Source organism: Stenotrophomonas nematodicola (genome assembly GCF_009467805.1).
Classification (GTDB): domain Bacteria; phylum Pseudomonadota; class Gammaproteobacteria; order Xanthomonadales; family Xanthomonadaceae; genus Stenotrophomonas; species Stenotrophomonas nematodicola.
This window is the reverse complement of record NZ_WIAY01000006.1, coordinates 55,778-168,253: the sequence shown is the minus strand read 5'-3', so window position 1 is coordinate 168,253 and position 112,476 is coordinate 55,778. Positions and strand designations below refer to the sequence as shown.

Below are 112,476 nucleotides of genomic sequence, written 5' to 3'. Positions count from 1 at the left end.
GAAGGGATGCAACTAGCGTCGGCGAAGTTTGATGGTTGCTTCGTCTATATCCATGGCGTGGCCTTAGACCCCCCAAGCGCGGCGAGGCGGGTAAGCGGAATGCTTGCTACAGTCCAGGCGGGCTGAATTTCGGAAGCGATGCATTAACCTGCGGCGACCAGATCGCTCCATCCGAAAAGTCATCTTCCCCGAGATCTTTTCGCGGAGCATGCCCCGCCTTCTGCTCCGAACTGGTCGATCGTCTGCAAGTGCCACGCTCACCAAGCCTTTAAGCAGTGCCCTTGCCCGGCCTTGCCTGCTGGTGTGTCTAGTCGAGCTAGGACCTTATGGATGCAGCGAAGTGGCGACGGGCTGCCGGAGGAGTAGGTGTGAAGGGGTGGGCAACGTCAATTCACGGGAACCCGACGGGCGCAGGGCTAGAAACGGGCTACTTGCCAAGGAGTAACAACACCATGAGCGACGACAAAAAGAAGACTGGATCATCCGATCGCGATCGCATCAACGTCAATGAGGACTACGAGCTCCAGTATTGGACGAAGGCCTTGGGCGTCACGGCTGCGCAGCTCAGGGAAGCGGTCAAGGCCGTTGGCCCGACCTCGGCGGCGGTTCGTAAGCACCTGGGTAAGTGACGGGCGCGGGGCATGTCCCTCACCGAATACCGCCGCAAGCGCAGCTTTAGCAAGACCAAGGAGCCCGAACCCGGCAAGGCACTACCCCCCGGGCAGCGAGCCATTTTTGTCGTTCAGTTGCATCATGCCAGCCGTCGTCACTACGACTTCCGCCTCCAGGTCGGTGACGCGCTGAAGAGTTGGGCCGTGCCCAAAGGGCCAAGCTACGACCCGAAGGTCAAGCGGATGGCCGTTGAGGTGGAAGATCATCCCGTCGACTACGCCAGCTTCGAAGGCGAGATCCCCAAGGGCGAATATGGCGGGGGCCACGTCGCCCAGTTTGATCACGGGGTCTGGGCCACCGAAGGGGATCCCGAGGCCCAACTCGCCAAAGGGCATCTGCGCTTCGAACTGTTCGGATCCAAGCTCAAAGGCGGATGGCACCTGGTCCGGTCCGGCAAGCCGGCGCGCCAACCGCAGTGGCTTCTCTTCAAGGAAGCCGATGCCTACGCCAGCCAGGTCGAGGCCGATGACCTGTTGGGGGATGTCGCCGCGCCCCCTGCCGCAGACCTCAAACGGGCCGGCAGCGGGAAGCCTGACAAGAAGCGGCTCAAGGCGGTCCCCGTCGCAAAATCCGCTCGACGCGTGGATTGGGCTAAGAGGGCGTTAGCGCTCACCAGTAGTAAAAAGGCCGAGGCCCCCCAGGGCCCGTTCGAACCCCAGTTGGCCAAGCTGGGCGACTTGCCACCCAAGGGCGACCGGTGGGTTCACGAGATCAAATGGGACGGCTACCGGATCCTCGCCACGGTGGCGCAAGGCGAGGTTCGCTTGTGGTCGCGCAACGCGTTGGAATGGACCAGCAAGATCCCGGAGATCCGTGACGCCATTGCTGCCTTGGGGTTGAAGTCCGCCGCCTTGGACGGGGAGTTGATCGCGGGGCGTGGGACGAAGGAAGACTTTAATCTGCTTCAAGCCACCCTATCTGGCGAGCGCCAAGGTGCACTGTCGTATGCGCTCTTTGATCTTCTGCATATCAATGGCGTGGACATCGCGGATGCGCCGCTGCTGGAACGAAAGGCGCTGTTGGAGGACGTCCTGAAGGGAGCCCCGACCCATTTGGCCATGAGCTCGCACATCGCCGGCGATGGGGAGGCCGCCTACCGTTTGGCGGGTGAGCAGCATTTCGAGGGCATCATCTCCAAGCGCGCCGATCGCGGCTACCACGGCGGCCGAGGCGAGGATTGGAAGAAGACCAAGCAGTTGGCCAGCGACGAATTTGCCGTGGTCGGCTACACGGCACCCAAAGGAAGCCGCACTGGTTTCGGATCGTTGCTGCTGGCCAAGCCCGACCCCAAGCATGGGTGGCTCTACGTGGGGCGCGTCGGCTCGGGGTTTTCGGACACCCTGATCGGGGAGCTGACGGCGCTGATCGGCACGGCCGGCGGGAAGAAGCCCACCGCACATGTCCCAACGACAGAGACCGACTTGCGGGCCGCCACCTGGTTTGCGCCCCGGTTTGTCGTCGAGGTCTTTTACCGAGGCATTGGCGGGCAACAATTGCTGCGCCAAGCGTCGCTGAAAGCGGTGCGGCCCGACAAAGATGTGGCCGATCTAAAGGACTCGGATCGGAGCAACGATTCCGGCGGCGGGGTGACATCTGCCAAGCCGAACAAACGTGGGAAGCAAGCCGTCACCAAACCCGAGCGCGGTGTCGCCGTCAAACCCACGAACAGCAAGGGCAGGGCGGATGCGGGAGAGCGGGTTCCCCCAAAGCTCTCCAGCCCTTCCAAGGTGATCTTTCCCGACATCAAGGCCACCAAGCAGGAGGTGTGGGACTACTACAGCGCGGTCATGGACCATTTGCTGCCTGAGATCGTTGGGCGTCCACTGTCGATCATCCGCTGCCCAGCTGGGACCGGCCGGCCGTGCTTCTTCCAGAAACACCACACTGCGGGTCTGGAGTTGGTCAGTTCGGTGAAGCTCAAGGAAGACAGTGGAATCAATGCCTACTACCTGGTGGTTGAAGACGCTGCCAGCCTCTTGGAGCTTGTGCAGTTCAACGCCTTGGAGTTCCACCCTTGGGGCAGCCACGCCGATTCCCCCGACCGGGCCGATCGCGTGGTGTTCGATCTAGACCCCGGCCCGGATGTGCCGTTCTCCGAGGTCAAGAAAGCTGCAACCGACATTCGGAAGCTCCTTCAGCAGTTGGAGCTGGAGTCCTTCCTTCGCGTTTCCGGAGGCAAAGGCTTGCACGTGGTGGTGCCGTTGAATCCGGGATGCGATTGGGATCTGACCAAGCGGTTTGCCCATGGGTTCGCAGACGCTTTGGCACAGTCCGAGCCGCAGCGATTCTTGGCTACGTCGACCAAAAGCCTGCGCAACAAACGCATCTTCGTCGACTACCTGCGCAACGGCCGAGGGGCTACCGCCGTGGCGTCCTATTCCTTGCGAGGCAGGCCCGGCGCGCCCGTGGCAATGCCCATCGCGTGGAGCGAGCTGTCGAAGCTCACCCGGGCCGATAGCTTCACCATGAAGGACGTGCCCGCCAAGCTCAAACGCAGGCGCAAGGATCCTTGGGAAGGTATCGAATCAATCCAACAGAACTTGGCACGGTGGGCACAGGACGACTGATCCCACTCACCAGCTGCCGTCGCTTTTCAGGAGGAATCACTATGCGTCGATCCATCGTTTGCGTCGCCGTCGCGCTTGCCCTGTCTGCGTGCGGGGGCGGGAACACAGAGTCCAGCGTCCAAGCGCCCGGGGCCGAAGAAAGCGCGAAGACCAAAGCGCTCGAGACCGGGGCGGCCGTGCTGCAGGACCGGCCTCCGGTCGACGCCATCAACGCCTATCTGGACGGGTTCCATTTCTACAACGGCCAGATGAAGGTCCAAATGGAAGCCCATCACTACTGCTCCATCCTCAACGAGGATGTCATCCAGTGCACGATCTACGACGGTAACGTGAAAGATGCCAAGCTGATGGGGGTGGAATACATCATCAGTGAGAAGCTGTTTGCAGGCCTTCCTGAGCAGGAAAAAGCGCTATGGCACAGTCATGTTCAAGAGGTGAAATCGGGTCAGCTCATTGCGCCAGGGATTCCCGAGGTGGCCGAGCATGAACTGATGGAGAAGCTCATCCACACGTATGGCAAGACCTGGCACACCTGGCACACGGACTTGGACAAGGACCTGCCCCGAGGCATGCCGCAGCTGATGATGGGGTTCACCGCAGACGGCCAAGCGGACCCAGCCATGGTCGCTGCCCGTGACGCCCGGCTCGGGGTCAGTAGTGAGGACAAGCGGAAGCGTCGTGCCGATATCGCCGCGCCCCCCATCGATGCAGGGGCGGATGCGTGGCAGAAGGGGAAGGTCATCCAGATCGAGGACCCGAGCGGCGGGCATGCTCACGCAGAGAAAGAAGAACCTGACGCGCCGTCCGACGGGGACAAGAACGCGACGTCCAAGGGCGGCTCAGAAATGTGAGGGTGGACGTCGAGGCGAAGGCCAAGGCTAAGACACGACGTCCGTAGGCTGCTACCTGGTTTCGATGACCAGAGCCCGATGGGACACTGGCAGCATTGGGTTGAGCGGTATTCTCGGTGCCAAAGGGTGCTGCGCGGAACGCTTGGAAGGCTCCCCAAAAGCCGAGAGCCGCGCGTTGCTGACGGCGTGATGCGAGCCACACTGGCCGCAGCGGAAAAGCGCGCCGCCCGGAAGCTCTATCAGGGAGCCACGGGTTGACGCGGTGGTCGTGCTGCAATGACTGCATTCGACGGTAAGCGCCAGGATTCGCTCTACGTCGCCAGTAGAGGCATAGCTCGCTTCAAAGGAGCGAATGACAAAAGATGCTGAGGTGGGCATCGTTGCTCCTGAACAGAGGGACTGACCAGAGCATCTCGGGAAACCCGTGACGGGGTTGTCGTGAAGGGACGCAGCGTTGTTCCGTCAACGCTGCACCGCCGCTTAGGATAGGGATGCCGATGACGGGCTCGGATCCCTCAGACCGCATTTCGAGACGTCCGCCGTCCGGCTTATTCGCCATCTATCGCATAAGCGGCGTGCACCAGGGCTAAGTGGCTCAGGCCCTGCGGCGTATTGCCCAGCCCTTCATCGGCTTGGGGATCCCACATCTCTGGCATAAGGCCCACGTCGTTCTGGACGCGGGCCAGTAACGATCCGAACAAGCGATCCGCTTCTTCTTCCTCCCCCAGCAGGCCGTAGGCTTCCACCATCCAAAACGCGCAACTGATGAACGTGCCTTCGCAGTCCTGCATGCCGCTGTAGCGCCACAGCAGATCGCCGCTCTCATCTGACAGTTCGCGCCGCATGGCCTCCCGAGTAGCGATGAAACGCTCCCGGCGCACTTCGCCCAAGCCGAAGCGCGACGCCAGCATCAGGCTCGCGTCCAGCCGGTCGCTGCCGGCATGCATCACGTAGCTCTGCTTTGCCTCATCCCAGCAGTGCTCGTCGATCCAGTCCAGGATGCGCTCTTTCTCGCGCTGCCAGCGCGGCAGACGGGCAGTGGTGATGTGGCCAGCTTCGGCCAGTTCGCAGGCTCGGCGGAGCGCCATCCAGCATTCCACCTTGGACATCGTGTAGTGCTGCGCGTCGCCCAGTTCCCAGAAGCCGCTGTCCTTGCGCATCCATCTGTCGGCGCATTCGTCAGCCAGTTCGAACAAGAGCCGGGCAGTTGTGGGGTCGAGGATGTGGCCGGCTTCGATCATCCGGCTGGCCATTTCCAATACGTCGCCGTAGGCGCAGGTCTGCAGCTGCTCAGAGGCCGCATTACCCACGCGCACCGGTTGGCTGTTGCGGTAGCCCGGCACATCGATACAGCGTTCCTCTTCGACCCGCTCGCCGCGAAGGGTGTAGCACGGCGCAAGCCCGGGACGGTGGCGACCGATGGTGGTCATCAGCCAGCTGAAGCCGGCCTTGGCGTCGGGCAGGGCACCCACGCGCAGGAAGGTCTTGATGACGTATGCGGCATCGCGAACCCAGGCGTAGCGGTAGTCCCAGTTCTTGTCGCCGCCGATGCGCTCGGGCAGCGAAGCGCTCACCGCCGCGGCGATGGCCCCGGTGGGCGCAAACCAAAGGAATTTGAGCGCCAGCGCCGATCGGATGACTTCAGCGCGGCGGCTTGCGTCGCAGTGCAGGTCGTCCACCCACTGGCGCCACTCCCGATCGGAGCGGTCGATGCGGGTATCGATATCCACTAAAGGCGGAACCGGGAGCACTTCGTCCTGAGAGGCGAGCAGCGCGATGATCTCCCGGTCGCCGGGCCGAAGGGTCACGGTGCCGCGGAGTTCCCGGTCATCGCAATTGCCGATCTGCACGCGTTCGGAATAGCGCAGCATCGTCATCACGGGGCCGGCGTGATGGACGCATCCGTTTGGGGTATCGCTCATCCAGGGCGTGCAGGCCCCAGCCCGGGTGCCCGGCTGGTAGAGCAGATCGAAGGTGACCTCTCCCTCCAAGCCTTCCAACCGGCGGGCCAGCTCGGACCAAGGCAGCCGCCCGGCCGGGCCGCTGTTGAGCGACTCGGTCACCCGGGCGAGGCCGGTGGCGGTGCGGACGTGCGTTTCCAACACGTTGCTGTTGTCGCGGTAGCGCCGCTGCACCTGCTGAACGTCGCGGGCTTGGAGCACAAAACGACCGCCGGCCGGGGCATCGAGCAGGCGGTCGAGCAAGGGCGGTGCGTCCATGCACGGGGCGCACCACCAGTCGATGCTGCCATCCGGCGCGATGAGCGCACTGGAGCGCCCATCGCCAATGGCGGCGTAGGAGTGGATGGGCGCATACCCGTCCGCGTCGCGCTCGGCAGGCACGCTATCGGCATCGCTGGAGCCAGCGGTCACGGCAGCAGCATGCCGCCGGTGGCGCCGATCACCTCACCGGTGATGTAGCTCGACTCCTGGGTGGCCAGCAGCACGTAGGCCGACGCCATTTCCACCGGCTGGCCCGCCCGCTTCAGCGGCGTCTGCGAGCCGAACTCCGGAATGGCCTCAGGCGGTTGGCCGCCGGCAGGCTGCAAGGGCGTCCAGATCGGACCCGGAGCAACCGCGTTCACGCGGATGCCGCGCTCGGCCACCTGCTGGGCCAGGGCCTTGGTGAAGTTCACGATGGCCGCCTTGGTGGGGGCGTAGTCCAGCAGGTTGGGCGATGGCTGATAGGCCTGGATGGACGCGGTGTTGATGATGGTGGCGCCGGCGGGCAAATGCGGCAGGGCAGCCTTGCACACCCAGAACAGCGCGTGCACGTTGGTGCGGAAGGTGGCGTCGAATTGCTCGGTGGTGAGGTCTTCGATCTTTTCCACGGCCAACTGTTTGCCGGCGATGTTGGCGACCACGTCCAGTCCACCCAGCCCCTTCACCGCCTGCGCCACCAAGTCGCCGCAGAACTGCTCGTCCTGGAGGTCACCCGGGATGGCGACCGCCTTGCGGCCTTCGGCTTCAATCAGCGCCACCACTTCGGCAGCGTCGTCTTCTTCTTCGGGTAGGTAGTTCAGTGCCACGTCGGCGCCCTCGCGCGCGAAGGCAATGGCCACTGCGCGGCCGATGCCGGAGTCGGCGCCGGTCACCAGCGCCTTGCGACCCTTCATCCGCCCCAGGCCCACGTAGCTTTTCTCGCCATGGTCAGCCGCCGGCGTGAGCTCATGAACAGTGCCGGGCGGGGTTTGAACCTGGGCCGGGTAGGTCGGCTGTGGGAACTGGGTCAGCGGGTTCTGCATGTCGTATTGGTTGCGAGAAGTCATTGGAATCCTTGGGGGAGGAGGGAGATACAGGCCTTACAGGGTGACCGCGCCGCCGGAGACGGTAAGCAGTGCGCCGGAGGTGTAGCTCGCGCTGTCGGCAGCGAGCATCACGTAGGCCGAGGCGAGCTCGGCCGGCTGGCCGGGACGACCGAACGGGGTCTGGCTGCCGAACTGCTCAACTTCCTCCGCGGCCATGCCGGCGGGAATGAAGGGCGTCCAGATCGGGCCGGGCAATACCGCGTTAACACGGATGCCCTTCTCGGCGAGAAGACCGGCCAGGCCGATGGTGAGGTTGGCCACCGCGCCCTTGGTGGCCGAGTAGGGCAGGATGTTCGGGGTGGGCTTCTTGGAGTTGACCGAGGCGGTGTTGATGACCGAGCCGCCGTCCTGCAGGTGCGGCACGCACAGACGGGTCAGGTTGAAGACGGCATGCACATTGGTATCGAACGTCTTTCGCCAGTCGTCCAACGTGATGTCATCGAAGGATTCGTAGTAGCGCTGATACGCGGCGTTGTTGACCAGAATGTCCAGGCCCCCAAGTTCGCGAGTGACCTGCTCGATGAGCGCTTCAGCCTGGGCGTCGTCGCTGATGTCGCAGGGGCACAGGACGGCCTTCTGGCCCGCCTCTTCTACGAGGGCCCCAATGCTGGCGGCGTCCTTCTCTTCACCCTCCAGGAACGCGATAGCCACATCGGCGCCTTCCCGGGCGTAGGCAATGGCTACTGCCGCACCAATACCGCTGTCGCCGCCGGTAATCAGCGCTTTCTTGCCTTTCAGCAAGCCGTGACCAACGTAGCTGTCCTCACCGTGGTCTGGCCGAGGGTCGAGCTTGTCGGTTTTGCCGGGAAACGACTGCTGCTGCGCCTTGAACGGCGGCTTCGGGTAGTTGGGCACGGGCATTGGCTGAGCCTCTATGGGGTTGAGGAAAGGTCAGTGTGCGGACGCCCTGGTAAACGTCGCGGCCCAGTAGTGTCGATGCGATGTGCAGGGGCCTGATCGACCGGAGGGTCAGAGCGGGTAGGCGATGGTCGTCATGATGCTGTTCTCGGCTTGGCGCGAATCAAGCCGCGTGTGCTGGACGACGATAGGATCGTCCGATTCGATGACGCACGAAAAACCCACGCCACGGGGCACCGGGGCAGGCACCTCAAGATCGTTGAAGCGCTTGTGACACGTGCGCCGGGCGGGAACGGTGAAGCGGTAAGGGCCCTGCGGGTCGCGATCCTCGAAATACAGGGTCAGGGTGATCGCCGCATCGGTGGAACCGGTGTTGAGGATGCAGCAGGTCTCGTGGCTTTGCAGCTCTGGTTCCGGCCCGTTGCTCCACGCAGGGATGTAACCCTCGGCGATAGCCCAGCACCGCCGACCGAGGGACGTGGGCTCATTGAGGTTCATCCGCGACGTCCTCTTGGCTTGGCGCCCCCGGCAGCCCATTGTGTGATGAGGGCAGCACTGCCCACGGCAATGGCGTCTTCCACGGCGCCGGTGCTGCGCTGACCGTAGCGGGCGATCGCCCGAATGCGCAGGTTGAAGGTGACGTAGGCCATACCAACGGCGGCGCCGGCACCCAGAAGCGCGCCCAGCTTTCGCTGCCGATGGGGAGCGAGCGCCGCGCCTGCAATGAGCCCGGTAGCGACGCGCGCAACCATGCCTGCCGGAACGATGCGGTCGGGGGCCGTTTTCATCTTGTCACCAACGAGCTCTCCGCCTGCCAATGCGAGCATCCCTGCGGAGGCGAGCTTGTTGGCCAGAAGGCGAGGGGCACCGTTGTCGGCGGGCAAGTTACCGCTCCGCGCGGCATTGGTCACTGCTGCCAAAGGGGTCATCGCGCGCATTCCCGCGACGGCTCCCATCAGAATCGAATGGATCAAGGCCATCTGGCTCTCCTGAATAGGGTGGAATCGCCGGAGCCGGCCCTCAGGGCTTTGCCGGACGCTCGTAATCTTCCGGTTTGGCGGTGTGGTCCGCCTCAGGCATGTCCTTGTCTTTCCACGTGGCGTCATCGTTCCGGAGCTTGTCCGGGGTGTGCGCTTTGTCCTGGTCATCCACGTCGGCGCCGGGATTGAGGGGCAGTTTGCTCATGGGTCGCTCCACGCTTGAGGTCAAACATATGCTGCCCCCGTCGCCATGAGCGCTGCGTCTTGGCGGACTCCACATTTTCACTACATCGCAGTCACCGCGTGGGGACGTCGTCACGCGTATCTGTGGTTGCACCGCTCACGTCATGAGGACCCGCCGATGCGCGCATTGACCTACCACGGCAGCAAGGACGTCCGGGTGGACACCGTTCCCGACCCCACCTTAGCGGCACAAGATGACCTGATCCTGCGCGTCACCGCTACCGCGATTTGCGGCTCTGACCTTCACCTTTACCGGGGCAAGATCCCTGATCTTCACACCGGGGACGTGCTGGGCCATGAGTTTATGGGTGTCGTGGAGGAGGTGGGCAGTGGTGTGACCGACCTAAGGCCGGGCGACCGCGTTGTGGTGCCGTTCGTCATCGCTTGCGGCGAGTGCTTCCACTGCAAACTGGCTGAACATGCAGCTTGCGAGAGCACCAACACCGGCAAAGGCGCGGCCGTGAACCAGAAGGGCATCCGACCACCGGCTGCGCTGTTCGGTTACAGCCATCTATATGGCGGCGTTTCCGGCGGGCAAGCTCAGTACGTAAGGGTTCCGAAGGCAAACGTGGGCCCGCTGCGAGTGCCGGATGCACTGCCCGACGAGCAGGTGCTTTTCTTGTCGGACATTCTTCCGACCGGCTACCAGGCCACGCTCAACGCAGGCGTCAAACCGGGGTCTACGGTGGCAATCTTCGGGGCTGGCCCGGTAGGATTGATGGCCGCCGCGTGCTGTCGTTTGCTGGGCGCTGAGACCATTTTTATGGTCGATCATCTGGCCTACCGGCTGGCGTTCGCCGCGCAGACCTACGGCGTGACCCCAGTTGATTTCAGCCAGATCGAAGATCCGGCGCAATACATCATTACGCAGACCAATGGGCGCGGCGTTGATGCCTCCATCGAAGCAGTCGGCTTTGAAGCCGAAGGCAGCGCGCTCGAATCGGCATTGACCACGCTGAAGGTGGAAGGCAGCAGTGGGGCGGCGATTCGCCAGTGCATCGCCGCCACCCGCCGCTGCGGCACGGTAAGCATTCCCGGCGTCTATGCCGGCTATCTGCACGGATTCCTGCTTGGCGATGCGTTCGACAAGGGCCTGACCTTCAAGATGGGCCAGACCCACGTGCAGGGTCTGATGCCTGAACTACTCGACTACATCGGGGAAGGCGCGCTCGACCCAGGAGTGATCATCACCCACCGTCTTCCACTCGAAGAAGCCGCCCGTGGCTACGAACTCTTCGACCGTAAGGAGGAGGACTGCCGCAAGGTGATCCTTATCGCCTAACAAATGAACCGTCTTCTTTGCCTAGGGCCTGCTCAAGAGCTGGCCTGCCTAGACGTCGACTCACTGCCGCTTGGGTTGAGCGCCGGGCCGTGCAGAGCGGCCCGTGGTGGGCGACTTCGGTGATCGCGGTCATCGTGCCGGCGCACAACGAAGCGGCGGACATGGGGCGCTGCCTTGAGGCGGTCAACGCCGCTGCAGGACACCCAGGTCTGGGCGGCGAGCCGGTGATAGCCGTTGTCGCGCTAGATGCCTGTACCGATGGCACGGCCGCGGTGTGCGCTCTCCACGGTGCAACAATGGTCGAGCTCGATGCGCGCTGCGTAGGCGCCGCACGTGCTGCGGCAGCCAGCCATGCGCTTGACCTGGGCGCCCGTTGGATCGCCAGCACTGACGCGGACACGGTCGTGCCTGCGGACTGGCTGTGGAAGCAGGTGACATGCGGTGCTGACGCGTTCTGTGGGGTAGTGGACGTCACCGACTGGCTCGACTATCCGCCGGCTGTGCGTGAAGCCTTTACTGGCCTCGAGCTGTCGCGCGATGGACATCGTCACATCCACGGCGCCAACTTGGGGCTCGGCGCTGCGGCTTATGAGAAAGTCGGGGGATTCCAGCCTTTGGTCACCGGCGAGGACGTAGCCTTGGTGCAGGCCCTTGAACGTTCGCAAATAAGCATCGCTTGGCGCGCTCGGCCCGTGGTCTATACAAGCGCCCGACGCTCGGCAAGGGCCCCGCAGGGTTTCAGTAGCTTTCTACAAGAATTGGAGCGTGACGTTTTGAGAACTCGTGGGGCGCGGCTGCAAGCGCAGGCGCTTGTGCGATGAACACCATGCCGGCAGACCTACTCGGATGGGCCGCCACGGCCGTGCTCATTGCCACCTTGTCTCGACAGATCTACAAGCAACACCAAGCAGGGTCGGTGGAAGCGGTATCTACGTGGCTCTTCATCGGGCAAATGACCGCTTCGGTGCTGTTCATCGCCTACAGCGCCCTGATGGGATCGACGGTCTTTGTGGTCACCAATAGCCTAATCCTTCTCACCGCTGTGGTAGGCCAAATATTGGCCGTCCGGCGCCGCGGGCGCCAGCCCTGATCAATGGCCCGCCGTGGATCGATTGGAGCTCGGAATGGCAGTACTACGGCTCAGCCAGCGCCACACCGCCTGCCCGACGGGCAGGCATAGCAAGAAATTTTGGGTGGGAGTCGGCGCATGGATGCTTAGGCGAGACGCGGTCCTGTGGGTGGGCGTGCCTGGTGCGGGTTGTGTCCGAGGCCGTTAAAGGCGGGCGGACAGGTGCTTGTAATGTACGGACAGAGCGGACCGCGATTAAGGAAGCGTCTCCATCGGACATGTTCTGGCGCCAGCGTGCGACGGCGATGGTATGGCCGAAGGCATAGGATCCGACACCCGTTGAGGCGCGGACGTCCTGGATCTAGCGGCTGAATTGCAGGAGCGGCAAGATGTGCTCGCAAGCCTTAGGGCCCATCGGGGCCTGTATGCGACGTAGCGGGCCTTGTCCACTCCGTGGAGGCCTCTGTTCGGTAGCTCGCGGCTCCTCGCTGAGACTGAGGGTCTACAATTCACCTCACTCTTGTGTCCTGACTGAAATACGGGCACAGCGTATGGCCTGCACTGGTGGAGGAATAAAAGCTCAGCGTCGGAGGTCGACGGCGGCAAAGGACCTTGTATTTGCGTTGTGGTGGCCTTGTATGCCCGTAACAGCGGGCAGGAGGCGGGTAATGATTGTAACGGTCTAGCCGCCCAGCCGGCGCTGCCGGATAGATAGTGCCGTAGCTTGCAGCACCTCGCGCCCTAAACGATCCCTAGGGAGCTGCATCATTGAGTGCGCGTGCTCTGAGCTACACGCACGGGTGGGCAACAGACTCCCCCGCCGAGAAAAAGCCGAAGGAGGCGCAGCATCATGGTGGGTGGGTTGAGGGGACGTGCCGTGGCTGGTTGCTCAAGGCCGTCTTATATTTCAGTGGAGAAATGCCTAGGACGCGCTTAAAGGCAGTGGAAAACGCGCTAATTGAATCGTATCCAAGCGAAGATCCCACCTGAGCGACCGACTCCCTCGAGTGCTCGAGGTGGTCGCAGGCCAGAGCCATTCGCCAGCGCGTCAGATACAGCATTGCGGTCTCCCCCATTGCAGCCCGGAATTGGGTGGCGAAGACAGTCCTGGACATCCCGGCCTCGGCCGCAAGGCTGCGCAACGTCCATTTCCTCGCTGGGTGAGCGTGAATAGCCTGGAGCGCTCGGCTCAGTCGCGGGTCAGCCAGCGCGGCCAACAAACCCGCCCCGCTAGCGCCTGCCTCACTAAGATGTGCCCGCAGGGCGTGGACGAGCATGGTCTGGGCAAGATTTTGGGCCAGGAGCATTCCTCCTGGCTTCGATTCGCGCATTTCTTGCATCATGCGTTCGACCGCCCACCGCAGGACCGCCCGGTCGTCTGCGACTCTCAGATGAATCGCCGGCGGAAGAAGGCCCAGCAGCCAAGGAGCTTGACTGCCAGTTACAGCAAAGCGGGCCCCAGCTAAAGAAAACCCGGCCCCATCCGCCAAAACTACCGCGCCCCCACGGTTAGCCGGAGGAAAAAGCGTGGATGAGTCGATGGGGGGTAAGGAGAGATCGCTAGCAAGCCGAAACGGACGACCTCGGGGAAGCACAAATGAATCACCCTCTGCCAATCGCCAAGGTTCTTCAACCCCGTCCACGGCCATCCAGCAGGCTCCCTCGAGGATTGCGTAACACTTGATCTGGCCATGTTGATCCGAGAACTCGACTGACCATGCTCCCCCGGCTCTAAAGCCAGAAGAGACTGTTGCGACCGGATGCAAGAGGGAGAGCAGGTCGGAGAGAGGATCCATGGGCTGAACGATCGCGCAAATAATTAGGACTATAAAGAATGATTCGTTCGAAGCACAAGACTAAGCTGCTTCCACACGAAGGGGCCAACCAGCCGCTTCGCTCTCTGGTTCACCTCGTTAGGAGCGCCCGATGATTGTTGTAACGGCACCAACCAGTCAGATCGGTAGCCGGTTGATTCCTAGACTGCTCGCAGCGGAGGCACCCGTGCGGGTGATTGTCCGCGACCCTTCAAAACTACCGGTCGCAGTGCGCTCGCGAGTTGAGGTCGTGCAAGGAAGCCATGCAGACGCGCCTACAGTGCAGCGAGCATTTCGAGGGGCACAAAAGCTGTTTTGGCTGGTCCCGGCGGATCCTGCGGCGGGAAGCGTGATTGAAGCCTATGTCGGCTTCACCCGGCCTGCTGCAGCTGAAATCAAAGCGGCCGGCATCACTCAGGTGGTGGAGGTCACCGCTTTGGGGCGAAACACGCCTCAAGCTGCCGATGCCGGCTATGTGACCGCGTCGCTCGCCATGGATGACCTTATTTCGAGTACGGGCGTGCATCAGAGAGCGCTTACGATGCCCTCATTCATGGACAACGTGCTCATGCAGGGGCGACCACTACGAGATAGGGGCGTCTTCTCTCTACCGATACCCCGAGATCTTGAACTGCCGTCCTGTTCGACAGACGACATTGCGGCAGTGGCGGCGAAGTGGCTGCTCGATGATTCCTGGGCCGGCCAAGCCGAGGTCCCCGTGCTTGGGCCTGAGAATATCTCATTCGATCAGATGGCAAGGGTGATGAGCGAGGTTCTCGGCCGTCACATAGCCTATGAACAAAATTCCCTTGCCAGCTACAAGGATCAGTTCGAACGCTTTGGCTTCTCTAGCGCGATGGCAGAGGGGATGGCTTCGATGGCGCGTGCAAAAAGTGAGGGACTTGATTTGGGTGTGGAGAGGACAGCACAAAACAGCACGCCCACAACTTTCAGAATGTGGTGCGAGAGCACCCTCAAGCCTTATCTGGCGGGACCATAGCCGTTCAACCAGGTAGGCGTGTGCCAAGATCCCAATGTCAATGCTCAGTTATCTCGTCGTCTGGCTTAGAGCCGGTCGCCCCCGCATCCAGCGTCGGCATTTCAGGGTTCCCGTGAGCGCGATGCCGAAGGCCCTGCTGGAACGCGCTTTGGCCTCGCGTCTCCACGGATGGCTCGCTTAGGCTGCAAGCGCTGAACTATAGCCGCGCCCCCCCCCCGCTGCACCCGCTCGATGGAGTCCGAGCTGGGGTCGAATTGGATGGATGGGCGCGTACGCTTGCAAGCTCGCGTCAAGGATCGAGTGGACGAACACCCTCGGGCTGGCTCGATGGGCGCAGTTGCCTAAGCGATGGGTGCGATGCATCAAACAGGGATTCTCAGCAATCGATGCCGGCTCGGAACTGAGGCAGGAGCCAGTCGGCCATGGTTCCTGTCGCCCCCCACTAATATGGGAATTGCCAACAGTTATTTAAACGTGGCGTTCGAACATGAAAGAGTGGGCTCTTGTTCAGATCGCTTCCGGAGCCCACCCCCCCCATGTCCATCGCCCGTTATGCGCCGCCGCGCGAAGTTGTCGCCGCGACCCTCCTGTCTGCCACACTGCTGTTGGCGGCCCCGCTGACCTCTGCGGCGCAGGACAAGGCATCACCACTGCGCGATTATCTGACGGCCAAGCGCGCTGCCATCCAGACACAGTCGGCGCGGGTGGTGCCGCCCACGAAGATCCATGCCAAGGTCATCGCCGAAAGCCGCTCCGGCGTACGCCGCCTGCGTATCGGGCCGACCGGCGAGTTCCAGTACATCAGCGACAGTGGCCGCAATTACGCAGGCTACAACCTGGGTGCCGGTTCCTGGGATTCGCTGGTCGGCACGCTGGCCAGCTCGGTGGCCGATGAGTACATCGTGCAGGCGGCCCTGCAGGGCGTACCACTGGATGCGCTGGATGTGGTGTTCACCAGCATCCCGGAGCGCAAGAGCGAGACCCTGGCGTATCCCAACAATCTTTCCTACGTGGCCTACATCGACTCGCCGGCCACCGATGCGCAGCTCGACACGCTCAAGCGCGCGGTGCACGCCAATTCCTCGGCCATCGATCTGGTGACACAGCCGCAGCAGGTCAGCCACGCCGAGGTCGAATACATCCACAGCGCGGCGGTGCGCGATCCCGGGCTTCCGCCTGGCCTGCGTGATTTCATCACCGAAGAGAAGCGCCCGGCCGTGCTGGCCAGGCAAGGCAAGCCGGCCGCCGGCAAGGAAAAAGCCGAGGCGGAAACGCTGGTGGCGCGTGCCCATGTCGAACCGCGCACCGGGCTGCGTCGCGTGTTCCTGGGCAAGGATGGCTACCACCAGCAACTGCACGACAGCGCGCCCGGCCTGCTTGGCTACGGGCTGGCGCCCACGGTGGAGGAACACCTGCTCGGCGTGACCGGCACCTGCCTGACCCACATTTTCGAGGTGCAGGCGGCGGGACGAAACGTGCTGCTGGATGTGCTGGAACTCACCGTTGATGGGCAGCTAAGCCCGCGCTTCGGCAGCAATGTCCGCGCGCCGGCCCGCTACAGCGACATCCGCTACAAGGTGCGGATTGAATCGCCGGCGTCCGAAAAAGAGATCGACGCGCTGCGTCAGTCGGTCGAAGCCACCTGTCCGCTCTACAACCTGGTCAAGGACGAGCAGAAGCTGGAAGGCCGCATCGTCCGCGGCGCGTATGCGGAAGTGAACGACTAAGCGCACCTGCGCGCCGCGGCCCTGCCGGCCGCGATTCTCCCGGGGACACCGTGGGCGGGGACGCCCGGGTCCGCCGTGCCCTCAGAAAACGACTTGGGACTACTCAATGACGCGCGTTCTTCGTTCGCAGCCGGCCGTGAAGCATCCGTGGTACGACGTGCAGGGGCTGCTGCCGCGTCGCGGCCGTCTGGCGCTTGCCCTGTGCACGCTGCTGGCGCCCGGGGCGCAGGCGGCGGAAGAGGCGGCGCTTGATCCGGAACGGCAGCGGACCGATGCCCGGCTGTTGGACAAGGTCACGGTGCTCGGCTCGCAGATCGCCGGTGGCGGCGCGCAGGCGGCGCTGCCGGTGGTGGCCGTGGACCGGGAACAGATCGATGCCACCGGGGCCACCAACGGCAACGAGTTGTTCCGCAGCCTGCCGCAGTTCGGTGATGTCGCCGTCACGGAAAAGGGCACCACCAACGCAGGGCGGAACTCCAATGTCGCCCGCGGCGACGTGGGCTCGATCAACCTGCGCAACCTCGGCGCCAAGTACACGCTGCTGCTGATCAACGGCCGGCGTACCGTGCAGCACCCGATCAGCAACAGCGGCGATGACACCACCTACAACGCCAATGCGATTCCGACCTTCGGCCTGGAGCGCGTCAACCTGCTGCTCGACGGTGCGGCCTCGATCTACGGCTCCGACGCCGTGGCCGGCGTGGTCGATCTGGTGACGCCGAGCAACCTGCAGAATGGGGGTGGCATCAAGGTGAACTACGGCAAGGTCTCGGACGGCCACCGCGAAGATGTCTCCCTGGACGGCTACTTCGGCAGTGACTTTGCCGAAGGCCGCGGCAACATCTCGGTGCTGTATGGCGTTTCCAGGCGCACGGCGCAGCGCAATTCCGATGCTTGGTTCACCGCGACCGACGGTCGCCGGCCGCTGGGCGATGGCACCAGCGTGCCCGATCCCGACGGCACGGCCGGCTTCAGCACGCGAACGCCGTGGGGTCATTTCGACACCTACGCCAATGGCCGGCGCACCGGCAGCTGGCACGTCGACCCGGCCACCGGCGCGCTGATTTCCGGCACGGTGCCAACGCGCTATCACTATGATTCGGCCGCCGAGCCGGGCATCACCTCGTCACCGTCCATCCGCAAGGGAAATGTGTTCGCCAGCGGTCGCTTCGATCTCACCGACAGCATGCAGTTGTTCGGTGAGCTGGGCTACTACCGGGCCACCTCCGAATCCTGGGTGAGCAGCGAGTCGGGTTTCGGCGGGGACGGGTTCCTGCTGCACATCCGGCCGGATGCGTATTGGGTGCCCGAGTCCCTGCGCGGTGCCGATGCGATCCGGCTGCTGAACTACCAGTTCGCGGATTCGGGGATCCGCCGGGTGAAGGTGGACAACGATCAGTCGCGCGTCCTGCTGGGCCTTCGCGGATGGACCGAAGGGGGCTGGAACTGGGAAACGGCCTTGCTGTACTCCCGCGCCCGCAGCACCGACACGCAGCAGGGCGCGCTGACCGATGCCTTCATCGCCGCCGTGAACCGCACCGACGCCGATGCCTACAACCCGTTCAGTGGCGGTGATCCGGCCAGCATTCGGGTGGGGGATGCCACGCCCTACGACACCTCGGCGTTCATTGGCGAGGCGACCCGCGAAGGCACGACCGAGCTGGCACTGTGGGACTTCAAGATCAACCGTCCGGACCTGTTCAGCTGGTACGCCGGCGACATCGGCCTGGCGGCGGGTGTCGAGTACCGGTATGAAAGCCGCACCGATGATCGCGACAAAAACATCGACGGCAGCCGTCCGTATACGGATTGGTACACCGGCACCGTTGCGGCCAGCAATTTCTTCACGCATAGCCCGCGGCCGGATGTGCACGGCAGCCGCAACGTCAAATCCGCCCTGATCGAACTGGCGGTGCCGTTGATCTCGCCTGCGCAGGAGGTGCCGCTGGTGCAGTCGCTGGACCTGCAGATCGCGGGCAGGTGGGAGGATTACAGCGATGCCGGCAAGGTGGCCAAGCCGAAACTGGCGGCGGCCTGGAAGGTGAATGACAGCGTGCTGCTGCGTGGCTCGGTCAGCGGCGGCTTCCGCGCGCCGGGGCTGGAGCTGGTGAACTCGCCGCCGACCTACGGGTTCGGCTTCAACAACGATGCGATCCGCTGCCATGCGTTGATCAGCAAGGGGGCGCAGCCGGATTACAGCGCCTGCTTGAATGCCTACAGCAGCGGTTCGCAGGTCAAGCCGTCGGTGAGCGCGGTAACCTCCTACGGCGATGACGTGAAGCCTGAGACCACCCGCCAGTCGTCATGGGGCGCGGTGCTGGAGCCGCAGTTCCTGCCGGAGCGGCTGGGCGCGATCAGCCTGAGCGTGGATGCGTGGCGGGTGGAAGTGGAGAATCCGATCAACACCCTGGGCGAGGAACTGCTGTACGACGCCTACCTGCGCGTGGTGGAAGGCAGCAGCAACCCCAACGTAGTGCGTGCAGCGGTAACCGCCGAAGACGCGGCGCTGTTTGAAGGGTCCGGGCTTGCGCCGGCGGGCGTAGTGACGCACATCTACAACCGGTACCAGAACCGCCGGCCGCTGACGGCCTCGGGCGTGGACTACAACTTCACTTGGCGCGTGCGCGACACGGCGTGGGGCAGCTTCGCGGTCCTGCTCAGCGTCAGTCAGCTCAAGGAATACACCCAGCAGAAGCCGGCCGAGATCCAGCAGGTGGCGGCCGCCATCGGGAACGGGCAGTTGAACATCATCGCGCCCGACCTAGGCGCGGCCAACGAGGTCGGCATCAACGGCGCCAAGCCGGAATGGCGCGGTAGCGCCACGTTCATCTGGAACCTGCAGGACTGGACGGTCCGCCTGCGCGACGATTGCATCGGCAGCGTCAAGGCCGGCGCGTATTCCGACCGCACGCCCTACGTCGTCAAGGCCACCCAGCGGTGGGCGCTGTCGGTGAAGAGGGATTTCAACGCAGGGCGCCTCAAAGGCACTTCGGTGGAAGTCGGCGCACGCAACCTGTTCAATGAAGAACCGCCGCTCAATGCCTCGGGCAATTATCTGAGCGCGTTGCACGAAACCTACGGACGTTATCTGCACGTTGGCATTTCCAAGAACTGGTGATCCGCATGAAGACCTATACACGTGTCACCTGCCTGCTGCTCGCCTTGGCTGCGGTTGCCTGCAGCCCCCGGGGCGACCCCACCGCGGCGCAGGCGTCGGCCACCGCGCCGCCTGCGCCGGATTTCGCGGGCGAGCATGCCGCATGGGTAAAAGGCCGTGCGGCGGACTTGGGCAAGGCCGATGGCTGGATCAGCCTGATCGGGTTGCACTGGATCGAAGCCCGAACGCAAAGCGTCGGCGCGGGCGAGGGCAACACCCTCCAGTTGGCCATCGCACCGGATCGACTGGGCCAGGTGGAGAAGCGCCCGGACGGCGTGTACTTCACGCCCGTTGAAGGCGCGCGCGTCACTTCCGACGGCACACCCGTGCAGGGCGAGGTGCGCTTGAAGCCTGAGGGACAGGGCGGTGGGACCAGGCTGGCCTATGACGAGGGCAAAGGTCAGATCACCGTGATCAGGCGCGGCCAGCGCGTGGCCTTGCGGGTGCGCCACGCCGATGCGCCGGCGCGGCTGCAGTTCACCGGACTGGATTTCTTCCCGCCCGATGAGCGCTGGCGTGTGCAGGCACGGTTCGTTCCGCACCCGGCCGGCAAGACCCTGCCGATCGTGAGCGTGATCGGTGAGGTCGCCGATACTCCCAACCCCGGATACGTGCTGTTCGAACAGGACGGCCGCCCGTGGCGGTTGGAGGCACTGGGTGATCCGGCGAAAAGCCTGAATCTGATGTTCCAGGACCAGACAACTGGCCGGCAGACGTATGGCGTCGGGCGCTATCTTCGCACCGGCCCCGTGGCGGCGGACGGCACGGTCGCGCTGGATTTCAATCGCGCCTACAACCCGCCCTGTGCTTACACGGATTTCGCCACCTGCCCGCTTCCGCCGCCGGAGAACCGCTTGGCGGCGGAAGATGGCCGGGGTCAGCGCGTACGGCTGGCAGTGCTGGCGGGCGAGAAGAAATACGCGCTCGCCCAGCGCTGAGCACCTTGGCCGCAGTCGTGCGCGACCGCGTGCCACAGCGCCGCACGCTTGGCTGATTCACTCCGGGGCCAGATCTTCCAGCGCCTGCAGCGCGAATGCGGCGCGATCGCGAAGCTGCGCCTCTGTCAGATAGAAATCTGGCTCCGCTTCAAGCACCGCCACATCCCGGGTAAACGAATCGACGTCGCCAAACAGCGTGTCCAATACGGCGAACTCGCCTTCGGGGCGGATACCGTGGTTCTTGAACAAGGTCATGAACTGCAGGCTGAAATCATCCATATCCACTTCCCTCGCAAGGAAGCGTCTGATCAGCACCTCATACATCTGCCGTGGTTCTGTCACTTTCAAACCCCTGATGTCCAGATGCTCCAGTGGCACGTGCGGGCCGAGTGCATCATACACCCGGGTTCATCCCACATCCTCGGCACCCAGCTGCGCCGTCAGCAGGCGCGTCAGACTCTTGCGGGCGAAGTATCCGTGCAACTGCCGCGCCTTGATCAACTGCGGGCGCAGCCGCCGTTTGCCATCCTCGCGGTGCTCGATCCGATAGCATTGCGAGGCGCCGCAGAGCTCGGCCTGGCTTGCCGTCACCGTGGTCACCGTGACTTCCAGGCCGTTGAACGCCACTTCCGTCTTGATCGCGGGATTCTCCGTGCAGGCCCGGTCGATCAGGGCCGAAACCACCTCAGGTCCCGCTCGCCGCCGCTGCTCAATGCGCGCACGTTGGTGGCGCGGCGCGCATCGTCGTCCTCGCCGGGGCACGCATCGTTCCAGCGTTCATTGCGTTCGGGGATGACGGCGCGGACCACGTTGCCGTTCGACTCGATCAGATTGATGACCACGTCCAGCATGTAGACCGGCTCCAGGCCCAGATTGGTGACGAAGCAGTGGGCAGCCAGATCCCGCCTGCCGCCCTAGGTGATCAGGATCGGCGGCAGCTGCTGGCGCCTGTAACTACGCAGGAAGAAGCTGACGTAAATGATCCAGATCAGCGCCGTTACGCAGGTCATGGCGGCGGATATCAAGGCGGCATGTTGGGTAAGCGTCTGGAGCGTCTGGAGCGTCTGGATGCTAGGGCGGGTCCGGGCAGCAGTATTGCTAGGGGGGGGTAGGGGGGGGCGGGCCAGCGCTGTAGGAGACTAAGGTGCCAGTAGGAACGATGCGGCTATCAGGACTGCTTGACTCTACAGGCACAGCGCGCATCTAGCAGGCTTGTCCAATGCGCTTTCGGAGGTAAATAGTGAGTCAGAATTCTGACGGCTACTCCGATCTTTTGCCAGGCATATAGGTATGCTGAGCAGGTTTGCATGCCCGAATTAAGTTGCTCGGATTTGTAGGTCATCTGCAATGCGTTGCTGGGTGGGCCCCTTTGTAGCGCCGGGTGTCATTTTCTTGACTCCTTTCGCCTTTAGTCGGGGGTAGGGAATTTCCTATTGTATAAAGCAAGCAAGAGTCGTTTAATGTCGCCGAGCATTTTGTTAAGGAAATGTCTAAGTGGCGCATCCTGATTTCTATGTTTCCGCTGTGCAATACAACAGCGATGGCTCGCACATTGCAAAGCTGCGTGTGCATAGGGTTGATAAGACCAACGGCACCTTCAAGGAAGGTAGCTACAGCGACGTGACGCGTCCTCAAGTCATCGAGTCGGTCGAAAAGAATGTGACTTTCACTACCATCGTCCGGAAGCCGGACGGTGGGTGGCGGCTCGGTGCGGCGCTGGAGATTATGTCGGTCAAGACCGATTACCTCAAGACCGTGCGGGATGAATCGACGCGCGACAACCTGGAGAAGTTGCCCACTTTCTGAGCGGGTCTTGCGACCCGAGGCTCAGGTCAAAATGCGTATGAACACGATGTTGGCCGGGTGCTTAATGGGTGATATCCGGAGTCTCAATGTGCAGGTAGTGCACGCCGTCCTCCTCCAACGAGGCGGCCAGGCAACCTCCCAGAAGTTCTGTGCTTCCATCAGGGTGGTAAATGCCGAAGGAGCTGGCAAGGCCTGCTCCGCCCAGGAAAGGGGCGATGGCGTCGAGTTGAGCCTTACTTAGGCCTTCCACGCGGGCTGTGCCAACGTGCCGTGAATAAATTTCAAGCCAGTACATCGGTTGCTGTGCCCGTTCGGTGGATTGGTGGATTTCTAACAGAGAAGTTGGAGGCGTCAAGGGTGTCGTACAGAGATAAGCTGACGTTGGGCACGGTTGGAGGACAGCGAGGCATCTTTCTCCAGTGCAACAAGTCGGAGAAAAAGTCGGTGGTTCGTAGATATTTTCCGGATGGCAGGCGGCAGTGGATGAGTGAGAAGGTGCAGTCCAGGCACACGGATGGCACGCCAAAGCATCTCCACATTCCAATCTTGGAAGAGGGCGTCTACGAGGTGCTCGGTCAGCCCAAACTTAGCGGGTTCTATGCGCTCTACCTTAACGAGAAGGGCTACATGTCCTACTGTGCGCTGGATCCAAACATGGCCGCCGCGCTGCTGGCGAAGTTCGGTTCCGATGGGCTGCGTGCAGCCTTGGTCGCTATGGGGAAGGCGGTCTATTGACCCGCACAGGCCTGTCAACGATTGCATGACGACGGAAAAGTCATGTTGGAAGTTGGCTTTAGTTGGAATGTAGCGGGCGCGGCTAGCATTGCCCCATGCCTGGAAAAGCAAGGACGGGCGGCTGCCAGTGGCGGCGAACTAGGCCGGCAGGTCTTGGCGGCTTTGTGGTGCATGGCCCGTCTGTATTCAGGGCCTTTTTAATAGAAGATTCTCCTCTGATGGCGGTTCCCGCCAACGGGCGGAGCATTTCGTCTCAACCTTGCTCAGATGAGTAACCTTAGCCAACAGGGGGCTAAACGTGGCTGATAGTATCGAGTTGGATTTCTTAGGGGTTGAAACTTCCAAAAGCGGTGACGCCATTGGCGTGCGTTACGAGTTGAATGGGCAGACCCGGATCCATGTGGTGGATGGTGGCTACCTGGAGACCGGTGATCGCCTGGTCGAACACATCGCCAAGCACTACGGTACCGGCAAGGTTGACTCGGTGGTGCTGACCCATCCGGACAGCGATCACGCAAACGGCCTGCGCAAGGTCCTTGAGCGTTGCGAAGTGGGGGAGCTTTGGATGCATCGGCCTTGGCTCTATGCGCAAGAGCTTCTCCCCCGGTTTGAGACCTACAACTCCGTGGATGCTCTGCGTAGTCGCCTGCGCAAGCTGTATCCGGGGCCGGCGGCGCTGGAGGAACTTGCGCTTGAGAAGAACATCCCTATCCGCGACCCGTTCCAAGGCGCCTGCATCGGCGATTTTTTGGTGCTGGCCCCGACGCGTGCCCGCTACTTGGACCTCGTGGTCGCATCCGAGCGCACGCCAGAGGCAGCGAGGGAGCGCACGCTCGTCGAGGCGTCTCTCGAAGGCTTGGCTGCGTTGGCCAAGGCTGCCAAGAACTTGGTACAGGGTTTGTGGGGGCAGGAATTCTTCCCAGTCGGTGGGACCAGCGAAGAGAACGAGATGAGCGTGGTGCAGACCATCGTCATCAATGGCAAGCGCGTGCTTCTGACTGGAGACACGGGTCGTAACGGCCTCACTGAAGCCGCCGACCACTTGGAGGCGATGGGTGGGACGCTGCCTGGCGTCTGGGGATTTCAAGTGCCACACCACGGGGGGCGTCGAAACGTCAACACCGAGGTCCTCAACCGCTGGTTGGGCGAGCCGCTACAGTCCCAGGAGGACGGGTACAACTTCAATGCGGTGTGCAGTTCCGCCAAGGCCGACACGGCGCACCCTAGGAAAGTCGTGGTGCGCGCGATGATCCACCGGGGTGCACATTTCTGTGCCACGGAAGGTCGGGATGTGTTGCTCTCCACCGGCATCTCGCGGGCCAACTGGGGAAGCATCGAGCAGACCCCGTATCCGCCCGACTACGAGCAGGACTGAGGGAGCGAAGACCAACGTGTCCAATCCTATTGCTCTAGGTCAGCTGCTTGCCCAAGTATCGGATCCCTATGATCGCAACGCTAGGCTTGCTCCTGCTCTGATCGTGCTGATGCCGCTGACCGTGTCCTTCATTGCAGCGTTTCGAGACGAGCTCGACACTATGCAGGTTGTGGCGACCGTCATTGCGACTTTCTGCGCGCCGTTCTTGCTCTCCAGCGTGGTGCGCTTCCAGGGCAAGAAGCTCGAAGAGAAGTTGGTCAGGAAGTGGGGAGGCATGCCTTCCACTATTCTTCTTCGTCACCGAAACGAGCGACTGAACCCTGTTACGAAGGCCGGGTATCACAAGGCGATCCAGGAAAAGCTGAAAGCAGAGGTTCCGTCGGCTGCCAAGGAAAGGGGCAGCCCGGGCAAGGCCGACCATGCTTACGAGGACGCTGTTGCCAAGCTGCGGGAGAGGACTCGCGGCACGGAAGCGTTGGTGTTTAAGGAGAACATCTCCTACGGCTTCTTCCGGAACATGTCGGCGCTGCGCCCATTTGGCGTGGCGACCTCTGCCGCCGGCGTGCTCGTGGGCCTGCTTATGACCGGAGCGTTGACCCTCAATCCGCTTGCTTTTACTTGGTCGTCGCTGCTGCACCCAGGCTTTGAGGGCGGCACGACACTGCTGGTTTCGGGGGTGTTGCTCTTCCTGTGGTGTAGCAGCTTCAGTCATTGCCGCGTCGAGAGCGCGGCCTACGCATACGCTGAGAGGCTTTTGACAGCGTTTGATCGTCTTCCCAGCAGCCAATCGCCGTGACGGGGACTGCTCCGGCGCGTTGCTGAATGGAATGGCGGGATGCCCCTACGTTTGCGTAAGGGCCATTGCCTTTGGGCAGGCGGCCAAGTGCGGGAGCGCGCCGGCTGGCACGGTCCAGCCGATGCGGATGCCATCCAAATGAGTGGTGGGGTGGTGTGCCGTTGCTCGGGCGTGACCCGGAGGGCCGACGTTAGCGTTGCCAGGCGCGGGAACGGCCCAGCCAGTGTGAGTCCAGCCGGCTGCATCATACGCGTGCACTCCCGCAGGGCGAGGGTGGGAGACCCCGTACTTTCCGTGCGCGTTACCAGGGCCGAAGGAATAGGCCAACCGGGCGTAGTCGAGCGCCGGCAAGGGCACCGGAGCGCCGGCGCCATGGACGCGGGCCCCGTGGTGGGTGGCCACCAAGCCCGTAATGGGATGTTTTAGGGCCCCTGGAATGTTGTGGTAACTGGCATCGCCAGGCAACAGCCAACGCTTGCCTCTGCGCTCGGCGATCAGCGCCAGTCCTGACTCATTGCGGTCACCTGCAGGCCCTTTGCAACGAACGAGCTTGATTCCAGAACCTAGGCGAACAGTGGCCGAAGTGCTGAGCAGAAGCGTTCTTCCTCCCGCGGCCCAAATGTTCATCAGGAACACAATGTGTTTGATCGTCTCTGGGATGGGGGCAATCCAGGTGCGCGTCAGAAGGCCTGTATCAATGGTGGCTCCAGCCCAATGGTCTGCGTCCCAGTGGGAAAGGACAACAATAGGGTCCGCGCACTGGCAGAAGCTGATGTTCGGTGGCCGCGTGGGAGCATTGCGGTATACGCCGCAGCCCACGTCAAAGTAGATGCGCGCAACGCCTTCGCGGCACAGCAATGCATTGGCCGACCCCTGGCCCACATCGAGCACCGCTAGCTCCTCAATGTGCCGGGCCGTGGGCTTGGGCTTGGGCCTTGCGCGGGACATCAGAGCTTTGCTTGGAAAAAACATGAGGTTGTTCAGCTGCTGACTCCTGCGGTGCATCAGTGGAAGGCGCAAAGCGTCAAATGCCACAGTCTGGGGCGGGGAAAAGAGGTTCGGATACAGTTGCCCGAGTAGTTGGCCCTCATCGGAAAGCTCAAGAAACATCCAGCGCCTGGCCTTTGGCCTAAACCGGCGATTCGCCTCGTCGAAGAATATGGTCAGCTGCAGGTGGAACAGCGGTGCCTCTTGAAAGAACTCCTCGCATGCGTCGGCGCTCGCGGCATTGTTGTTCAGACCACAGCGCTCGCTGAATTCGGCGAACCACTCCGCCTCCACCCCGTCCAAGCCGACCAAGGCCAACCCTTCGCCCAACGGTTCGATAAAATCCACTTGCGCATACAGTCCCTTCGGGCGGGTGCGCTCCGGTGCGTCGAACGAGAAATGCGGGTTCATCGGAAACTCCATGTAAGCCAATTGCATTGAATGCTGCGCTCTATACGCCCGGTCATATTGCTGGTCGGCTAAGCTTGGGGGACGAGGCCTGCGTTGGTGGCGCCATCGACGGGGCTCTGCACCAACTCATCCAGACACCTCCGGACAACCCTCATTGCCTCTCATAGCCATTCAAGCCAAGGGGCATGGCGAGAGCTTAGCTCAATAGCCTCGCACCGGGGCCTTGGGGGGGGGTGACAGCTAGAAATCTGTGAGACTGTACGCCTAGGCTCTCCATCCGAGCCCTTCTTGAGCTCTAGCTCCTTGCTTGCCTCCGCCTGCGCCCTTGGCAAACGGCGTGTAGTGTTGCCCGTTCGAGGGACACACAACGCAAGAACCACTTGCTTCCAGCCCACTACGGCGTAGGAGCAAACTGAGCGTGGGCAATTTAGCCTTTCTTGCGCCGGGCTCATCAAGTAGGCGGTCTCACTAATCAGTCAGAGCACGGGTGCGGACGCGCGGCTTGGTGAGGGGGCGATCCCACGCCCTGGTCTCAACCAGGCAGGTCGCCCACGTCTAGTCGCGCCCCGTCTAAATGTCGCGTTTAGAGGGCGACAGTTATGTCCGAGGCAAAAGGACTGCCGAGAGCTTGGGTTCGGGCCCGCTGGCGCCTTCACGCAGGCCAGCGGCCTCTTGCTTACTTGATCAAGAAATCAGCGGGTGACTTGCCGCTGTTTACTAGGGCTGCCATCCATCGGGGTTGCCTGCCGCGGCCGGTCCACGTTTCGCTTGCGTTGGCGGGGTTCCGATATTTAGGAGCCACCTTGCCGCCACTCGACTTTGTCGACTTCCTTCCCCCTTTCTTTTTCGCCGGCGGGTCCGTCAAGTTGGCCGGCGCTCCGTATAGCTCTTCAATCGTATAGCCATGGTCACGCACGTATTTGTTGATCTTGGCGCGCATAGCGGAGGCCTTGGGGCGCGTGAGGACTTTGGTCTGTTGCTTTTCAGCTGCGGTGATTAAGGAGCGCAAGTCCTTGGCCGACAGGCCGCTAAGATCAATGCTCATGAGAAGTTTTGCTAGGGATGGGAGGGCCAAGATTAGTCCGGAAGCTGCACTATCTCCAGTGCCTCCGTGGTGGGCTGTAGGTGCACGCGGGTCAAGCTCGCCCAGGCTTATCGTGCAACGGAGCATCTTCGACAAGGCCGCAGGCAGTAAATTCGTAACCCCTGTTGCCCGTAGTTCCGGGATTCACTAACGATGTGCTTTGGAGGCGCTATGTCTTCTTATGGACTGCGGCAGAGTCAAGAGTGGTCTGGGCGCTGTTGCGTCTGGCCTCGTATTTCTGGATGCTGAGGACCTCCTTCTTGGTGCTGTCCAGAACCCCGGTGACCAGTTGTGCGTAGGCCTCTAAACGGGTGGCTCCTGTCTCTGGGATGTGGATGCCCGACTCATAAAACAGCCCATCCTTGAGGTAAAAGGACACGCGGAGGTCAAGTTGAGGAATCGGCCATGCACGGTTCATCTGTGACTCAACGTCGTCTTCCGGAATGATGAAGAAAAGAACGAACGTATTATTCCTTGATAGTTCAAGGAGCTTCTCAAATGTGGCGAAGTCCGGAGGATGCTTCCGAATGACCTCCAAAACAATGTCCGGTTGAGAGTGACTGGCGCAAAATGAAGATGTGGCTTTGCCGCAAAGATCTGATTCAATGTAGCTGCCGTCTGGATAGCGAACCCGTGCATCCGATCCCGTGAACCATTTGTAGTCGCTGCCGGCCCGTGACTTGAAGATTGGCTGGAAATCATACCGCTTCTTCTCATTCTTCTTTGCCGCGACTCGTCCACTTTTAGGGTGGATGTAAGCGCTGAAAGTCGGAACCAGAGTGACGATCTGAAATGCATCGCCAGACTTCTCCAACATGCGCTTCAAATAGATTATGCATTTGTTATGCGTCGAGTTATGAGCATCGCCAAGTAGGCGTTCTGCCGGAGCACTTCCAATGACCCTGAAGTGCTTGCTCGTTGGATGGTTTACCGGAACAACGATCTGTTGTTGCTCATTGCGAAGAACAGTCGAGCGCATTTCTGCCAGCTCCTTGGCCTTCGCGATGTCCAACTCTGTGTAGCTCTTGTTGTTCTCGCCTCTTGCAATCATCTGCCTATCCATTGGGAAGCATGACCAGATGATGTCGCCTTATAGATCGCCTTGCAACGTCATTAAGGCGCGGAGCGTTGGGTCAGCAGTCGCTTGGCAGTTTGGTGCCAGTTCGTCGGGAGATGTGGAAGACTCATCAGCATGATATCCATCTCATCCTGTAGATCTCGGGGAAGGCGGGGTGCGGATTTAAGTGCCTCTATCACTCGTCGGTGGTCATCGGTGCGACCTTCCTGAATCAATCTGTCAATCCACTGGTCACACGCCTCGTATTGCAGGGCGCGTATGGTGGCGACCTGCCATGCATTCCATACCTCCTCCAGCGTGTCATGTTCTCCGCACAGCGAACGCCCCAGATCCGAGGGCTCCCGATCAGCGCAAACTGCGAGGATGTAAGCAGAACGCCCGGAGGTCAGCCGAAACCCGCAGGAGTCAAAGTATTTTGTGTGTTTTTTTTGGTGCATTTTCCAGTCTCCGGTCGCAATCTATCGCGAGCGGTGCACATGTCAATTAGCCCCATGCAGGCCCTGTGGAGGACGGTGCATCGCGCGTCCAGTCGGCGGGTGGAATGTCCATCGGCGAGGATGCGGGATGTCGGGTAGTTTGGTCTGTGGGCCCGACGTCCTTGAGTCAAACAGGCCCATCGCGCCTCGTCTTAGTCAGGGCCAATTACTTGCTTGGCGATTGCTGTCGGGCTTGGTTATCCAGTGCGCCCGCCCTAAGCATGGGGGCGCTTTGCCATGTTCATCGATCAGGCCTCCCGGACATCATCCCGGACTCCATACGCGAGCCGAGTGCCGGTGAGTACGCTTATTTCGGAGCGCCGCAATGTGGCTCTCGGTCGATGCATCCCTCTGGGAGAAAGAGTTGCACCTAACAAATTCTATGTCCTCCCAGAAGGCGACAACAGAGAAAAGCATCTGCTCCAACAAACTGCGAGGGAGCGTAATAGCGGCGAAGATGGGGTGGGATGGCGCACCAGCTGGGACGCTGATCTCGATGCCGGCGATGCTCAACACGGTGCCGGGGGCCAGCCAATGGGACCAGAGCGATGGGCACAACGTATGGAGTTCTTCGGCGGAGGATCCATCCCCATGGCGTAGAGCGTTAGCCAATACTCTGAGCACCTTGAGGTCTTGATAGTCTCCGAAGAGCTGAATCGGAGCGTCGAGCAGCTTCTTGAAGTGTCCCGGAATGCTGGCCGCCTTATCTTCAGACCAGTCGCTGCGTTGAATGCCTCGTTGAGCGCGGGCGTCCCAGGCCCTGTGCTTGGCGATCGCAAGGAGAAGGCTACGAATCCCTCTCTCATGCATGGATTGAGTGGTCAACAGAAAGCCTTCAACTGTCCGGTGATGAAGGGCTGCATATGAGTCTGCTCCAAAGATTCTTTCGGCCGAGTTCTCGCTTTGCTCCAGTGCGGAAATCTTGTGCTCTAAAGCGTCCAGCGAAGGAGCCACCACTTCGTCGCGGAACATGGTGAGTGCATGCATGTCTAAGCCAGCGAAGGCAACGAAGTTGTGGTCAGACCATCGGATCTGATCCAGGGTGGAGGGTTCAAATGTCATGCCAAGGCATCCTTGCAGAGGGCCACCATTTTCCCTGTGCGACCCTACGGAGCACCAGTACTTTGAACTCATCTGCAGATGGGGCGGGCGCTGCCCGTTTGTGCCTGCGGTGATTGCAGGTAGCGTGAGCAGCTACCACGTTGTGCCTGGAGTCTTTGCCCCCGTCCTGCTTGGCAACTAGGTGTTCAGCGGTACATCTGAACGGAGCAGCCGAACGTGCGCGAAGACCTAGTTCATCCGGGGAGGCTTCCCACATTTTCATGCCGCAGTAGTAGCAACGACCAGACTGTTCCTGGAAGGCAAGGGTGCGGAGAGCTCTAAGTGTCTTGCTGGTCATGGTGGACTCCGGAATCGATAAGGATTCCCGCGCCCCCATTGGGTGGACCTCGGGCGCCCGGCCCCTAAGGTGGCCGAGCACAAGCCTGCGCTTCTGCGACTGACAATCGGGTTATACGGTGTAAGCGCGGGTCGCGGCAAGCCCTAATCAAAGAGGCATTGTGGGCCTGATCTCCAACCTGCAGCCCGCATTGAGGTGCCGTGGCGAGTGGCTTTGCCAGCTCGATCGAAACCGGTGCGGCATTGAGCGGGCCGCGGGACCGAGGGGAGTACGACTCGGCGGGTGAGCTAGCGGCGCGCATCCCCTCATTGGGCGGGGTCTAAATCTTCGGAGAGCTGCCGCCAAACATGGGTGGCCGTGGCACCAAGGTTGATGAGAATCGCAGCGTCCCCAATCTCGGAAAGCCGATCAAGGAGGTGCCTTCGCTCGTCCCCCTTGAACACCCAGTAGTGGTGGTAGGGAGGGGAACAGACCAAAGCCGCATCGGTGGAGGGTGCCCCTGTCCGGAACAGCCGCCTCAGACCCTCTTGGGACACTACCGAGTTGGCCTGGTCGTAGGTCAGTCCCATTTCTATCAGTTGCTTCGCCAGCCGCATCAGGCAGAGATCAGTGAAACCAAATCGCTTCCAAGATGCGCGGACGGTGCTCAGATCCGGGGCGGCAGCGTCTTTGCCCACCATCGGGATTAGAACCCCGCTGCGGCCCAAGAGCCCCCGCTTGAGGTAGCTACGCAAGCCCTCGTAGCCGATGCCTACTATCTCTGCGGCGCGGGCGGTGGTGACGGTAGTCTCCATCTCGACTCCAAAAGTGGTGTTGTTAGGACCAATAGTGGACCGAGTGAAAAGCGGTGTCAACAAGACCGATTTGCGGGTGTCGCCTAGGGCAGAAAAGGGATCGGAACTTCCCGACTCACCTACGGATAGAAGCTCTTCTTGTCCCGTAGTCGCTCCTTGAACTGTCCTCGTACATACTTTGGCAGAACGACTGGAGGCGTGAAGTCCTCGAGCATCCTCATGGATAGCGGGCGAGCTTGTTCCGGCAGCATGCCCTCATAGGCTCCTTTGATAACAGGTGCTTCATCCTCCCTCACTTGCCCTATCGTTGAGTGGCCGGTGATCAACGCAATCTGCGACGTTGTGTATCCCTTGCTGATCAGGCTGTTAATCAGCGTGTGGCGAAATGAGTGAAAGCTGGTGCCCTTAGAGAAGCCAAGAGTTTTCATGTAAGCGCCGAACTGGTGCACCAATGCCTGGCTGTAGCGCGCGTTTGTTTCACCGGTCTTTTGGTTGATACCCGCAGAGAGATGCGGGAAGAGGCGCGGATGTTTGGCCTCCTTGATGTCCTCCAGGAATTCTAGGAAGCCAGCATCCAGCAGGGGCTGTGCAATTGGAATTTTTCGTATAGCTGAGGGGCCCTTCAGGCTTTGTCTGCTCTTTGCGCCTTTCGCCTGCGCAAGGTCATCGTCGGCGGTGACGCGGAGGTAGATAAACCACGTGTCTTCCTCTAAGGAAATATCCGCGACCTTCAGCTGAGCAATCTCGCCTATGCGTGCGCCAGTGTAGAGGCCGAGGATCGGTCCCCACCATCGGTGCGGCCATTTCTTTGCCCAAGGTGCAAAGCTGGCTGGTTCGAAGACGCGTTGAAGCTCTACATCACCAAGCGAACGATTGCGCTTCGGCTGCACGCCGACAAGATCTTTGCGGACCTTGCCGAATGCATCCATCGGCGAGGCAGCGATGGCCTTTGCATTGAGCAGTGCGTTGAAGAAAGCGCTTAGAAGTGCTCGCTGAAGCGCAAAACTAGAAGTGGCAGGGGAGGGAACATCCATGCTCTTGCCTAGTTCTATCAGCTCTTCGGCGGATAGAAGCTTCAGCTCCCTACCCGCATGGGTGCGCGAACGTGGCTGCCACCTCAATAGATCGCAGAGCATGTAGATATGACGCCTTTCGATATGTGTAACGCGAATATCTCCACAAACCTTCTGAAGATTTGAGAGGGATCGAGCCGATGCTTCGATAGAGGAGGGCCGGATGTTCCTCCGCTTCATGTGCAGGAGGTAGTCCGCTATCTCTTCTGACAACAAGCCCGCCGGCGTGGCTAGGGGCAGTGAGGGCGGGTAGATTGTGCCGTTCTTACGGGCTCCAGGGCGCGCGGTCTTCTCTAGGGCGAAGCGAAGAAGTTCTTCAAAATGTGTTCTGGACTTTGCGTTGCTGATTTCTACGCCGCAGAACTTAACCCTTCCGACTTTTACAAACTCAATCTTAACGGTGCTGTCGCCAGCATCGGCCTGAGATGGGCTTGGTGTGGTCTTTGCATTTTCCACTTTCGTTGCTTCCGCTGGTATATGTAAGCTTGATACGGAAGCTATTTGTCAAGTCAATGCGTGATGGCCTGTGGTCCCCTACGTGGAATAACACCTTTAGGATTGGCGGATGCGACGCTGCGATGGACGAAGGGCTCTCCATTTTTTTATGTGTAAAAGCGGCCTGCGACTCTATATTTAAGTAGATTCAGTATCTGCGGGCTGGCCAAATTTTGGAGATCGCCTATACTGTTCAATAATGACTTTCCTAACAAAACAGCCAATTTTAGTTAGTAAATTAAGCTGTACCTAGGATGAATGTTTGGTTATTTCGTGGGGTATTTGTTGGGTGGTAATGGCGATTCGGAGTGAGAGTTGTGGTTTGGGCGGAGCTCAGGCCCCTGCCCACCAGATCCAGCGTGGCTCAACGCCCAGACTCATCACCTCTCCAAGGCTCTGAAGTCTCTTGATAACAAGAGGGGCGGGGCCTCGCGGGTCTGCCTAAGATGTGTCGACAGCGGGGCTGTCGATAAGCTGGGGGGTCGAAGCAGTTCAGCTACGGCCTGGCTCACCCCGGGCAAGGGGGAAATCACTCGCCGGGGTGTCGCTTCTTCCACTCGGTATGTGCGACGGTTCCCTCCCAGGCAAGGAATGCCTTTAGCGGGCGCCCTCGGCCAGACCACGTCTCACCGCTGAAGGGCAGCCAGAACCGGAGCGTCAGGTCTATCTTTTGAGCCCTGGCGGCCTTGGCTCGTTTAGGCGGCTTCGAACTGACGTTCCGTCCGATCGCTTCGCGGATCTTACGCTGCTGCGTGGGGCTGAAATCCTCGAAATAGGCAAGGCGCAGCCTACTGCAACCAGCCAATGGGATATAGTTCCTCCAGCCTCAAGGAGCCGCAGGGAAAGTTATGGCATGGAAGGAACCGGACACCCAATCAAGCAGTGCTGAGGGCGTGGGAAATGCGGGGGCTAGAGGATGGCGTGAGTGCGTTTATGACAGCCTCCCCTATGTGTATCTTGCGCTTTTCATGCTTTTGATCGCCCTGACATTTTGGCCGCCAACAAATGGGCTGCTGGTCAGGCTCGGGAATCTATGCGTTATCGGCGGAACAGCCTGTATTGCATCCGGCGTGATATTGCCTAGCCAGCTGATCTCGCATGCAAGAAGGGTTATTTCAGATGAGAGTCAAAGCCCGACGCGTTATACAACGAGATCAGAGGTAGTGGAGATTATCGTAGAAGTTATCTCGGAGCTTGAGGTGAAGAGGAGCTTGAGCCAAGCGAAGGATGAAATCGAGCGGCGCTGGAGCACTTCCGAGGTTGAAGACGCTGGCCGAGCGATGATCAGTTCGAAGAATATTGCTCAGGCTTTTTTGAGATCTTCTAAGCGCACCTACATTGGCTCTGCCGGCATCATCGTCGGAACGCTACTCCTTTGCGCTGAGCAGTTTGTTAGAATTTCCTAGCTTCGTCAGCTTATCCACCCGGCGAAGCGTGCATAAATCGCTGCTATGCCAACCACGAAAATCCCAATGACGATTCGAGTTTCTGTCTTTAGCTCGTCAGCGTTTGGTCTCTCTGGTTTTTTGGGTCGCTTCTCATTGCTGTTCATGATGCCCTCCTGGGATTAGTCAAGTTAGCGCAGGCTGCTGCTTCGTCAAGGTGGGGCCACATCTGCGGTCCGCACGCCCATGCCTTATCCGTCTGGGCCGGAGTGTCTATCTAGGCTTGAGTTCTTCTTTGGTAGGGGTGATACCCTCGACTTCAAGCTGGCCGCTTCAGTTGCGGCTTCTTTCAACACGCCATTCTGTCACTGGAAAAAGCTGGCGAGATGAGCAAATCGTCCTCGATATCAAAAGTGGTCAGGAAGCAGGCCAGTAGCGGTAAGGTCGACTTCGTCCCGCCTGTTGTGTTGAACGAGACCAGTCAAAGCCTCCTTCAAGCAATCGGATGGTTCATCCCGCACAGTGATCGCACTGGGTTCTCGGTGAAGTTGGAGGGCTTCAAGGGCGGGAAAGGACGCCCCTTGGTTGAGGACAAGCTGAAATCGCTTACTCTCACCGAAGAAGCCACTCTCCAGCTTTTTAAGTACCTTCAGACCCATCTGCCTTTGGCCCAGCAGTCTGAGGCTGGGGAGTTCATTCTTATCAAGGTGGCGAACGGGGCAGTCGACCTTACCGGTCATGATCCGCAGTCACTGGTTGGTGCGCTGACCAAAGTCCTATCGCACTCTGAGCTGGTCGAGCACCTCGCCAGCACGGAGCTGACCCAAGAGCTGACAGTGGCGCTGCGAGGGTCCATTCGCCTCAATGAAATGCGATCCGCGGTCGCTGAACTGCGCTCCAGCCTGGGACGTAGAGAATCAGCTGAGCAGGTCTACCAGGCGTGGTGTGAGAAGCATTGTTGGGCTTTCGGGAACGCTTACGTCGTCCGGGATGAGGTGCGGTCGATTACGACGGGCGACAACATCGACCTAATGTTGCCTAACGTCATCGCAGGCTACAGGGACATCGTAGAACTGAAGCGGCCGGACATGGACGTGCTGCTTTACGACAAAGCGCACAAGAACTTCTATTTCTCCGCCGATGTGTCCAAGGCATTGGGGCAATGCCACCGATACTTAGACATGCTTCACGAGTTCGCTGCTAGAGGGCTTCTCGACCACAAGGAAGTAGTGGCCTATCACCCGCGGGCGACGATCGTCATTGGGCGCTCTCATGATTGGAGCGATGAACAGCAACGAGCGCTCCATGGGCTCAACCGGCGTATGCATGGGATCACCGTTATGACTTACGACCACCTCCTGGCACAAGGTGAGCGGTTGTTGGAAGTTATGTCCCCCGCGGCGGGCCAAGAGACTGGAGCGGTAGCTGCCACCGAACTCGACGACGACATTCCTTGGTAGGCCCCGACAGGGTGTGGTAAGCCTACTAATGTCGGCTCAGCCGGTTGCGCCGACCTTTGAAAGGGGGCATATGCCGCTCAAGACCGCATTGAGTCGCGCGACGCAACGGAAGATCGGTGAGAATGCTCGTCCAAGAGGGAGCGATACACAGGTCTACTTGGAGCTCTCGGTGGCATCGGTGAGCCTTGCTTTCGCCGTCCGATAAGCCTCATTGCTGGCGATCAACGCCGCGCATGCGTTCTGCCGATCTTCGCGTCGGCGAGGCTGGTCCTCTTTATATAGGGCTATCTCTCGATCGAGGTCTGCCAACTCTCGATCACGCTTGGCTTGGTAATCAGGGTCCGACATCCGCCTCTTTGCCTGGATGAGCAGCTCAGTAGTGCCGGCTTCTCCTGTGTTGACCAACTTGTCCCACTCCTCGTCGGCCTTCAGCTCGCCAATGCGTATCAGACGCTGTCGAACCTCGTTGGAGTCTCGGGTTTCCAGCTCGCGGGCTTGGTCGCATTGCTCGCGACTCCGGGTAACTTGTTCGCCAAGCCTTTCCACTTCTGTGCGAAGGCCGCGGCTGCTGTCGCAAGCCGTCAAGACCAACGCCATGAGTAGTGCAAGGATGGTGGGTGCGGTTGGGGTGCGCATGTTCTTCCTTGCGTTGGTCGCGTCTTCCGATGGAATGTGTGGTCGTGGCCTTGGAAGGCTGAGCCCAGCAAAGCTAAGGGCGGCTCCTACAGGCTCTGGGCCTATTCTAGGGGTCTGGTTGGCTGGACTCCAAGCCTGTCGTTGGAGCCGATTCCGTGGTCAACTGGGGCATTGGCCTCGGATTACGCTGCCTCTCAGCCAATCATGACTTGCTGCTTCGCCAGACGAACGCGGCCTCCCGAGCCTCCTCGGTCGGCGCACAGTTGGCCGGATTTCGTTCAACAACAGCACACCCTCAATAATCTTGTGGACGGGTGGGCCTCGATACATAACTGGTCAGATTGCGCGATATTCGCCGTGGATTGGCGTCCTCATGGCATCATTGGTCCCCCAGGGCGCGGGGCAGAAAGACCGAGGGTGGGGCAGTGGAGTTTCTAATATTCATTGGGGTGCTGTGGCTTCTGGGCGCGATCTTCGGCAAGAAGCCGCCTAAGCCTCGCCCGGTCGATCCAAAGGTGGCGGAGGAAGCTCGTGTCAACGCAGCCCAATCGCAGGCCGCCTTCGATGAGAAGTTCAAGCGATGGATCGAAGAAGCTCTGGCCTTTGCCGGTCAAGGGCGCTGGATCCCGAAGGGGACGGCGAGTCGGTTTCTGGCATCCCACCCAGCCCCCAAGCATCAAACCAAGACTTGGAAGCAGGCTGTTGGGGAGTCATCGCCGGAGGAAACCCTGCGGCTGCGCTATGGGAATTCGAATAGCGAACACATGGAGATCCAGAGGGTCGCGTGCGATAGCTTCTTCAAGACGGTGGAAAAGAACCCCCTCACCGAAGAACAGATCTTTGCTTGCATCTGCATGGACGATGCGGTGATGGTCGTCGCCGCGGCTGGGTCGGGCAAGACCTCCACGATGGTGGCCAAGACTGGCTATGCCTTGCACCAAGGTTTGGCCAAGCCCGAGCAGATATTGCTGCTGGCTTTTAATAAGGCTACCGCCGAGGAAGTGGGCGTTCGCATTGCAGAGCAGTTGAGGGGGGTGCCTCAGGTGGAGAGTGTCCGGTCCAGCACCTTCCACGCTTTTGGCATTGACGTTATCGCGAAGGCCACGGGCAAGAAGCCGTCCCTTGCCCCTTGGGTCGATCCCGGTAACCCCGGCGCTGATGTAAGGGAGGTGGGCGACATCATTCAAGTGCTGTGCGAACAGGACAAGGCATTCAAACGTGACTGGGACATGTTCCGGACCGTATACGCGCGGGATGTTGGCAAATGGGGCCAACCGGACGAGCCCGAGGCCTACGGCAACGGCGTGCGTGGCTTCCGTACGGCCCGTGGTGAGGTGGTCAAAAGCAAAGAGGAGCGTACGATCGCCGACTGGTTGTTCTACAACGGCGTGACCTACGAGTATGAGCGTGCTTACGAGCACGACACGGCCGATCACCAGTTCCGGCAGTATTTTCCAGACTTCTACTACCCAGAAATTCAGCTGTACCACGAGCATTTCGCCCTTAACGGGAAAGGGCATGCGCCCAAGCATTTCAAGGACTATCTGGCGGGGGTCGAGTGGAAACGGGAGCTCCACGCCAAGTTCGGGACGGCCCTGTTTGAGACCACATCGCATGGCCTGCTGATCGGCGAGGCCATCCCTACCTTGGCAAAGGCACTGTTGGCGCGCGGTGTGCGCCTGGTATTTGAGCCTGACAGGGAGGGGGGAGGACTGTCGCCTGTGCAGGCGCAGGACTTGGCCCGCTCGTTCCGGGTGTTCCAGCAGCACGTCAAGAACAACGGTCTTACCCGGCAAGATCTGCAAGCCGCACTGATAGCCCAGTCTCAGGACGGGTTTGGTGCACGCTTACGCATGTATTTGGCGCTCTACGAGCGGATCGCCGAGGAATGGGAGCGGCGCCTCCAGCGCGGCAACTTCATTGACTTCGAGGACATGCTGATCTTGGCCGCGGGGCACGTGGAGTCTGGTGCCTACAAGAGCCCGTTCGTTCTTATTCTGGCCGATGAGTTCCAAGACAGTTCACGGGCCCGCATTCGGCTGTTGAAGGCGTTGTCGAACCAATCTGATCCGCCAGCGCACCTCTGCGTGGTGGGCGACGACTGGCAGGGCATCAATCGCTTCGCTGGATCGGACATTACCGTGATGACCGAATTTGAGAAGACTTTCGCCCACGCCACGCGCTTGTCCCTGGGCACCACGTTCCGGTGCCCCCCGGAACTTTGCGATATCTCCAGCCGGTTCATCCAGGCCAATCCCGCGCAGATCAAGAAAAATGTCAAGACCACCAATCCGTTGACCAAGACCCCACTCCTTGCCTACGGGTTCGCGGAGCAGGCGAGCATCGTGGGTCATGTGGAGAAGCAATTGGCCCATATGCACCACCTGGCTGTAAGCGGGAAGCTGACGCCGCTCAAGGGGCGTCACATCACCGTCATGCTTCTGGGGCGCTACCGGGATGACAGGCCGGGTGCGTTGGACGTGTGGCAACGCCGCTTCGGCGACAAGCTGAGCATCGAGTATCGAACTGCCCACGGTTCCAAGGGATTGGAGTCAGAGTACGTCTTCATCCTGAACGTGGTGGAGGGCAACCGAGGGTTTCCGAGCCAGATCCAAGACGACCCTGCGCTGCAGTTAGCCATGCCGGCACCCGACCCCTTCCCTGTAGCGGAGGAGCGGCGCTTGTTCTATGTGGCCATGACCCGTGCCCGTAAGCAGGTTAGGCTGTATACGACCCTCAGCCAGCCTTCGCGCTTTCTGGTGGAGTTGGTGAAGCAAGGGCACCTCAAGATCGAACCCATCGATGGTGAGGCCTTGGAGCCGTGCCCACAGTGTGGGCGTGGGATCCTGCAGCTGCGGTCGGGACCTTACGGCGACTTTCACGGATGCAGTCGCTTCCCTGCTTGCACCTTCAAGCTCAAGGCGGACCAAGACGCGCCTTTGAAATTCCAGGTCAAACCTCGAACCCAGCGACTGCCGGCGAGCACACGGGCAGGTGCCCAATGCCCCGTATGCAAGCAAGGGGTGCTTCAGTCGCGGAACGGTCGCAACGGCTCCTTCTTGGGTTGCTCCCGGTTCCAAAGCGGTTGTAAGGCGACTCGGAGCCTATCGGACTGATGGGCTTGTGTAGCTTTAGACGACGAGCGCGCTGCCCTGTATTTGTGGCCCAGCTCCTAAGGCTTAACTGGCGGCGCATAGTGCCCGGATGGGTCCCCTGGGGGCTTGTAGGCTCTGAAAGCTAAAGAAACGACGCATTTAGCCGATAGAGCATCAAGTTATTCCAGCCAGAATGCGCGAGGACAGGATGTCGAGAAAGATCGTTGGTTTTAGTGTGGCGTTGATACCACTGTTGCTGGCCGGTTGCGGCGCGAGCAAGTCTCCGGCTTGCGGTGATGAAAGCACGCTGGATTTGATCAGAAGCATCATCCAGCGGGAGCTGGGCGCGGGCAGTTCCGCAGCCTCCCTGGACGCAAAGGCGCTGCGAGAGGTTCTGGCCATTTCCTTGGCGCACCCCACCAGCTTTGACGAGGCAATCAGCCGCTACAGCTGCGAGGCGGACCTCACCGCTCCGTTCAACAACCCCGGCCAGGACGTCTACAAACTTCGGCTCGAGTACACCTCTCAAGTCGTCGACGGGGACCACTTGGCGGAGGTGCGCGTGCTTCCTGGTGATCTCATCGGCATCGGAGCTGCGATCCGCTCCAACCTTCAAAGCAAGCAGAAAGCGCCTGAGCCCGCCGCGGCTCCGCTTGCAAGTGAGCCCGCACCCGCGGCGCAGGAGGACTTTGACGACCTGGCATCGGTAAAGTCAGATGATTACACGGACGTCGAGGAGCTCGAGCCGTCGTTGGGCGCCCCCAGCCCTAGCTTTGACTGCTCCAGGGCATCATCGTCAGTGGAGCAAATGATATGTGCCGATGGTGAGCTGGCCCGGCTAGATAGCGAAACGGCCGAGGCCTTCAAGGTGGCACGTTCCCATTCCGCCGATCCTAGCTCTATAAGCACGGACCAAGGACGCTGGAGAAGGGAGGTGCGCGACGCGTGCGGGGACAGTTCGTGCGTTAGTGACGCCTACCGTGCTCGCCTAGCTGAGCTCAACTGAATCTCTTCATTAGACTTGGGGAGGTCTAGGAGAGGCGGAGCCGATGATTGCTCAAGCGGGGCGGAGGGCCCCTCCGCCTCGTGGCTTGTCGCTACCGTTCTACAGATCGGATTCGACGGAAGAGTTCGGCCTGGTAAAGCGCATCTTCAAGGGCATCGTGTGTCCCTTCGAGCTTAGGGTGAAGCGCCTTGGCTATGTGGCTGGACTTGGTACCTGCCCACGTGCAATTCGTTGCCCCCATGTAGAGCGATTTAATGTCCAGCGCGGCAAATCCGAACGGGTTAGTGGACAGGTATCGGTGGAAATAGTAGTTGACAAAGGACCAGTCAAACGCGGCATTGAAGCCTACAAAGACTGGATCGGCTTCCGCGCCAGCCACTTCCAGTACCCAGTCACGGAAATTCCCCATTGCAGCTTCAGGCTCAAGGCCTGTCCGATCCAGCTCATCCAATGAAAGCCCGGCCACTTCCAACGCCTTAGGATCAGCCTTGCGAGTAGTGGGCTTGAGTTGGCACGAAAAGGTGCGTCCTGGCTGATATGCATCGCAAGCGCCAATGGAGAGCAGTGCATATTCTCCCGGAATGGGGCCGGCCGTTTCGACGTCAACGGAAATGAAAACTTCCAGGTTCTTTGTCATGGAATCAGCGGCTCGGTAGGGACAAGGGAGGGGCGATTCCTGATGGCGTTCCAGTGTTCAAGAAATGCCTTCCGACGTTCTACCGTGCTTCCCGTGGGCTTCCAGTGATGGCCGGACAGGGTGGTGATATCAAAGGGATGATCCGACCCCTCTTTTGCCATCAACATCGTGGGCAGCCCTCGGCCGAGCGCATAGCCGAGTTCGATAAAGCAGTTGGGACGTCCACCTGTGATGTCGGCCAGAACGACCCTACTGCGATGCAGTTTTGCAAAAATCTCCTCGTCGATGCGGGCGTGGTCGTATGACTGGCGGCCATCGACCACCGTCAGTCTGTAGCCCAGCTCGTTCTCCATCACAGGCTGGACGACGTTGTCGAAGAAGCTCTCGACGCTCTCGAAGTCCGGGTGACTCGGGTTAAGGAGCCGCACGACAAAAGCCCGTGGAGGTACCAGCGACTCGACCAGTCCGATCACATCCTTGACGCAATCGGCGACTGCCTTGCGCGACGTGACCTCGATTCGGTTCAGCCAGCCGTGCTCATTGGGGGCTCCCTCGACTAGGAAAAGGCGCTTGGCGTTATTGCTGGTGGACGCAAAATCGAAGATCTTCTGCGAGCCCGTTGTTGCAGATTCCAGCTTGAACGTCAGGGGAACAACTGGCTTTCCTGCGTCATGGTAAAGATTGGCCAAGAAGAGAACGCCTTCACCGCCACCCAACGTAATCAGGATGTCGCCATGGCGAGCCTGCGCCTCCATTCGCTTGGCATTCATGTTCCAATGCGCAGCAGACTCAATCTGCACCAAGTCCGACGAGCGCATCGTAGCCCATAGATCTTCGTACTGTTCCGGGATTTGATCCTCGTTCTTATGGTGCTTTACGGCAAAGACGAGAGGGCCGGTGGCACTCGCAGGCCGCGACGCCAAGTTGTTAAAGATCGTCTTTAGGACTAGCCAGTCAAAGCAAATGGGCAACCCATCTTCACGGGGCTTCTCGGCGTCGATCGGCACCACGAATGCTGCACCGCGGGCCACCAGCTCCTTGACCAAGAGCTCGACGCTCTGTCTCGCGCGCTCCACTTCCTGGGGGGCGGCCGTGCAGGAATCTTTGGAGATGCTCCCGGCAATGTGGATTCGCCGGCCAAGCAGGGAGGGGGGCGCCATTACCGGTCCTCCATGACTGGAGACGGCCGAAGTGAAGTTGCGGCGCTATGGATGTCTTCGAAGGACAGTGGGCGATCAGGAAAGGCGCGAGCCATGGCCGTCGGGTAAAGGCGCGTTCGGATATCCGAGTACGTCCAGCCAGGCTGTTCACCTTGCGCCCCAGTGGCGGCTACAAGCTGCTCGATGTGCTTCGTCGTGAGTGAGAGCCCTTCCAGATCCATCGTCAAAAGTTGGCGGCGCTCGCTGTCGGTGGGACGGGAAAACTCTTCAACCACTGCGGCCCGACGGCGCAGGGCCGCATCGAGTACAGAGAGTCGGTTCGTGCAAAGAATCACAACGACCCGTCCGCCGTAACGACGGAGATCATCGACGCCCTGAATCAGAGTGTTGACTGCCACCTTGTCTTCATGGTGGCTGTTCTCTTGGGAGCGCGATGCTGCGATTGAGTCACCTTCGTCAATGATCAGGAAGGCTCGGCGCGCCTTGCCCGCCGACTGACATACCTCTTGAAACGCTTGATTGAGGAGAGTGCCCATTTCACCGACCTTGCCGCCGCCGCGAACTCGATTACTGAGTCTGAAGAGAAGCGAGTCCTCGGTCCGCGATTCTTTCGCCAAGCGATTAACGACACACTCGGCGGTCGCCGTTTTGCCAGTCCCTACGTCACCATGGAAGATGACCAGGGGGTACTGCTCGGATACGAGGCCGCACAGGGCAATCTTGCTCTTGTGGTGCTTCTTGCTCCACGCATCGAGCTCGCTCAGGCTGAGAAGCAGCCGAAGCTGATCATGGATCCTGTCGTATCGATCATTGAATCCCAGCAGCGTCTTCTCGCGCAGGGCGAGCTTCGGGTCCGGGAGGACGATCTTTGCATCGAATACACTTTCCTGGCTCATCGGCTATAGTCCTCGCGCTGCATTCCATATGAGTTGCTTGAGTAGCTGCGATTCGAACTCAAGCTGAGGGACGAATGGCTGGTGTCTGCGGTTGAGGTAACCCAACCGACCTTCAGCTTGTCTCGCATCTTCTCTCTGGCCGCCTGGTCATAAGAGTCATTGTAGAAAAGCACGATACGCAGGTCGGGGTTGGCCACCTTCGGCCACATGAGCCCACCGGGGCGATTCATTTTGAGGCTTCCAGACTCTGCTTCGACAGTGAAGCGAGTCGCCATTTGCTCAATACCGCCGCTTAGCAGGGTCAGGTCAGCCATGCGCAAGTAGCCCTTGCTAGCCAAGAGCTCCATGTCGTGCGCCCAGTTGCGAGCCTTCGCTTCCGTAATGGCACCCGTGCTCGAGGCGATCATGACCAAGTCTGCTGTGACTCGACGCATCACTGCTTCGATGTCGGCGACAGAGTAGGTATTAGTAGAAGTGCTGGTCTGACTCACGCGTCGTCCTCCACCTTGAATCGAGGTCCAAAAATCTCCTTCCAAATCTCAGTGTCGTTCTCTGCGGAGGCGAAGTTTGCGGTTTCCCAGGCTTCGCTTGCCGCGTCGACAATTGCTTGGCGTTCGGCCTCGGAAATCCTGCTCGCGACGTTGTTGCTGCTGCACACCGGATCAAGGATGACTACGGGATGTTCGAAGGTGGGAACAACGGAGCCGTTCTCGGGAAAGGAGATCTTCTCCTTAAGCCCTGACTGTGCAATGTAGAGCAGGAAGTCCCTAAATCGCTTCTCAATCGTTCCATCCTTGCCATACTTCGCCAGGACGTGAGCCATGATCAGTTCGATGGCAAACGATTTGAGCGGTTTGATGTAAGCATGGTTGCGCCACTTCTTCGCCAGTCGCACCAAGGTTCGGAAGTCTTTGTCGACATCCTTCCGGTCCCTGACAAATTTTATTTGGCAGGGAGCGCAGGTTTGAATCTTTGTCCCGTCATGGATGTCGAACTGCCACCCAAAGCCGGGTTTCGACGAGTCCTCGATGACTGGAACAATGTCGACGCTCAGGCCCGAGCCAATGAACGTTACGGTGGCGGCCTTGCGCTGGATCTCAAAGTCTTCGACCGACTTGTTTGGATAGAGCTCTATAAGTGCTTTGTAGATCAGCTCGCTCAGGCTGCTCAGGGTTTCTTGGTCCACTGAACGGCCGGAGATGTAGAACACCACGTCTACGTCCACCGGATCTTCTGACGTCTTACGTAGGATGGTGTACTTGGCGAAGGAGCCAGCCTTCACGACTTTCGTGATCTTGATCTCCGTCTGGTCGTGCACCCGCTTGCTCAAGGCGCCGATCAGACGATCAACCTGCTGGTGGTACTCCGTGCGCTTGTCCGCGGGAAGGCGCAGCACGTTGCTGTCATAGTAGAGAAGCTGGGTGTTGGTAAGCGGCATGCGGCTACTACTCCATAGTTATATGAAGTCCGGCATCTCGGTCAGCGCAAAAAAGAGCGACTTCGTCCACCAGATCCATGGTTCACAAAGGTTTTTCTGTTGTTTGCATTTCGGGCACGGCGTAGATGAATCGGAGGCCGGATTGCACGTCACGGTCTCTTCACGTAGCATAACTATACGCATAGATACTATGCGCGTCTAGTATTTATCCGGTCCGGGTGATCCACATGAGCAACGTCCAAGAAACGCATCCTAAGCTTCCCGCGCTCGGCGCTAGGTCCGGGTCTCGCTGGGGCCAGGAGCGTCGGTTGGAGTTCATCGACTACAGACTTAGGTGGGGTGGGCAGCTGAATAGGAGCGACCTCACGGGGTTCTTCGGGATTTCTACGCCCCAAGCATCGCTCGACCTGGCCGAGTATCAGCGCCGTGCCCCAGGTAACCTAGAGTACGACTCCAGCGACAGGGTCTACCGGACGTCGGCGGCGTTTGACGCGGTTTTTCCTTCTAGCTCCCACGTCCGCTACCTCGAGGATCTGCTCAGGGTGGCTGTGAGCCCAGACCTTCCTTACGGCAGTTTTCTTGGTGGTCATCCGCCAGTCGCAGTCGTGCCGAGGCCTTGGCGGCGACTGGATGCGTCTGTTGTCATCTGTGTCGTTGAGGCAATTAGGCAGAATCGGGCGCTCAACGTGCGCTACCAGTCTCTTTCGAACCCTGTCCCATCCGAGCGTCTATTGACGCCTCACGCGCTCGCCAGTGATGGGTATCGGTGGCACATGCGGGCTTACTGCCACCAGAAAGGCGAGTTTCGGGACTTCTTGCTGTCTCGAATTCTAGAAGTATCGGGAAGAGAGGTAGATCGCAGCAGGGGAGAGGAGGACCTAGCGTGGTCGACCATGGTTCAGTTGGTTCTGGCCCCTCACCCTGGTCTGGAAGCGGCCCACCGCGCAGTGATCGAGCTCGACTATGGGATGACGGACGGAGAGTGCGTACTAACGTGTCGGCAATCGCTGCTCTTTTATGTTCTGCAGCAGTTGGGACTGGCAGAAGAGGAGTGTGCTCGTCCAGCGACCAGGCAGCAGATCGTTCTAAGGAATCGGGAGGAGGTCGAGCGGCTTCTGCCGCTGGGGGAGGTGAAGTGATGCGCGACGAGCTCGCGCAGTTGGGCTCTTAGTCTCTTTTTCTGCAAGGGTCTCGGGCAGTGGCCTCAGTACTCTTTGTCAAATGACAGATGGTTCTGGATAGTCAAGACTACGTTTTTGAGCTTTCTAAGCTCGGACTAATCACGTTTTAGGGGGATGGAATGAAGATCGGTCGTTGGCTCCTTTGTTTGGCAGTATTCGTTTGCATGGACGCTTGGGCGCAGGGGCCGACTGGCATCGGTTCGCTCCAATTAGGCTTGACGCCCGAGCAGGTCACGGCACTTCCTGAAAGTGGCGTTCATTTGGCCGCTCCTCTTGGGCCATACCAAAGCCCGGGTGGCAGGCCGGTGGAGTTGAAGCCCGGGGAAGAGCGGTTTGATACGAAGATTCAGACCCCTTGGAGCGACGGCCCTCTAAAAGCAACGTTGACGTTCAATGGCGGTACGCTGACTAGCATGTATGTAAACCTGGACGACAGCGAGGCGCTGGTCAAAACGGTGGCCGCACAAATTGAGGAAAAGTTTGGCGCGCCACAGGTCACAGACAGTCGGACCGTGGAGAGATGTCCCAGCTACGCCGGCGGAACGGAAGAAGTCCGGAGCGGCTCGCTCTACAACATCTGGAATCAGGACAAGGGCAATAAGGTGGTGCGCACGAACGTCGGCACTTATGTGCTGGACGGGTGTCTGGGGCGTCGATACAACGAACGCCGCAAGGTGCTGGCGAGCATCAGCGTCTTTACTGTGGAGGCCAGTAAGAACCCCTTCTGATTCGGCGACGATCGTGCGATCGAGCTACCGCCTCCATGAGTCATGGCCACTGCTGGGGATAGTTAAATGATCGATCCATTCGCGCTGCAAGAAGAGGCCTGGCCGGAGTCTGTCGCCTTTCTGCCGTACGTCGGAAAGCACTACATGGCTGGTCCTCGAGGACACCGTGTGCTTCTTTTGGGCGAGTCGCACTACCGCTGCGAAGGCTCGACTGATGACCCTGCGGTCACTCGTGGATTCACCCGCGGCACCTTTAATGACATGGCAACATGTCAGCGGAAAGGCGGCGGAAAGTTCTTCGATGAGTTGGATCGCATCGTCACTTGCCAGGAGTTGCCTCCTGTTGAGATAGCGGCTGATGCCTGGAGACACGTAAGCTTCTTAAATCTCTCGCAGGCCTTCGCCGGGTCTCACGCGGGTCACAGGCCTCGCAACGAGCAGTTGCGCCTAGGTGGGGACGTCTTGGTGAAGACGGTGCTTCCCGTCTTGCGTCCCACCGTCATTCTTGTGCTCGGTCGGACTGCATGGCGCCAGTTCCGCCATGGTGAGGTCGCACAGCGTATTCCTCTCTTTCGTGCCGCGCGTGTCAATCAAGGCGCTCGCAAGCGCCGCTACGTGGAGGAACGCGAAGTATGGAGGTTGAAGTACGAAGGTGGGGCGGCGTGGATGACTTGGGTTTACCACCCGTCCTGGAACGTCGACCACTGGGAAGATCGAGCAGGCGCTTTGCGGCACTTGCTCGAATTATCTGTCCAGGCGTAGGAGGAGAGAGTCAGCAAGCGCTTTGCCCCGTTTGAGACTCGGGTCAGCGTTGCCAGCGCAGCAAATGGGCTCCAATGGTTGCGGACGGCATTCCGAGGCCCTTCGACTGCCGTGGTGGTGCCTGCTGGTCAGGTCAGCTTGGCGTTCGAGGTATCCACTCGGGTTCCCCTGGCGCAGCGTTCAGTGCCGCGATCAGCGCTTCCACTTCGCCGCCGCTGAGATCGAGGGAAAGCGGGGCTAGGCCAAGCGCCGCCTCTAGCATGGGACCATGCGAACCGGTCGAATCTCCTACCACCACAGGGACGAGTGGCAATAGGGCGGGCAGCGCCATGATTGCGGTCCCAGCATCCTTGAAATTCAACCAATGAGTTCCCTCGATCCCGCAACCATTACTAACAACCTTCACAAACGGAACGATTCGCCTATCTAAGTGCACGGTGGTTGGCGACCTCTGGCCTCCAACCTCCTTCAGGTAGGCTTCGCTGAGGTGACGCAACGCAATGGACTCGGTGCCGCCGGATGTGTAGATGAGGTAATGGATCCAGTCAAATTCGCTCAGATCTGTCTGAGCCAGTTCTTGCGGAGTAGGCTCACTCGGCGCCGTTGGCAAAAGCTGAGACGCCTCGTCTATTGTGAGTGGGGCTAGAGTCGCCAAACGCTTTGCTGTCTCAGTCAGAACGATCATCTGCGACCGGCGGTCCTTGGCGCCAGGCTTTTTTCGCTTCTGGGGTACTCGATTTGCGTCGAACACCCAGCCTCCATCTTTGAGTTCGCCACGCTTAGCCTGAAATATCGCGAGGCGCGCTCCGCCGCTTTCGAGCAGCGTCAGAAGTGCGAAATCGGCGCCACTGCCTGCTTCGGTTTCATCCTGCTCCTTTGATTGGTACTTGCTGTAAGAGCCCCACCAGCACTTCGTGGGCATGATGTCTAAATGAGCGGAGACAAGGCTGAGCAGGGTGTTGGAGCTCAGCAGGGATCCAAGCAGCGTGCCGGTGAGCGTTTCCTCATGCTCGCGCTGGGACTTGCTCATTGCCGAAATGAGCGCTGTGGCTAGCTCAAGTGAAGCATGGAGAATATTTGGCACAGCCGTCTCCCAGGAAGAGTGGCGCCATTATCCGTCCGATAAACTGCCGCCGACAACTTGTCCGTCTAGCTCCCAAAGCACGAGCCAGAGGGGTCGATAGGTTTGGTCGCTGCCAAGCAGTTTTCTAATCCGTTTCTTCCAGTCGGGAGGCAGCTTGTCGGTGTTCCACCCTGGTGCGCTACTGACAATTTGCTCCAATCTGGGTGAAAGTACCCCACGGCCCCATTCTCTGAGTTCTGCGGAAAACGCCACCCTGTCTGCGTGATTGGCATTGATCCAATGGGTCTGAATCTCTTTGATTACGAAGTCTTCATAGATCCGTTCGGCGACGTAATCCATCCACTCAACCCAGAGCAAGACCCTAGTGCTGAAGGTGCGGCCATCTAGGGGCAATCCGGCGCCGCTGATCTTCCAATCCCCTAGGCCAAACTTGGGGTCTGTTTGCTCGATGGTGTAGCCCAAAGAGGTGAAATAGCGGACGGTGTATCGAATCGATGGGGCGCGCATAGTGGTCTCCGGCCGGCAGACCATATGGCGATATCAAAGGATGTCAAGCCGTTTGCCGGCGTCCTTTTGGTGGCTAGGGAGTCTGATCCTCGGTGGACCGTGTGCTGGGCAGAAGTTGGTCACTTTAAGCCAATTGATTTCCCGAGCCAGGTTCTATCGTAATGACGATAGAAGCTGAATGCGCCTGCCTAACCAAGCGACGGGCGCCTGGCCGAGTGGCTTTGGGCCAGTATCTCCTTTCGAGTTGGCATGACGCCGGGTTGCGCCTGAGGCGGCATCTGCCCCTACAATGCGCTGACGACGGGGGGGCTATCTATGGATGAGCAGGTCGAAGCGGCGTGCAGTGCGTTGGATGATTTTGCATCCGCGGTGGAGCGGACGTTTAGTGGGGTGACCAACCCCCTTCAACAGCAGATTGGTTGGATGGCGCCTGCGCTGACGCCCCAAGAAGTTGCCGCTGTTCCGGCACGATTGGCCCAGCGGATTAGGGATGCCGATCTTAGCTTCGATTCCAGTGATGGTGACGAGCAAGATCAAGCGGTCTTGATCGCCAGCCTTCCGGCCCAGCTCAGCATGCTTACTGGGAATTTGGGCAATCTAACGAGCGGTAACATAGGTCAGGGAGGTTGGGCGTATTTTGAGACGTTCAATCAGTGGGAGCGCACTCTGTTCCCAAATGGGGCTTGGGCCGAGCCGGACCCAGAGACGCTGCCGGGTAGGTTGCGGCGTCAACTGAAGCTAACCAGGAAGGCATTGGATGCCATTGTTGTGGATCGAGAGGCCCTCGAAGCCCAGTTGGCCGAAATCAAGCAGGGCGCACAGCTGATCGGCGACCTTCCGGTCGATGCTGAAATGATTGCAAATGCACGCAAGGACGTTGCCGCAGCACATCAGTCTGCAGTTGAAGCTGCGTCGAAGTCTAAGGTTGCAGCAGATGATGCTGCGTCGTCGTTCACTCGGATGGAGGCATTGGAGGTCGAGGCCAAAAAGGTGCTGGACGGGATCGAGGCCGTGTATCGCGCCACGACCAGCCATGCGCTCGCTGAGGCTTTCAATAGTCGGGCAAACGCCCTCCGGGTATCGGTCAGATGGTGGGTTGGGCTTTTGATCGGCGCGCTCGGCGCCGGTGCCTATCTTGGCTACCTGAGAGTCCAAGCAATCTCCGAACTGACGAAGGACCCGACGGCCCAGCAGTTCATGTCATTGCTTTGGGTTCAAGTCGCCCTTGGGACGCTTTCCCTTGCTGCGCCGCTGTGGGTAGCGTGGCTGGCGACCCGTCAGATAGCTCAGCGATTCCGTCTAGCCGAGGACTATTCATTTAAAGCATCCTTGGCGACAGCCTACGAGGGCTATCGGCGCGAGGCTTCACGTATCGACCCGGACTTTGAAAAAGACCTATTTGGGTCTGCGCTTCGCCACCTTGATCAAGAGCCGTTGCGTTTCATGGCAGAGACTGACCACGGGAGCCCTTATGCCGAATTCTTTGCGTCGCCAATGTTTCGCGACGCCCTAAGGAAGGTTCCGAACCTGTCTGAAGACCTCAGGGACCTGGTCCTCAAGGCTGTCAGGCGAACTGAGAGGCCTGGCAGGTTTAGGCCAAAAGATCCGCCTACCGGGAGTCGGGCAACGGATGATGATCAGTGATATGACAAGTTGAAGGGTCAGAAGTATCGACGTTTCAGCAGGCGAGCTCGTCCGCCCCACGATGGGGCGGAGGAGCTGGGAGCGAACTCCGCAGGTCTTTCACGCGCCCAAAGCGCCACCCGCAGATCCCGTTTCGGGCATTCTTCTACTGAGCCCTCCACGCTTTAGGTGGCTGGACGGGCCTTTGAGGTTGCGCCTCAAGGTCCGGTCTGACTGACAGTCTGATATGCCCTCAGCCAGTCCATGCCCTCAGCTACATCCAAGCGCAGCGAAGCGTAGGAGTGCTTGAGAAGGCGCGGGGGCAGCAGGCCGTCCCATTTTTGGTTGGCGAGGTTCTTGGCTTTGACCAGCAGCTCCTCGCTCATTGGTGCAGGCTGTGACGCGATTGCTGCGATTTCTTCCAGCAGATGGTTGCGGGTCTGCGAGCCTTTGGTGACCTCAACGCCGAGCCGGCCGGCCTGTGCGTTGACGTCTCTCGCGCCGAGGAGGCACGCAATGGCTTCGTTGGCAGCGTCCCCAGCCCATGTGAGGAGGAGGAAATGGCTTCCTTGATCCAGTAGGACGTTCTCGTCGAGCCCCAGGTGCTCATAGGCGCTCTTGCCTTCCTCCAAGAAGCGGCTCGCCGTAGCGTCCAGAAATGTTGGACGTAGTTCACCGCGATAGAGCGCACGCATCGTCTGACGTATACGGGTATGCACACGCCCTCCGCTTCCGTTAAAGATCGGGGGGCTTCCACCTTTGGCTGCCAAGACGTAAATCGTCTTCTGTGCCTCATCGACCTGCTCCACTAGCCAGGTGCGTCCACCAAAGAGGATGCGCTGGCCGGCCGCGAGCATTTGCGTGATTGGCAAGGTTCCCAGGGTTTTCCCCGCCGCGACAATGCGGAACTCCTCGTCCGCCACGAAAGCAGCGTAGAAGGAGTAGTGATTGACCAGCTTGTCGCCGATCAGCCCGTGGAGGAGTAACCCGGAGCTGTCCTGGGTGAGCACGTCCTGCTTCCCAAGATGGCGCAGGAGTTCTACGAACGATTCGCTTGAGAGCCCTTGGAACGGCGCGCCGGACGCGCACAGCAGCTGATACGCTTGAGGGGCGCGCAGCCCGCCATACTGGGCGATTGCAGACAAAAGCTGCTGCACCAGTGTCGACAGATGAGCGCCGCCGGCGACGGGTGGTTCGAACCACTTGTCGATGAGGAGCAATGCAGAAGCGATGGACTGAACGGTGTCCAGCCTCAGGCGGGTCTTCAGATCGGAGTTGGAGTCGATCGCATCCTCGATGACGTATCCGCGGAGGATAGCCGGCTCGCCTTTGCGGCGACCTGATCGACCCATGCGCTGCCGCAGGCTGGCGACGGAAGGCGGCGTCCCGATCTGAGCCACGCTCTTCACGGCGCCTATGTCGATCCCCAGTTCTAGCGTATTCGTGCAGATTGCGGTTGCTGGGCGCTCCTTCTGCTTGAGCGCAGCTTCCGTGTCTGAGCGAATCTCCTTGGAAAGATTGCCGTGGTGCGGCCAGAACTCCCGCGGGCGATTGGCCTGCTCGCTGATCTCGTTCAGGAGGTGGGTGTAGCGCTCTACCTCGCGTCTGCTGTTGGGAAAAATCAGATTGTTCGTGCCGCAAAGCACCTCATGCAGATGCTTGGCAACGGCTAGCGGTGCCACTTCTTCGTGCTTGGCATCTTGGGGGGCAGGAGGCTCTTCAAACCCCTTAAGTATCAGCTGGAGTTCGTTGTTGCCCGACGGGGCATCGACGATTGCGGCCCTGCCGTCTGAGCGGAGGAAGGACGCCGCAGCCTGCATGTCTCCTAGAGTTGCCGACAGCCCAATCCGAGGGACTCTCCGTCCCAGGACGACCTCCACACGATGCATGAGCGACTGGAGTTGCTTTCCTCTCTCACTTCCAATGAACGCATGGAGCTCATCGACAATGACGAAGGCTGTTTCCTTGAAGATGCCCGCCACAGACGTGCCGCGATTGCACAGCATCGCCTCCAGGGATTCGGGGGTGATCAACAAGACGCCCGTTGGCTTCCTGAAGAAGCGCTGCTTTGTAGTTGAGCCGATGTCTCCGTGCCACGGCCAAACGGGGATATCCAGATCTTCGCATAGGCGATCCAGCCGCCCGAACTGGTCATTGATCAGTGCCTTGAGGGGGCTGATGTAGACGATCAGTCCATCTGTATCGCCGTTCAGAAGGTGGGTTAGGGCCGGAAGGAACGCTGCTTCGGTCTTTCCTGATGCGGTGCTGGCTGCGATGACGACATCGCGATCTGCCGGCAGGATGACCGGAATGGCCATTTCCTGCACCTCCCGCAATGCTTCCCATTGCTCCGCCCATAGGTAGCGCTGGACGCCGGGATGAAGCGAATGGAAGGCGCTGGAGGTGCTCATGTGCTCACAGCTTGAAAGAGGTCAGTTCGTCATCTTCGACCACATCAAGGTCGCCCTGGCCGCCAAGGTCAGGCTTGACCTCGACCGCGCCGATCAAGGACTGCCAGTCGGTGCCAAGATTTTGCTCAAGCACAGCAAGCAGATTGATGAAGGCGGTGATGGTGGTCCGAGGGGTGCGGAAGAAGCTGTCGCCGATGCGGTTGGCGCAATGCTCCATGAACTGATGAACGGCCTCGTCAGGAAGGAGATACTTGGCCTGGTCGCCGCCGGCATAGACGTGGCGGATCTTGGTCAAAAGAACGTAGAAGTCTTCTGCAGTAAGGCTGGAGAGGCGGACCACAGGTCCGCTGAAGTCGACCAGGCCGTTCGTGGCAAAGGTGTTCTGTGCGAGGCGGCTTTGCAGCGCTTGGTAGCTGTAGACACCGCGGCGAGTGTCCATCAGGAAATCAGGAGTTCCGCCCAACACGAAGCCTAAGCCAACTGCCGTTCCTTGGAGCGAGTCGTTGAGCATGCGCAGGAGCTGCTCGTAGTTGGAATTTCGTGCCTGAGCGTTGGCCAGCTTGTACAGGTTGACCAACTCATCTAGGCATACGAGCAACCCGCTGTAGCCGGCGAGGTGGATGAACCTGCCCATGAGTTTGAGCTGGTCATAGACGGATGCGTCGTCAACGATTGTGCGCACGCCGAGCGCGGCCTTGGCATCCGTACGGGTCGTGAACTCACCACGAAGCCACCGGATGGCATCGGATTTCAGCTGTTCATTTCCTTCCTCGAACCCGCGCCAGTAAGCCGCAATGACGTCCGCAAAATCGTAGCCGTTGACCAGCTCCGTCAGTTGTTCCAGCTTGGCGCGGATGACTTGTTCGGTAGGGACACCTTTTGCCTTGGATTCGGATTTTGCAGTAGCGATGAACTTCTCGACCACTGCGGGCAATGCGCCGCCTTCTGGCTTCGTTCGCGTCGCCAGATTCCGCATCAGTTCCGCATACAGCGAACGGGCTTGTCCGCCTGATGCATGAAGCCTGCGATCCGGGTTCAGGTCCGCACTGGCTACGACCAGCTTTCGCTCCATGGCAATGGCGCGAACCAGGTTGAGGAAGAACGTCTTGCCGGAGCCGTATTCTCCGATCACTAAGCGGAAGGAGGACCCACCATCGGCGAGCCGGTCGATGTCGCCGACCAGCGTCTCCACCTCGCGAGCGCGGCCAACTTGTATCAGGTGCTGTCCTGCGCGGGGGACAACGCCAGCGCGAAGAGACTGGACGACCGCGTCGCGGTCTTTAGTTCGAATAGGGTTACTCATTGCTCGATCTTCTCAATGAACTCGGGATTGATCTCCAACGGGTCATCGCCGTCGGAGAAGGGGATGTCATAGGCGTCGAAGGAGGCATCATTGATCTGCTCCAGCGCACCATCCAGCATCAACTCAAGGTCTGCAGCGCCGTCCTCGAGCTCGGCACGCGTCCAGCTCGGGCGAGAAAGCATCAGCCGGAGCAATGCGCTGTGAGACTCATCCAGGCCAAGTAGGCCGTTGCCGACCTCAGGCGTTTCCTCCAGAGATGCAGAAGGAGCATCTTCGTGGCTGAAGTTGGGCTCGTCCTCCGTGAAGATGGTCGCAAGGAGGGCGGACACCTTGGCCGTGTCGCGCTGCAGCGCGGCGATGCGCTCGGGATCCAGCTGCAACGAAGCGGACTGAGTGGACTGGGACTGGGTTTTGCCCGGCCTCGGCGCATGGATGTCGCTGAAGATCCGCTTGGGTTCGACACCTAGGGCCTTGTAGACCTTCTCTAGAAAGCGCACCTCCTCCGGCGACACCATTCCGTCCACTTGGGCGAGAGTTGCCATGGAAGCCGCAATCGCCTCTTTGGTGGCACTGTCCAGCGGATCGAGCTTTTTCCGCAGTGATGGCAGGGAAATGGGCGACGCGACAAGCAAGTCCAGGTGAGCACGCAGTCGACCGTGATCTGCCACGCTAAGGTGAGACCAGCCGTCGATCTCTAGGGAGAGATGCGCCAGCTCCTGCGCGCTGAAGGAGCCGTCTGATTGGGCAACCGCCGAGGCGAGCTGCAGGGTAAGGATGGCTGTTTGATACGCTGCGGCATCTGTTTTGTGCGACTGACCAGGTAGAAGCGCAAAGATCACGATCGGATCGGCTTCAGAAGGTGCACGTGCTCCCTCCAAGACATTTGGCTCCATCCCGACATTCATGCTTTCCAATACCCGGGCTAGATCGCGAACCCTTTCCCGGCCGAGAGGGCCGAGGCTTGGGCCGAACCGAGCGCTCAGCTCTTCCAACTGGATCGTCATGTTGCCTGCTTGGACGTCCTCTGCAATTGAACGGAGGGTGCTTCTTTGGCTCTCAGGCCAAATGCTGGGCGGCAGCAAAAGCAGCGCTTCCAGCGCATCCTTTGAAACGGAAGATCTTCCAACCAATCGGCTGTAGGGGCCGAGCTCGTCGGTACACTGCTGAACAACCTCGAGCAGGCCCTTCAGTGGGGCACGAAGGGCCGTGACGTCAGGAACGTCTCCGAACGTCTTGGGCTTGAGGGAGACGCCATACAGGGCGGGCGAAGCTGGTTGCCGTGCGAACTTCAGCTTGGTGCGGTTCTTGGGAAGCACCATGCCGCTGCCAAACAGCTCGTGATAGCGCTCGATAAACAGGCGATCGAACTCATCGGCGCACCGGACTGCCGCGGTTCGCAGCGAAACCTCCGGGTTTAGCCGAATCCAGGCCAGAGCCAATTGAGCAGGGATGGGTGCCCGGTCAAGCGAACACTGGCCCAGCGCCAAGCGGACGTAGAAGGGGAGTTCGTAGGAGCGATCAAACAGGGGAACTGGCTTTGAGTAGAGCTTCTCTTCGACCGAATCCAGCTCCATCCAGTCCAGCAAGCTGTTGGTATATCCACGGATAGGACCATAGATCTCTCCATAGGTGGAGCCCAGCTTTCGGAGGGCCTGCTTGATAGCAGGCCAGTCTTTTCTCGATTCTGGGTCGGTCACCGAATCAAGCAGGACGCGGCGCTCTAGGCCGAAGAAGTAGAGACGGACGTAGCTGATTGAGCAATTGCTGTCGGTTCGGTCCGATGCCAACCAGGTCAGGTAGGCCCGCCGCTCGCTGGGTGACAGCTGAGCGTAGGCCAGCCAGTAGTTGGTGGAGCCTCTGTAATCGCCATATGGAGCGACGGCCAAGACGCTGTTGACCAAGCTGGGCTCGGTGTCGCCATTGGGGGAGTCGAGCTTGACGCCCGTGTAGAAGAGGCCGCCTTGAATGGCTACGCCCCCGATCTCGATCGTCTCATCGGCGCCTAGCCATCGGGTCTTCGCCCAGCCTTCGGGCGGGCGAGGGACGATGAACTCCTTTGAGGGAGTGTCAGAAGCGATGACGACGCGATGCAGTTCTTCCATTCCGGTAGCGGGCCCCGTTGCTGACGGCAATGGTGGAGGGACAGCTCTGGCGATGGCAGGCGGCGCCTGCTGACCTTGAGACGGTCCGCGATCATCGTCAGCGCTGGTCCTCAGTTCCGTCTCAACTTGGGTGGGGTCCGTGTAGGAAGCTCCATGCTCGGCAATATGTGCTTTCACTTCCTTCAAGTTCCCGGGCCGGCTTGCGCCAGTCACCTGGGCCCCATGGGCCGTCAAAGATGCTGCGAGCCTTTGAGCTACGTCTGCTGCTCCGGGAATTTGGACCTGCACCTGTTCCGCAAAGGTCTGGGCAGCCTTTCCTGCAGCAGAGCGTTCGGCTACGGCCTTCATTGCCTCTGCCAGATTTCCAGCTTTCTTACGGGGGGCGGAATGAGTGGAGGTCTCCAGGCTCTGGTTGCTTGGCTCTAGCTGTGAGACCGAAAAGTCCGGGCCTAGGTCGTGCTCATCGGCCATGGCAAGGGCGGCACTGGTAAGAACCCCCGGGGAAGTCCCCGCGTCTGGAGGCGAAAGGGCCATTTCAATTGTGCTTGGGCCGCCGGCCGCCGCCCCGTGAGAAACCGGGCCGGGCACTTGGGACGGTGAGCCACCCAAGCCGGAAGAGTGGAGGGCGGGCGGGCCAGAACCCTTAGATGGCCCGACAGGAATAGCTGCCTCGTCGCGAATCGACGTCGGCCGCCTGACGGGCTCCTTGGGCACTGCCCTGGGCGCTGAGGATTGGATGAGCTCTGCCAGAGTGGGTTCTGACACCGGTGCTGTGGCTGGGGCGACCTTCCTCTCAGCCCGCCATCTGAGCCAGACCCATAGGGCAAATCCTATAAGTGTGGCGATGCCGAGACCGATCCAAATCTCTTTTGGAATCAGCCAAATAACGACCAATACACCGACGATCCAGCCGGCGGCGGATTGCTTCCTTTTTCTCGCCACGTGGCCCCCTGCCTACGGCGCTTCCTTTAAGGCCATAGTAACGCCAGAGGCGGGACCGATGCCCGGCTTGCGTTTCAGGGTAGAGCCGGCTGAGCCACCTGATCTCCAGCGAGTTTGGTCCGAGAGGCGATTCTTGGAGGCCGCTGAATGCGGGCTCAGACTCTTCACGGAGCTGGACCGAAGACTCTATAGGGACGGATTTGATTCGGGAAGCCCTCGACCTAGTTTGCCAATTCAGCGAGCCATCGATTTGGGCTCATGCGGAAAACATGTAGGATTTCCGCTGGTTGGCGCCCCAGGACCTCAGTGGACGTTGCGTTAAAGTAGTCTGGGACACAAGTCGACGAAGTGCTGCTCAAGGAGGATGCAATGGGAAGGCGGAGAGGAATACCAGGCTTTTCTTGGAGACGAGCAAGCGGCTTGTCAGCGGCAAAATCCAAGTTGTCCAGACAGATCGGTGTGCCGCTCACGCGTGCGGGACGCCAGCGAAAAATGGGGAAGGCCTTGGGTTGTTGCGTGCCCGCAGCTTTTCTCATACTCGGGGGATTGGGATCAGCGGTGGGCCTCGGGAAGGTCGTAGTAGCTTGGGCCATATAGGAAAGCCCTGCCCGGGTCCGGACTCAGTCATTCCACATGAAACGTAGAGAGAGTTGACAGAATGGCTGGCCGCTCAGCTTTTTGGCAGCCAGCACTCAGATCGAACGCTTCAATGTAGAGCAGCCGAGTCGTGCAGCTTCGCTTTGCCGACGACGCGGGCATCCTTTCGGATTTCATCATCGATGCGGCTCTGCTGGTGGATCAAAAGCGCGCCCAAGAGTTCTGCGTCATCCAGTGTTTCTGCAGCAGCCAAGTAAACCAGCGCTGCGACACGGCGGCGGCGGCGCGCTTCTTCCTGACGTTGGGCTTGCTTGGCTTTGCTCGCTTGACGTTGTGATGCCAACAGCTCGCGCGCCTGAAGCTGGGCGAGCCGCTCGGTGGCCCTCTGGATGCGCTCATGGTAGTGATTGGTTGCGGTCATGGTGAATTCCTTCATGAGGTTGAAACCAGTCAACCAAAGAAGTTGATGCCGTCAAGATCGCTCGCATCTGAAAATGTACGAACGTGCAACGCTCAATGAGCGCTCAAAAAACATGCTTAAAAGAACAGTGCAAGAGCGCACTTAGGTGTAACTCCGTTACACGTGCGCAAAGGGCTTCGCCCCTTGGACCCCAAGCGGATTCCCGCTTGCGAAGAGAAAAAACAAAAGCATAAAGACTCCGACCAATCACGGAGATCTCAATGGCTATCTACCACACCAGCGTCAAAACCTTCAGCCGTGCGCGAGGCCAGTCCGCCGTCGCAGCGGCCGCCTATCGCGGCGGCCTGCGCCTTAAAGACTTTCAGACAGGACAAGTGCACGACTATCGGCGCCGCGGTGGCGTCGTCGCAAGCAGCTGCCTGGGCCCTCCAGGAGCGCCGCCATGGGCCCTAATTCCAGGCGAACTCTGGCCCGCGGTCGAAGCGGCCGAGCGTCGCAAAGACGCAACGATTGCACGCGAGTTCGAAGTGTCGCTGCCACACGAGCTCGATGCCGAACAGCGCAGTGAACTTGCTTGGGCGATTGCTGACGTGTTGGTAGCCCGCTATGGGTTCGTCGTCCAAGCAAGCATCCATTCGCCGCCAACCACTGACGGTGTGAACCACCACGTCCACATCCTGGCAAGCACACGACGGATCACCGGAGAGAGGTTTGGTGACAAGACCACAGAGCTGGATGGTGGTCCGACGGGGCGTATCGAGGTGGAGTGGGTTCGCGAGGCCGTGGCGTCCACGATCAACTCGCATCTGGAGGCGGCTGGCATCCGTTCCCGGGTGGACCATCGCAGCTTGGAGGAGCAGTCCCAGACAGCATTGTTGGACGGTGATCCGATTCGGGCAACGCTGCTATCTAGGGAGCCTACCCGGCATCAAGGAAAGGTCGCGACGGCGCTTGCCAGGAGAGGTCAGGCCACCCACGTCGAAGAGACCAACCTGTCGATTCAGCAGGAAAACGACCAAGAGTTCGAATCGCTGATCCAAGACGCTGTGGCTGAGGGGCGTGCCATTGGACTTCCTCCCACGCACGATCACCGGGCTGCCCTCGCTGAGCGAGCCAAGCAGAAGTCTGCCGCGCCGTTCCTCGCGGTCGGCGATCTCAGGATTGAGGGAGTGATGGGCATTCGCCTACCTCCCATTGAGAACGGTGTCTTGAGGCCAGAGCGCCCCCCGAGGCAGTGGAACTGCCTCGAGTGGATTGATGTTGCACTGAGAGACCTGTGGGAGATCACCCAGGCCCGCGCTGATTTGGCTTTGGGCGTTGTTAGGGAGTGGCTTGCAGGTGTGCGCCGTCACGTGGTCCGCTTTGGTGACACCGCCCAGGCACACCCGTTGGTCGCACCTGTTGCGGTCAAGATCCGCTCGCTCAAGCAGGCGTTGCTGAGAAGGGGGCGGAGGGAGAGCGCGGTCCGGCGAGCAGACCGTCTTCACCACATGGCGCAGCAGCAGTGGGAGAGCTTCAACGCGGACCACCCACGAGAAGGGAGCCAGTGGTCGCCCAAGGAATGGGCCAAACGCCGAGAGAGGCGTCTGGCTGTGCTCGAGATGCGGTCAATCGAGTTGGCTAAGGCCCAAGAGATGGCGACTCAGCCGGCGCTGGACGCCGCCGAAAGCGACATCCTTCAACAAGCGTCGGAGTTGGCTCAGTCTTGCGATGAGTTCCCCCCATTCGTGTCGCCGTCGGTGCGCAAGGACCCGCTGGTGCCTCGGCCTGGTCCGACATCGCGTCCTTCGGCGCCGAATCCATAAAGCGAGAGGCCCCGCAGTTGCGGGGCCTCTTCTTACTCAGTGCAGACCAGGTCGTCTGCCCAGTTTTGGCTTCGGACCGGGCATCGGCGTGTTGATCCTGCTGCTCCGCCATTGCTCCATTGATTCCGGCATTTCCGGTGGTGGGAGTGAGCGGTCAACGGGCATTCTCAGCGATGTGCCGGCTGCGGGCGGGGGAGTAAAGCCCCCAGGGGGCGTAGTCGGTCCCCACTGCCTAATCAGTTCGGCGGCGACATCCAAAGCATGCCGAACATCTACGTCGCGATCGTCAATGTCCCGACTCGGGGTGCTGACCATGAGGGCGCTGAGCAATTGGCTGGCGATGTGGAGCTGTGTGTCGTGGCGCATAGGGCCTTCCTTTCGTTGGTAGAAAGCCTATCCAAGCACCCATGCCCATAGTCGCCAAATGAGAAATGAGAGAAATTTCACATATCTGAACATCCAATTCGACCATAGATCTCATCCTTAGATGTATCTCCGCCCCTGCGGCCATCGGGTCGCCTTGGTTGGCTGGTTTGCTAGCCGACCGCTCCTCCATCGGTGGGAGGCCTGGTCATCCGGGGAAGCAGTACCAACCGTACCCAAGACTGGCTATGATCGAGGAAACATCCAAAGGAAACCTGTCAAACAGGCTTTCTGCAACGGAGAGAATTGGTTAGATCCGTGGTGATCCGATCCCACTCTCTCCGCCAATGACCCTTAAATCATTGATTTGAAATTGAAATCCTGATTGGGGTCGTTTGGAAGGCAGGAAGCATGTCGAGGAAACGCTCGCATGCGCATCCCACATCATTTGAGCCGGTCCTCGACCGGTCGCTGGTCCTTCGTCCAGCGCGCCCCGTTGATACCACGCTTGAACTCGGCACTGAACTTCCTACGCTTTGACATGAACACTCCTCATGGCCTGGATCGGCCTTCTTGTAAGTGTCCGTGAAAATCGGGGGTGAACCCTCGCCTCAAAGCAGAAGCGACGTTCCAATGCGGCATAGACTGTGGCATGAGCGTCCGCGTCGTCCATCAAGGCCCGCGCGCTCCTCAAATGTGGCTCGATACCGTAAATGTCCATGAGTGGGCCTTCATTGGAGTGGTGCATAGGATTTGGAGATGCCGGTGCGCATCTATGTCCGCCGGTGTCTCCGCCCAGATTGTCAGCCGCGGATGCCGCTTCCAGCAGTAATGGCTTGCTTCACAGACGCACCCCCAGCGCATCCAGCGTAGGAGTCGTCATTGTTCCTGTTGCCCGGATGCCGTGTGCAAGCTGGAACATACGCAATGCGGATTGCGTCTCGGGCGTCAGGGTGCCGTCAATCGCGCCCGGATCATAGCCTCTTGAATAGAGGGCTGCCTGCACCCGCATGATCAAAAGCTTGAGTGCGTCTGCATCCCGTCCCTCTTTAACGGGCTTGTCGTAGGTGCTTGGTTCCAACGTTAGGTTGTTGGAATTCGGCGCGCGGTTTGCTGGCTGTAGGTTCTGACTCGGGTAGCCAGTTGAACTGGATCCGCTGCTACGGGGTGCGGCAGGCGCGGTATAGGTGGCCGGTGGCGGAGTGGCAGGGACGGGCGGCGGAGAGTAAGAGCGATAGGAGCTTCCCGACCCAGACGAATGGGAGCGGTGCGAGCTGTGAGAACGGTGGGAGCTGTGGCTCCTGTGGCCGGCGTATAGGTTGTGGCGTCCGGCATTGAGCGAGGTGCTCAGCACGGTCGCGTATTTCCCGTCCATCTCTGAAAGCCTGGACAGGTCGGACTGACCCTTGGGCGGCTCTGTGCTCAAGCTGCCCAAGGTGGCTGCGCCGACGATCATCAATGCGTTGGACATGTTCAGTTTTCCAAGATAGGAGAGACAGACCGGCTGGTCCACGCCGGCGTTACCCAAGAGAAGAACCCGCCGCACCGGTCTCGAACCGAACACTTTTCGCAGGCGGGTAGGTAGTCATTTTTCCAGGGCGAGATGCTTTGGACCGCATATGGCCACAGAGACCCGTCCAGTGCGCACAACGGCAGGTTATAGAGCGATACGGGAATCCCGCCTTCGGCGAGCAAGGTAACCGCCTCGCTCAGTGAACTGGCGTAGTCGGCCGGGTCGGCCCAAAGTTCCTTTTGGTGCGCTTTTGCGAAGCCAATCGGCTCGATGCCCATGAGGGCAACATGCTCCACAAAGGGTAGGTTTCGCCAGATGTAGCGGGCCAGCTGCACCAATCTCTCAACCGTGGGTTTCACCAGGACGACTCGGATCTCCACACGTTGGTTGGCTGCGTCCAGAGCATAGAGTCCGCGCAACGTCTCGGAAAACGCCCCTTCGCTCTGCACGACGTAGTCGTGTAGAGCGTAGTGATCGCCATACAGGGGAATCCCCCAACTCAGGTTGGGATGAAGCCCTTCAAACTTGGCGTGCAGCCCGGGCTGGCGTAGACGTCCGTTTGAAAGGATGTGGAGATGGGTATCGGGCAGCACCTCAGCGCACTTGGATACGACGTTGACCAAGCCGTCGCCCAGCAAGGTGGGCTCGCCGCCGCTGATGGCCAGAGAACGTTCGTCTGGGTCGATGAGGTCAATGAGGTCCAACAGATGCCTGACTCGCCAGTCATCTTCGACTTGGCGGGGTGGTTGTGAGCACATCAAGCAGAAGCTGTTGCAGCGCTCCGTGGCAAAAAGCACGTTGCCGGTGTCACCCCGCCGGTAGCGGATTGCCACCTTCCTCTGGAGGGGGTTGAGCTCGACGACATCGCCTGCCTTGCAAAGGCCAGCAGGTCCCTCCAGGCGGACCGCAGGGGCTGCATCTGCGAGATTTAGACCGCTTGCAGGCAACACCGCGCCCCAGGGCAGCCCAAGTAGGGCGTCGCTGACTTGAGCCGTCGGAACATCCCGCAAGTCCAATGCCATTCGTTCCAACGGAATCGTAGACTGAGCAAAATCTCCCAATCCAACCACCTTGAGAAGGTTTGCCTTGACGGAGGGTGCCAGCTCGGCTCTGGTCTCAAGCGGCAGCATCGGTGATTTCTTCCATCGAGGACTTGGGAACCGCCCATGAGCGCATCAAAGCCTGCACCTCGCCGTCAGCTGCCTCATAGCGTTCCAGAAGGAAGTCGAACAGCCCCATGTTGCGCCGGCAGAAATCGCTGCTCGGGCGGTGACCGACCGGGTCTCCCTGCCGCGCGTAGTGCTCGATGGGGTCCGCGCCACACATCGGCACAAACGCGCAATCAGCGCAGGTGGGCAAGGCCTCTGCCACGCCGGCCTCCAGCAATCGGACCATGGCGGGGGAAGACAGCCATTGGCTCACCGGTTGGGAGACATCACCCAGCGCAAAGGCATCGTCACCCATGGCGGCCAGCATACGCGCCTCGTCCGAGGGGTAGACACGACCGTCGTGGTCGTAGATTACCGCGCCCAGGCCAGCTCCCGACGGGGACCGCAGGTCCACGTAGCCGTGGCCGAACGAGGTGAATAGCTGGGACAAGAGCAGAGAAGCATAGGATTCGTCCATCGCGTATCCGCCGCGGTTGACCGCCAGCAGGTGGTCAAAGGCACGCCGATAGAAGGAAAGGAAGTCCTCAGTGGGATAGCCGGTCCGACGTGCCGTTTTCGTGGCGAAGCCGTAGGGGCTCAGTGGGCGCAGCGAGATGCTGCGGAAACCGAGCTTTCGGTACTCATCGATGATCGCTTCAGGGACCTCCAAGCTCTGACGGGTCAGAGTCGTCAGGGCGGACACCCCATCTTCTCCCAGCCAGCGCCGTCCCAGCTCAATGCCGTCGAGGGTTCGGCGGTAGCTGTCCTTGCCCGGGCGAGGACGATTGGCGTTGTGAAGCCACTCTGGACCATCCAGTGAGGTAGACAGTTTGAAACGGTGCTCAGCCAGGAATGCCAGTTGGGCATCCGTCAGGTCGTGCAACGTGGAGGCCAAAACGAAGCGAAGGGTGCGGCCAGCAGTCCGATTCCGCTCCATAATCCGGCGGGTAATGGCCTTCACCTGCTCGAAGTTCAGCAAGGGTTCTCCCCCTTGGAACTCGATAGTCAGCTCCTGGCTGGGCCATTCAAACAGCCGTTCCACGGCTTGCTCGGCATGGGTCCCTGCCATATCGAAGGTGGTGGCAGTCGTTTCCTGACGGGAGACCTGGCAGTAGCTGCAGGTATGGTGGCAGCGCAGCGAAACCACAAATATGTGAAGCGCTGGCCCGCCCAAAAGGTAAGACTTTCGGCTCCGGATCTGGCTGAGCAAGGGCGCCAGACTACTCCTGTCGGCCCCCGCAACGACGAGGTGCCGGGCCTCCAGGTCCGCAAAAAGCGGCGAATCGGTGGGAAGTTGATGAGCAACAAGCCTCTGAACGTCCTGCATGGGCATCAGAAGCCAGTCGCCGGCCATGGAAGAGACGAACGCTCTGGCCTCGTCCCAGGGCAGCCGGCGGAACCGAAAGGGCAGGAGACGGTAATCGGGTGGGGCGGCGAAGGATTGGGCTGGCCTAAACCGGGACATGGCCGCCTACCGGAAGTGCCTGGCTCAGGGCTGCACGGAGCAGCTCCTGTTGGAGTCCGGTGGTTTCTGCTCGAACGACGGCCCGTAGCCGCTCATCCAGCAGGTCCCGAGAAAACGCGGTCCGTAAATCGTCAGGAAGCCCGGATCCGTCCAGAGACCAAAACAGGACGAAAAGGTTCTCGTCCTGACTCCGCAGCTCTACGCCAAACCGGCTGGTATAGCGGTGCGCGGCCCGAGCGGTGACGTCGTCCGAATAAAGTGTGCGATCAATGATGAATTGCGAGCGTTCCATTGCCCATCCCCCTGGATAATGTCAACTTTGCTCCTGAGTGGCCCCTGTTGCAAGCCCGACGGTAGAAAACCATTGCTCAGGGGGACCCGCGCCTGCGGCTGATGTGAAATCCGCCTTTATTCGGAAGGAGCTTTGTGCGGCCGAAGGGAGGCTGCTTTTTCGGACGTTGGCTGTGAGTCTCACGAGGGAAGCTGCCTCGGTAGAAAAGCCGCAATTGATCATCAGTGACGGATAGTGGGTCGCTCCGCTAGCTGAGCTAAAGAGTTTGGAAGCCTTGCCGATACACCGTCCTGCGGAACTTCAGTGGCATGCAAGAGGAGCAATGGATGCGGAAAACTCTTATTTTTGGCAATGGACTGGGGATGGCGCTTGACCCTGGGCTGTTTAGCTTGGATGACGCCATCGGCCGTGCTTGGGATGGAGAGGGAATCTTCGACCAAGAAACGCGCGCGCTGGTCAGATGCTGCCTGGTGGATGATGGAGACACCGAGCGTCCGCACGGCGAGGACGACTTGGACGCTCTTCAGCTGGTTGTATCCTCCTGCGACTTCTTGGATCGCATGAGCCGAGGCGGCGCTCACTGGCTCAGTCAACACGGGCAACGTTTTCCTGCGGCCGTGCGCAAGTTCCTTTATCAGACGGCACTCCAGTTTCATCAGCGAGAGGTTGTCCTGCCAATCGAGTTCGTTGGGCCGTTGGCCGCCTTCCTTCACGACACTCAGTCACACGTTGCGACGCTCAACTACGACAACCTGCTGTATCAGCGAATGATTGAAGCGCACGTTTTGAACGGCTACGGCGGCGCGCTCGTAGACGGCATGCTATCGGGCGGCTTTGCTCCCGAGAACCTTGAACGAAAGTGGGGCCGGACGTTCGGCTACTACCTCCACCTGCATGGCTCCCCGCTCTTTGTCGATCAAAACGAAACGGTGCGAAAGCTGACGCAAGGCGAGCTTGGCGGCGACGACGACGTGGTCGGGTCCCATATCGTGCTAACGCACGTTAAGCACAAGCCAACGGTCATCGCAGCGTCGCCGCTGCTGCAAAGCTACTGGGAACACCTCGAACTGGCCTTGGCTGAGTCCGAGCAGGTGATTTTGTTTGGCTATTCCGGACTGGATACCCACCTCAACGAGCTACTGGAGCGGCGTTCCCCTGAGAGCATTCGGGTGGTCGAGTGGGTAGGAGCTGGCGAGCAAGATGAGCGTGAGACTTTCTGGAGAAAGGTGCTCGGCAAAGAGCCAATACTTAACAGGATGGACAGCATCTTGGCGTTTACGGAGTGGGCTTGACCCCCAGCGTTTAAGTCCCAACGATTGGATTGGGGCACCACCCCATCGCCAGGAAAGAGGCACCGTTGCGGCGGTCTAAGCAAAGGTGTGCCATATTCACTCATTCAGGGTGGGCCGATCCCGGCTGACTTTAAGGAGCTTAGGGTGCGACGTCATGCCACTGGCCCATTTCTCTTTCTAAATCGTCCCAGATGGCTTGAAGCGTAGCCGAGTCGCGCGTGTAGAGCGCCTGATCGATGTGGGCGAACTGATCAAACTGAGGGTGGGGGAGGATACTTCCGACCCCGCTGTAACAGAACCAGTCCCCCGACAACTGTGCGATTTGGGCAAGCTCTTTCAGAGAGTTCTTCGCATCCGACAAGTTCCATTGCTGAAGCTGTCTTCCGGTCCTGCTGAAGTCGGTTCCGGCATGTGCGATCTGAACGTGCACATGGTGAACCACTCCATCCAATCGGGCGAGCCTTTGCTGAAGCCCGTCGAATACTCCCGGCTCGATCAGATCGTCGGGAGTTCGGTTCTCCGGAAGAACGCCACTCAGCTGATCGAACAGGACATGTCGTTGCCGGGAGGGTTCGCTGTCAAGTTCGCGTGGGATGTTCATGTAACCCGGCTGCCGCTGCGCAAAAACGTATGCCCAGTGGCGCTCTTCGATGGCTTCGAAATCGTAGTCCAAGCCGGCGATGTCTTCCACGAACACCCTTCGGGTGATTCTGGGGTGGGCGGCTCTAGCGTCCTGAAGTAGTCCACCGAGTGAGCAAACGGCCTTCGGGCCTCTGATTGGACCGGGTTCCGCCAGCCGTCTGACCCCTTGCATCATGTTGTTCCAGAAACCGGTCACCAGCATTTCCAGGACCATGCCGTTGAGTCGCTTGCCTTCGCCTTCATCCGGGGCCTGACGGACCATCTCGACGATGCAGGTGAAGGCAGCCAGGTCCCACGCCAGCTTGGAAAGACCTTTGGTGATCGCATTGTCGTCCGTATCGTAGATTGACTTCCATTCTTCTATTCGCTGGCGCATATGGTCACAGTGGCAGTAGCGTTCGGATCAGAATACATATGAGATTTCGCTTCGTCACGGTCCCTTCTGCATCGGGGTATTTTCTTATGCCATGTAGCCAATCTGTGGCTTGCTTGTCCTCCCCGACTGGGGGACTGGCCTCCATGAGGCGGAGAAAGGAACGGCTACGCTGCTCTCCTCAGAGCGACTAGGTGTGGTGAATGTAATCGTTTGTGCCAAGTGCTTTAAGCAGCGTTAGAAGGGCGTGGTGGGAAGCCATCGCCTGTTCCAGGGAGCTGGCTTCTTCCCCATATCGCACCGCGGGTGACGTCTTGAGGGTCAGCAGGAGTTCTTCATCTATCTGGATGCCAAGCTTCTCCTTCAGCAGTTCGCCAAGGTGGACGTGATCGTGTCCCTTGCCGCCGCTCGTCGGGTAAGCATGTCCAGCCAAGGCTAAAAATGCCTTCAACAGCTTTTCTGCGCACTGCGCCGCCTCCCAGCGCGCCTTGCCGTATTCCCGCCTGCTCACGATTGCCTCAACGCTGTGCCTGTAATCTGCCTTGGCTTCGAAGAACAGTTGGCTTCCGCCGAGAGCGTCAAGTGTCATGATCGCCTGCAAGCCGTCAGCAAAGGCATCAAGAAGCAGCGTCAGGTCTTGGTCCGTTAGCTTGTTTGCCATTGATTGCGTCATGCCGTCGACGCAACTTAAGGCGTTGATGGTCATGGGGCCACGGCCAATGACATTCCGAGCCCCATCCGAGAGATCTCGATGGATGCCTACCCTCCCTTCCCCATAGAGCATCGGTAGGCGAATCTTCCAAAGATTTCCTTTCACCATAGCCAACACGGATCCAGGGGACATATCGACCTTCATCGCCTCACCGTAGTGCTCTGAATACCAGTCATGAACACGTGCCAGGAGGTCACGTGGTGAGAATGGCGGTCCGCGGTCGGGTGGCCCACCTAGGATGGGGGTTCCATCCAGCTTCAGGGTCCAGGAGACCTGTGCTGACGCCATGATGCCGCGACGGTGAGGCTCAATCCCCTTCGTCGAAAGATGTGCGTCAAGCGAGGTCATCATCTCGTCGAACTCGGTTTCATTCGACGGACGTTGAGCCCATTTCCACTCGTTTAACTCGTCCCGCCTCGATGTTGTCATGCACCCCTCCTTCGTGGCTTTGAACCCAGTATAGGCTGCGCCGTGGGTTCAATCTGGTGCGCAACACAGGAGCAGGCCCATAGTGGACATGGCTTGGGAGGGATGCCTGGCTTAACAATCCTGGCCTCGACGGCACCCCTGATTGAGGGAGCCGTCACGGGTCTGCGGCTACAGATGAAGCCTGGCCGGGGCAAAGGCGTCGATGCTCTCCGCAGTGGCGATGAATGGGCGGCCGCTTTCGCTAAACGAGTGCGAACCCCGGTCACTCTTGTGCCATCACCTGCCTTGTCTTGGTCACGAAGCAATTCCAGATGCGTCATCGCCATGCATGGGTTCATGGATAGAACTTACTTTCATCGCCCAGCCACTTTGCGAATTGCCCACGCCGATAACGCGGCAGTTCCACGCTCGGCTGGTAGAGCTCCAGAGCGATGATCTGCTTGCTTCGTGTTGCCTAGGGTTCACCCCCGATTTCACGGACACTTACAAGAAGGCCGATCCAGGCCATGAGGAGTGTTCATGTCAAAGCGCAGGAAGTTCAGTGCCGAGTTCAAGCGTGGTGCGGTTGAGCAGGCAAGCCAGCCCGGCGTCAGCTGTGCCCAGGTGGCGCGGGAGCTGGGGATTCGCGACACCCTGCTGACTCGCTGGAAACGCGAGGCACAGAGCCCGGGCGCTGTCGCCTTCGGCGGCACCGGGACACCTCGGGATGAATAGCTGCCCCGCCTCAAGCGCGAGCTGGCGCGGGTGAAGAAGGAACAGGATTTTCTGCGAGAAGCGGCGACGTTCTTTGCAAAGGAATCATCCTGAGGTATCAAGTGATGGAACGTTGCCGCAACGAGTTTCCGATTCGGCTGATGTGCCGCTACTGGCGGTCTGGCAGTGTCAAGGCAGCCACGAAGTCATCCTGCATTCGGATCGTGGCAGTCAGTTCCGCAGCGGTGACTACCAGGCATCTCTCGCGGCTAACGGGCTGATCTGCTCGATGAGCGCTGTGGGACATTGCGGCGACAATGCGGCCTGCGAAGGCTTCTTTGGGCTACTCAAGCGTGAGCGAGTCTATCGAACGAACTATCCGACACTGGATGCAGCACGAGCGGATGTGTTTGACTACATCGAGCGACGCCATAACCCAAGGATGCGGCGAAGGGTCGCCAGGCAGGATCAGAAGATTGCAACTCTTTTAGAACCGTACGTGATATCTGGGTAGAACCTGGATGCGGACTTTGAAGATTTGCGGTCTATCATTGACCGCAGAAACTGGACTGCTCGTTCTGAGCGAGGCGCATAACTGTGGAAATCAGCCATCTCATAGCTAGGTATCCGCGTATTTTTCATATGGCAAATGCTGGCTCTTGGCCGAGCATTCATGCCAGAGGACTGCTCTCTGCAACTGCCGCGCTGGATAGACTGAATATCGGTGGCCCTCTACGCGCAAAATTTGAAGATGGGCATCGTCACGAGATGGCGTCGATACATCCAGGGCTTTCGGACGACATCGTGTTGCGGGACCAGAAGCCGATGCCACCCAGTCGGATCGAGAGGGCATTGCCGCCTGCTGTAAGTGCCGCTGACTGGTATCGCTTGATCAATGGGAAGGTGTTCTTTTGGGCGCAGAGAGAGCGCTTGCTCCGGTTGCTCAATTCATATGGCGAGTTCGAGCACGACGTGTTGACTGTGGACACTGCAAGTCTACTGTCGAGCCATGCGTCACGCGTTCGGCTTTGTCACATGAACTCAGGGAACACCTGGCCGATGCCCCATCCACGTGATGCCTCCATCTTCAAGCCTATTGATGAGTATCCCGTGAGGCCTAGTGGATTGCCGCAAAAAGAGGTTGTGGAATTGGTGATCGAGTATGGCGTTCCTGACATCAAAGATCATGTCTTGGAAGTTACGCGGATGCGAGGGTCGGAAGAACTTGGATCACTATGGCGGCGCACTTAGGTGAATCATCCAGACAGGAGGTAAGCTGACTTCCTGAGAAGGCATCTTCACTACGAAAAGCTGACTAGTCATGATGGTTCGCTGGCTAAGGATGTCATCTCCGGATACGTTGCTTTGGCCCACTCGCCGGTCATACACTTGAAGGACACTCACCAGGACACAGCCCGGTCTGGGTTCTGCAGGAAGATCAAGGGTTTAGGAGAGGGGACGTCTAGTCCCACTCTCCCCGCCAATATTCGTCTAATGCCAATGGGGCACGGATCGGGACACATCTCCCGAATGCGCATCCCCCATCACCTCATCCGCGCTTCATCAGGCACCTACGCCTTTCGTCAACGTGCTCCCGCTGAGTTGCAGGTTGTCATGCCAAGGCTGCGGCTGAGCTCACCGCCAGGGTCCATAGCCAAGGCGGGAAGCGCTGCCTGGAACGTGCGGAGATACGTGGCGCGAACGCTATGACGGCGCTAGACGCTTTGCAGTGCACGTTGACCCACACAAGGCGATTGCTGATCTCGACTTCCCCTCAGTGGTCAGAGCACCGCGCTTTGGCGTTCAATGCCCAACGAGACGGAGATTGGACATGAAAAGGCGCTATTTCCGAAGAGCAGAACATCGGCTTCCTCCGTTGGGCAGAGGCCCGCATGGCGGTGAATGACCTGTGCCACCGGCACGGGTTCAGTGAGGCGTCCTATTACCTGTGGCGCAGCACGTTCGGCGGCATGAGTGTGCCCGGTGATCCTGTAATCAATGCGCTGACCATCGTTGACGATGGGACGCTTGAAGCAGCGGCGATTGAGGTGGAGCGGGCGATCTCCGCCTACGGCGTGGTGCGGGTGCTGAACTGGCAGCAGGTGATCCGGACCGACAACGGCGATGCGTTTTGCGGCAGGACGATGGTGGCGTGCGCCTGCGAGCGAGGTGCGCAGGCGCGCTTGATCCCGCCCGGCAGACTGAATCAGAACGCGTGCATCGAGATTTTCAACGCGCACCTGCGCGACGAATGCCTCAACGAGCATGGGTTTCCCACACGGCTGCATGCCCGCAGCGAGATCGAAACCTTGCGACGGGAATACAACGAGGAGCGACCGAAGACGATCCTGGGCGGCCTGACACCGGCCGCCCATCCGTAGGGAGAACCGTTATGACGTTGCCTGAAGAGCGCTTTCAGCACGGACAGTTCGGGCGGAACTCACTCCCGGAATCGGATCGAAGCGGCCACAGCGGTGACAGCGTCCTGCACATCATGGCTGCTCCCCGCAGGCAGAATGGCGGCCAGGCGAACGAAGCGCTGGCCCGGCCAGAGCGCCAGATAGTGGTGGAACGTGCCGCCATCAGGCATGTGGCCGCTGACGCGATGTCCGGCGATGCCGGCGAACATGACATCGTGCCTCGACACAACCGTACCGTGCTGGATCTCGCGTGTGCCGGCAATCAGTTGATCGGAGACATCTGCAAGGTCATCCGAACCGAAGGGGAGTGACAGTTGGGACGCGACGATCAGCAGAGGTTGGCGACCCTCCGGGTCGGTATCCAGTTCGCCCGCAGTCAGGATGGCCGAGGCGCCTGCCAGCGTATCGACAATCCGGAACGGCGGTTCCGGCGTCACGGTGAAGGGGAGGGCTGCAAGTTGCTCCTCCAGGGACGCCGGCGGGCTCACCTTGACGGAGGTCAGGGTCATCATTGCGGACTTGTGCTTCATTGCGTGATCCGTGGGTGCCTGGACCGTGATCATTACCGTAGGAGAACCGGGGAACAGCGCAATCCACTTGTTGAACGTCTGCCCATGAGCGTTCTGGGTGCCGATCGCGACGGGAACCGCGCGCCCCTCGACGTCAAGCGACTCCAGATGCTTGACCAGGACGCCGCGCGTGGCGAACTGACGACGGGCGGTTTGTTCATCGACGAACAGCGTTGCCACTGCCTCGCTGGCGTGGGCGGGCAACTCGGCGACCAGAATGCTTGCCCGGCCATCCTCACTCATGAAGCCAGTGAAGGTGGAGGCGGGCGAGAATCCCGACGGGGGAGCCAGACTGACGGACGTTCCGGGTACAAGCTGCGCGGGGTGGGGCGGCTTGGCGCACCCAAGGGCAACGGTGGCCTGCAGAAGAAGCAGCGCTGAGCGCAGCAAGTGTTTTATGGAAATAGGCATGTAGTGCTCGGATGGGGGAGACGGGCGTGGCGGGCGTGTGCAGCCCCGACGCCAGGATGAAACCGGAGATCCTGGCAAAGACCGCCTGTGTCGACCATGCAACTACTTCGAAGATGTCAGCCGTAGTCTGGCTGGTCGCGTGACGCGACTCTCGCGCGGAACAGTGGCGGAATTCCACGTTGACATAAGGGCGGGACGAGGGTGAGCGCCACCACGTCCAGCGAAACGTCATTCATCGTCGAGTTGTTTCGACCATTGGTGAAATCGCGCATCGAGCTTTTCGCATATGTCTCATGCTTTTTTCTGGTCGTAGGGTTCGTGGTAAAGGGTCGGCAGATCATCGTCAGAAAGATCCACGTAATCCTCCAGGTAGGATACTTCGTAGTACGCCTGCGCGAAGCCATTTCCCGTTTCTGACAAGTCGTCGCTCGTAAGCTTGTCATCGCAGCATTGGGCAAGCAGGTCCTTTCCGCTCAGCTGTCCTTGGCGAATTGAATGCAGCGCGTCAGGATGCAAGGAGCGAAGCGTGTCGCTTTCATGCCCGCGACGGATGGCCCACTCCAGGAAGAGGGCGATATGGGTGCGGGCATGGGAAGCATTGAGGTCGGCTGGAAAGTCTCCGCCGGTGTGCCAGTCAATGTCATCGTACTTTCTCACGAACATCTGTAACTCACGTCTGAAGGGGCGCTGAGTCGCGTTCCTGCGATATCTCCGGAATCCCGCACAGCCAGCCCTTCCCGGCAGAAGTCAACCAGGGCGCGCCCGCGACCTCACGAACGCTATCCCACGACATTCTGGGCTCGGAACCGTCGAGAGTTGACGGGAAAAGATAGGGGCTGACGGACAGGAGCGACATGCAACGAGTTGCAACGCTTGGCGATTCAACCGAGGCAGAACAACACTGTGGCCTCATAGGCAGGCATGTAGCCTGCTTCTGCAACAACTGATGGCCTCGTGCAAATACTAGGTTGGTCGATCATCAAGAGAGCGCGACGCCCTGCTCTCCACCTCCAACCACCGTCGAAACGCATCCGTCGCTTCCACCTTCCGCCCCGCAGCCGGACAGACCGTCCAGAAGGCATACGCGTTGGGCAGCTGCGCTTCGAAGGGGCGGATCAACCGTCCTGCGCGGAGGTCTTCCTCCACCAGCGGTCCCACGCCCAATGCCACGCCGTGCCCGTGGAGGGCCGCTTCCTGGGCCAGGTAGATGCTGGGGTACACCGGGCCGGTATCCGCACGCACCGCCGGCACGCCGGCGAACGCCAGCCACGCGGCCCAGTCGGGCACACCCGGCCGGCCCTCCGCGCTCTGGTCATGGATCAGGGTGACGTGGGCGAGATCGGCGGGCGAGGTCAGAGGCAGGCCGTCGGCACGCAGGGTCCCTGGCGCGCAGACGGGGAACACCGGTGCCTCCATCAGCAGGTCGGCCGGGTTGCCGTAACCGGCTCCGGGACCATAGCGGAGGGCGATATCGATACCGTCGCGACCGAGGTCCGCCAACTGGTCGGAGGTGACGATCCGCACCTGGATATCAGGGTGACGGGCGTGAAAGCGGGGCAGCCGCGGAGCCAGCCATTTGGCGGCAAAGGACTCCATCGTGCTGACGCGCAGGTCGGCGGTGGCTGCAGGCGAAGCGCGGTCCAGAGCGAGGTCCAGCATCTCGAAGATATCGCTCAGCGAGGTGGCGAGGGCGGCACCTTCGCTGGTCAGCGTGACGGTCCGATGGCCGCGCTCGAACAACGCGATGCCCAGATGGTCCTCGAGCCGTTTGACCTGATGGCTCACGGCCGCCGGCGTGACAAAAAGCCGGGCCGCGGCCTTCTGGAAGCTCAGGCAACGTGCAGCGGTTTCAAATGCGCGCAGGGCGTTGAGAGGAGGGGCGTGACGCGGTTTCATCCAGGGCTCCAACCACCACCGATGATCGATCCTATCAGGTTAGGTTTTCTAACCTGAAGGTCAAATCATGTCGTTTGTCAGCCTCGGGGCTGCTGGCAATCATGGCGGCCTCCACCTCAAGGGAAGCCGCCGTGCATCTGACACCATTGGGTCCGGACGTCTCGCTATGCGTAGGCGACGAACATGCGTCCGTCGCGACCGTGTTCTTCAACGGGAGCGACGTGTTGCTGGTCGACGCCCTGGGCAGTGCGGCGGATGCCCGGCGGTTGCGCGATCTGCTGTGCCGGCAGATGGGGAAGACCGTACGCATGATGGTCTTCACCCATTTCATGAGCGATCACATCGCCGGGCTCACCGTGTTTCCCGAGGCGATGACGGTGGCGCATCGCAACTATCGCCACACCTTCCTGTCGCAGAACCACCGCGTGGATGCGTTCTACCGTGAGCCGCAGGTGGTGTTCGACAGCGCGATGCGCATCCGCTGGGGTCGCCATGAGCTTCGCCTGCTGCATAACCCGGGCAAGACCCTGGACCACCTCAGCGTGGATGTCCCCACCGCCGATCTGGTCTGCGTCGGCGACAACATCGTGGGCAATATCGTCTATCTCTCCAAGGCGGACCCGGCACAGATCCGGACGGCGATTGGGCGGGCCAGGCAGTTTGGGCGCGGCACCGTGGTCGGCGGACACATCGGCGCGTTCGATGCCACGGTGCTCGATAACGCGCTGCACTATCTGGAGCACCTACGGCGCACCGTGGTAACCCTGCGCGCGCAGGCAGACGCGGGGCCGCTGGGAGAGAGGATTGCGGCCATCCCGATGGACGCGTGCCTCGCGCCGGGCGTTGAACCCACCGACTTCGAGCGGATCTGGCACCAGCGCAATCTGGAGGCGATCGAGGCCCAGGGCATTTTCGAGCTGGATACCTATCTGGCGCGTCCGACGGAGGTCGCATGAGCGCGCCTGCATCGGGCGGTGTCCGGGTGGGGCGACGGGCCTTCCTGTCCGGCTGTGCGGCCGGAGCGACGGCGCTGCTGTTGCCCGCATCGCTCGCTGCCGCGCAGGTGCCGACACAGGGCGGCCTGCGCATCCAGCGGCTGGCTTGGGCAGGCATCCGTCTCCAGCTCCCCGGCTCGACCCTGTTCATCGATCCGTTGACCAATGCCGCCGAGTGGGGCGCGGCGCTGCCGGACGTGTTGATCCCGGTCGCGGATGCGGTCGGGGAGACCAGCGTCCTGCTCACCCATGTGCACTCGGACCATTTCGATGCGGGTGCCGTGGCGCAGGCGCTGCACGCGGGGGGCACCGTGATCCATCCCGCCCGAACCCATCCGCTCCCGATTCCCCCGAAAGCCCGGGCGCGTCCTGCAACGCTGCGGGAGCCGCAGTTGCTGGGCGACTTCACCGCCACCGCGGTACCCGCGTCGGACGGCTACGGCGACCCGCAGGTGTCGTGGGTGGTGTCGGCGGGCGGGCGACGGATCTTCCACGGCGGTGACACGATGTGGCACGGGCACTGGTGGAAGATCGCGCGACAGTTGGGTCCTTTCGACATGGCCTTTCTGCCGATCAACGGTGCCCGGTTCGGCTGGCGCAAACCGGTCAGCGGACAGCCGGGCGTGCTTACCCCCGAACAGGCCATTGCTGCCGCCACCGTCCTTGGCGCGCGGTCCATCGTGCCCATCCACTACGGCATCTCGGGCATTGCGGAGTACCAGGAAGTGGAGGCGCCGCTGCGCACGCTGGGCGTGCAGGCCAGAACGAGCACCCTGACTGTCCAGCCAGTGCAGCCGGGGGCGTGGGTGGCGTGGCCATGACGGGTGACGTATGTCCAGCGCCGCCAGCCGGGGATGGCGTACGTCGGCGGTTGCACAGGGGGCCGTCAGCAAGGTGAACATTCCGAAGTAGAATCCTCTGCCCGTAAGGACGACGTAGTGCGGGAGGGGCATTCATGGACCCGTGGGGCCGTCTCGAGCCCAGAGGACATGCGTGCGTTGGAGGGTTCAAAGGAAGCATTGCGCTGCAATGCGATGTGGATGATTGGCGCGCACATGAGCGTTGGTCATCAGTACAACAGGGGGTTTCATGCGGTCCATGCGGAATGTGGTTGTTTTCGCTGTTGCAATGCTGGCTGTCGGGTGCGCGCAGAAGAAGGGGCTTGAAGAGAATCCGGACCTCGCCGCGATCGAGCAGCACCTGGATGCGTACCTGGAGGCGTATCCCAACGCCAACGACGGTGCCAGCAAGACCTGCCTGGAGATGAAGATCCACTTCGTCAGCGCGACCACCTCCGGTGCGCTGGACGCATCGGTGGGCCGACGGGATCTCGCCAGCGAACCCGGGCCGCTGAAGGCCGGCGAGGCGGTGTTCTTCGACGGCGTCGCAACGCAGTTTGGCCGTACCGTCCGGGTAAATGGCGACAGCCTTTCCGTGGGCACGGTCAACGTCGGCGCATCGGCCTACGAGGTGTGGTCGCCGAACAGCAGCGCCGTCATCAACCGGCGCATCGCCGAGGGTCAGCTGGTGACCGGTGGCAGGGAGTCGCCCATGTTCGGTACGCGCGGCGTGCCGGTGTGCGGCTTCGGTATCGCCACTGTGGGTGGCAGGCTCAATCACATTCTTCTGGCGGACATGATCGAATCCGGTGCGCCGCTCGAGCAAGAGGCGCCTGCCAGCGGCATCGCCGCCAGTGCGGCCGCAGATGTTGCCGAGGTGGCCGGCGAGCCGCCGCAGGAGGCGCCGGCCGCGGCCGGTGGCACGTGCGAAGTGATTGCGAAGGGCGAGGAAGAGGCGCGTTCCAACTGCAAGTCGGGCAACTTTGCTGCCTGCCGCGATATCGCCGGCTGGGTGGCCAACAAGGTCATGGAAGGGTGTGCCGTGACCACGAGGACGCCGGCAGAGGCGCTTCACGAGGAATGCCTGTCGCTTGCCAAATCGTCGTTGCTGGCCAACGACTACTGCATGGGCGGCAAGGGCGACCAGAGCGCGTGCGAGTTCCTTGGCAAGGCGGCAAAAGAAGCGGCGCAGAAGGGGTGTCCGTCGGACGTGGTCGCCGAGGCCCGCGCGCAGATGCGGCGAGACCGGGGCGAGCCGGCCCAGGCGCCTGCGACGGCCTCCGCGCCGGCGGCATCGGCCTCTCCTTCCGCCGAGGAGGCATCCCAGCCGACCCGGTCCCGCAGTGAAGCCACGGTGGACGCGACGTCCAAGAGCATGAATCCCCCGCGGTATCCGCCTGCCGCGTTCCGTGCCGGGATAGAAGGCCAAGTGACGCTGACCGTGGATGTCTCCGCCGACGGCGCGGTCACCAGCGTGGCCATCGCAAAAACGTCGGGCAACCGTGACCTGGACAGGGCGGCAATGGAAGCCGCGCGGAAATGGCGGTTCAACCCGGCGCAGGAGAACGGGGTTGGCATGGCAGGACGGGTGAGCGTGCCGGTCACGTTCGCGCTCAATTAGTGCCTAGCTGCGGAAGCCTCCGGCGTCTCAAGGACCCGTCTGATCGCCCCCGCATTTCCTCGCTCCATCGCTACTGAATGGTCGGGGAAAACGGGAGCGTCAGCGCTGTATCGTTCCGGATGTCGCGCTCTGCACGGCGCGTGGCCACTGCCCCTTCGATCTCGGCTTGTTGTGACACGCCGGATAACTGGAGCAGGACTTGAACGGCCCGTGCGGCCCGGTCCGGTCCACGAATACGCCGACCTTGCATACCGGGCAGCGCTCTTCCGTGACGGGAATGCCGGTGACGCCGGTGATTTTGACGGCGCCGTCCTTGACCAGTTCGTCCAGGAAGGGTGAGTTCTTTCCCAGCAGCGTGAACAGCGCAACGGTGCGCCGGGCGCGGGTGAGGGCGACATAGAACAGTCGACGCTCTTCGCTCAGCGGGTAGGTGTCGCCGGTGGGCATCGCCAGCGACAGCACCGGATCGTCCGAACGCAGGCTGGGGAAGCCACGGTTGACCATGCCCGGCAGGATCACGTAGTCGGCTTCCCTGCCCTTGGAGCGATGGGCGGTGAGAAACTCGATGTCCATCGTGCTGCCGAAGGCGCTCTTCCAATCGGCAGGCACGACGCTGCGGTCGGACCGGTAGCGGCCGAGCACGAACACCGAGACGCGGCCGTTTCGACCGCGGGGAATCTCGCCGGCGAGCAGTTGCTGGTGCAGTGCCGCCAGGTACTGCCGCACCCCGTCAGGCACCTCGTCGCGCTTGGCAAGCTGGAAGGCCAGCAGTACCGGCCCGTGCGCCGGGGTAACCGAGCGGACGACCTTGTCGATCTGGGCTGGATTCCTGCCGATGAAGCGGCTTGAGATGTCGCACAGGGCTTGCGGGCAGCGGAAGGTCTGCTCGAGTTTGAGCACCTGGCCTTGCCCCATCCAGTCGCGGAAGCCGGTCATGACCGAGACGTCGGCGCCGGCGAAGCGGTTGATCGACTGCCAGTCGTCGCCGACCGCAAACAGGAACCTGCCGGGCTGCTTCACCAGCGCGCGGCAGAGGCGGGCACGTGCGCGGGACGCGTCCTGGAACTCGTCGGCCATCACCAGGTCGTAGGGCGACGCATACCGGTCCTGCTCCAGCAGGCTGGCCGCCATGTTCAGCATGTCCTCGAAGTCGATGCTCTTCTCGTCGGTCAGGGCGTTGTCCCACGCCTGCATTACCGGGCCGGCGATCTCCAGGAAGCGGCGGTGGCGTTCCTTGAAGTGGTCCTCGGGCATCTGCTGCAGGCGGGCGGCCATGTCATCGAGCGACAGGCAGTTGCTCTTGGCATGGGCGATGAACGTGCGCATCAGGCCGATCAGATCCGAATCGGGCATCGGCTTGGCGCCGTCGTCGGGCAGTTCGCGATCCGGATTGGGGTCAAGCGCCACGCGGGAGGCGCTGAGCCGGTCGGTAAGGTAGTCCAGGGCATGGCCACTGCGAAGCCCGAAGGACGTGGTTTCGGCCAGTGCGGTACCGCGCCGGGCATGTTCCTCGCGTTTCCAGACCATGCCGTCCATGTAACCGGCGAAATGCCGGGGCGGTTGGCCATTGGCATCCAGCGCGAAATGCTCGTGATACAGGGCGGCGTCGGGATAGTAGAAGTCCGGCCGGTACTGGCGGTGGGCGTCGGTGGCGGTATCGAACTCGTACGGACGTTCGTACTCGTAGCTCACGCCGTTGTAGAACAGCCAGTCGGCAATGACGCACTCTTCCATGCTTTTGACCCGCTCGCCCTGCAGCGTGCGGATGTAGGGCTTGCCTTCGCGGTCGTAGCCATCGGCCAGCATGTCCTCGCCCAACGGCGGAAGGTCGCGGCCGAACACCAGCCGGAACATGTCCCACTGGGTGCGGAAACGGGTGGAGCGGTCCTTGAGGTCGTCCACCAGCTCGGTGAGCTTGTGGAAGCCCTGCGCGGCGTCGACGGCCCAGGCGGGAATGTCCGGCTTGCGACCGGTGGCCTTGGCAATGATGGCCAGGCCCAGTGCATGGAATGTGCGGGCTTCGACCACGGTGTCGGCCATGCCCAGACGGGCGAAGGAGCGCTGCGCACGTTCCTGCAGTTCGTTGGCGGCATCCTTGTTGAACGCCAGCATGACGATCCGTTCGGGCGCGACGAAACCGCGGTCAATCGCATAGGCGGCCTTGGCGACCATCGTGGACGTCTTTCCCGAGCCGGCCGATGCGACGACCTGTACCCGGTTGTCAAAGCAGATCACCGCACGGGCCTGCTCTTCGGTGAGCGGCTGGCTTTCGACCTTGTCCAGGAGGTCTTTGGCCAGGACCAGTTCGCGGGTGGTCATGCCCTCGTTGGCGTGGGCGATCACCGCCGGCCAGTCCAGTGTCCAGTCGTGCAGGGCAGACAGGGCGCGCTGATGGGGTGGGGACTGCAGGTCGCCGTGTATCTCCGCGTCGAGGAACAGCGGTTCCAGATCCGGCGCGGCCACGGGCAGGACGGGCCGGGCGTCAAGGAGGGCGGCCTGCTCTTCGTGGGTAATCCACCGACGGCCGCGGTCGCCCGCGTCGATCAGGGCGCGGGCAGCGCCCAACCAGGTGAGGATCTGGCCCAGCACCGTGTCGAACAGCGCTTTGCGCTCACGCCTGCGGCGTTCGTGAAGCACTACGTCGATGGCCGAGGCGAGCTGGACACCGTGGGCGTTCGGCAGGCCATCGACGGACAGCCAGGGGCCCGCATCGCGCTCCACGGCCACGCGCGACCAGAGCACACCCGGCATCACCTGCACCCGATGCGCATCCGTGAGGAACTCCCGGTGACGCTGCCCATCGATGCTGAGCTCGACGTGGTCGCCGTCCAGGCGAAGCCACCAATGCGGGGATCGAGTCAGAAGCCTGCCCCAACCAGAGGGGCGCCAATCGATTGCCATCCTTGATACTGCCTGCGTGCGTGGGGTACTGGCCCAGAGCGGGCCTCTATCGGGCTCCATGATAGAGCAGGCCTTTTGTGCACGCTTGTTTCGATAGATGGACTGCGGGAATGACCGGCCGTGTGCCCGCGTTCATGAACCGTACGGCACCCCAGGGGCCAAACACGCGACGCGCACATACCGGTCACTGATCTGCCACGCACGCGCCGGTATGTATGGACGCTCCATCCTCAACGGTGTTCGACCATGCAGGCCCCCGCCATCGCGACTGCCCCTCTTGACATGGATCGGCGCGCTGGACACGCAGCCCCCGCGCTGGAGGCTGATGCCCGCGACGTGCTCGCGCGGCAACCGTCGCTGCCGCTGCCCGGGCGCGGCCACACGCTGGAGCGCTGGCGCGCCCTCGGGGCCATTGCTGCGCGCGATCTGTGCGTGGCCAAGGTGATGGAGGCCCACTACGACGCGCAGGCGATTCTGGCCGACCTGCACGCGCCGCCGTTGACGGAAGGCACGCTGGCGGCGGTGTGGGCTGCCGAAGGGCCGCAGGCGACGTTGTCGTTCGATCCCGCCACGGGCACCGTCAGTGGCAGCAAGCCGTGGTGCTCCGGTGCCGGCCTGGTGGATGAGGCGCTGGTGACGGCGCGCTGCCAAGAAGGCACGCAGCTGGTCCGCGTGCGCGCCGATGCGAAAGGCATGCACCCGCAACCGCTGACCTGGCACGCAACCGGCATGGGCGGCATTCCCAGCGGTACCGTGCAGTTCGCCGCCGTCCCCGCCGAGCCGGTCGGCAAACCGGGCACGTACCTGTCCCGGCCGGGCTTCTGGCACGGTGGCGCGGGCATCGCGGCGTGCTGGTACGGCGCGGCGGTGGCGCTGGCTGCACCGCTGCAGCGCTCGCCGCGTGTGACCGGCGATGCGCAGATCGCCGCGCTGCTCGGTCGGGTCGACATGGGCCTGCAGGCGTCAGCGGCGCTGCTGCGTGAGCTGGCGACATGGATCGATGCCATGCCTTCCCAGCCGCACCAGGCCGATGTGATCCGTGTGCGCAGCGTGGTGGAGCGTACCTGCGTACAGGTGCTCGATGCGGTGGGCCGCGCGCTCGGACCGGCACCGATGTGCCTGGAGGCCGGGCACGCCGCGCGCTGGAGCGACCTGACGGTCTTCATTCGACAAAGCCACGGCGATCGTGACTGGGCCGAACTGGGGCGAGCCGTCCACGCCCAGGAGGGACCGTGGACACTGTGACCGTGCCCATCAGCGGGCCGGGCAACCGCGAGGTCGACTGGGACCGCAGCGGCTGGCTGCGCGCGCTGCCCGACAGGGAGGCCGGCGCGGTCCTGGCCGACATACGCCGGCTGGTGGTGGTGTCGCCCCATCCGGACGATGAAGTGCTTGGTTGCGGCGGCCTGATGCAGGCGGCGCTGGACCAGGACATCGATGTGCACGTGGTGTCGGTCACCGATGGCGAGGCCTGCTATACCGACCAGCCCTTGTGGCCCGCCGCGCGACTCCGCGATGCACGCCGGCGTGAGCTGGCCGATGCCATGCGGCTGCTGGGCATGGATGCCACGCATGTCACCACGCTGGCGCTACCCGACGGGGCTGTTGCCACACATGAGGCGGACCTGGCCGCGGCGCTGGCCGCGCAACTTGTGGCTGGCGATCTGCTGGTGGCGCCGTGGATCCACGATGCACATCCGGACCATGACGCGACCGGACGGGCCGCGCTGGCGGCAGCAGCATCCCGTGCCGTCAACGTGCTGCAGTACCCGGTCTGGGCGTGGCACTGGCTCGACCCGCACGCGATGACGGCGCCGTGGTCGGCAGCCGCCCGCATTCCGCTCAGCGCCACCTTGCTGCGCCGCAAGCAGCGCGCGTTGGACGCGTTCGCCACCCAGACCGGCGCCGTAGACGGACTGGCCTGTGCACCCATTCTTCCCGAACACGTCACGGCGCGCTTCCGCCGTCCTTTCGAGGTGTTGATCGGATGAGCACGGCGGCCTATTTCGATGCGTTGTACCAGCAGCCGGACCCGTTCCACTACCGCAGCCGGTGGTACGAGGCCCGCAAGCGCGCGCTTACGCTGGCCTGCCTGCCGCGAAGGCGATACGCCTGTGCGTGGGAGCTGGGCTGCTCCAACGGCGTGCTTACGGCAGCGCTGGCGGCGCGGTGCGACGCGCTGCTGGGGACAGACATCAGTGCCGATGCGCTGGCCGACGCGGCGGTATCGACGCGGGCATGGCCGCAGGTGCGCCTGGAGCGGGCCACCCATCCGCAGGACTGGCCTTCCGGCCGCTTCGACCTGATCGTGGTCAGCGAAGTCGGCTACTACCTGCCGTCATCGGCGCTGCAGCAGATGGCGCGGCAGCTGCGCCACAGCCTCACCGACGATGGCCTGTTGCTGGCCTGCCACTGGCGGCCACCGTTCGACGCGGCACGCAGCACCACCGAAGACGTGCACGGCGCGCTCTCGGAACACCTGGTGGAAGCGTTTACCTATCAGGACGCCGATCTGCTGCTGCAGGGGTGGAGTGCACGCGCCACCAGCGTTGCTGCGTGGGAGGGGCTGCGGTGATCGCCGTGATCGTACCGGCACACAACGAGGCGCCGGTCATTGCACGTTGCCTGGCCTCGGTCCGGCTTGCGGCCGCCCACCCTGGCCTGCGCGGCGAGGCGGTGCTCACGGTGGTGGCACTGGATGACTGCAGCGACGACACCGCCTCGATCTGCGCCGACCAGGGGGTTGCAACGGTGGTGGTGGACGCCCGCTGCGTCGGCGCGGCACGGGCGGCGGCAGCGACCGTGGCGCTCTCCCAAGGCGCGCGCTGGATCGCCAGTACCGACGCCGATTCGGTCGTGCCTGCGGATTGGCTCTGGCAGCAGACCCGCTGCGGCGCGGATGTGTTCTGCGGCGTGGTGGACGTGGTGGACTGGCTGGACTATCCCGATGCCGTGCGCAGGGCCTTCGCCTGCCGCGAGCTGGCCAGGGACGGACACGCGCATATCCACGGCGCCAACCTGGGCATGCGCGCCACCGCCTACACGGCAGCCGGCGGGTTCGCGCCGCTGCGCACCGGCGAGGACGTTGCGCTCATCCACATGCTCGGCAACACCGGCGCGACCATCGCCTGGCTGGCACGGCCCGTGGTGGCCACCAGCGCACGCCGGGTGTCGAAAGCGCCGCAGGGGTTCAGTGGATTCCTGCGCACGCTGGAGCGGGAAGTGAGGGAGGCGGGGGCGGTGCTGGTGCCGACGAAGGCACTCCGGCACGGGTAAGGTTGCCCACCAGAAATCAGGGCAACACGCCCTGCAGGTAGCGTTCAATCACGTAACTGAAAGGACGCTGCCGGTGGTCGCGCAGCACGGCGCGCACCTCCAGCACAGTGGCCTGCGGGCCTTCGCCGCAGTCGGGCCAGCAGGTGGCATCACCCAGCGTCTGGCGCTGGAAGCCAAGCGGCTTCACCACGCGTCCAAATGGTTCGTCGCTGCCATCCAGCGTGGCATTCATGGCGGACGTGAGCAGGTCGGGGACATACCAGTTGTCCGCTTCGGACAGCACGCGGGTGCCGCAGACCAGGCGCACACGGCGGTAGCGCAGCGGCACATCGGCTTCGACCTGCAGCGCTTCGCGCACTTCGGGCGGTGCATCGCGCACGACACCCTCAACGCGCACCGCCCGTACCTTCGCCGTGTCGGCGAGGCCCTGTTCGGCGCACCAGGTCTCCAGCGTGCTGGTCGCGCTGTGTCCCGCCAGCAACCGCGCGTGCAGCGCCTGCACCAAGGCCGTGCGCGAGGCCAAGGACGCTGTGGCGGCCGGCGAGGCCGGCGAGCCGCCTGTCGCGAAGGCGGCCACGGGCGCTGCAGCGAGCAGCGACGCGGCTTGCCAACGAAGACGGGCAGTGCGGTCGAACGGGCCCATCGTGATCCACCGTGAAAGAAGACGTCAGTTTACCCGGTCCTGTAGCGCGACCCGGCAATACGCGCGTGGATCTGTCGCACCGGTCGTCAAACCGGACGCCGGCGGCCGGACACATGGTCATTGCCGGGAACATGCCAGCGCCAGGGGAACGTCGTGGCGCGGCGGATGCCGATGCGCGGGCCGACACCAGGCTGCGAGGGCGGCGGCATGCCATCGCTGACGATCCGGATGGGCCCGGCGCTGTCGGTCAGATCGGTGCCGTCCAGTGCGCCGGTGATGCCCAGCGCCTGCGACAGGCGACCCGGCCCACTGGCCAGGTCACGATCGCGCCGGGCGGCGACCCGGGCCTGGCGCATCCGATCGATCCCGGCCAGCGGCGCCAGCGCCCGCAGCAGTACGCCCCAGCCCTGGCCGATGTCGCCGCAGACCGCATTGGCGCCCCAGTGCATGCCATAGGTGAAGTAGACATACAGATGCCCGGCCTCCCCGAACATCGTGCGCGTACGCGGGGTCATGCCGCGGAACGAATGCGCGGCCGGATCCTGGTCGCCGGCGTAGGCCTCCACTTCCACGATGCGCCCGGCACGTCCGTCGTCGCGCAGCAGTATCGTGTTGAGCAGGTCCCGTGCCACCTCGGTGGGGTGACGCTGGTAGAACGCGCGGGGCAGGGGTGTCCACTCAATCATGCGGCCCCGCTGCGCGACGGTCCGATTCCGCATTGGGGGTCTCCTCGGTGGCCTGGGTCGCAGCATGCGCGTCGGAGCGTCGACAGGGGATCAAGCTGCCGGTCGTCACGTTGCGCTCGCGCTGCGTTCGCAGCTCATGAGCCGATGTCCCGTCAATCTGGCGGCGGTCCAGAACGGGAGCAAACCACCGATGATGAAACCGATGCAGGACCAGAACGCCCCGATCGCGCTCGATGGGCGCTGTTTCGCCTATGTGTTCCCCTGCGCGTGGGAGGACTACGGCAAGATCGGGTTCTCGCGCGATCCGCTGGCGCGCATCGGCGCGCTCCACCATCGCTGGTTCGAGTTCTTCGATCTCGACGCCGGCGTGTTGATTGAAACCGAGACCCAGCGCGACGCGCGCGATGTCGAGCTGGCGCTGCGCCGCCCGCTGAAGGCGCATCGCGCGCCGGCACCGCTCACCGTGCAGGACAAGGCCGGTGGCAGGACCGAGTGGGTACGGGGTGCCAACGATCTCCTGCGGCCCGCCGTGCAGGCGCTGGCCGAGGGCGGTCACCGGATCCACCCGCTGCGCGCTTGGCTCGCCGCCGCGATGCTGGCGCGCGCCGACGGGTTGTTCGACTGGTCGGCTGCGGTGCTGCCGGAGGAACCGGTCGCGCGCGATGCCTTGTCCGTACGCGCGCAGGTGCTGCTGCGCGACGCCCTGGATGCCCACGTGGCGCTGGGGATTGATCTGGAGGGGCGTGTGCCGCCGCACGTGTGGTCCTGGTACCGGCCGGCGTAGCGCGGAACAGGTGCCTTGTTGGGCGCGCAAGGCGCTCATATAGTGCCCCCTCACAAGGGGGAAACATGGCCGACAACGGATCCGCTCCATCGTATGACCTGACCACGGCTGCGGGTATTGCCGCCGCCGGCATGGCGCTGAGCGTATTGACACCGCTCGGGCCGCTGGTGGCAGCGGCCGCGCTGGCACGGAAGTTCTTCAAGCCCAGCGTGGAGGTACAGGCGCAATCCGCAGCGGACCTGATCAAGGCGGGCGCCGAGAACAACGTGGACGAAATGGAGATCACGCTCAGCGAAGAAGCAGGGCTGCACATCAAGTCGGCGCATCCGGAGGTACCCATCAAATTGACGATGGGCAAGTCCGGGACGGTGACGATGAAGGTCAAGTACCGGTCGCCCCCGGCGACGGCCTGATCGGTACCGGGCGGTCCCGGTACCGACACGGGGGCACACCCCGCCTGGCGGGCGTGAATCCGGCGGGCGGATCGACCGCTACACTGCCGGTTCCGTGACGATTCCGGTGGGGTGCCATGCAGTCGGTTGTTCCCGGAAGCGCTGCCCATGCGCTTGCCCGCCAGGCGTGCCGCGATATCGAGCAGGCGTTGTCGCCGGGCGGGGACGCGCATGAATCCGTGCACGCCGCACGCAAGGCGATCCGGCGCCTGCGGGCGTTGCTGGCGCTGCTGGAACGCACCGACCTTGCGCTGGGTGACGCCGATGCCATGCTGCGCCGGCTGGGGGATGGCCTTTCCGGACTGCGTGACGCGCACGTGGCCGTGGAGACGGCGGCGCTGCTCGCCGCCCGCGCACCCACTGCGCCGTGGCCGTATGTGATCGGGCGCCTGCAGGCGCGTCGCGATGCCTGGTTGCGGCGCGCGCTGGCCGGCGATCCGGCATTCGGTCGCCGGCGTGATCGGGTCCGGCGGGTCGGCGCGCTGCTGGATGCCCAGCCCTGGGCCGCGATCACCCTGTCGCAGGTACGGGCCGGCCTTGCGCGCAGTGCCAACCGCGTGCGCAAGGCGGAGCGTCGGGCCCATCGACATCCGGAGCCGGAACGGCTGCACCGCTGGCGGCGCAAAGTGCGGCGCCTGCGCATGCAGGTGGAAGCCATGCCCTACCTGGATGCGCACCTGTCGAAGGTGCCGCATGTGCGCGGCGGAGGCGGTGAAGCCAAGGCCCTGCACCAGCTCAGCACTCAGCTGGGCTGGCAGCAGGACCTGCGCATGCTGCGGAACCTGGTGCGGGTCATGCCGGGCGTGACGGACCGCAGGCAACTGCTGGCGCAGATCGATCAGGCGCGGAGCAGGCCGGTCGCCTGATCGCCGTGCCGCTCAGCGCTCGCAGGGCACGGCGAGCGCGCGTGACTGGCGCTCGACCAGCATCGCCACGCCCCACAGCAGCAGACCGCCCAACGCCGTGGCGGCGCCGACATAGCCGGTGGTGGCCGGACTGAGGCCGGCACCGATGGCCATGCCGCCAAACCACGGCCCCAGCGCGTTGGCGGTGTTGAAGGCGGCATGGTTGGAGGCGGCCGCCAGCGTCTGTGCTTCTCCGGCCACGTCCATCAGACGGGTCTGCAGCACCGCTGCCAGCGCGCCCATCGTGCCCACCGCGACGATCATCGGGAAGATGCTCCACACCGAGCGCGCCGCCAGCGGGTAGAGCAGCAGCACGATCACCGACCACACCAGCACCACGGCAGCTGCACGGAAGTGGAAACGGTCCACGAGCCAGCCACCGGCGACGTTGCCGATGATCGCGCCGATGCCGAAGATGCCCACCGCGACCGGCATCCAGGATTCGGCCAGGCCGGTGACCTGCACCAGCGTCGGCGCCAGGTAGGTGAAGACGCAGAACATGCCGGCAAAGCCGATGGAGCCGATCGCCAGCGCCAGCCACACCTGCGGGCGGTTGAAGGCGCGCAGCTCGCGCATCGGCGAGGTGCGCTGCTCGTCCGGATCGGGCAGCAGGAAGCGGGCGATCATCGCCACCGTGGCGATGGCCAGCACGCTGACCAGCGCGAACGCGGTGCGCCAGCTGAGCATCTGGCCCAGCCAGGTGGTAAGCGGGTTGCCCACCAGGATCGCGACCGACAGGCCGAGCAGCACCTTGGACATCGCCGATCCACGCTGGGACGGCGGGCTGATCGCGGCTGCCACCAGCATCGCCACACCGAAGTAGGCGCCGTGCGGCAGGCCGGCGACAAAGCGCGCCAGCAGCATCGTGCCGTAGTTGGGCGCCAGCGCGCTGGCCAGGTTGCCCACCGCATAGAAGCCCATCAGCGCCAGCAGCAGGGAGCGTCGCGCAAATCCGGCACCGGCGAAGGCCAGCACCGGCGCGCCCACCACCACGCCGATGGCGTACGCACTGATCAGGTGGCCGACCTGCGTTTCGCTGATCGACAGGCCGCGGCTGATCTCCAGCATCAGGCCCATGCTCGCGAACTCGCTGGTACCGATCGCAAAGCCGCCCAGCGACAGCGCAAGCAGGATGAAGGTGCGCTCGCGCGGGGTCAGGCGCGCAGCGAGGGAAAGGGCGGGAGAGCTCATTGGGCAGCGGGAGGCAATGCGGTACGGTCCGTAATTGTACTGCTGCGCCGCAACATCCAGCCCGGTCAGGAACGACGGCGCCGCCCGGTTCAGCACCGGGCCATATCGGCCGGCAGCCGGGAAAAGTGCCGCGCAGGCCGCGATCGCCGCGTTCGTGGGGCAACGGGGCGGCAACGGCCGGCGGTCCTCCGCCGATACGGGACGCAGCTTTCCGCCTGCAGGACAGGGCGCGGCGATGGCGATGCCGATGGAAGGGCTGCCGTTCCGGGGTCGCAGGTCGTGCGGCAGGTATCACGCGGGGAAACCGTTCGTGGCTGCGCCGGGGCAGCGCATGACGTTCCGTCCCCGACCCACCGATGTCACCGATCGCGTGTGGCACGGAAACGACCGGCGCATGGATGCTTCCTGCGCCTCACGCGGCGACACCCGACGCCGGGCCCGCACGGTACGGGCATCTCCGGCATTCGTGCGACAATGGCGGACAGGCGCGCAGACGCGCCGACAGGGGGGCTATGACTACCGGCACGCGTTTTCCAACAGTGATCGGTTTCGATCTGCCCGGCCAGCAGGACGCGCCAGGCGGGTCGCGGGTCATCATCACCGCGATCCTCGACGGCGTACCGCCCGACGATTGGATGCTTGCCTTCCACCGTGAGGCGGGCCGCGGCCTGCGCGAGACCTTTGCCGTCGAGCAGATCCGTCTGGTGGGCGAGGGGCTGCACTTCGTCGGCGCCATCACCGATGCGCGCGGTCTGTCGGCGGCGGTGCGTGGTCTGGTCGAGCGGGTGACGGCGCAGGTGCTTGATCGCCGTCTCGCCGTGCTGGACAACCTCGTCGATGAGTCCAACTGGGGGCCGAGCGCAGGAAACGACGACACCCCGCCCAGCGACCCGCGCATGCTCGACGTGGCGCAGTTGCAGGCGATGCCGGCGGTACCGGGCATCCTGGCGCTGGCCAGCGACCTCACCGCGATGCGCTTCGTTGCCGTGGCGCGGGTGACGAGCGACCGCTGGACCACCTGCGCGGTGCACGACCTGCTGGGCTTCGGCCTCGCACCGGGGCAGGATCTTGTGCTCGAAACCACGATCTGCCATGAAATCCGGCAGCACCAGATGACGGTGCAGTTCAACCAAGCCAGCGAGCACCCGGTATTCTCTCGGCACCACACGCCGGCGATGTACGGCTTTGAGAGTTACATCTCGGTACCGGTGCGACGGCGTGACGGCAGTTTCTTCGGCACGCTGTGCGCACTGGATCCGTTGCCCTCGCGCCTGGATGCGGCGGGGGTCGCCTGTTTCGAGGTGATGGGTGCGGCCATCGGCGCGCATCTGGATCTCGACGAAGGCGCATCGAACGTGGCTGCGCCGTCGGTCGCCGACGTCCTGGGTACGTTGGCCACACGGTTGCAGGCGTTTGAGCCTTCCGCCGACCCGGCCGTGCAGACGGTGCTGGCGCGGCTGCGTGCGCTGCTGCCTGCAGTGGCCGCCTGAGGCGCGACGCAGCGGGCAACGCGCGGGAATCAGTCCGTGACGCGTGCGAATCGCGCGCGCGGCTGTCCGTCCACGTCGACCTGGGCGATGAACATCGCATACGGTCGGACCCAGACGCCGATGTCGGCATCGAGGGGGCGGTACAGAACCATCGGCTCGAGGGTTTCGCTGTGCCGGACGATGCCGAGCACCTCGTAGTTGCCGCCCTTGAAGTGACGGTAATGGCCCAGTGGCAGGGTGGGCAGGGCAGGCAGGTCGGACATGGGCGGAGGGCGTGGATGAGCGGTGTCCATTATGGCGCGCTGGACCGCCACCGCAGCCAGCCGTGAGGGGGATGCGGAACGGCTGCGGTAAACTGCGCCTCCAGCCGCCAGCGTCTTCTGCCCGCGGCCGCCCGCAGGAGCCTGCATGACCCCGACCACCCGCAAACCGCCGTCCCCGCTGATCGATGCCCACATGCACGTGGAAGGGTTCGTGCAGGTGCGCGAGGCGCGCCGGTCGGAGCTGGTGGAAGACTACGTGGAGCTGATTGCCGATCTCATCGCCGATGGTCGCGAAGCGCGGCAGGTGGACATCGCCACGCGCCTGGGCGTCGCCCAGCCCACGGTGGCCAAGGCGCTCAAGCGGCTGGTCAAGGAGGGCTGGGCGATACAGCGGCCGTACCGGGGGGTGTTCCTGACCCCGGCCGGCGAGCAGCTCGCAGTTGAAATGCGGGCGCGCCACCAGACGGTGGAGCGCTTCCTGCTGGCGCTGGGGGTGGATGCCGATTCGGCGCGGCGCGATGCCGAGGGCATCGAGCATCACGTCAGCGAGGCTACGCTGGCTGCCTTCGAGGCCTTCCTGCGCAAGGCCGAACGCCGTGGTTGAGCGCCTGCCGCCGCCACCGCCGCTGGGCGTTCCGGTCCACGACCGCGACGAACACTGGATGCAGCACGCCCTGGTCCTGGCGGGCCGCGCCGAGCGCGAGTTCGACGAGATTCCCGTCGGCGCGGTGCTGGTGGGTGCCCAGGGCGAGGTGCTGGGTGAGGGCTGGAATCTCAACATCGCCGACCACGATCCCAGTGCGCATGCCGAGATCGTGGCGATGCGCCACGCGGGCCGGGCGATCGGCAACCATCGCCTGCTTGGCAGCACGTTGTACGTCACGCTGGAGCCCTGCGCGATGTGCGCGATGGCGATTGTGCATGCGCGCGTGGCGCGGCTGGTGTACGGCGCCAGTGATCCGAAGACCGGTGCCTGCGGCAGCGTGTTCGACCTCATCGGCGACGCGCGGCACAACCACCGCGTGGAGGTTCACGGCGGCGTGCTGGCCAAGGAGGCGAGCACGCGCCTGACCAACTACTTCCGCGCCAAGCGCGGCAAGCCGCCACTGCTGCTGGAGTGACCTCCTGGCTGCGCCGGCGACGGAGCGTCGACGCGATGGCGGTATCATGGCGCCCTTTCCATCCCCGGTCGGCGCTGTCGCGACGACCCCAGCACAAGGCGTAGACATGGCGGACAACGGCGCAGAAGGCGAACGACTGATCTGGATCGACCTGGAAATGACCGGTCTGGACACCGACAACGATGCGATCATCGAGATCGCCACGGTCGTGACCGACGCGCAGTTGAACGTGCTGGCCGAAGGGCCCGAGTTCGCCATCCACCATCCGGTGGAGCGGCTGGAAGCGATGGACGAGTGGAACCGCAACCAGCACCGTCGCTCCGGCCTGTGGCAGCGGGTGGTCGAGAGCACCGTCACGCTGGGCCAGGCGGAAGCGCAGACGGTGAACTTCCTGGCGCAATGGATCAAGGCCGGCGCCTCGCCGATGTGCGGCAATTCCATCTGCCAGGACCGTCGCTTCCTGCACCGCGAGATGCCCCGCCTGGAAAAGTACTTCCACTACCGCAACCTGGACGTGTCCACGGTGAAGGAACTGGCCCGGCGCTGGGCCCCGGCAATTGCTGCGGGGGTCGGCAAGACGTCCAGCCACACCGCGCTGAGCGACGTGCACGACTCGATCGCCGAACTGCGCCACTACCGCCAGTTCATGGGCGCGCTGGCGGGGCTGCCCGCGCAGGCGTGATGAACGCGCCGTTCAAGCCTGCGGCGCTATGATCCGCGGCATGAACGACCTCGTCCGCAGCACGCCACCCCCGCTGGAAACGCAGATCCTGCCCACGTCGCAGGACTGGGCCGACCTGCAGCGCGCCGTCGCGCTGCTGGAGTCGCCTACGCTGACCGCCAAGATGGCCAACCTGATCGGCTCGCCGCTGGAGTTCGCGGTGAAGAAACTGCCGCAGTCGGTGTCCCGGCGCATCCACGGTGCGGTCGAAGCGGCACTGTTCAAGTCCGCGCAGGCCGCCCTGTGGACGATGGACAACACGCCTGGCAAGGCCGCATCGACGCGCTGGCACAAGCTGGCGGCGGCGACCTCCGGTGCGGTCGGCGGGGCCTTCGGCTTCACCACACTGTTCATTGAGTTGCCGGTGTCGACCACGATCATGATGCGCTCGGTGGCCGATGTGGCCCGCAGCGAAGGGTTCGACCTGCGTGACATGGCCACGCGCCATGCCTGCCTGGAGGTGTTTGCGCTCGGGGGAAACTCCGGCAAGGACGACGCCAGCGAGACCGGTTACTACATCACCCGCGGGTTTACCGCGGAAGTGATGCGCCACCTGTCGGCCGAGCTGGCCGGACGCGCCGTGGGCGGCACCCCGGTGATGATCGGGCTGACCCCGAAGGAAGCCGGCAAGTGGCTGGCCAAGATCGTGGAGAAGGTTGCCGCGCGCTTCGGTGTGGTGGTGACCGAGAAGTTCGCCGCACAGGCCGTCCCGATCGTCGGGGCCGTGGCCGGGGCGACGCTCAACACCATGTTCACCGACTATTACCAGGACATGGCGCGCGGCCATTTCATCGTGCGCCGGCTGGAGCGCACCTACGGGTACGACACGGTCCGCGCCGCGTACGCGTTGCTCGCCGGTCAGGCCGACAATTCGTAACCACCGGTGGTTCGCTGCGCGTGCGCGCGGCAGCCGACCAACGGTCGGCTGATCGTGGCCCCTCACCGGTAGAGCCGACCGTGGGTCATCGGCGCTGCGTTCACGTCCGGCATCGCGTGCCCCTGGCCCATAAAAGCAGAACCCCGCTTGCGCGGGGTTCTGTCGTCTACCGGAACGGCTGGATCAGCCGTTGGCCTTCAGCTTGGCCAGGCGCAGCCAGGTGTCGACGACGGTGTCCGGATTCAGCGACACCGACTCGATGCCCTCCTGCATCAGCCATTCGGCCAGGTCCGGATGATCCGACGGGCCCTGGCCGCAGATGCCGACGTACTTGCCCTTGGCGCGTGCCGATTTGATCGCCATCGACAGCAGCTTCTTCACCGCCGGGTTCCGCTCGTCGAACAGGTGCGCGACGATCGAGGAATCGCGGTCCAGGCCCAGGGTGAGCTGGGTCAGGTCGTTGGAGCCGATCGAGAAGCCGTCGAAGATGTCCAGGAATTCATCGGCGAGCAGTGCGTTGGACGGCACTTCGCACATCATGATGATCTTCAGGCCGTTCTCGCCCTGCTTGAGGCCGTTCTGTTCCAGCACCTGGACGACCTTGCGGCCTTCTTCCAGCGTACGCACGAACGGAATCATCACCCACAGGTTGTCCAGGCCCATCTCGTTGCGCACGCGCAGCACGGCCTTGCATTCCAGGGCGAAGGCGGCCGAGAAGCTCGGGTCGACATAACGGCTGGCGCCGCGGAAGCCGATCATCGGGTTCTCTTCGTGCGGCTCGTAGTTGCTGCCGCCGATCAGGTTGGCGTACTCGTTGGACTTGAAGTCCGACAGACGCACGATCACCGGATTCGGTGCCACCGATGCCGTCAGGGTGGCGATGCCTTCGGCCAGACGGTTGACGTAGAAGCTGACCGGATCGGCATAACCGGCGATCTTCTCGTCGATCTTCTTCTTAGTGGCCGCGTCCTGGCGGTCGTACTCCAGCAGCGCGTTGGGATGGATGCCGATGTGGCTGGCAATGATCATCTCCAGGCGGGCCAGGCCGATGCCGGCGTTGGGCAGCTGGCCGAAGTCGAACGCACGCTCCGGGTTGGCCACGTTCATCATGATCTTCAGCGGCGCCGGCGGCATGTTGCCCAGGTCCGTGGTGGTGCGCTCGAAGTCGAGCTTGCCTTCGTAGATGAAGCCGGTATCGCCTTCAGCGCAGCTGACGGTGACTTCCTGGCCATCGGCGATGACCTGGGTGGCGTTGCCCGAGCCGACCACGGCCGGCACGCCCAGTTCACGCGCGATGATCGCGGCGTGGCAGGTGCGGCCGCCGCGGTTGGTGACGATGGCCGAGGCGCGCTTCATCACCGGCTCCCAATCGGGGTCGGTCATGTCGGCGATCAGCACGTCGCCGGGCTGCACGCGCGCCATGTCGTCCAGCGACTTGACCACGCGCGCGGTGCCGGCGCCGATCTTGGCGCCCACGGCGCGGCCTTCGGCCAGCACCTTGCCGTCCTTCTGGTTCAGCGTGAACCGTTCGATCTGGGTGGCATGGCCACGCGACTTCACCGTTTCCGGACGCGCCTGCACGATGAACAGCTTGCCGCTGACGCCGTCCTTGGCCCACTCGATATCCATCGGGCGGCCGTAGTGCTTTTCGATGATCAGTGCCTGCCTGGACAGTTCCTGCACATCCTCGTCGCTGATCGAGAAGGTGTTGCGGATCTCGACCGGGGTGTCTTCGATGCGCACGCGCTCGCCGGGGACGTCCGAATACACCATGCGGATCGCCTTGCTGCCGAGCGAACGGCGCAGGATCGCCGGCTTGCCGGCGTTGAGCGTGGGCTTGTAGACGTAGAACTCGTCGGGATTGACCGCGCCCTGCACGACCATTTCGCCCAGACCGAAGCTGGAGGTGACAAACACCACGTCGCGGAAACCGGATTCGGTATCCAGGGTGAACAGCACGCCGGACGAGCCGACGCCCGAGCGCACCATCAGCTGCACGCCGGAGGACAGGAACACGTCTTCGTGCTTGAAGCCGTGGTGGACGCGGTAGGCGATGGCGCGGTCGTTGTACAGCGAGGCGAACACTTCCTTGACCTTGTGCACGACGTCGTCGGCACCGGTCACGTTGAGGAAGGTCTCCTGCTGGCCGGCGAAGGAGGCATCGGGCAGATCTTCGGCGGTGGCCGAGGAGCGCACGGCCACGGCCACGTCGCCGCCGCCGTTCTCATCGCACAGCTGCCTGTAGGCGCTGCGGATGTCCTGGTCCAGCTGCGGCTGCAGCGGCGCGTCGATCACCCAGCTGCGGATTTCCTTGCCGGCGGCGGTGAGCGCGGCGACATCTTCCACGTCCAGCGTGGCCAGCCTGTCGAAAATGCGCTTGGACAGATCGTTGTGCGCGATGAAGTCCTTGAAGGCTTCAGCGGTGGTTGCGTAACCGCCGGGGACAGAAACCCCCAGACCGGCAAGATTGCCGATCATTTCGCCCAGCGACGAATTCTTGCCGCCTACGCGGGCCAGGTCGGCCAGGCGCAGTTCGTGCAACCACAGGATATTCTCGTTCAAGCGCGATGCTCCGTTTGGCCATCGCCCGAGGCGGGCTGGAATGGCCACGTCCGTAGGAAGAAGCCGATATGATGCCGGGCAGACCGCCGTCGGCACAAGCTTGTATCGACGGTCTTTTTAGGCTTCAGAGGGGGTAAAAGGCGCATGTCGACGATCCGTCCGGTGTTCTACGTGTCCGATGGAACCGGTATCACCGCTGAAACCATTGGACATAGCCTGCTGACCCAGTTCTCCGGGTTCAGCTTCATTACCGACCGCATGTCCTTTGTCGATGACCCCGAAAAGGCCCGGGAGGCCTGTGAACGGATCCGCGCGGCGGGCGAGCGCTACCAGGTCCGGCCGATCGTGGTCAGCTCCTGCGTGGACAGCGGGCTGAGCGTGATCCTGGCGGAAAGCGGCGGGTTGATGCTGGACGTGTTCGCCCCCTTCATCGAGCCGCTGGAGCGCGAGCTGGCCGTCAGCCGCCATTCCCGGGTCGGCCAGGCCCACGGCATGGTGGACTTCGAGACCTATCACCGGCGCATCAACGCGATGAACTTCGCGTTGACCCACGACGATGGCATTGCCATCAATTACGACGATGCCGACGTGATCCTGGTGGCCGTGTCGCGGGCCGGCAAGACCCCCACCTGCATCTACCTGGCGCTGCACTACGGGGTGCGCGCGGCGAACTACCCGCTGACCGACGAGGACCTGGAACAGGACCGGCTGCCGCCGCGGCTGCGCCCCTACCGCAAGAAGCTGTTCGGCCTGACGATCGACCCGGACCGTCTGCAGCAGATCCGCCAGGAGCGCCGCCCGAATTCGCGCTACGCCAACCTGGAGACCTGCCGCCGCGAAGTGGCGGCTGCGGAGACCATGTTCCGCATGGAGCGCATCCCGACCCTGAGCACCACCCACACCTCCATCGAGGAAATCTCAAGCAAGGTGCTGGCCACGCTGGGGCTGCAGCGGGAGATGTACTGACGCCTGGTGCCCGGCCGGCCCTTTGGCCGGGCCGCTGCCGCCCCCACGTTGGAGGATCAACGTGTAGGATCGAGACATGGCCCAGGCATCACCCCGACTGGAACGCATCCCCCGGCTCAGCCGCCTGAGCTGGCTGATGGGCCTGTACGCAGAGAACTACCAGCATCTGGTGCGCCTGTTCGCACCGGCGGAGCTGGCACCCGGCAGCTATGTGTCCTCGATCGGCGACGGGCTGGACGTGCGCCTGGATGTCATCGAATGCCACCGCTACACCGTCGAACTGCGGCTCACCTACGACTTCGCCGACCCCGTCACCGGCCAGCCGGACCCGTCGGCCTATGTGCGCCTGTACCGTGACGCCCGCCAGGCCGAGACCACCCATTGCTATGTCGGCCGCCGCTGGCAGGATGTCATGGGCATGTACCCGCCGCCGGCCGAGCTGATCAGCCACCGCATGCGGATGAACACCTTCCTGGGCAAGTGGCTGGAATACCTGGCCGAGCGCGGGCATGGCGTGGCCACGCTGCGCCGTGACGGCGATGCCGCGGCCCCGGCGCGCGACGCCCGACGCGCCAGCGCGGTGCCATAAGCGACGCGGTTGCGGTCGATCCCGCATAATCGGGGTCTGCAACCCGAGCGTGTGTGAGATGCCCTATACCCCGATCGTGGCCACCCTGGGCTACGTGCTGTCAGCGGACGGCAAGCAAGCGCTGATGATCCACCGCAACGCCCGTCCCGGCGATCAGCATCTGGGCAAGTACAACGGCCTGGGTGGCAAGGTCGAACGCGACGAGGATGTCGCCGCCGGCATGCGCCGCGAAATCCGCGAGGAAGCCGGCATCGAGTGCGGCACCATGCGCATGCGCGGCACCATCAGCTGGCCCGGTTTCGGCAAGCAGGGTGAGGACTGGTTCGGCTTCGTGTTCGTGATCGAGGACTACACCGGCACTCCCCTGACCGCCAATCCGGAAGGCACGCTGGAGTGGGTGGATGTGGACAAGATCGAAGATCTGCCGCTGTGGGAAGGTGATCGCCGGTTCCTGCCGCTGGTGTTCGACCAGGACCCGCGCCCCTTCCACGGCGTGATGCCCTATCGGGACGGCGCGATGCTGTCCTGGTCGTACACCCGCCTGTAAGGGCAGGACGCGATACCACTGCCGGCCGGCGCTAGCGTCGTGCTAGCAGCAGATGGAAGTGCTTGTCGATCTGGCGGCCATCGTTGCCGGTGCCGGTCTCGCGATGGCTGCGCCACCCGCAGACCCGCAGGCCGGCGCTGCGCAGGGCCAGCTCCACCTCGGCCAGCGCGTGCAGGTGAAAGCCGTGGGCGGCGAAGGGCAGGGTGCGCATGAACGCCGCGTCGCCGAAGGCCAGGCACAGCCGTGCGCCGGGGCGCAGTACCCGCGCCAGTTCCTCCAACGGCGTACGCAGGTCCTCCCAGAAGTACAGCGTATTGACCGCCAATGCCGCGTCCATGCACGCCTCGGGCAGCGCCAGGGCATGGGCATCGCCCAGGCGTATCTCGGCGCGGTCCTCCAGCCCGGTGGCGTGCAGCCTGGCCTGCGCGGCCTCCACCATGTCGCTGGACACCTCGATGCCCAGGTAGCGGCTGCCCGCGGCATGCAGCAGGTCGCCGGCGAAGGCGGCGTTGCCGGGGCCTATCTCCAGCACCCGCTCGGCAGGGCCGACCGCCAGCAGCGCGATCGCGGCCCGGTTGAGCGCGCCGTTGCTGCGGTTCATTGACTCGGCGATCGCCAGGGCGTGCTCGCCATGCGGGTGCCGCAGCTGCGCGGCCAGGTGTTCGGGGGAAAGCAAGCGCGTGACTCCTGTCGCGGCGGGCGGGCAGGACATGGCGGCGGCGAGTCCACCCGGCAGCATAGCGCGTCGGCGGCGGTGGGCGCATGCCAACTCAAGCGCGCGCGCGGGGCGGCGTGCTGACAACGACTTGTCCACAGGGGGTGTGGATGACTGGTGCGCAAGTTTGTGGATAAGCGCCGTCAGCCCCCGCCCACGTTGGCTGTCAAGATGGGTGGCCAAAAATTCACCGCACGTCGTGGGCCGGTGAACAGGGCGGGAAGGCCCGGTCCGGCCCGGATGCTCTGTCCCCGTTCGGGCTGCTCGCGGTACTCTCTTGCCACTGCCGTCAACCGATACCCCATGAAACGTCACTTCTCGATGCTGCGCGAATTCCAGCTGGCCGACTGGTTCACCTTGGCCAATGCGTTCTGCGGCACCGGCGCGGTGTTTGCCGCGATGCGTTTTCTGCAGGACGGCGAGCACCGCTATCTGCTGTTCGGAATGGCCCTGATCCCGCTGGCCTTCATTTTCGATGCGCTGGACGGACGCATCGCGCGCTGGCGCAAGTCCAGTTCCACGCTGGGCCGCGAGCTGGATTCGCTGTCGGACATCATCTCCTTCGGTGTCGCCCCGGCCGCGCTGGCCTACGCCTGCGGCATGCAGGGCGGTTGGGACTGGCTGGTGCTGAGCTACTTCGTCTGCTGCGGGGTGAGCCGCCTGGCGCGCTATAACGTGACCGCCGAATCGCTGGCCGGCGAGGGCGACAAGGTGCCGTATTTCGAAGGCACGCCGATTCCCACCAGCCTGGCGCTGGTGGTGGTACTGGCGATCGCAGCCAGCATGGGGGCGATCGGACCGGACCTGTGGCTGGGTCAGTGGCAGTTGGGGCCGTGGCAGCTGCACCCGATGGTGCTGCTGTTCGCCCTGTCCGGGTCGCTGATGATCAGCAAGACCCTGCGCATTCCCAAGCCGTGAGCCCGACCGTGCCCCTGTCGAACCGCCTGCTGGCTGGAGCCCGCCGATGAGCACCGCCGGCCGTGGTGGTGGCGCGGACGATATCGAAGCGCTCGCCCGCCAGTATTTCGGTGCCTGGGGTGATGCCCTGCGCCATGCCGCCGGGGTGCCTGGCGACAGCCACGATCCCGGTCGCGCGGGTGGTTGGCAGCAGGCGATCGAGGCGTGGTCGCAGTTGATGCCCGACGCGGGCAGCGGTCCGGCCGACGACGCCGTGCGCCGCTTCCGCGAGCAGGCCGGCGGCTGGTACGGGACCATGCAGCAGGTGGCCGCGCAGTTTGCCGGCCGCGACGCCAGCAGCGCCGACGTGGCACAGGCCTGGCGTGCGGCGGTGGAAGGGCAGGGCGACGGTCTGCTGCAGTGGATGCTGCAGGCCGCGCGAGGCCACACCCGTGCCGACGGTCCGGACCTGCTCAAACTGCTGGAATCGCTGCAGCGCGATCTCGGGCCGTGGATGCAGAGCCCGGCGTTCGGCCCTGGCCGCGAACACCAGGCACGCTGGCAGGCCCTGCTGCGCGCGCAGCAGGAGTTCCAGACGCACTCAAGCGCCTATGTGGACCAGATCAAACAGGCGCTGGACGATGCATTCGCCCTGTTCGAGCAGCGCCTTGCCGAGCACGAGCAGCCGGGCAATCAGCTCACCAGTGCCCGGGCGATGTTCGACCTGTGGATCGAGGCGGCCGAAGAGGCCTATGCGAAGGTCGCCCTGTCCGAGCCGTTCCAGCAGGTGTATGCGGCGCTGGGCAATGCGCAGATGCGCCTGCGCGCGGCCACGCAGCATGAAATCGAGCGCGTGACCGAAAGTCTGGGTCTGCCCACGCGCACGGAGATGGATGCCGCACACCGTCGCATCGCGGAACTGGAGCGGCTGGTGCGGCGGATGATGCAGGCGGCGCCGGCGAAGGCCGCGCCGGCCAGGTCAACAGCACGCGCCACCCCTGCTGAGGCCCCCAAGGCCCCCAAGGCGACCAAGGCGACCAAGGCCCCCAAGGCGACCAGAACCCCCAAGCCGGCGAAACCCGCCAAGCCGGCCCCGGCCGCACCCGCGCGGCGGACGCGCAGCCGATGAAGGGCCCGTTGGGATTCAACGCAGAGGACCTGCTGCAGGAAACCCTGGCCATGCAGCGCAAGCTGATGGACGGGCTGACGCTGCTGCCGTCGGTGGAGGACGTGGACTACGGCGTCACCGCGCGCGAAGAGGTCTGGCGGGACGGCAAGGTAGCGCTGTATCGGTTCATCGGCACCGAAGCGCCGGTGCACTCGACCCCGCTGCTGATCGTGTATGCGCTGGTCAACCGGCCGTACATGGTTGATCTGCAGGCCGACCGTTCGCTGGTGCAGAAGCTGCTGGCACTCGGACACGACGTGTACGTGCTGGACTGGGGCTACCCGGACCGCTCCGAGCGCTACCAGACGCTGGAGGATTACCTGCTGCGGTTCATCGACGGCGCGGTGGACCACCTGCGCGCGCAGTCCGGCGGCCCGATCGACATGCTCGGCATCTGCCAGGGCGGGGTGTTCGCGCTGTGCTACGCGGCCCTGCGCCAGCACAAGCTGGCCAACCTGGTCACGATGGTCACGCCGGTGGATTTCCACACCGCCGACAACATGCTTTCGCACTGGGCACGGCATGTGGACGTGGACCTGCTGGTGGACACGCTGGGCAACATCCCGGCCGACCTGATGAATGCCAGTTACCTGATGCTCAAACCGTTCCGGCTCAACGTGCAGAAGTACGTCGGTCTGCTCGACATCCTGGACGACAAGGCCGCGCTGGAGGACTTCCTGCGCATGGAAAAGTGGATCTTCGATTCGCCCGATCTCGCCGGCGAAGCCTTTCGCGACTTCATCAAGCAGTTCTACCAGGGCAACGGCCTGATGCACGACGGCGTGCGGATCGGCGAGGAACATGTCGACCTGCGCCAGGTGACGCTGCCGGTGCTCAACATCTACGCCGAACAGGACCATCTTGTCCCGCCGGATGCCTCGCGCGCGATGCGCGGCCGGATTGGCAGCAGTGATTACACCGAAAGCAGCTTCCGTGGCGGCCACATCGGCATCTATGTCTCCGGCCGCGCCCAACGCGAAGTGCCTGCGACCCTCTCACAGTGGCTGAAGGAACGAACATGACCCACCTCCGCGTGATGACGACGCTGCTCGTGGCGCTGCTGGCGGCCGCCGGTGGCGCCTCGGCCGCGCCCAGCGACACCGCGCGCCGCGAGATCGCCGCGCTGATCGGCGCACTGGACGGCTCGTCCTGCCGCTTCCAGCGCAACGGCAGCTGGCACGACGCCGCAGAAGCGCGCGCGCACCTGCAGCGCAAGTACGACTACCTGCTCAGGAAGGACAAGGTGGATACCGCCGAACAGTTCATCGAACGGGCCGCCAGCCAGAGCAGCATGAGCGGCAAGCCCTACCGGATCGCCTGCCCGGGCCAGCCCGAACAGACCGCGGCGGCGTGGTTCGGTGCGCGCCTGAAGGCCTTGCGCGGACGCTGAGCGCCTGGCGCCGCATGCGCCGCATACACACCGGTCCGCGCTAGCATTTCCCTCATACCGTTGGAGGACCCTGCCATGAACGCCACACCCCGCACGCTCTCGCGCTCGCTCAACGACCGCATGATCGCCGGCGTGATGGGCGGCATCGCGCACCGCTTCGGCTGGAACCCGACGCTGCTGCGGATCGTGTTCGTGGTGGTCTCCCTGGCGTCGGCTGCCTTTCCCGGCATCCTGGTGTACCTCATCCTCTGGCTGCTGATTCCCAACGAGGCCGATTGATCCTGCCGCCATTGGCGCTGCGCGTCCTGCAGGGGCTGGGCGCGCTTTGGACCGCGCCCAACACCCTGATCGGTCTGCTCGGTGGCCTGCTGGGGATGGTGGCGGGCGCGCGTCCGTCGTGGAATGCACGCGACCGCGCGGTCGTGTTCCGTGACTGGCCGTGGGGGCCGGGCGGCGCGATCACCCTGGGCAACGTGATTCTGCACACCGGCCCGGTACTGGACGTGCCGTGCCGCACGTACGCGCATCAGGCGGGCCACTGCACCGAGCCGGTCATCGGTCTGCACGACCATGAGCGCGCACATGTCTATCAGTACATGGTGCTGGGCCCGTTGTACCTGCCGGTGTACCTGCTGTGCGGCGGCGTCAGTGCGCGCAATCCCTTCGAGCGCGCGGCCGATGTGTATGCGATGACCGGGCGCGGCTGGTGGCCGTAATGGCCACGTGTTAGCGATGCGTTAATTTCGTGTAAGCAAAACGTCGGTAACGCGACGTCATCTGCATGCAAAAAAACGTTATTAACCTCAATGACGCATCAGTCAGGTTGGGCGCGGTAAGCTGCACGCTGTTGGACATGCACGATGCTTTTTGGAGGAGTACATCACATGGCAATTGTTCTTTATGTCGGTGGTAGCAAGGATGGCGACAAGGGCCTGGTGCCCCACGGCTTCAGCAAATCCCGCGCCGAGACGGCCCAAGGGCCGGAGATCTACACCGAGCGGTTCATGGAGCTGCAGGGCGTGGGCCGGGTGCGCGTCATGGCCCTGGAATCCCTGCTGGATGAATCGGTGAAGGTCCGCGCGGCGCAGCACTACCGCTGAGCGCCGACCATCGGCGACAGGTTGGAGGGCGGCTGTCAACGGGTTTCCCCCGCCGCCCTGCGTTGCCACAATCGGGTTTTCCGTAACGTGGCTCCGGCCGGAAGCAATGCCTGACATCAAGCTCGCCCAGCAGATCGCCCAGACCATCGCCGACGAAATCGGCGCCCAGGCTGCCCAGGCGCGTGCCGCCATCGCCCTGTTGGACGAAGGCGCCAGCGTTCCGTTCATCGCCCGCTACCGCAAGGAAGTCACCGGCGGCCTGGACGACACCCAGCTGCGCAACCTGGAGACGCGCCTGACCTACCTGCGTGAACTGGAAGACCGCCGCGCCGCGGTGCTGTCCAGCATCGACGAACAGGGCAAGCTCAGCGACGAATTGCGTCTGGACATCCTGGCCGCGGACACCAAGTCGCGCCTGGAAGACCTGTATCTACCCTACAAGCCCAAACGCCGCACCCGCGCCCAGATCGCGCGCGAGGCCGGGCTGGAACCCTTGGCCGATGGCCTGCTGGCCGATCCTGGCCTGGACCCGCAGGTGTTCGGCGCCACTTTCGTCGATGGCGACAAGGGCGTGGCCGACGTCAAGGCCGCCCTCGAAGGCGCCCGGGCGATCCTGATGGAGCGCTGGGGCGAGGACGCGGCGCTGGTCGGCGAGCTGCGCAACTGGCTCGGCGAGCACGGCGTCATCCGCGCCCGTGTTGCCGAGGGCAAGGAAGAGCAGGGTGCCAAGTACCGGGATTATTTCGAGCACGCCGAGCCGCTGGCGAAGATTCCGTCGCACCGCCTGCTGGCGCTGTTCCGCGCGCGCCGCGAGGAAATTCTGTTCCTGGAGCTGGACCCGGGCAGCGATGCCGAGGCCGGCCACCAGTACGCCGAGGGGCGTGTGGCGCACAACGCCGGCATCCGCGATGCCGGGCGCCCGGGTGACCGCTGGCTGCTTGACGCCTGCCGGCTGACCTGGCGCGCCAAGCTGCACATGCACCTGCTGCTGGACCTGTTCAACCAGGCGCGCGAAAAGGCCGAAGCCGACGCCATCGCGGTGTTCGGCGACAACCTCAAGGATCTGCTGCTGGCCGCCCCGGCGGGCCCGAAGACCGTGCTTGGCCTGGACCCGGGCATCCGTACCGGGTGCAAGATCGCCGTGGTCGATGCCACCGGCAAGCTGGTCGCCACCGACACCATCTACCCGCACGAGCCGCGTCGCCAGTGGGACCAGTCGCTGCACACGATCCGGCAGCTGTGCATCACGCACAACGTGGAGCTGATCGCGATCGGCAACGGCACCGCCAGCCGCGAGACCGACAAGCTGGCCGGCGAGGTCATCAAGGCGCTGGGCGACACCCGGCTGCAGAAGATCGTGGTCAGCGAGGCCGGCGCATCGGTGTACTCGGCCTCGGAACTGGCGGCCAGGGAGTTCCCCGATCTGGACGTGTCGATCCGCGGTGCGGTGTCGATCGCGCGGCGTCTGCAGGACCCGCTGGCCGAGCTGGTGAAGATCGAGCCCAAGGCGATCGGCGTGGGTCAGTACCAGCACGACGTGGACCAGTACCGCCTCGCGCGCGCGCTGGATGCGCGGGTGGAAGACTGCGTCAACGCGGTTGGCGTGGAGGTCAATACGGCCTCGGCCGCACTGCTCTCGCGGGTATCCGGCCTGTCCTCCACCGTGGCCGAGAACATCGTGCGCCACCGTGACGACAACGGTCCGTTCAAGCGCCGCAAGGACCTGCTCAAGGTGCCGCGCCTGGGCGACAAGACCTTTGAACAGTGCGCCGGCTTCCTGCGCATCGCCGACGGCGACCAGCCGCTGGATGCCTCGTCGGTGCACCCGGAAGCCTATCCGGTGGTCGAGCGCATCGTGGCGGCCACCGCGCGCCCGATCAAGGCGCTGATCGGCGACGGCAGCTTCCTGCGCAGTCTGAAGGCCGAGCAGTTCACCGATGCCACCTTCGGTGTGCCGACGGTGCGCGACATCCTCAAGGAGCTGGAGAAGCCCGGCCGCGACCCGCGCCCCGAGTTCAAGGCGGCGCGCTTCGCCGACGGGGTGGAAGAGCTGAAGGACCTCAAGGTCGGCATGATCCTCGAAGGCGTGGTCAGCAACGTGGCCGCGTTCGGCGCGTTCGTGGACATCGGTGTGCATCAGGACGGCCTCATCCACATCTCGGCGCTGTCGGACACCTACGTCAAGGACCCGCGCGACGTGGTCAAGGCCGGCGACATCGTCAAGGTGAAGGTGCTGGAGGTCGACGTGGCCCGCAAGCGGATCGCGCTGACCCGTCGCCTGGACGACACCCCGGCACCGGCCAAGGCCCCGGGCGAGCGCGACGCGCGTCCGGCCGGCGGTGGCCGCCGCGACGGCGGGGGCCCGCGTCCCGGCGGCCGGGGTGGCCCGTCTGGTCCGCGCCCGGGCAGTGGCGCCCCGCCGGCCAACAATGCCCTGGCCGACGCCTTCGCCCGCGCAAAACGCGGCGGCTGAGGGCCTGGGAGCCGGCGGCGGTCGCGGTGCGACCGCTGCCGTTCGCCGCAACGGGACATGGGTACCGGCGGCGAACGGGCCTGTTTTCGTGGGCTGCGCGCCGCCGCCGGGGCTGTGGCGGGCCGTTGCACCGCCATGCCGCGGGGGGGGCGGTGGGCCGGGGCACTTCTGGTTTGACTCCGGTTTAAGCACACTTCCCGTTGAATGGCCGCACGGCGTGGCGCGCGGTCGCGGGGAGGGGACATGGCGGACACCAGGAACAGGGCGTTCGGCCGGGCATGCGCCCGGGCCGCGCACGCGCCTGCCGCATCGGCGACGGGCAGCCGGAGGCCGTCATGAGCCGCGAGCCGGGCAGCGTTCCCGCCCCGACGGACGATCTGTCCGACCAGCTTCGCCGCATGGAGAAAATCATCGATGGCATCGCCGTCGGCACCTGGGAGTGGAACATCCAGACCGGCCAGATGCGGGTCAACGAGCGCTGGGCCGGCATTGTCGGCTACACGCGCGAGGAACTGGCTCCGATCACCCCGGAGACATTCTTCCGGCTGGTGCATCCAGACGATCTTGAGAGCTCCAACGCACTGCTGAAAGAGCACCTGGAAGGACGCTCGCTGCGGTTCGACAGCCTGTGCCGGATGCGCCACAAAGACGGACACTGGATCTGGGTACAGGATCGCGGACGCATCTACGAATGGGATGCGCAGGGCCGGCCGGTGTGGATGGCCGGTGCGCATGCCGATGTCACCGACCTGCAGACAGCCCGCCAGGATGCGGCCAACATGCGCCAGCGCCTGCAGGCGGTGGTGGATGCGTCCGACGAAGTGGCGGTGATCGCCACCGACATCGATGGCGTGGTCAACCTGTTCAACACCGGCGCGCAGAAGCTGCTCGGCTACAGTGCGGACGAAGTGATCGGGCGGGTCAACCCCGGCCTTTTCCATGATGCCGAGGAAATGCGCGCGTACCTGCAGCAGGATGTCGGTGACGGTGTGCCGCTGCCCAGCATCTTCCAGGCGCTGACCGCTCGCGCCGCGCAGGGCACCTGGTCGCACCAGTGGACCTTCGTGCGCAAAGATGGCGAGCGCCGCCAGGTGCGCCTGTCGATCAGCCCGCTGGATTGCGCCAGCGGCTCGCGGATCGGCTACGTCGGCATGGCGGTGGACATCACCCCGCTGCTGGCGATCCGCGAGCAGGCGTATGTGGCGGCGGAGAAGTTCGCCGGCGCGTTTTCCTCGGCCGCGCTTGGCATGGCGCTGGTGTCGCTGGAAGGGCGCTGGCTGGATGTCAACGATGCCCTCTGCGGCATCCTTGGCTACACCCGTGCGGAACTGCTGCAGATCGACTTCCAGACCTTGACCCATCCCGAAGACCTGCACGCCGATCTGACCCTGGTCGGCGACCTGCTCGCCGGCCGCCGTGATCATTACCACATGGACAAGCGCTACCTGGGCAAGGCCGGCAATATTGTCTGGGGGCGGCTGTCGGTGTCGCTGGTGCGCGCCGGCAACGGCGAGCCGCTGCATTTCGTGTCGCAGATCCAGGACGTCACCGCGCAGCGCCAGAGCGGGCAGCAGCTGCGCGAGTCCGAACAGCGCACGCGGATTACGCTGGATGCGGTGGCCGACATGGTAGTGACCCTGGATCTGCACGGCACGGTCCAGTACGCCAACGCAGCCGCGAGCCGGGCGTTGGCCGGGGCAGGCGCCGACGGCCTCACCGGCAGCCGGCTGGCCGAGCTGATGGAACTGACCACCGAGTACGCGCCCCGTTCGCCGCTGGACCTGTCCGTGCTTCTGGATCCGGACAGCAATGCGGTGGATCTGCATTCGGACCTGCTGTTGGCGGTGGGCGCCCAGCGGGTGCCGGTGGACCTCACGCGCGCCTGGCTGCGTGGCGAGGACGGCGTCATCAGTGGTGCGGTGTGGGTGATCCGCGATGTCACCCAGCAGCGCGCGCGCCAGCGCGAAGCGCGCCATCTGGCCGAGGTCGATCCGTTGACCGAACTGAGCAACCGCCGCGGGTTCGAAGCGCACCTGCAGCAGGCGATCACCCGCGTGGCCCGCACCGGGCAGCAGGCGTCGCTGATGTACATCGATCTGGACCACTTCAAGCCCGTCAACGATACGCACGGTCACCTCGCCGGCGATGCCGTGCTGTGGGCGGTGGCCAGTCTGCTGCGGCATGGGGTGCGCGATTCGGACATCGTCGCCCGACTCGGCGGCGACGAGTTCGCGGTGATCCTGGCCGGCTGTTCGCTCAAGCGTGCGCGGCGTATCGCCAGCGATCTGCTCGACGCGCTGCGCGCGCTGTCCATTCCGTGGGACCAGCAGCGGCTGGCAGTGGGGGCCAGCATCGGCATTGCCGCCCTGGGCGGCGCCATGAGCGTGGATGACGCTGTGGCCGCCGCCGATGCGCAATGCTATCGGGCCAAGGCCGCCGGCCGCGACAACGTGCAGGTGGAGGCGCCGGGCGAGGGCCCGTTCGATCCGCTCGACAGCGGCGATACCAGCGAGGCAGGGGAGGGCTGAGCGGTGCCGCAGGCTGGCCGCCGCCACGGCGGTCCGGGATACTCGCCGGCCACGCGAATGGACAGGAACAGCAGGATGCGCCCCCCCCGGATCGCGAGGGACGTGACCGCCCTGGCGATGGCTCTGGCTGGATCGGCCGGTGTTCCCGCCCAAGCCGCTGCCGGCCCTGCATATCGATTGATCGGCCGCCCTAAAGGTTGCCTGCCAGGGGCCGCTATATCGGTCGGAGTTGCCCCCTGCGTGGCAGGGGGACCTGGCGGCCTGTCTGATCGATAGATCCACCCGACCGTGCTCCGGTCGTGCACTGCCTCTGGAAGTCGCGTCATTTCAACTGACGATGTTCGTGCGTCCCAAACCAGCTGATCACCCGCGCCGGACATCCCGTTCGGCGTCGCCATCGCTTATCGGACACGAGGTCATACGATGTTTACTTCAGGCTTGCATACGCCGGTGCGTGCACCGCTGTCGGTCACCGCCGTCGATTCACCCTGGCGCGCACTGCGCGGCCTGTTCCGCGCCCGCCGCAGCCCCGGCGAGGCGGGGGCCGGGGCGGCCGCACGTCACCAGGCGGCGCTGGAAGCGCAGGTCGCGGCCCTGCACCGCGTGCAGGCCGTGATCGAGTTCGACCTTGACGGCACCATCCTGGAAGCCAACGACAACTTCCTGCAGACGCTGGGCTACACCCTGGCGGAGATCCAGGGGCGGCACCACGCGATGTTCGTCGACCCGGTGCAGGCGCAGAGCGAGGAGTACCGCGCGTTCTGGGCCAAGCTGGGGCGCGGCGAGTTCGACGCCGGCCAGTATCGCCGGGTCGGCAAGGGCGGCCGGGAGATATGGATCCAGGCGTCCTACAACCCCGTGTTCGACAGCGATGGCCGGCCCTACAAAGTGGTGAAATTTGCCACCGACATCACCGCGCAGAAGTTCCAGGCGGCCGATTTCGCCGGCCAACTGGCGGCGATCAGCAAATCCCAGGCGGTGATCGAGTTTGGCATGGACGGACGCATCCTTGCCGCCAACGACAACTTCCTGGCGGTGATGGGCTATCGCCTGGAGGAGGTGCGTGGCCAGCACCATTCGATGTTCGCCGAGCCCGCCTACCGCCAGAGTGCCGAGTACCAGCGCTTCTGGGAAAAGCTGGGGCGGGGCGAGTTCGACGCCGGCCAATACAAGCGGCTGGGGCGCGATGGGCGTGAGGTGTGGATCCAGGCGTCGTACAACCCGATCTTCGACATGAACGGTCGGCCGTTCAAAGTGGTCAAGTACGCCACCGATGTGACCGCGCAGGTGCAAGCCAGTCTTGCCCTGGAGCTGGCGGTGGCGCAGACCCGTGAAGTGGTGGCAGCGGCCCAGGGAGGGGACCTCACCGGCCACATTCCGACCACCGACAAGCGCGGTCCGATCGCCGAGCTCTGCGAGGGCATCAACGCGCTGGTCGAGGCGATGGCCTTGATCATCGGGCAGATCAAGTTCGCGGCCGACACCATCGCGGTCGGTGCCAGCGAGATCGCCGAAGGCAACAGCGACCTGTCGGTGCGCACCGAGCAGCAGGCGGCGTCGCTGGAGGAAACCGCGGTGTCGATGAAGGGGCTCACCGCGACCGTGCAGCGCACCGCCGACAACGCCCGCCAGGCCAGCGCGCTTGCCAGCGGCGCGGTCGATGTCGCCGACCAGGGCGGACACGTGGTGCACGACGTGGTGGCGACGATGGCGCTGATCAACGACTCCTCGCGGCGCATCGTCGACATCATCGGGGTCATCGACGGCATCGCATTCCAGACCAATATCCTGGCGCTCAACGCAGCGGTGGAGGCGGCGCGTGCCGGCGAGCATGGCCGTGGCTTCGCGGTTGTCGCCTCGGAGATCCGCTCGCTGTCGCAGCGCTCGGCCGACGCCGCCAAGGAGATCAAGCAACTGATTGGCGACTCGGTGGAGAAGGTCGGCGCGGGAACCGCGCAGGTCGAAAGCGCCGGACGGACGATGACGGACATCGTGGTCAACGTGAAGCGCGTCAGCGCGTTGATGAGCGACATCAGCGCCGCCGCCCAGCAGCAGAGCGAGGGCATCCAGCAGATCAACCGTGCCGTGGAGCATATCGACGAAGGCACCCAGCAGAATGCGGCGCTGGTCGAGGAAGCGTCGGCGGCGGCGCGCAGCATGGAGGAGCAGGCATCCCAGCTGCTGCAGACCGTGGCCGGATTCCGAGTGGATGCGGCAGTGGCGCAGACGCAGCGACAGGCAATGCAGGGCGCCCAGCCGGTACTGCGCCTGGTGTGAGCGCAGGCGCGATGGGCGGCGGCACCGGCTGCACCCTTGCGCGTGGCTCTGGGATACGCCTGCATCCAACGGACGGGCGTACGCGGTTGCAACAGGGATGGATGTGGGCGGCCATGCTGGCGCTGGCCGAACGACTGCGCGCTGGCCATCGCCTGGCGTGAGATCGTGCCGGCGCAGGGCCGGCCGAAGTGCGCGCCAGAGCAGGGTCCAGCGCTGCCGGGTGCACCCAGCCATCGCTGCATGGGTCGACTGGCGTAAACGAAAAACCCCGCCAAAGCGGGGTTTCATCTCCGATGATTGCGGAGCGTATCGTTCCATTGGTGCCGAAGGTGGGACTCGAACCCACACGCTTTTAAGGGCGGCGGATTTTGAGTCCGCTGCGTCTACCGATTCCGCCACTTCGGCTGGCTGGCCGCGTAGTGTATACAAAACCTGCGGCGGTGGGGAGACCTGAACGCTTCAGTGTGACGGCGGCCTTCATCGGGTTGGGACGCTATAATCACCGCGCTGAACCATACAGGGAGCCGGGGATGAGCGCGCTGCAGGATCTACGGGTGCTGGTGGTGGAGAACGACGAGATGAGTGCGGCCCTGCTGCAGATGCAGCTGGTGCAGTCCGGGGCGGTCGTCGTGGGGTTGGCGGCCTCGGTGTCCGAGGCATTGCACCTTCTGGGCGAGACCGCACCGCAGGTCGCGCTGCTCGATTACCGTCTGGCCAACAACGAAACCAGTGAGGCGGTGGCCGAAGGACTTTCCGCACGTGGCATTCCGTTTGTTCTGGCGACCGGCATGGCGCCGGATCATCTGCCGGCGACGTTCCGCAGCGGTGTCGTGCTCAGCAAGCCGTACCTCACCGCGGAACTGACCGCCGCACTCGAGCGTGCCCGCCAAGGCGATTCAGTCGCCGGCTGATGCCGCGACAGAGGGCGTGTCAGGCCGCTTCCTGACAGACAAGATCAACCGGTTCGCGGTCGTCGAGAATGCGGTACTGCGCGGCCAGATCGGCCGGGTCAGGATTGAGCCACGCGTCCAGGTGTTCCGGGCGGATCGGCACGATGCAGCGGTCATGCCCGGCTGCGGCTACCGCCACCGGCGGTTCGTCGGTGATCGCCGCGAACGACAGCAGCCGGCCTTCCGGCCCGTCCCATTCCGACCACAGGCAGGCCACCAGCAGGTCGCGTGCGGGCTGCGGGTGGAATTCCAGGACCACGTTCTGCGCGCGCTCGCCAGGTGCCAACGCGCGGTGTTCGAATGCATGGCGCGGAACGTGCTCATAGAACGACTGCACCACCACGACGCCGTGTCGATGACCAAACGCGGGCTTCCAGTACCCACCGAGGCTGTCGCGGCGCGCATTGTAGGTGCCCGGGTAGAGCACGTCATTGCGGGCCGGCACATCCGGCAGCCGGCATTGGTAGCGCATCGGCTTGATCACGCGCTGGCCGCCCTCGGAAACGATCACCGGTGCGTATACGCCCGGAAAGATGCGGCTGTCGCGCGGCAGCAGCCCGGTGCGGTGCAGGTCGTCCAGGCGCGCCTGCGCGCGCTCGATCCGGTTGCCGGCGATACGTAGTTCGTTGCGTGCCTTCTGCGAAGGGCGAGCGGCGAGCTGGCTTTCAGCCGATGCCAGGCGTGCGGACTGCAGCCGGATCTCCTCGTCGAGTGCGCGCATTTCCTCGGCATGCCACTGCTGGATCTTTGCCACGATGTCCTGCCCCTGCGGCGTGCGTGCGCCGGCGAACCCGTCATCCATCGCCTTGGGCGTTTTGGGCCGTGGCTTGCCAGGATCGTGCGCATAGAGCTGCGCGAACGCCTCCAGCGACATGACCGCGCCGTACTCACGGACAAGCCTGGTGTAATCGGCACGGATCTGGGCGGAGTAGCACATGGCGGCAGGGGCGGCGGGCAGGGGAACAGGATAGGACGCGTGGGTCTCACCGGGTGCGCATGGCCTGCGTCATGCTACAGGCCCGTTCACTCCGAGAAAGCCCCATGTCCCTGCCTGCCAGCCTGCAGCTCTACCCCGTGCCGCCCACTGTCGAGGAGTACCGCCAGCTGCGCGTGCTCGCCGGCCTGAGCCCCAAATCACTGGAGGCAGCCACGCTGGGCCTGCCCAACACGGTGTTCGG

102 protein-coding genes, 1 tRNA gene and 3 pseudogenes (1 of these 106 running past the window's edge) are annotated in these 112,476 nt (G+C 62.7%); 58 read left to right on the top strand and 48 right to left on the bottom strand.

All coding sequences use genetic code 11. From position 1 onward, the window contains the following. Positions 1 to 452 precede the first annotated feature (452 nt). The 4 genes and pseudogenes from GDJ08_RS16615 to GDJ08_RS16605 all read left to right on the top strand — a co-directional run bounded on the left by GDJ08_RS16615 (position 453) and on the right by GDJ08_RS16605 (position 4,090). Positions 453 to 629, top strand: a complete 177-nt coding sequence (locus GDJ08_RS16615; RefSeq protein ID WP_152153257.1) for a DUF3606 domain-containing protein — start codon at positions 453 to 455, stop codon at positions 627 to 629. 12 nt (positions 630 to 641) lie between these two features. Beyond that, positions 642 to 1,052: pseudogene (locus tag GDJ08_RS20485) on the top strand (DNA polymerase ligase N-terminal domain-containing protein); the annotation flags it as partial. 201 nt (positions 1,053 to 1,253) lie between these two features. Further along, positions 1,254 to 3,239: a DNA ligase D gene (ligD, locus tag GDJ08_RS16610; protein ID WP_425505113.1), complete on the top strand. Its 1,986-nt coding sequence runs from the start codon at positions 1,254 to 1,256 to the stop codon at positions 3,237 to 3,239. A gap of 41 nt (positions 3,240 to 3,280) precedes the next feature. Then, entirely contained in the window at positions 3,281 to 4,090 is an 810-nt protein-coding gene (locus GDJ08_RS16605; protein WP_153165307.1) for an OBAP family protein, read from the top strand. 548 nt (positions 4,091 to 4,638) lie between these two features. Here the strand turns inward: GDJ08_RS16605 and GDJ08_RS16600 are convergent. From GDJ08_RS16600 to GDJ08_RS20055, 6 genes are all read right to left on the bottom strand, one after another. Further along, a complete protein-coding gene (locus tag GDJ08_RS16600; protein WP_153165306.1) occupies positions 4,639 to 6,462 on the bottom strand; it encodes a glycoside hydrolase family 15 protein in 1,824 nt (607 codons plus the stop codon). Continuing rightward, positions 6,459 to 7,358, bottom strand: a complete 900-nt coding sequence (locus GDJ08_RS16595; protein WP_153165305.1) for an SDR family oxidoreductase — start codon at positions 7,356 to 7,358, stop codon at positions 6,459 to 6,461. The genes GDJ08_RS16600 and GDJ08_RS16595 overlap by 4 nt, the downstream gene beginning before the upstream one ends. 33 nt (positions 7,359 to 7,391) lie before the next feature. Then, positions 7,392 to 8,258, bottom strand: coding sequence for an SDR family oxidoreductase (locus tag GDJ08_RS16590; RefSeq protein WP_153165304.1), 867 nt, complete (start codon positions 8,256 to 8,258; stop codon positions 7,392 to 7,394). Between the two features lie 108 nt (positions 8,259 to 8,366). Further along, entirely contained in the window at positions 8,367 to 8,753 is a 387-nt protein-coding gene (locus GDJ08_RS16585; RefSeq protein WP_153165303.1) for a sensory rhodopsin transducer, read from the bottom strand. Continuing rightward, positions 8,750 to 9,235: a DUF4126 domain-containing protein gene (locus GDJ08_RS16580; RefSeq protein ID WP_153165302.1), complete on the bottom strand. Its 486-nt coding sequence runs from the start codon at positions 9,233 to 9,235 to the stop codon at positions 8,750 to 8,752. The genes GDJ08_RS16585 and GDJ08_RS16580 overlap by 4 nt, the downstream gene beginning before the upstream one ends. 40 nt (positions 9,236 to 9,275) lie before the next feature. Next, the gene (locus tag GDJ08_RS20055; protein ID WP_165699825.1) at positions 9,276 to 9,440 is read right to left on the bottom strand and encodes a hypothetical protein; all 165 of its coding nucleotides are present in this window, start codon (positions 9,438 to 9,440) and stop codon (positions 9,276 to 9,278) included. Between the two features lie 156 nt (positions 9,441 to 9,596). On the opposite strand from GDJ08_RS20055, the gene GDJ08_RS16575 reads away from it, so the two are divergent. From GDJ08_RS16575 to GDJ08_RS16565, 3 genes are all read left to right on the top strand, one after another. Then, positions 9,597 to 10,760, top strand: a complete 1,164-nt coding sequence (locus tag GDJ08_RS16575; protein ID WP_153165301.1) for a zinc-dependent alcohol dehydrogenase — start codon at positions 9,597 to 9,599, stop codon at positions 10,758 to 10,760. A 119-nt stretch (positions 10,761 to 10,879) separates the two neighbouring features. Beyond that, positions 10,880 to 11,581, top strand: coding sequence for a glycosyltransferase family 2 protein (locus GDJ08_RS16570; protein ID WP_153165300.1), 702 nt, complete (start codon positions 10,880 to 10,882; stop codon positions 11,579 to 11,581). A 5-nt stretch (positions 11,582 to 11,586) separates the two neighbouring features. After that, positions 11,587 to 11,850 (top strand): PQ-loop repeat-containing protein, encoded by a 264-nt coding sequence (locus GDJ08_RS16565; RefSeq protein ID WP_153165338.1) that lies wholly within the window; start codon positions 11,587 to 11,589, stop codon positions 11,848 to 11,850. Between the two features lie 827 nt (positions 11,851 to 12,677). Here the strand turns inward: GDJ08_RS16565 and GDJ08_RS20480 are convergent. Continuing rightward, positions 12,678 to 13,625: an AraC family transcriptional regulator gene (locus tag GDJ08_RS20480; RefSeq protein ID WP_153165299.1), complete on the bottom strand. Its 948-nt coding sequence runs from the start codon at positions 13,623 to 13,625 to the stop codon at positions 12,678 to 12,680. Between the two features lie 130 nt (positions 13,626 to 13,755). Here GDJ08_RS20480 and GDJ08_RS16555 point away from each other — a divergent pair, with 130 nt between their 5' ends. The 4 genes from GDJ08_RS16555 (at position 13,756) to GDJ08_RS16540 (ending at position 20,465) form a co-directional block, all read left to right on the top strand. Continuing rightward, a complete protein-coding gene (locus GDJ08_RS16555) occupies positions 13,756 to 14,643 on the top strand; it encodes an NmrA family NAD(P)-binding protein (RefSeq protein WP_153165298.1) in 888 nt (295 codons plus the stop codon). Positions 14,644 to 15,179: 536 nt separating this feature from the next. Beyond that, on the top strand, positions 15,180 to 16,370 hold the full coding sequence (locus GDJ08_RS16550; protein ID WP_153165297.1) for an OsmC family protein: 1,191 nt from the start codon (positions 15,180 to 15,182) through the stop codon (positions 16,368 to 16,370). Positions 16,371 to 16,476: 106 nt separating this feature from the next. After that, positions 16,477 to 19,488, top strand: coding sequence for a TonB-dependent receptor plug domain-containing protein (locus tag GDJ08_RS16545; protein WP_153165296.1), 3,012 nt, complete (start codon positions 16,477 to 16,479; stop codon positions 19,486 to 19,488). Positions 19,489 to 19,493: 5 nt separating this feature from the next. Then, positions 19,494 to 20,465, top strand: a complete 972-nt coding sequence (locus tag GDJ08_RS16540; RefSeq protein WP_153165295.1) for a DUF1684 domain-containing protein — start codon at positions 19,494 to 19,496, stop codon at positions 20,463 to 20,465. A 57-nt stretch (positions 20,466 to 20,522) separates the two neighbouring features. Here GDJ08_RS16540 and GDJ08_RS16535 read toward each other — a convergent pair whose 3' ends face one another. From GDJ08_RS16535 to GDJ08_RS16525, 3 genes are read right to left on the bottom strand one after another with little or no spacing between them, the layout of a single operon-like run. Beyond that, the gene (locus GDJ08_RS16535) at positions 20,523 to 20,867 is read right to left on the bottom strand and encodes a colicin immunity domain-containing protein (RefSeq protein WP_153165294.1); all 345 of its coding nucleotides are present in this window, start codon (positions 20,865 to 20,867) and stop codon (positions 20,523 to 20,525) included. Positions 20,868 to 20,873: 6 nt separating this feature from the next. Next, positions 20,874 to 21,149, bottom strand: a complete 276-nt coding sequence (locus GDJ08_RS16530; protein WP_153165293.1) for a hypothetical protein — start codon at positions 21,147 to 21,149, stop codon at positions 20,874 to 20,876. Next, positions 21,134 to 21,316 carry a hypothetical protein gene (locus tag GDJ08_RS16525; RefSeq protein WP_153165292.1) on the bottom strand — a complete coding sequence of 61 codons (183 nt, stop codon included), beginning with the start codon at positions 21,314 to 21,316 and terminating at the stop codon, positions 21,134 to 21,136. The genes GDJ08_RS16530 and GDJ08_RS16525 overlap by 16 nt, the downstream gene beginning before the upstream one ends. 643 nt (positions 21,317 to 21,959) lie before the next feature. On the opposite strand from GDJ08_RS16525, the gene GDJ08_RS16520 reads away from it, so the two are divergent. The 4 genes from GDJ08_RS16520 to GDJ08_RS16505 all read left to right on the top strand — a co-directional run bounded on the left by GDJ08_RS16520 (position 21,960) and on the right by GDJ08_RS16505 (position 25,177). Beyond that, positions 21,960 to 22,271 (top strand): DUF3892 domain-containing protein, encoded by a 312-nt coding sequence (locus GDJ08_RS16520; RefSeq protein ID WP_152151115.1) that lies wholly within the window; start codon positions 21,960 to 21,962, stop codon positions 22,269 to 22,271. 483 nt (positions 22,272 to 22,754) lie between these two features. Continuing rightward, complete coding sequence (locus GDJ08_RS16515; protein ID WP_152151117.1) at positions 22,755 to 23,006, top strand: hypothetical protein; 252 nt, start codon at positions 22,755 to 22,757, stop codon at positions 23,004 to 23,006. 298 nt (positions 23,007 to 23,304) lie between these two features. Beyond that, entirely contained in the window at positions 23,305 to 24,381 is a 1,077-nt protein-coding gene (locus GDJ08_RS16510; protein WP_152151119.1) for an MBL fold metallo-hydrolase, read from the top strand. Between the two features lie 16 nt (positions 24,382 to 24,397). Next, complete coding sequence (locus GDJ08_RS16505; protein WP_152151122.1) at positions 24,398 to 25,177, top strand: hypothetical protein; 780 nt, start codon at positions 24,398 to 24,400, stop codon at positions 25,175 to 25,177. A 45-nt stretch (positions 25,178 to 25,222) separates the two neighbouring features. Here the strand turns inward: GDJ08_RS16505 and GDJ08_RS16500 are convergent, their stop codons facing one another. From GDJ08_RS16500 to GDJ08_RS16475, 7 genes are all read right to left on the bottom strand, one after another. Next, positions 25,223 to 26,575: a ComEC/Rec2 family competence protein gene (locus GDJ08_RS16500; protein ID WP_152151125.1), complete on the bottom strand. Its 1,353-nt coding sequence runs from the start codon at positions 26,573 to 26,575 to the stop codon at positions 25,223 to 25,225. Positions 26,576 to 27,251: 676 nt separating this feature from the next. After that, positions 27,252 to 27,620 (bottom strand): H-NS histone family protein, encoded by a 369-nt coding sequence (locus tag GDJ08_RS16495; protein WP_152151127.1) that lies wholly within the window; start codon positions 27,618 to 27,620, stop codon positions 27,252 to 27,254. Positions 27,621 to 27,828: 208 nt separating this feature from the next. Next, a complete protein-coding gene (locus tag GDJ08_RS16490) occupies positions 27,829 to 28,710 on the bottom strand; it encodes a hypothetical protein (RefSeq protein WP_152151129.1) in 882 nt (293 codons plus the stop codon). A gap of 767 nt (positions 28,711 to 29,477) precedes the next feature. Beyond that, positions 29,478 to 30,275 (bottom strand): hypothetical protein, encoded by a 798-nt coding sequence (locus GDJ08_RS16485; protein WP_152151131.1) that lies wholly within the window; start codon positions 30,273 to 30,275, stop codon positions 29,478 to 29,480. Next, positions 30,265 to 30,531 (bottom strand): HNH endonuclease, encoded by a 267-nt coding sequence (locus GDJ08_RS20245; protein WP_226956584.1) that lies wholly within the window; start codon positions 30,529 to 30,531, stop codon positions 30,265 to 30,267. The genes GDJ08_RS16485 and GDJ08_RS20245 overlap by 11 nt, the downstream gene beginning before the upstream one ends. Positions 30,532 to 30,917: 386 nt before the next feature. Next, the gene (locus GDJ08_RS16480) at positions 30,918 to 31,406 is read right to left on the bottom strand and encodes a hypothetical protein (RefSeq protein ID WP_152151135.1); all 489 of its coding nucleotides are present in this window, start codon (positions 31,404 to 31,406) and stop codon (positions 30,918 to 30,920) included. 119 nt (positions 31,407 to 31,525) lie between these two features. Further along, on the bottom strand, positions 31,526 to 32,935 hold the full coding sequence (locus GDJ08_RS16475) for a site-specific integrase (protein ID WP_152151136.1): 1,410 nt from the start codon (positions 32,933 to 32,935) through the stop codon (positions 31,526 to 31,528). Between the two features lie 887 nt (positions 32,936 to 33,822). On the opposite strand from GDJ08_RS16475, the gene GDJ08_RS16465 reads away from it, so the two are divergent. Further along, entirely contained in the window at positions 33,823 to 34,380 is a 558-nt protein-coding gene (locus GDJ08_RS16465; protein WP_153165291.1) for a hypothetical protein, read from the top strand. A 365-nt stretch (positions 34,381 to 34,745) separates the two neighbouring features. Continuing rightward, positions 34,746 to 35,819, top strand: a complete 1,074-nt coding sequence (locus tag GDJ08_RS16460; protein WP_152151140.1) for a Shedu anti-phage system protein SduA domain-containing protein — start codon at positions 34,746 to 34,748, stop codon at positions 35,817 to 35,819. A 153-nt stretch (positions 35,820 to 35,972) separates the two neighbouring features. Here GDJ08_RS16460 and GDJ08_RS16455 read toward each other — a convergent pair whose 3' ends face one another. Then, the gene (locus tag GDJ08_RS16455; RefSeq protein WP_152151142.1) at positions 35,973 to 36,455 is read right to left on the bottom strand and encodes a hypothetical protein; all 483 of its coding nucleotides are present in this window, start codon (positions 36,453 to 36,455) and stop codon (positions 35,973 to 35,975) included. Positions 36,456 to 36,880: 425 nt separating this feature from the next. Here GDJ08_RS16455 and GDJ08_RS16450 point away from each other — a divergent pair, with 425 nt between their 5' ends. Together GDJ08_RS16450 and GDJ08_RS16445 are read left to right on the top strand one after the other, a co-directional pair. Continuing rightward, the gene (locus tag GDJ08_RS16450) at positions 36,881 to 39,571 is read left to right on the top strand and encodes a UvrD-helicase domain-containing protein (protein ID WP_153165290.1); all 2,691 of its coding nucleotides are present in this window, start codon (positions 36,881 to 36,883) and stop codon (positions 39,569 to 39,571) included. A gap of 187 nt (positions 39,572 to 39,758) precedes the next feature. After that, positions 39,759 to 40,556: a lysozyme inhibitor LprI family protein gene (locus tag GDJ08_RS16445; RefSeq protein WP_153165289.1), complete on the top strand. Its 798-nt coding sequence runs from the start codon at positions 39,759 to 39,761 to the stop codon at positions 40,554 to 40,556. A gap of 91 nt (positions 40,557 to 40,647) precedes the next feature. Here the strand turns inward: GDJ08_RS16445 and GDJ08_RS16440 are convergent, their stop codons facing one another. Genes GDJ08_RS16440 through GDJ08_RS16420 form a run of 5 tightly spaced genes read right to left on the bottom strand, consistent with a single transcriptional unit; the run spans position 40,648 to position 44,687 of the window. After that, positions 40,648 to 41,193 carry a 3'-5' exonuclease gene (locus tag GDJ08_RS16440; RefSeq protein ID WP_152151148.1) on the bottom strand — a complete coding sequence of 182 codons (546 nt, stop codon included), beginning with the start codon at positions 41,191 to 41,193 and terminating at the stop codon, positions 40,648 to 40,650. Continuing rightward, entirely contained in the window at positions 41,190 to 42,353 is a 1,164-nt protein-coding gene (locus tag GDJ08_RS16435; protein WP_152151150.1) for a hypothetical protein, read from the bottom strand. The genes GDJ08_RS16440 and GDJ08_RS16435 overlap by 4 nt, the downstream gene beginning before the upstream one ends. Next, positions 42,353 to 43,249 (bottom strand): AAA family ATPase, encoded by an 897-nt coding sequence (locus tag GDJ08_RS16430; protein WP_152151152.1) that lies wholly within the window; start codon positions 43,247 to 43,249, stop codon positions 42,353 to 42,355. Before GDJ08_RS16430 ends, GDJ08_RS16435 begins: the two co-directional genes overlap by 1 nt. Continuing rightward, positions 43,246 to 43,740, bottom strand: a complete 495-nt coding sequence (locus GDJ08_RS16425) for an HORMA-1 domain-containing protein (protein WP_152151154.1) — start codon at positions 43,738 to 43,740, stop codon at positions 43,246 to 43,248. The genes GDJ08_RS16430 and GDJ08_RS16425 overlap by 4 nt, the downstream gene beginning before the upstream one ends. Next, complete coding sequence (locus GDJ08_RS16420; RefSeq protein ID WP_152151155.1) at positions 43,737 to 44,687, bottom strand: CBASS oligonucleotide cyclase; 951 nt, start codon at positions 44,685 to 44,687, stop codon at positions 43,737 to 43,739. The genes GDJ08_RS16425 and GDJ08_RS16420 overlap by 4 nt, the downstream gene beginning before the upstream one ends. A 308-nt stretch (positions 44,688 to 44,995) precedes the next feature. Here GDJ08_RS16420 and GDJ08_RS16415 point away from each other — a divergent pair, with 308 nt between their 5' ends. The 3 genes from GDJ08_RS16415 to GDJ08_RS16405 all read left to right on the top strand — a co-directional run bounded on the left by GDJ08_RS16415 (position 44,996) and on the right by GDJ08_RS16405 (position 47,358). Continuing rightward, complete coding sequence (locus GDJ08_RS16415) at positions 44,996 to 45,826, top strand: helix-turn-helix transcriptional regulator (protein ID WP_226956571.1); 831 nt, start codon at positions 44,996 to 44,998, stop codon at positions 45,824 to 45,826. A gap of 161 nt (positions 45,827 to 45,987) precedes the next feature. Beyond that, entirely contained in the window at positions 45,988 to 46,596 is a 609-nt protein-coding gene (locus GDJ08_RS16410) for a hypothetical protein (protein WP_152151159.1), read from the top strand. A 66-nt stretch (positions 46,597 to 46,662) separates the two neighbouring features. Next, on the top strand, positions 46,663 to 47,358 hold the full coding sequence (locus tag GDJ08_RS16405; RefSeq protein ID WP_152151161.1) for a hypothetical protein: 696 nt from the start codon (positions 46,663 to 46,665) through the stop codon (positions 47,356 to 47,358). A gap of 133 nt (positions 47,359 to 47,491) precedes the next feature. Here GDJ08_RS16405 and GDJ08_RS16400 read toward each other — a convergent pair whose 3' ends face one another. Further along, positions 47,492 to 48,388 (bottom strand): hypothetical protein, encoded by an 897-nt coding sequence (locus tag GDJ08_RS16400; RefSeq protein ID WP_152151164.1) that lies wholly within the window; start codon positions 48,386 to 48,388, stop codon positions 47,492 to 47,494. 81 nt (positions 48,389 to 48,469) lie between these two features. After that, complete coding sequence (locus GDJ08_RS16395; RefSeq protein ID WP_153165288.1) at positions 48,470 to 48,949, bottom strand: hypothetical protein; 480 nt, start codon at positions 48,947 to 48,949, stop codon at positions 48,470 to 48,472. Positions 48,950 to 49,264: 315 nt separating this feature from the next. Between GDJ08_RS16395 and GDJ08_RS16390 the strand changes: the two genes are divergently transcribed. Further along, positions 49,265 to 50,593 carry a hypothetical protein gene (locus tag GDJ08_RS16390; RefSeq protein WP_152151168.1) on the top strand — a complete coding sequence of 443 codons (1,329 nt, stop codon included), beginning with the start codon at positions 49,265 to 49,267 and terminating at the stop codon, positions 50,591 to 50,593. A gap of 197 nt (positions 50,594 to 50,790) precedes the next feature. On the opposite strand, the gene GDJ08_RS16385 is transcribed toward GDJ08_RS16390, so the two are convergent. From GDJ08_RS16385 to traD, 4 genes are all read right to left on the bottom strand, one after another. Continuing rightward, positions 50,791 to 52,983, bottom strand: coding sequence for a DEAD/DEAH box helicase (locus GDJ08_RS16385; RefSeq protein WP_153165287.1), 2,193 nt, complete (start codon positions 52,981 to 52,983; stop codon positions 50,791 to 50,793). 4 nt (positions 52,984 to 52,987) lie between these two features. Then, complete coding sequence (locus GDJ08_RS16380) at positions 52,988 to 54,286, bottom strand: ATP-binding protein (RefSeq protein ID WP_152151172.1); 1,299 nt, start codon at positions 54,284 to 54,286, stop codon at positions 52,988 to 52,990. Continuing rightward, positions 54,283 to 56,388 carry a tellurite resistance TerB family protein gene (locus tag GDJ08_RS16375; protein WP_152151174.1) on the bottom strand — a complete coding sequence of 702 codons (2,106 nt, stop codon included), beginning with the start codon at positions 56,386 to 56,388 and terminating at the stop codon, positions 54,283 to 54,285. The genes GDJ08_RS16380 and GDJ08_RS16375 overlap by 4 nt, the downstream gene beginning before the upstream one ends. A 1,648-nt stretch (positions 56,389 to 58,036) precedes the next feature. Beyond that, the gene (gene traD / locus GDJ08_RS16370; protein ID WP_152151430.1) at positions 58,037 to 58,348 is read right to left on the bottom strand and encodes a conjugal transfer protein TraD; all 312 of its coding nucleotides are present in this window, start codon (positions 58,346 to 58,348) and stop codon (positions 58,037 to 58,039) included. A gap of 260 nt (positions 58,349 to 58,608) precedes the next feature. On the opposite strand from traD, the gene GDJ08_RS16365 reads away from it, so the two are divergent. Continuing rightward, a complete protein-coding gene (locus GDJ08_RS16365) occupies positions 58,609 to 60,153 on the top strand; it encodes a MobA/MobL family protein (RefSeq protein WP_152151179.1) in 1,545 nt (514 codons plus the stop codon). 1,204 nt (positions 60,154 to 61,357) lie between these two features. On the opposite strand, the gene hxsA is transcribed toward GDJ08_RS16365, so the two are convergent. The 4 genes from hxsA to GDJ08_RS16345 are packed head-to-tail and all read right to left on the bottom strand — an operon-like array spanning position 61,358 to position 64,934. Further along, on the bottom strand, positions 61,358 to 61,987 hold the full coding sequence (hxsA, locus tag GDJ08_RS16360) for a His-Xaa-Ser repeat protein HxsA (RefSeq protein ID WP_153165286.1): 630 nt from the start codon (positions 61,985 to 61,987) through the stop codon (positions 61,358 to 61,360). A gap of 2 nt (positions 61,988 to 61,989) precedes the next feature. Then, positions 61,990 to 63,159, bottom strand: a complete 1,170-nt coding sequence (hxsC, locus tag GDJ08_RS16355; protein WP_153165285.1) for a His-Xaa-Ser system radical SAM maturase HxsC — start codon at positions 63,157 to 63,159, stop codon at positions 61,990 to 61,992. Then, on the bottom strand, positions 63,146 to 64,642 hold the full coding sequence (gene hxsB / locus GDJ08_RS16350) for a His-Xaa-Ser system radical SAM maturase HxsB (protein ID WP_153165284.1): 1,497 nt from the start codon (positions 64,640 to 64,642) through the stop codon (positions 63,146 to 63,148). Before hxsB ends, hxsC begins: the two co-directional genes overlap by 14 nt. Beyond that, a complete protein-coding gene (locus GDJ08_RS16345) occupies positions 64,629 to 64,934 on the bottom strand; it encodes a hypothetical protein (protein ID WP_153165283.1) in 306 nt (101 codons plus the stop codon). Before GDJ08_RS16345 ends, hxsB begins: the two co-directional genes overlap by 14 nt. 326 nt (positions 64,935 to 65,260) lie before the next feature. On the opposite strand from GDJ08_RS16345, the gene GDJ08_RS16340 reads away from it, so the two are divergent. Next, on the top strand, positions 65,261 to 66,226 hold the full coding sequence (locus GDJ08_RS16340; RefSeq protein ID WP_229296550.1) for an SIR2 family protein: 966 nt from the start codon (positions 65,261 to 65,263) through the stop codon (positions 66,224 to 66,226). A gap of 139 nt (positions 66,227 to 66,365) precedes the next feature. Here the strand turns inward: GDJ08_RS16340 and GDJ08_RS16335 are convergent, their stop codons facing one another. The 3 genes and pseudogenes from GDJ08_RS16335 to GDJ08_RS20380 all read right to left on the bottom strand — a co-directional run. Further along, a complete protein-coding gene (locus GDJ08_RS16335) occupies positions 66,366 to 67,244 on the bottom strand; it encodes a hypothetical protein (protein ID WP_153165282.1) in 879 nt (292 codons plus the stop codon). 187 nt (positions 67,245 to 67,431) lie between these two features. Beyond that, positions 67,432 to 68,382 carry a HEPN domain-containing protein gene (locus tag GDJ08_RS16330; RefSeq protein ID WP_153165281.1) on the bottom strand — a complete coding sequence of 317 codons (951 nt, stop codon included), beginning with the start codon at positions 68,380 to 68,382 and terminating at the stop codon, positions 67,432 to 67,434. 334 nt (positions 68,383 to 68,716) lie between these two features. After that, positions 68,717 to 68,833 (bottom strand): annotated as a pseudogene (locus tag GDJ08_RS20380) (integrase); the annotation flags it as partial. Positions 68,834 to 68,901: 68 nt separating this feature from the next. Here GDJ08_RS20380 and GDJ08_RS16325 point away from each other — a divergent pair. The 3 genes and pseudogenes from GDJ08_RS16325 (at position 68,902) to GDJ08_RS16315 (ending at position 71,456) form a co-directional block, all read left to right on the top strand. Next, positions 68,902 to 69,589: pseudogene (locus GDJ08_RS16325) on the top strand (transposase). A gap of 83 nt (positions 69,590 to 69,672) precedes the next feature. Further along, positions 69,673 to 70,326: a DUF7002 family protein gene (locus GDJ08_RS16320; protein WP_153165280.1), complete on the top strand. Its 654-nt coding sequence runs from the start codon at positions 69,673 to 69,675 to the stop codon at positions 70,324 to 70,326. A gap of 593 nt (positions 70,327 to 70,919) precedes the next feature. Next, positions 70,920 to 71,456 carry an integrase core domain-containing protein gene (locus tag GDJ08_RS16315; protein WP_153165279.1) on the top strand — a complete coding sequence of 179 codons (537 nt, stop codon included), beginning with the start codon at positions 70,920 to 70,922 and terminating at the stop codon, positions 71,454 to 71,456. Between the two features lie 59 nt (positions 71,457 to 71,515). On the opposite strand, the gene GDJ08_RS16310 is transcribed toward GDJ08_RS16315, so the two are convergent. The 3 genes from GDJ08_RS16310 to gcvA form a co-directional block, all read right to left on the bottom strand. Further along, positions 71,516 to 72,475 carry a hypothetical protein gene (locus GDJ08_RS16310; protein WP_153165278.1) on the bottom strand — a complete coding sequence of 320 codons (960 nt, stop codon included), beginning with the start codon at positions 72,473 to 72,475 and terminating at the stop codon, positions 71,516 to 71,518. Positions 72,476 to 72,766: 291 nt separating this feature from the next. Then, entirely contained in the window at positions 72,767 to 73,138 is a 372-nt protein-coding gene (locus tag GDJ08_RS16305) for a DUF7832 domain-containing protein (RefSeq protein ID WP_153165277.1), read from the bottom strand. A gap of 300 nt (positions 73,139 to 73,438) precedes the next feature. Then, positions 73,439 to 74,371, bottom strand: a complete 933-nt coding sequence (gcvA, locus tag GDJ08_RS16300) for a transcriptional regulator GcvA (protein WP_136005399.1) — start codon at positions 74,369 to 74,371, stop codon at positions 73,439 to 73,441. Between the two features lie 101 nt (positions 74,372 to 74,472). Between gcvA and GDJ08_RS16295 the strand changes: the two genes are divergently transcribed. The 3 genes from GDJ08_RS16295 (at position 74,473) to GDJ08_RS20475 (ending at position 77,826) form a co-directional block, all read left to right on the top strand. After that, the gene (locus GDJ08_RS16295) at positions 74,473 to 75,327 is read left to right on the top strand and encodes an MBL fold metallo-hydrolase (protein ID WP_153165276.1); all 855 of its coding nucleotides are present in this window, start codon (positions 74,473 to 74,475) and stop codon (positions 75,325 to 75,327) included. Continuing rightward, on the top strand, positions 75,324 to 76,187 hold the full coding sequence (locus tag GDJ08_RS16290; protein WP_153165275.1) for an MBL fold metallo-hydrolase: 864 nt from the start codon (positions 75,324 to 75,326) through the stop codon (positions 76,185 to 76,187). The genes GDJ08_RS16295 and GDJ08_RS16290 overlap by 4 nt, the downstream gene beginning before the upstream one ends. 241 nt (positions 76,188 to 76,428) lie before the next feature. Then, positions 76,429 to 77,826: an energy transducer TonB gene (locus GDJ08_RS20475; RefSeq protein ID WP_423669529.1), complete on the top strand. Its 1,398-nt coding sequence runs from the start codon at positions 76,429 to 76,431 to the stop codon at positions 77,824 to 77,826. Positions 77,827 to 77,925: 99 nt separating this feature from the next. Here the strand turns inward: GDJ08_RS20475 and GDJ08_RS16280 are convergent, their stop codons facing one another. Further along, entirely contained in the window at positions 77,926 to 80,721 is a 2,796-nt protein-coding gene (locus GDJ08_RS16280) for a UvrD-helicase domain-containing protein (RefSeq protein WP_153165336.1), read from the bottom strand. A 288-nt stretch (positions 80,722 to 81,009) separates the two neighbouring features. Between GDJ08_RS16280 and GDJ08_RS16275 the strand changes: the two genes are divergently transcribed. From GDJ08_RS16275 to GDJ08_RS16260, 4 genes are read left to right on the top strand one after another with little or no spacing between them, the layout of a single operon-like run. Continuing rightward, positions 81,010 to 81,972: an acyl-CoA dehydrogenase gene (locus tag GDJ08_RS16275; RefSeq protein ID WP_136005496.1), complete on the top strand. Its 963-nt coding sequence runs from the start codon at positions 81,010 to 81,012 to the stop codon at positions 81,970 to 81,972. Further along, entirely contained in the window at positions 81,960 to 82,718 is a 759-nt protein-coding gene (locus tag GDJ08_RS16270) for a PIG-L deacetylase family protein (RefSeq protein WP_229296549.1), read from the top strand. The genes GDJ08_RS16275 and GDJ08_RS16270 overlap by 13 nt, the downstream gene beginning before the upstream one ends. Next, positions 82,715 to 83,302 carry a class I SAM-dependent DNA methyltransferase gene (locus GDJ08_RS16265; RefSeq protein ID WP_017357649.1) on the top strand — a complete coding sequence of 196 codons (588 nt, stop codon included), beginning with the start codon at positions 82,715 to 82,717 and terminating at the stop codon, positions 83,300 to 83,302. The genes GDJ08_RS16270 and GDJ08_RS16265 overlap by 4 nt, the downstream gene beginning before the upstream one ends. After that, positions 83,299 to 84,003, top strand: a complete 705-nt coding sequence (locus GDJ08_RS16260) for a glycosyltransferase family 2 protein (RefSeq protein WP_153165274.1) — start codon at positions 83,299 to 83,301, stop codon at positions 84,001 to 84,003. The genes GDJ08_RS16265 and GDJ08_RS16260 overlap by 4 nt, the downstream gene beginning before the upstream one ends. Positions 84,004 to 84,019: 16 nt before the next feature. Here GDJ08_RS16260 and GDJ08_RS16255 read toward each other — a convergent pair whose 3' ends face one another. Both GDJ08_RS16255 and GDJ08_RS16250 read right to left on the bottom strand, forming a co-directional pair. Then, positions 84,020 to 84,646: a hypothetical protein gene (locus tag GDJ08_RS16255; protein WP_017357647.1), complete on the bottom strand. Its 627-nt coding sequence runs from the start codon at positions 84,644 to 84,646 to the stop codon at positions 84,020 to 84,022. An 86-nt stretch (positions 84,647 to 84,732) separates the two neighbouring features. Further along, complete coding sequence (locus GDJ08_RS16250; RefSeq protein WP_153165273.1) at positions 84,733 to 85,332, bottom strand: DNA-3-methyladenine glycosylase; 600 nt, start codon at positions 85,330 to 85,332, stop codon at positions 84,733 to 84,735. Positions 85,333 to 85,522: 190 nt separating this feature from the next. On the opposite strand from GDJ08_RS16250, the gene GDJ08_RS16245 reads away from it, so the two are divergent. The 3 genes from GDJ08_RS16245 to GDJ08_RS16235 all read left to right on the top strand — a co-directional run bounded on the left by GDJ08_RS16245 (position 85,523) and on the right by GDJ08_RS16235 (position 87,434). Then, positions 85,523 to 86,116, top strand: a complete 594-nt coding sequence (locus GDJ08_RS16245) for a GIY-YIG nuclease family protein (RefSeq protein ID WP_153165272.1) — start codon at positions 85,523 to 85,525, stop codon at positions 86,114 to 86,116. A gap of 65 nt (positions 86,117 to 86,181) precedes the next feature. Further along, a complete protein-coding gene (locus GDJ08_RS16240) occupies positions 86,182 to 86,529 on the top strand; it encodes a hypothetical protein (protein ID WP_153165271.1) in 348 nt (115 codons plus the stop codon). A gap of 116 nt (positions 86,530 to 86,645) precedes the next feature. After that, a complete protein-coding gene (locus GDJ08_RS16235) occupies positions 86,646 to 87,434 on the top strand; it encodes a CHAD domain-containing protein (RefSeq protein WP_153165270.1) in 789 nt (262 codons plus the stop codon). A gap of 12 nt (positions 87,435 to 87,446) precedes the next feature. On the opposite strand, the gene GDJ08_RS16230 is transcribed toward GDJ08_RS16235, so the two are convergent. Next, positions 87,447 to 88,664, bottom strand: coding sequence for an MFS transporter (locus GDJ08_RS16230; protein WP_026070905.1), 1,218 nt, complete (start codon positions 88,662 to 88,664; stop codon positions 87,447 to 87,449). Between the two features lie 512 nt (positions 88,665 to 89,176). Between GDJ08_RS16230 and GDJ08_RS16225 the strand changes: the two genes are divergently transcribed. Then, a complete protein-coding gene (locus tag GDJ08_RS16225; protein ID WP_229296548.1) occupies positions 89,177 to 90,154 on the top strand; it encodes a GAF domain-containing protein in 978 nt (325 codons plus the stop codon). A gap of 29 nt (positions 90,155 to 90,183) precedes the next feature. Here the strand turns inward: GDJ08_RS16225 and GDJ08_RS16220 are convergent, their stop codons facing one another. Continuing rightward, positions 90,184 to 90,417 carry a DUF1653 domain-containing protein gene (locus GDJ08_RS16220; RefSeq protein WP_017356910.1) on the bottom strand — a complete coding sequence of 78 codons (234 nt, stop codon included), beginning with the start codon at positions 90,415 to 90,417 and terminating at the stop codon, positions 90,184 to 90,186. A 145-nt stretch (positions 90,418 to 90,562) separates the two neighbouring features. Between GDJ08_RS16220 and mntR the strand changes: the two genes are divergently transcribed. From mntR to GDJ08_RS16200, 4 genes are all read left to right on the top strand, one after another. Then, positions 90,563 to 91,021, top strand: a complete 459-nt coding sequence (gene mntR / locus GDJ08_RS16215; protein ID WP_017356909.1) for a manganese-binding transcriptional regulator MntR — start codon at positions 90,563 to 90,565, stop codon at positions 91,019 to 91,021. Further along, a complete protein-coding gene (gene tadA / locus GDJ08_RS16210) occupies positions 91,014 to 91,538 on the top strand; it encodes a tRNA adenosine(34) deaminase TadA (protein ID WP_017356908.1) in 525 nt (174 codons plus the stop codon). The genes mntR and tadA overlap by 8 nt, the downstream gene beginning before the upstream one ends. A 106-nt stretch (positions 91,539 to 91,644) precedes the next feature. Then, complete coding sequence (gene orn / locus GDJ08_RS16205) at positions 91,645 to 92,220, top strand: oligoribonuclease (RefSeq protein ID WP_136005376.1); 576 nt, start codon at positions 91,645 to 91,647, stop codon at positions 92,218 to 92,220. Between the two features lie 40 nt (positions 92,221 to 92,260). Further along, complete coding sequence (locus GDJ08_RS16200; protein WP_051008645.1) at positions 92,261 to 93,136, top strand: EcsC family protein; 876 nt, start codon at positions 92,261 to 92,263, stop codon at positions 93,134 to 93,136. A 183-nt stretch (positions 93,137 to 93,319) separates the two neighbouring features. On the opposite strand, the gene ppsA is transcribed toward GDJ08_RS16200, so the two are convergent. Then, positions 93,320 to 95,698, bottom strand: coding sequence for a phosphoenolpyruvate synthase (gene ppsA / locus GDJ08_RS16195; RefSeq protein ID WP_017356905.1), 2,379 nt, complete (start codon positions 95,696 to 95,698; stop codon positions 93,320 to 93,322). A 144-nt stretch (positions 95,699 to 95,842) separates the two neighbouring features. Here ppsA and ppsR point away from each other — a divergent pair, with 144 nt between their 5' ends. The 3 genes from ppsR to GDJ08_RS16180 all read left to right on the top strand — a co-directional run bounded on the left by ppsR (position 95,843) and on the right by GDJ08_RS16180 (position 97,800). Then, positions 95,843 to 96,664: a posphoenolpyruvate synthetase regulatory kinase/phosphorylase PpsR gene (gene ppsR / locus GDJ08_RS16190; RefSeq protein ID WP_017356904.1), complete on the top strand. Its 822-nt coding sequence runs from the start codon at positions 95,843 to 95,845 to the stop codon at positions 96,662 to 96,664. A 76-nt stretch (positions 96,665 to 96,740) separates the two neighbouring features. Further along, positions 96,741 to 97,253 carry a DUF1249 domain-containing protein gene (locus GDJ08_RS16185; RefSeq protein ID WP_136005372.1) on the top strand — a complete coding sequence of 171 codons (513 nt, stop codon included), beginning with the start codon at positions 96,741 to 96,743 and terminating at the stop codon, positions 97,251 to 97,253. 58 nt (positions 97,254 to 97,311) lie between these two features. Continuing rightward, positions 97,312 to 97,800 carry an NUDIX hydrolase gene (locus GDJ08_RS16180; protein WP_017356902.1) on the top strand — a complete coding sequence of 163 codons (489 nt, stop codon included), beginning with the start codon at positions 97,312 to 97,314 and terminating at the stop codon, positions 97,798 to 97,800. A 31-nt stretch (positions 97,801 to 97,831) separates the two neighbouring features. On the opposite strand, the gene GDJ08_RS16175 is transcribed toward GDJ08_RS16180, so the two are convergent. Next, entirely contained in the window at positions 97,832 to 98,512 is a 681-nt protein-coding gene (locus GDJ08_RS16175; RefSeq protein ID WP_136005368.1) for a class I SAM-dependent methyltransferase, read from the bottom strand. Positions 98,513 to 98,818: 306 nt separating this feature from the next. Between GDJ08_RS16175 and GDJ08_RS16170 the strand changes: the two genes are divergently transcribed. From GDJ08_RS16170 to GDJ08_RS16125, 10 genes are all read left to right on the top strand, one after another. Beyond that, complete coding sequence (locus tag GDJ08_RS16170) at positions 98,819 to 99,433, top strand: CDP-alcohol phosphatidyltransferase family protein (RefSeq protein ID WP_136005366.1); 615 nt, start codon at positions 98,819 to 98,821, stop codon at positions 99,431 to 99,433. 46 nt (positions 99,434 to 99,479) lie between these two features. Further along, the gene (gene phaE, locus GDJ08_RS16165; protein WP_153165269.1) at positions 99,480 to 100,541 is read left to right on the top strand and encodes a class III poly(R)-hydroxyalkanoic acid synthase subunit PhaE; all 1,062 of its coding nucleotides are present in this window, start codon (positions 99,480 to 99,482) and stop codon (positions 100,539 to 100,541) included. Continuing rightward, positions 100,538 to 101,602 carry a class III poly(R)-hydroxyalkanoic acid synthase subunit PhaC gene (phaC, locus tag GDJ08_RS16160; RefSeq protein WP_017356975.1) on the top strand — a complete coding sequence of 355 codons (1,065 nt, stop codon included), beginning with the start codon at positions 100,538 to 100,540 and terminating at the stop codon, positions 101,600 to 101,602. Before phaE ends, phaC begins: the two co-directional genes overlap by 4 nt. After that, positions 101,599 to 101,970 (top strand): YfeK family protein, encoded by a 372-nt coding sequence (locus tag GDJ08_RS16155; protein WP_026070911.1) that lies wholly within the window; start codon positions 101,599 to 101,601, stop codon positions 101,968 to 101,970. Before phaC ends, GDJ08_RS16155 begins: the two co-directional genes overlap by 4 nt. A 75-nt stretch (positions 101,971 to 102,045) precedes the next feature. Further along, the gene (locus tag GDJ08_RS16150) at positions 102,046 to 102,249 is read left to right on the top strand and encodes a PspC domain-containing protein (RefSeq protein ID WP_017356977.1); all 204 of its coding nucleotides are present in this window, start codon (positions 102,046 to 102,048) and stop codon (positions 102,247 to 102,249) included. After that, positions 102,246 to 102,686: a hypothetical protein gene (locus GDJ08_RS16145; RefSeq protein ID WP_017356978.1), complete on the top strand. Its 441-nt coding sequence runs from the start codon at positions 102,246 to 102,248 to the stop codon at positions 102,684 to 102,686. The genes GDJ08_RS16150 and GDJ08_RS16145 overlap by 4 nt, the downstream gene beginning before the upstream one ends. A 168-nt stretch (positions 102,687 to 102,854) precedes the next feature. Next, complete coding sequence (locus GDJ08_RS16140; RefSeq protein WP_017356979.1) at positions 102,855 to 103,070, top strand: hypothetical protein; 216 nt, start codon at positions 102,855 to 102,857, stop codon at positions 103,068 to 103,070. A gap of 106 nt (positions 103,071 to 103,176) precedes the next feature. Next, positions 103,177 to 105,543 carry a Tex family protein gene (locus tag GDJ08_RS16135; RefSeq protein WP_136005362.1) on the top strand — a complete coding sequence of 789 codons (2,367 nt, stop codon included), beginning with the start codon at positions 103,177 to 103,179 and terminating at the stop codon, positions 105,541 to 105,543. A gap of 335 nt (positions 105,544 to 105,878) precedes the next feature. Beyond that, positions 105,879 to 108,071, top strand: coding sequence for a PAS domain-containing protein (locus GDJ08_RS16130; protein WP_153165268.1), 2,193 nt, complete (start codon positions 105,879 to 105,881; stop codon positions 108,069 to 108,071). A 423-nt stretch (positions 108,072 to 108,494) separates the two neighbouring features. Then, positions 108,495 to 110,348 carry a methyl-accepting chemotaxis protein gene (locus tag GDJ08_RS16125; protein ID WP_153165267.1) on the top strand — a complete coding sequence of 618 codons (1,854 nt, stop codon included), beginning with the start codon at positions 108,495 to 108,497 and terminating at the stop codon, positions 110,346 to 110,348. Between the two features lie 318 nt (positions 110,349 to 110,666). On the opposite strand, the gene GDJ08_RS16120 is transcribed toward GDJ08_RS16125, so the two are convergent. Continuing rightward, positions 110,667 to 110,753 (bottom strand) — tRNA-Leu (locus GDJ08_RS16120). Positions 110,754 to 110,878: 125 nt separating this feature from the next. Between GDJ08_RS16120 and GDJ08_RS16115 the strand changes: the two genes are divergently transcribed. Beyond that, positions 110,879 to 111,259 carry a response regulator gene (locus GDJ08_RS16115; RefSeq protein WP_017357138.1) on the top strand — a complete coding sequence of 127 codons (381 nt, stop codon included), beginning with the start codon at positions 110,879 to 110,881 and terminating at the stop codon, positions 111,257 to 111,259. Positions 111,260 to 111,278: 19 nt separating this feature from the next. On the opposite strand, the gene GDJ08_RS16110 is transcribed toward GDJ08_RS16115, so the two are convergent. After that, positions 111,279 to 112,235: an SOS response-associated peptidase family protein gene (locus tag GDJ08_RS16110; RefSeq protein WP_153165266.1), complete on the bottom strand. Its 957-nt coding sequence runs from the start codon at positions 112,233 to 112,235 to the stop codon at positions 111,279 to 111,281. Between the two features lie 104 nt (positions 112,236 to 112,339). On the opposite strand from GDJ08_RS16110, the gene GDJ08_RS16105 reads away from it, so the two are divergent. Then, positions 112,340 to 112,476, top strand: partial view of a GNAT family N-acetyltransferase gene (locus tag GDJ08_RS16105; protein ID WP_017357140.1) — the start only. Its footprint extends 280 nt past the window's final position; only the first 137 of its 417 coding nucleotides appear in the window; its start codon is at positions 112,340 to 112,342; its stop codon lies off the right edge, out of view.

Excerpts from the sequence above, each read along its gene's own strand:
- GDJ08_RS16330 (WP_153165281.1), bottom strand. The coding sequence starts at position 68,382 with ATGACAACATCGAGGCGGGACGAGTTAAACGAGTGGAAATGGGCTCAA.
- GDJ08_RS16430 (WP_152151152.1), bottom strand. The coding sequence starts at position 43,249 with ATGAGCCAGGAAAGTGTATTCGATGCAAAGATCGTCCTCCCGGACCCG.
- GDJ08_RS16565 (WP_153165338.1), top strand. The coding sequence starts at position 11,587 with ATGCCGGCAGACCTACTCGGATGGGCCGCCACGGCCGTGCTCATTGCC.
- GDJ08_RS16595 (WP_153165305.1), bottom strand. The coding sequence starts at position 7,358 with ATGACTTCTCGCAACCAATACGACATGCAGAACCCGCTGACCCAGTTC.
- GDJ08_RS16335 (WP_153165282.1), bottom strand. The coding sequence starts at position 67,244 with ATGCGCCAGCGAATAGAAGAATGGAAGTCAATCTACGATACGGACGAC.
- GDJ08_RS16405 (WP_152151161.1), top strand. The coding sequence starts at position 46,663 with ATGATCGATCCATTCGCGCTGCAAGAAGAGGCCTGGCCGGAGTCTGTC.
- GDJ08_RS16395 (WP_153165288.1), bottom strand. The coding sequence starts at position 48,949 with ATGCGCGCCCCATCGATTCGATACACCGTCCGCTATTTCACCTCTTTG.
- mntR (WP_017356909.1), top strand. The coding sequence starts at position 90,563 with ATGACCCCGACCACCCGCAAACCGCCGTCCCCGCTGATCGATGCCCAC.
- GDJ08_RS16615 (WP_152153257.1), top strand. The coding sequence starts at position 453 with ATGAGCGACGACAAAAAGAAGACTGGATCATCCGATCGCGATCGCATC.
- GDJ08_RS16390 (WP_152151168.1), top strand. The coding sequence starts at position 49,265 with ATGGATGAGCAGGTCGAAGCGGCGTGCAGTGCGTTGGATGATTTTGCA.
- GDJ08_RS16380 (WP_152151172.1), bottom strand. The coding sequence starts at position 54,286 with ATGAGTAACCCTATTCGAACTAAAGACCGCGACGCGGTCGTCCAGTCT.
- GDJ08_RS16255 (WP_017357647.1), bottom strand. The coding sequence starts at position 84,646 with ATGGGCCCGTTCGACCGCACTGCCCGTCTTCGTTGGCAAGCCGCGTCG.
- GDJ08_RS16480 (WP_152151135.1), bottom strand. The coding sequence starts at position 31,406 with ATGGAGACTACCGTCACCACCGCCCGCGCCGCAGAGATAGTAGGCATC.
- GDJ08_RS16135 (WP_136005362.1), top strand. The coding sequence starts at position 103,177 with ATGCCTGACATCAAGCTCGCCCAGCAGATCGCCCAGACCATCGCCGAC.
- GDJ08_RS16575 (WP_153165301.1), top strand. The coding sequence starts at position 9,597 with ATGCGCGCATTGACCTACCACGGCAGCAAGGACGTCCGGGTGGACACC.
- phaE (WP_153165269.1), top strand. The coding sequence starts at position 99,480 with ATGAGCACCGCCGGCCGTGGTGGTGGCGCGGACGATATCGAAGCGCTC.
- hxsA (WP_153165286.1), bottom strand. The coding sequence starts at position 61,987 with ATGTCCAACGCATTGATGATCGTCGGCGCAGCCACCTTGGGCAGCTTG.
- GDJ08_RS16125 (WP_153165267.1), top strand. The coding sequence starts at position 108,495 with ATGTTTACTTCAGGCTTGCATACGCCGGTGCGTGCACCGCTGTCGGTC.
- GDJ08_RS16490 (WP_152151129.1), bottom strand. The coding sequence starts at position 28,710 with ATGATTGCAAGAGGCGAGAACAACAAGAGCTACACAGAGTTGGACATC.
- GDJ08_RS16265 (WP_017357649.1), top strand. The coding sequence starts at position 82,715 with ATGAGCACGGCGGCCTATTTCGATGCGTTGTACCAGCAGCCGGACCCG.
- GDJ08_RS20245 (WP_226956584.1), bottom strand. The coding sequence starts at position 30,531 with ATGTGGGAAGCCTCCCCGGATGAACTAGGTCTTCGCGCACGTTCGGCT.
- GDJ08_RS16555 (WP_153165298.1), top strand. The coding sequence starts at position 13,756 with ATGATTGTTGTAACGGCACCAACCAGTCAGATCGGTAGCCGGTTGATT.
- GDJ08_RS16225 (WP_229296548.1), top strand. The coding sequence starts at position 89,177 with ATGACTACCGGCACGCGTTTTCCAACAGTGATCGGTTTCGATCTGCCC.
- GDJ08_RS16545 (WP_153165296.1), top strand. The coding sequence starts at position 16,477 with ATGACGCGCGTTCTTCGTTCGCAGCCGGCCGTGAAGCATCCGTGGTAC.
- GDJ08_RS16455 (WP_152151142.1), bottom strand. The coding sequence starts at position 36,455 with ATGCGCACCCCAACCGCACCCACCATCCTTGCACTACTCATGGCGTTG.
- GDJ08_RS16180 (WP_017356902.1), top strand. The coding sequence starts at position 97,312 with ATGCCCTATACCCCGATCGTGGCCACCCTGGGCTACGTGCTGTCAGCG.
- GDJ08_RS16420 (WP_152151155.1), bottom strand. The coding sequence starts at position 44,687 with ATGCCGCTTACCAACACCCAGCTTCTCTACTATGACAGCAACGTGCTG.
- GDJ08_RS16365 (WP_152151179.1), top strand. The coding sequence starts at position 58,609 with ATGGCTATCTACCACACCAGCGTCAAAACCTTCAGCCGTGCGCGAGGC.
- GDJ08_RS16220 (WP_017356910.1), bottom strand. The coding sequence starts at position 90,417 with ATGTCCGACCTGCCTGCCCTGCCCACCCTGCCACTGGGCCATTACCGT.
- GDJ08_RS16465 (WP_153165291.1), top strand. The coding sequence starts at position 33,823 with ATGGCATGGAAGGAACCGGACACCCAATCAAGCAGTGCTGAGGGCGTG.
- GDJ08_RS20480 (WP_153165299.1), bottom strand. The coding sequence starts at position 13,625 with ATGGATCCTCTCTCCGACCTGCTCTCCCTCTTGCATCCGGTCGCAACA.
- GDJ08_RS16590 (WP_153165304.1), bottom strand. The coding sequence starts at position 8,258 with ATGCCCGTGCCCAACTACCCGAAGCCGCCGTTCAAGGCGCAGCAGCAG.
- GDJ08_RS16185 (WP_136005372.1), top strand. The coding sequence starts at position 96,741 with ATGGCCCAGGCATCACCCCGACTGGAACGCATCCCCCGGCTCAGCCGC.
- GDJ08_RS16200 (WP_051008645.1), top strand. The coding sequence starts at position 92,261 with ATGAACGACCTCGTCCGCAGCACGCCACCCCCGCTGGAAACGCAGATC.
- GDJ08_RS16250 (WP_153165273.1), bottom strand. The coding sequence starts at position 85,332 with ATGATTGAGTGGACACCCCTGCCCCGCGCGTTCTACCAGCGTCACCCC.
- GDJ08_RS16435 (WP_152151150.1), bottom strand. The coding sequence starts at position 42,353 with ATGGCGCCCCCCTCCCTGCTTGGCCGGCGAATCCACATTGCCGGGAGC.
- GDJ08_RS16385 (WP_153165287.1), bottom strand. The coding sequence starts at position 52,983 with ATGAGCACCTCCAGCGCCTTCCATTCGCTTCATCCCGGCGTCCAGCGC.
- GDJ08_RS16275 (WP_136005496.1), top strand. The coding sequence starts at position 81,010 with ATGGATCGGCGCGCTGGACACGCAGCCCCCGCGCTGGAGGCTGATGCC.
- GDJ08_RS16150 (WP_017356977.1), top strand. The coding sequence starts at position 102,046 with ATGAACGCCACACCCCGCACGCTCTCGCGCTCGCTCAACGACCGCATG.
- GDJ08_RS16550 (WP_153165297.1), top strand. The coding sequence starts at position 15,180 with ATGTCCATCGCCCGTTATGCGCCGCCGCGCGAAGTTGTCGCCGCGACC.
- GDJ08_RS16410 (WP_152151159.1), top strand. The coding sequence starts at position 45,988 with ATGAAGATCGGTCGTTGGCTCCTTTGTTTGGCAGTATTCGTTTGCATG.
- GDJ08_RS16500 (WP_152151125.1), bottom strand. The coding sequence starts at position 26,575 with ATGAACCCGCATTTCTCGTTCGACGCACCGGAGCGCACCCGCCCGAAG.
- GDJ08_RS16155 (WP_026070911.1), top strand. The coding sequence starts at position 101,599 with ATGACCCACCTCCGCGTGATGACGACGCTGCTCGTGGCGCTGCTGGCG.
- hxsC (WP_153165285.1), bottom strand. The coding sequence starts at position 63,159 with ATGCTGCCGCTTGAGACCAGAGCCGAGCTGGCACCCTCCGTCAAGGCA.
- GDJ08_RS20055 (WP_165699825.1), bottom strand. The coding sequence starts at position 9,440 with ATGAGCAAACTGCCCCTCAATCCCGGCGCCGACGTGGATGACCAGGAC.
- GDJ08_RS16110 (WP_153165266.1), bottom strand. The coding sequence starts at position 112,235 with ATGTGCTACTCCGCCCAGATCCGTGCCGATTACACCAGGCTTGTCCGT.
- GDJ08_RS16525 (WP_153165292.1), bottom strand. The coding sequence starts at position 21,316 with ATGCTGGACGTGGTCATCAATCTGATCGAGTCGAACGGCAACGTGGTC.
- GDJ08_RS16440 (WP_152151148.1), bottom strand. The coding sequence starts at position 41,193 with ATGACAAAGAACCTGGAAGTTTTCATTTCCGTTGACGTCGAAACGGCC.
- traD (WP_152151430.1), bottom strand. The coding sequence starts at position 58,348 with ATGACCGCAACCAATCACTACCATGAGCGCATCCAGAGGGCCACCGAG.
- GDJ08_RS16340 (WP_229296550.1), top strand. The coding sequence starts at position 65,261 with ATGCGGAAAACTCTTATTTTTGGCAATGGACTGGGGATGGCGCTTGAC.
- GDJ08_RS16130 (WP_153165268.1), top strand. The coding sequence starts at position 105,879 with ATGAGCCGCGAGCCGGGCAGCGTTCCCGCCCCGACGGACGATCTGTCC.
- GDJ08_RS16540 (WP_153165295.1), top strand. The coding sequence starts at position 19,494 with ATGAAGACCTATACACGTGTCACCTGCCTGCTGCTCGCCTTGGCTGCG.
- GDJ08_RS16290 (WP_153165275.1), top strand. The coding sequence starts at position 75,324 with ATGAGCGCGCCTGCATCGGGCGGTGTCCGGGTGGGGCGACGGGCCTTC.
- GDJ08_RS16240 (WP_153165271.1), top strand. The coding sequence starts at position 86,182 with ATGGCCGACAACGGATCCGCTCCATCGTATGACCTGACCACGGCTGCG.
- GDJ08_RS16170 (WP_136005366.1), top strand. The coding sequence starts at position 98,819 with ATGAAACGTCACTTCTCGATGCTGCGCGAATTCCAGCTGGCCGACTGG.
- phaC (WP_017356975.1), top strand. The coding sequence starts at position 100,538 with ATGAAGGGCCCGTTGGGATTCAACGCAGAGGACCTGCTGCAGGAAACC.
- GDJ08_RS16585 (WP_153165303.1), bottom strand. The coding sequence starts at position 8,753 with ATGAACCTCAATGAGCCCACGTCCCTCGGTCGGCGGTGCTGGGCTATC.
- orn (WP_136005376.1), top strand. The coding sequence starts at position 91,645 with ATGGCGGACAACGGCGCAGAAGGCGAACGACTGATCTGGATCGACCTG.
- GDJ08_RS16310 (WP_153165278.1), bottom strand. The coding sequence starts at position 72,475 with ATGCCTATTTCCATAAAACACTTGCTGCGCTCAGCGCTGCTTCTTCTG.
- GDJ08_RS16175 (WP_136005368.1), bottom strand. The coding sequence starts at position 98,512 with ATGTCCTGCCCGCCCGCCGCGACAGGAGTCACGCGCTTGCTTTCCCCC.
- GDJ08_RS16605 (WP_153165307.1), top strand. The coding sequence starts at position 3,281 with ATGCGTCGATCCATCGTTTGCGTCGCCGTCGCGCTTGCCCTGTCTGCG.
- GDJ08_RS16245 (WP_153165272.1), top strand. The coding sequence starts at position 85,523 with ATGATGAAACCGATGCAGGACCAGAACGCCCCGATCGCGCTCGATGGG.
- GDJ08_RS16400 (WP_152151164.1), bottom strand. The coding sequence starts at position 48,388 with ATGAGCAAGTCCCAGCGCGAGCATGAGGAAACGCTCACCGGCACGCTG.
- GDJ08_RS16445 (WP_153165289.1), top strand. The coding sequence starts at position 39,759 with ATGTCGAGAAAGATCGTTGGTTTTAGTGTGGCGTTGATACCACTGTTG.
- GDJ08_RS16305 (WP_153165277.1), bottom strand. The coding sequence starts at position 73,138 with ATGTTCGTGAGAAAGTACGATGACATTGACTGGCACACCGGCGGAGAC.
- GDJ08_RS16580 (WP_153165302.1), bottom strand. The coding sequence starts at position 9,235 with ATGGCCTTGATCCATTCGATTCTGATGGGAGCCGTCGCGGGAATGCGC.
- GDJ08_RS16295 (WP_153165276.1), top strand. The coding sequence starts at position 74,473 with ATGGCGGCCTCCACCTCAAGGGAAGCCGCCGTGCATCTGACACCATTG.
- ppsR (WP_017356904.1), top strand. The coding sequence starts at position 95,843 with ATGTCGACGATCCGTCCGGTGTTCTACGTGTCCGATGGAACCGGTATC.
- GDJ08_RS16460 (WP_152151140.1), top strand. The coding sequence starts at position 34,746 with ATGAGCAAATCGTCCTCGATATCAAAAGTGGTCAGGAAGCAGGCCAGT.
- GDJ08_RS16235 (WP_153165270.1), top strand. The coding sequence starts at position 86,646 with ATGCAGTCGGTTGTTCCCGGAAGCGCTGCCCATGCGCTTGCCCGCCAG.
- hxsB (WP_153165284.1), bottom strand. The coding sequence starts at position 64,642 with ATGTCCCGGTTTAGGCCAGCCCAATCCTTCGCCGCCCCACCCGATTAC.
- GDJ08_RS16485 (WP_152151131.1), bottom strand. The coding sequence starts at position 30,275 with ATGACATTTGAACCCTCCACCCTGGATCAGATCCGATGGTCTGACCAC.
- GDJ08_RS16230 (WP_026070905.1), bottom strand. The coding sequence starts at position 88,664 with ATGAGCTCTCCCGCCCTTTCCCTCGCTGCGCGCCTGACCCCGCGCGAG.
- GDJ08_RS16345 (WP_153165283.1), bottom strand. The coding sequence starts at position 64,934 with ATGGAACGCTCGCAATTCATCATTGATCGCACACTTTATTCGGACGAC.
- GDJ08_RS16375 (WP_152151174.1), bottom strand. The coding sequence starts at position 56,388 with ATGGAAGAACTGCATCGCGTCGTCATCGCTTCTGACACTCCCTCAAAG.
- GDJ08_RS16495 (WP_152151127.1), bottom strand. The coding sequence starts at position 27,620 with ATGAGCATTGATCTTAGCGGCCTGTCGGCCAAGGACTTGCGCTCCTTA.
- gcvA (WP_136005399.1), bottom strand. The coding sequence starts at position 74,371 with ATGAAACCGCGTCACGCCCCTCCTCTCAACGCCCTGCGCGCATTTGAA.
- GDJ08_RS16115 (WP_017357138.1), top strand. The coding sequence starts at position 110,879 with ATGAGCGCGCTGCAGGATCTACGGGTGCTGGTGGTGGAGAACGACGAG.
- GDJ08_RS16515 (WP_152151117.1), top strand. The coding sequence starts at position 22,755 with ATGAGTGAGAAGGTGCAGTCCAGGCACACGGATGGCACGCCAAAGCAT.
- GDJ08_RS16140 (WP_017356979.1), top strand. The coding sequence starts at position 102,855 with ATGGCAATTGTTCTTTATGTCGGTGGTAGCAAGGATGGCGACAAGGGC.